General features: G+C 69.3%; 114 protein-coding genes and 3 tRNA genes (2 of these 117 cut by a window edge). 44 read left to right on the top strand and 73 right to left on the bottom strand.

Translation table 11 applies throughout. From position 1 onward, the window contains the following. Window positions 1-794: the 5' portion of a diphthamide biosynthesis enzyme Dph2 gene (gene dph2 / locus ABDZ89_RS16545; RefSeq protein ID WP_343780813.1), read on the bottom strand. The gene continues 250 nt to the left of window position 1, outside the view; 794 of the gene's 1,044 nt are visible here — the first part of the coding sequence; the start codon lies at window positions 792-794; the stop codon falls past the left edge of the window. 177 nt (window positions 795-971) lie between these two features. On the opposite strand from dph2, the gene ABDZ89_RS16540 reads away from it, so the two are divergent. From ABDZ89_RS16540 to ABDZ89_RS16525, 4 genes are all read left to right on the top strand, one after another. Beyond that, a complete protein-coding gene (locus ABDZ89_RS16540; protein ID WP_343780810.1) occupies window positions 972-1,631 on the top strand; it encodes an alpha/beta hydrolase in 660 nt (219 codons plus the stop codon). A 69-nt stretch (window positions 1,632-1,700) separates the two neighbouring features. Continuing rightward, window positions 1,701-2,075, top strand: a complete 375-nt coding sequence (locus tag ABDZ89_RS16535; RefSeq protein ID WP_343780807.1) for a YlbF/YmcA family competence regulator — start codon at window positions 1,701-1,703, stop codon at window positions 2,073-2,075. A 49-nt stretch (window positions 2,076-2,124) separates the two neighbouring features. Next, window positions 2,125-2,865, top strand: coding sequence for a MinD/ParA family ATP-binding protein (locus tag ABDZ89_RS16530; protein WP_343780805.1), 741 nt, complete (start codon window positions 2,125-2,127; stop codon window positions 2,863-2,865). A gap of 104 nt (window positions 2,866-2,969) precedes the next feature. Beyond that, window positions 2,970-3,587 (top strand): RAD55 family ATPase, encoded by a 618-nt coding sequence (locus ABDZ89_RS16525; protein ID WP_343780999.1) that lies wholly within the window; start codon window positions 2,970-2,972, stop codon window positions 3,585-3,587. Between the two features lie 75 nt (window positions 3,588-3,662). Here the strand turns inward: ABDZ89_RS16525 and ABDZ89_RS16520 are convergent, their stop codons facing one another. Together ABDZ89_RS16520 and ABDZ89_RS16515 are read right to left on the bottom strand one after the other, a co-directional pair. Beyond that, window positions 3,663-3,923 carry a DUF8049 family protein gene (locus ABDZ89_RS16520; RefSeq protein WP_343780803.1) on the bottom strand — a complete coding sequence of 87 codons (261 nt, stop codon included), beginning with the start codon at window positions 3,921-3,923 and terminating at the stop codon, window positions 3,663-3,665. A gap of 186 nt (window positions 3,924-4,109) precedes the next feature. Beyond that, window positions 4,110-5,036 (bottom strand): FKBP-type peptidyl-prolyl cis-trans isomerase, encoded by a 927-nt coding sequence (locus ABDZ89_RS16515; protein ID WP_343780801.1) that lies wholly within the window; start codon window positions 5,034-5,036, stop codon window positions 4,110-4,112. A 159-nt stretch (window positions 5,037-5,195) separates the two neighbouring features. On the opposite strand from ABDZ89_RS16515, the gene cyaB reads away from it, so the two are divergent. Beyond that, the gene (gene cyaB / locus ABDZ89_RS16510) at window positions 5,196-5,777 is read left to right on the top strand and encodes a class IV adenylate cyclase (RefSeq protein WP_343780799.1); all 582 of its coding nucleotides are present in this window, start codon (window positions 5,196-5,198) and stop codon (window positions 5,775-5,777) included. Between the two features lie 8 nt (window positions 5,778-5,785). Here the strand turns inward: cyaB and ABDZ89_RS16505 are convergent, their stop codons facing one another. Beyond that, window positions 5,786-6,289: a MaoC family dehydratase gene (locus ABDZ89_RS16505; protein ID WP_343780797.1), complete on the bottom strand. Its 504-nt coding sequence runs from the start codon at window positions 6,287-6,289 to the stop codon at window positions 5,786-5,788. Between the two features lie 132 nt (window positions 6,290-6,421). Between ABDZ89_RS16505 and ABDZ89_RS16500 the strand changes: the two genes are divergently transcribed. Next, complete coding sequence (locus ABDZ89_RS16500; protein ID WP_343780794.1) at window positions 6,422-7,285, top strand: HpcH/HpaI aldolase/citrate lyase family protein; 864 nt, start codon at window positions 6,422-6,424, stop codon at window positions 7,283-7,285. 108 nt (window positions 7,286-7,393) lie between these two features. Next, complete coding sequence (locus ABDZ89_RS16495) at window positions 7,394-8,647, top strand: Glu/Leu/Phe/Val family dehydrogenase (RefSeq protein ID WP_343780792.1); 1,254 nt, start codon at window positions 7,394-7,396, stop codon at window positions 8,645-8,647. 96 nt (window positions 8,648-8,743) lie between these two features. Here ABDZ89_RS16495 and ABDZ89_RS16490 read toward each other — a convergent pair whose 3' ends face one another. The 5 genes from ABDZ89_RS16490 to ABDZ89_RS16470 form a co-directional block, all read right to left on the bottom strand. Continuing rightward, window positions 8,744-9,457, bottom strand: coding sequence for a diphthine--ammonia ligase (locus ABDZ89_RS16490; RefSeq protein WP_343780789.1), 714 nt, complete (start codon window positions 9,455-9,457; stop codon window positions 8,744-8,746). Window positions 9,458-9,595: 138 nt separating this feature from the next. After that, window positions 9,596-10,165: a DUF7110 family protein gene (locus ABDZ89_RS16485; RefSeq protein WP_343780786.1), complete on the bottom strand. Its 570-nt coding sequence runs from the start codon at window positions 10,163-10,165 to the stop codon at window positions 9,596-9,598. Between the two features lie 184 nt (window positions 10,166-10,349). Further along, the gene (locus tag ABDZ89_RS16480) at window positions 10,350-10,694 is read right to left on the bottom strand and encodes a glutaredoxin family protein (RefSeq protein ID WP_343780784.1); all 345 of its coding nucleotides are present in this window, start codon (window positions 10,692-10,694) and stop codon (window positions 10,350-10,352) included. Window positions 10,695-10,773: 79 nt separating this feature from the next. Next, window positions 10,774-11,409, bottom strand: a complete 636-nt coding sequence (gene gfcR / locus ABDZ89_RS16475; RefSeq protein ID WP_343780782.1) for a transcriptional regulator GfcR — start codon at window positions 11,407-11,409, stop codon at window positions 10,774-10,776. Beyond that, a complete protein-coding gene (locus ABDZ89_RS16470) occupies window positions 11,396-12,466 on the bottom strand; it encodes a glucose 1-dehydrogenase (RefSeq protein WP_343780779.1) in 1,071 nt (356 codons plus the stop codon). Before ABDZ89_RS16470 ends, gfcR begins: the two co-directional genes overlap by 14 nt. Window positions 12,467-12,571: 105 nt before the next feature. Between ABDZ89_RS16470 and ABDZ89_RS16465 the strand changes: the two genes are divergently transcribed. The 3 genes from ABDZ89_RS16465 (at window position 12,572) to ABDZ89_RS16455 (ending at window position 14,262) form a co-directional block, all read left to right on the top strand. Next, on the top strand, window positions 12,572-13,387 hold the full coding sequence (locus ABDZ89_RS16465) for an NRDE family protein (protein WP_343780777.1): 816 nt from the start codon (window positions 12,572-12,574) through the stop codon (window positions 13,385-13,387). Window positions 13,388-13,457: 70 nt separating this feature from the next. Continuing rightward, a complete protein-coding gene (locus ABDZ89_RS16460) occupies window positions 13,458-13,811 on the top strand; it encodes a helix-turn-helix transcriptional regulator (RefSeq protein WP_343780775.1) in 354 nt (117 codons plus the stop codon). 94 nt (window positions 13,812-13,905) lie between these two features. Then, entirely contained in the window at window positions 13,906-14,262 is a 357-nt protein-coding gene (locus ABDZ89_RS16455; RefSeq protein WP_343780773.1) for a hypothetical protein, read from the top strand. Window positions 14,263-14,325: 63 nt separating this feature from the next. On the opposite strand, the gene ABDZ89_RS16450 is transcribed toward ABDZ89_RS16455, so the two are convergent. From ABDZ89_RS16450 to ABDZ89_RS16390, 13 genes are all read right to left on the bottom strand, one after another. Beyond that, on the bottom strand, window positions 14,326-16,140 hold the full coding sequence (locus ABDZ89_RS16450; protein ID WP_343780771.1) for a Na(+)/H(+) antiporter subunit D: 1,815 nt from the start codon (window positions 16,138-16,140) through the stop codon (window positions 14,326-14,328). Continuing rightward, window positions 16,140-17,840: a cation:proton antiporter gene (locus ABDZ89_RS16445; protein WP_343780770.1), complete on the bottom strand. Its 1,701-nt coding sequence runs from the start codon at window positions 17,838-17,840 to the stop codon at window positions 16,140-16,142. The genes ABDZ89_RS16450 and ABDZ89_RS16445 overlap by 1 nt, the downstream gene beginning before the upstream one ends. Further along, window positions 17,837-19,318, bottom strand: coding sequence for a monovalent cation/H+ antiporter subunit D family protein (locus ABDZ89_RS16440; RefSeq protein WP_343780769.1), 1,482 nt, complete (start codon window positions 19,316-19,318; stop codon window positions 17,837-17,839). The genes ABDZ89_RS16445 and ABDZ89_RS16440 overlap by 4 nt, the downstream gene beginning before the upstream one ends. Further along, a complete protein-coding gene (locus tag ABDZ89_RS16435) occupies window positions 19,311-19,670 on the bottom strand; it encodes a cation:proton antiporter subunit C (RefSeq protein WP_343780768.1) in 360 nt (119 codons plus the stop codon). Before ABDZ89_RS16435 ends, ABDZ89_RS16440 begins: the two co-directional genes overlap by 8 nt. Continuing rightward, complete coding sequence (locus ABDZ89_RS16430) at window positions 19,667-20,200, bottom strand: Na(+)/H(+) antiporter subunit B (protein WP_343780767.1); 534 nt, start codon at window positions 20,198-20,200, stop codon at window positions 19,667-19,669. The genes ABDZ89_RS16435 and ABDZ89_RS16430 overlap by 4 nt, the downstream gene beginning before the upstream one ends. After that, window positions 20,197-20,736 (bottom strand): DUF4040 domain-containing protein, encoded by a 540-nt coding sequence (locus ABDZ89_RS16425; RefSeq protein WP_343780766.1) that lies wholly within the window; start codon window positions 20,734-20,736, stop codon window positions 20,197-20,199. The genes ABDZ89_RS16430 and ABDZ89_RS16425 overlap by 4 nt, the downstream gene beginning before the upstream one ends. Then, window positions 20,736-21,050, bottom strand: coding sequence for a monovalent cation/H(+) antiporter subunit G (gene mnhG, locus ABDZ89_RS16420; protein WP_343780765.1), 315 nt, complete (start codon window positions 21,048-21,050; stop codon window positions 20,736-20,738). The genes ABDZ89_RS16425 and mnhG overlap by 1 nt, the downstream gene beginning before the upstream one ends. Further along, entirely contained in the window at window positions 21,047-21,322 is a 276-nt protein-coding gene (locus ABDZ89_RS16415; protein ID WP_343780764.1) for a cation:proton antiporter, read from the bottom strand. The genes mnhG and ABDZ89_RS16415 overlap by 4 nt, the downstream gene beginning before the upstream one ends. After that, entirely contained in the window at window positions 21,315-22,388 is a 1,074-nt protein-coding gene (locus ABDZ89_RS16410) for a monovalent cation/H+ antiporter subunit E (protein WP_343780763.1), read from the bottom strand. The genes ABDZ89_RS16415 and ABDZ89_RS16410 overlap by 8 nt, the downstream gene beginning before the upstream one ends. A gap of 84 nt (window positions 22,389-22,472) precedes the next feature. Beyond that, window positions 22,473-23,651: a bifunctional phosphopantothenoylcysteine decarboxylase/phosphopantothenate--cysteine ligase CoaBC gene (gene coaBC / locus ABDZ89_RS16405; RefSeq protein WP_343780762.1), complete on the bottom strand. Its 1,179-nt coding sequence runs from the start codon at window positions 23,649-23,651 to the stop codon at window positions 22,473-22,475. A gap of 105 nt (window positions 23,652-23,756) precedes the next feature. Beyond that, the gene (locus ABDZ89_RS16400; RefSeq protein ID WP_343780761.1) at window positions 23,757-24,911 is read right to left on the bottom strand and encodes a DUF63 family protein; all 1,155 of its coding nucleotides are present in this window, start codon (window positions 24,909-24,911) and stop codon (window positions 23,757-23,759) included. Window positions 24,912-24,995: 84 nt separating this feature from the next. Beyond that, entirely contained in the window at window positions 24,996-25,445 is a 450-nt protein-coding gene (locus tag ABDZ89_RS16395) for an Lrp/AsnC family transcriptional regulator (RefSeq protein WP_343780760.1), read from the bottom strand. Between the two features lie 92 nt (window positions 25,446-25,537). Further along, the gene (locus ABDZ89_RS16390) at window positions 25,538-26,305 is read right to left on the bottom strand and encodes a phosphopantothenate/pantothenate synthetase (RefSeq protein ID WP_343780759.1); all 768 of its coding nucleotides are present in this window, start codon (window positions 26,303-26,305) and stop codon (window positions 25,538-25,540) included. A gap of 140 nt (window positions 26,306-26,445) precedes the next feature. Here ABDZ89_RS16390 and ABDZ89_RS16385 point away from each other — a divergent pair, with 140 nt between their 5' ends. Next, a complete protein-coding gene (locus tag ABDZ89_RS16385) occupies window positions 26,446-26,682 on the top strand; it encodes a DUF7999 family protein (RefSeq protein ID WP_343780997.1) in 237 nt (78 codons plus the stop codon). Window positions 26,683-26,739: 57 nt separating this feature from the next. Here the strand turns inward: ABDZ89_RS16385 and ABDZ89_RS16380 are convergent, their stop codons facing one another. Beyond that, complete coding sequence (locus tag ABDZ89_RS16380) at window positions 26,740-28,440, bottom strand: acyl-CoA mutase large subunit family protein (RefSeq protein ID WP_343780758.1); 1,701 nt, start codon at window positions 28,438-28,440, stop codon at window positions 26,740-26,742. Window positions 28,441-28,565: 125 nt separating this feature from the next. Between ABDZ89_RS16380 and ABDZ89_RS16375 the strand changes: the two genes are divergently transcribed. After that, window positions 28,566-28,919, top strand: coding sequence for a hypothetical protein (locus ABDZ89_RS16375; RefSeq protein WP_343780757.1), 354 nt, complete (start codon window positions 28,566-28,568; stop codon window positions 28,917-28,919). Window positions 28,920-28,966: 47 nt separating this feature from the next. On the opposite strand, the gene ABDZ89_RS16370 is transcribed toward ABDZ89_RS16375, so the two are convergent. From ABDZ89_RS16370 to ABDZ89_RS16290, 17 genes are all read right to left on the bottom strand, one after another. Next, complete coding sequence (locus tag ABDZ89_RS16370; RefSeq protein ID WP_343780756.1) at window positions 28,967-30,661, bottom strand: potassium transporter TrkG; 1,695 nt, start codon at window positions 30,659-30,661, stop codon at window positions 28,967-28,969. A gap of 1 nt (window position 30,662) precedes the next feature. Continuing rightward, on the bottom strand, window positions 30,663-31,346 hold the full coding sequence (locus ABDZ89_RS16365) for a potassium channel family protein (protein WP_343780755.1): 684 nt from the start codon (window positions 31,344-31,346) through the stop codon (window positions 30,663-30,665). Window positions 31,347-31,435: 89 nt separating this feature from the next. Further along, window positions 31,436-31,870 carry a universal stress protein gene (locus ABDZ89_RS16360; protein ID WP_343780754.1) on the bottom strand — a complete coding sequence of 145 codons (435 nt, stop codon included), beginning with the start codon at window positions 31,868-31,870 and terminating at the stop codon, window positions 31,436-31,438. A 116-nt stretch (window positions 31,871-31,986) separates the two neighbouring features. Next, a complete protein-coding gene (locus ABDZ89_RS16355) occupies window positions 31,987-33,555 on the bottom strand; it encodes a TrkH family potassium uptake protein (RefSeq protein ID WP_343780753.1) in 1,569 nt (522 codons plus the stop codon). 107 nt (window positions 33,556-33,662) lie between these two features. Next, window positions 33,663-35,165, bottom strand: a complete 1,503-nt coding sequence (locus tag ABDZ89_RS16350; protein WP_343780752.1) for a TrkH family potassium uptake protein — start codon at window positions 35,163-35,165, stop codon at window positions 33,663-33,665. 7 nt (window positions 35,166-35,172) lie between these two features. After that, window positions 35,173-36,510, bottom strand: a complete 1,338-nt coding sequence (gene trkA, locus ABDZ89_RS16345; RefSeq protein ID WP_343780751.1) for a Trk system potassium transporter TrkA — start codon at window positions 36,508-36,510, stop codon at window positions 35,173-35,175. Between the two features lie 118 nt (window positions 36,511-36,628). Next, window positions 36,629-37,552 (bottom strand): mechanosensitive ion channel family protein, encoded by a 924-nt coding sequence (locus ABDZ89_RS16340; protein WP_343780749.1) that lies wholly within the window; start codon window positions 37,550-37,552, stop codon window positions 36,629-36,631. Beyond that, window positions 37,552-37,797 carry a YhbY family RNA-binding protein gene (locus tag ABDZ89_RS16335; RefSeq protein WP_343780747.1) on the bottom strand — a complete coding sequence of 82 codons (246 nt, stop codon included), beginning with the start codon at window positions 37,795-37,797 and terminating at the stop codon, window positions 37,552-37,554. Before ABDZ89_RS16335 ends, ABDZ89_RS16340 begins: the two co-directional genes overlap by 1 nt. A 79-nt stretch (window positions 37,798-37,876) precedes the next feature. Further along, complete coding sequence (locus ABDZ89_RS16330) at window positions 37,877-38,320, bottom strand: SHOCT domain-containing protein (RefSeq protein ID WP_343780746.1); 444 nt, start codon at window positions 38,318-38,320, stop codon at window positions 37,877-37,879. Between the two features lie 140 nt (window positions 38,321-38,460). Beyond that, window positions 38,461-38,967 (bottom strand): DUF5797 family protein, encoded by a 507-nt coding sequence (locus ABDZ89_RS16325; protein ID WP_343780745.1) that lies wholly within the window; start codon window positions 38,965-38,967, stop codon window positions 38,461-38,463. Continuing rightward, window positions 38,964-40,268 carry an Asp-tRNA(Asn)/Glu-tRNA(Gln) amidotransferase subunit GatA gene (gatA, locus tag ABDZ89_RS16320; RefSeq protein WP_343780744.1) on the bottom strand — a complete coding sequence of 435 codons (1,305 nt, stop codon included), beginning with the start codon at window positions 40,266-40,268 and terminating at the stop codon, window positions 38,964-38,966. The genes ABDZ89_RS16325 and gatA overlap by 4 nt, the downstream gene beginning before the upstream one ends. Further along, window positions 40,269-40,601, bottom strand: coding sequence for an Asp-tRNA(Asn)/Glu-tRNA(Gln) amidotransferase subunit GatC (gatC, locus tag ABDZ89_RS16315; protein WP_343780742.1), 333 nt, complete (start codon window positions 40,599-40,601; stop codon window positions 40,269-40,271). 104 nt (window positions 40,602-40,705) lie between these two features. Next, window positions 40,706-41,179, bottom strand: coding sequence for a DUF5788 family protein (locus ABDZ89_RS16310; RefSeq protein WP_343780741.1), 474 nt, complete (start codon window positions 41,177-41,179; stop codon window positions 40,706-40,708). 92 nt (window positions 41,180-41,271) lie between these two features. Further along, complete coding sequence (locus ABDZ89_RS16305) at window positions 41,272-41,784, bottom strand: universal stress protein (RefSeq protein WP_343780740.1); 513 nt, start codon at window positions 41,782-41,784, stop codon at window positions 41,272-41,274. A gap of 158 nt (window positions 41,785-41,942) precedes the next feature. Further along, window positions 41,943-43,097: a pyridoxal phosphate-dependent aminotransferase gene (locus ABDZ89_RS16300; protein ID WP_343780738.1), complete on the bottom strand. Its 1,155-nt coding sequence runs from the start codon at window positions 43,095-43,097 to the stop codon at window positions 41,943-41,945. 21 nt (window positions 43,098-43,118) lie between these two features. After that, entirely contained in the window at window positions 43,119-43,523 is a 405-nt protein-coding gene (gene ribH, locus ABDZ89_RS16295; protein ID WP_343780736.1) for a 6,7-dimethyl-8-ribityllumazine synthase, read from the bottom strand. Between the two features lie 105 nt (window positions 43,524-43,628). Beyond that, window positions 43,629-43,937: a hypothetical protein gene (locus ABDZ89_RS16290; RefSeq protein ID WP_343780735.1), complete on the bottom strand. Its 309-nt coding sequence runs from the start codon at window positions 43,935-43,937 to the stop codon at window positions 43,629-43,631. A 673-nt stretch (window positions 43,938-44,610) separates the two neighbouring features. Between ABDZ89_RS16290 and ABDZ89_RS16285 the strand changes: the two genes are divergently transcribed. Beyond that, the gene (locus ABDZ89_RS16285; protein ID WP_343780733.1) at window positions 44,611-46,317 is read left to right on the top strand and encodes a DUF7282 domain-containing protein; all 1,707 of its coding nucleotides are present in this window, start codon (window positions 44,611-44,613) and stop codon (window positions 46,315-46,317) included. Window positions 46,318-46,542: 225 nt separating this feature from the next. Here the strand turns inward: ABDZ89_RS16285 and msrA are convergent, their stop codons facing one another. After that, on the bottom strand, window positions 46,543-47,079 hold the full coding sequence (gene msrA, locus ABDZ89_RS16280) for a peptide-methionine (S)-S-oxide reductase MsrA (RefSeq protein WP_343780731.1): 537 nt from the start codon (window positions 47,077-47,079) through the stop codon (window positions 46,543-46,545). A 218-nt stretch (window positions 47,080-47,297) separates the two neighbouring features. On the opposite strand from msrA, the gene ABDZ89_RS16275 reads away from it, so the two are divergent. After that, the gene (locus tag ABDZ89_RS16275; protein WP_343780729.1) at window positions 47,298-47,978 is read left to right on the top strand and encodes a metallophosphoesterase family protein; all 681 of its coding nucleotides are present in this window, start codon (window positions 47,298-47,300) and stop codon (window positions 47,976-47,978) included. 1 nt (window position 47,979) lies between these two features. Here the strand turns inward: ABDZ89_RS16275 and ABDZ89_RS16270 are convergent, their stop codons facing one another. Both ABDZ89_RS16270 and ABDZ89_RS16265 read right to left on the bottom strand, forming a co-directional pair. Continuing rightward, entirely contained in the window at window positions 47,980-50,241 is a 2,262-nt protein-coding gene (locus ABDZ89_RS16270) for a prolyl oligopeptidase family serine peptidase (RefSeq protein ID WP_343780727.1), read from the bottom strand. A gap of 37 nt (window positions 50,242-50,278) precedes the next feature. Further along, window positions 50,279-50,596: a hypothetical protein gene (locus ABDZ89_RS16265; RefSeq protein ID WP_343780726.1), complete on the bottom strand. Its 318-nt coding sequence runs from the start codon at window positions 50,594-50,596 to the stop codon at window positions 50,279-50,281. 255 nt (window positions 50,597-50,851) lie between these two features. Here ABDZ89_RS16265 and ABDZ89_RS16260 point away from each other — a divergent pair, with 255 nt between their 5' ends. Next, window positions 50,852-51,916, top strand: coding sequence for an NAD(P)/FAD-dependent oxidoreductase (locus ABDZ89_RS16260; protein ID WP_343780725.1), 1,065 nt, complete (start codon window positions 50,852-50,854; stop codon window positions 51,914-51,916). A gap of 136 nt (window positions 51,917-52,052) precedes the next feature. Then, window positions 52,053-53,135, top strand: a complete 1,083-nt coding sequence (locus ABDZ89_RS16255; protein ID WP_343780724.1) for a type I restriction enzyme HsdR N-terminal domain-containing protein — start codon at window positions 52,053-52,055, stop codon at window positions 53,133-53,135. 105 nt (window positions 53,136-53,240) lie between these two features. Here the strand turns inward: ABDZ89_RS16255 and ABDZ89_RS16250 are convergent. Then, window positions 53,241-53,311: transfer RNA gene (locus tag ABDZ89_RS16250), tRNA-Gly, on the bottom strand. Window positions 53,312-53,537: 226 nt separating this feature from the next. On the opposite strand from ABDZ89_RS16250, the gene ABDZ89_RS16245 reads away from it, so the two are divergent. Next, the gene (locus ABDZ89_RS16245; protein ID WP_343780722.1) at window positions 53,538-54,062 is read left to right on the top strand and encodes a DoxX family protein; all 525 of its coding nucleotides are present in this window, start codon (window positions 53,538-53,540) and stop codon (window positions 54,060-54,062) included. A gap of 13 nt (window positions 54,063-54,075) precedes the next feature. Next, on the top strand, window positions 54,076-54,360 hold the full coding sequence (locus tag ABDZ89_RS16240; protein ID WP_343780721.1) for a hypothetical protein: 285 nt from the start codon (window positions 54,076-54,078) through the stop codon (window positions 54,358-54,360). Between the two features lie 101 nt (window positions 54,361-54,461). Here ABDZ89_RS16240 and ABDZ89_RS16235 read toward each other — a convergent pair whose 3' ends face one another. From ABDZ89_RS16235 to ABDZ89_RS16220, 4 genes are all read right to left on the bottom strand, one after another. After that, entirely contained in the window at window positions 54,462-57,044 is a 2,583-nt protein-coding gene (locus ABDZ89_RS16235) for a methyl-accepting chemotaxis protein (RefSeq protein ID WP_343780720.1), read from the bottom strand. A gap of 60 nt (window positions 57,045-57,104) precedes the next feature. Beyond that, entirely contained in the window at window positions 57,105-57,773 is a 669-nt protein-coding gene (locus tag ABDZ89_RS16230) for a class I SAM-dependent methyltransferase (protein WP_343780719.1), read from the bottom strand. Between the two features lie 122 nt (window positions 57,774-57,895). After that, entirely contained in the window at window positions 57,896-60,067 is a 2,172-nt protein-coding gene (locus tag ABDZ89_RS16225; protein ID WP_343780717.1) for a type II secretion system F family protein, read from the bottom strand. Further along, window positions 60,064-61,761: a type II/IV secretion system ATPase subunit gene (locus ABDZ89_RS16220; protein WP_343780716.1), complete on the bottom strand. Its 1,698-nt coding sequence runs from the start codon at window positions 61,759-61,761 to the stop codon at window positions 60,064-60,066. Before ABDZ89_RS16220 ends, ABDZ89_RS16225 begins: the two co-directional genes overlap by 4 nt. Before the next feature lie 214 nt (window positions 61,762-61,975). Between ABDZ89_RS16220 and ABDZ89_RS16215 the strand changes: the two genes are divergently transcribed. After that, window positions 61,976-62,458, top strand: a complete 483-nt coding sequence (locus ABDZ89_RS16215; RefSeq protein WP_343780715.1) for a DUF5793 family protein — start codon at window positions 61,976-61,978, stop codon at window positions 62,456-62,458. Between the two features lie 21 nt (window positions 62,459-62,479). Here ABDZ89_RS16215 and ABDZ89_RS16210 read toward each other — a convergent pair whose 3' ends face one another. Together ABDZ89_RS16210 and ABDZ89_RS16205 are read right to left on the bottom strand one after the other, a co-directional pair. Continuing rightward, window positions 62,480-63,319 (bottom strand): SAM hydrolase/SAM-dependent halogenase family protein, encoded by an 840-nt coding sequence (locus ABDZ89_RS16210; RefSeq protein WP_343780714.1) that lies wholly within the window; start codon window positions 63,317-63,319, stop codon window positions 62,480-62,482. Window positions 63,320-63,391: 72 nt separating this feature from the next. Then, window positions 63,392-63,922 (bottom strand): nicotinamide-nucleotide adenylyltransferase, encoded by a 531-nt coding sequence (locus tag ABDZ89_RS16205; RefSeq protein ID WP_343780712.1) that lies wholly within the window; start codon window positions 63,920-63,922, stop codon window positions 63,392-63,394. Window positions 63,923-64,092: 170 nt separating this feature from the next. Between ABDZ89_RS16205 and lonB the strand changes: the two genes are divergently transcribed. From lonB to feoB, 3 genes are all read left to right on the top strand, one after another. Next, window positions 64,093-66,378, top strand: a complete 2,286-nt coding sequence (gene lonB / locus ABDZ89_RS16200; RefSeq protein ID WP_343780711.1) for an ATP-dependent protease LonB — start codon at window positions 64,093-64,095, stop codon at window positions 66,376-66,378. A gap of 367 nt (window positions 66,379-66,745) precedes the next feature. Next, entirely contained in the window at window positions 66,746-66,988 is a 243-nt protein-coding gene (locus ABDZ89_RS16195) for a FeoA domain-containing protein (protein ID WP_343780710.1), read from the top strand. 120 nt (window positions 66,989-67,108) lie between these two features. Then, a complete protein-coding gene (gene feoB / locus ABDZ89_RS16190) occupies window positions 67,109-68,917 on the top strand; it encodes a ferrous iron transport protein B (RefSeq protein WP_343780709.1) in 1,809 nt (602 codons plus the stop codon). A 226-nt stretch (window positions 68,918-69,143) separates the two neighbouring features. Here feoB and ABDZ89_RS16185 read toward each other — a convergent pair whose 3' ends face one another. Next, the gene (locus ABDZ89_RS16185) at window positions 69,144-69,323 is read right to left on the bottom strand and encodes a DUF8073 family membrane protein (protein WP_343780708.1); all 180 of its coding nucleotides are present in this window, start codon (window positions 69,321-69,323) and stop codon (window positions 69,144-69,146) included. Window positions 69,324-69,539: 216 nt separating this feature from the next. On the opposite strand from ABDZ89_RS16185, the gene ABDZ89_RS16180 reads away from it, so the two are divergent. Genes ABDZ89_RS16180 through ABDZ89_RS16170 form a run of 3 tightly spaced genes read left to right on the top strand, consistent with a single transcriptional unit; the run spans window position 69,540 to window position 72,208 of the window. Next, a complete protein-coding gene (locus ABDZ89_RS16180) occupies window positions 69,540-70,964 on the top strand; it encodes a cytochrome ubiquinol oxidase subunit I (RefSeq protein ID WP_343780707.1) in 1,425 nt (474 codons plus the stop codon). After that, window positions 70,957-71,961 carry a cytochrome d ubiquinol oxidase subunit II gene (locus tag ABDZ89_RS16175; RefSeq protein WP_343780706.1) on the top strand — a complete coding sequence of 335 codons (1,005 nt, stop codon included), beginning with the start codon at window positions 70,957-70,959 and terminating at the stop codon, window positions 71,959-71,961. Before ABDZ89_RS16180 ends, ABDZ89_RS16175 begins: the two co-directional genes overlap by 8 nt. A gap of 1 nt (window position 71,962) precedes the next feature. Then, entirely contained in the window at window positions 71,963-72,208 is a 246-nt protein-coding gene (locus ABDZ89_RS16170) for a hypothetical protein (protein WP_343780705.1), read from the top strand. A gap of 106 nt (window positions 72,209-72,314) precedes the next feature. On the opposite strand, the gene ABDZ89_RS16165 is transcribed toward ABDZ89_RS16170, so the two are convergent. After that, window positions 72,315-72,554, bottom strand: a complete 240-nt coding sequence (locus tag ABDZ89_RS16165) for a hypothetical protein (protein ID WP_343780703.1) — start codon at window positions 72,552-72,554, stop codon at window positions 72,315-72,317. Window positions 72,555-72,708: 154 nt separating this feature from the next. Here ABDZ89_RS16165 and ABDZ89_RS16160 point away from each other — a divergent pair, with 154 nt between their 5' ends. From ABDZ89_RS16160 to ABDZ89_RS16130, 7 genes are all read left to right on the top strand, one after another. Continuing rightward, the gene (locus ABDZ89_RS16160) at window positions 72,709-73,428 is read left to right on the top strand and encodes a helix-turn-helix domain-containing protein (RefSeq protein WP_343780702.1); all 720 of its coding nucleotides are present in this window, start codon (window positions 72,709-72,711) and stop codon (window positions 73,426-73,428) included. Further along, window positions 73,425-74,360, top strand: coding sequence for a sulfurtransferase (locus ABDZ89_RS16155; RefSeq protein ID WP_343780701.1), 936 nt, complete (start codon window positions 73,425-73,427; stop codon window positions 74,358-74,360). The genes ABDZ89_RS16160 and ABDZ89_RS16155 overlap by 4 nt, the downstream gene beginning before the upstream one ends. A 170-nt stretch (window positions 74,361-74,530) precedes the next feature. Further along, on the top strand, window positions 74,531-74,896 hold the full coding sequence (locus ABDZ89_RS16150; protein WP_343780700.1) for a winged helix-turn-helix domain-containing protein: 366 nt from the start codon (window positions 74,531-74,533) through the stop codon (window positions 74,894-74,896). A gap of 165 nt (window positions 74,897-75,061) precedes the next feature. Further along, window positions 75,062-75,844, top strand: a complete 783-nt coding sequence (locus tag ABDZ89_RS16145) for a CBS domain-containing protein (RefSeq protein WP_343780699.1) — start codon at window positions 75,062-75,064, stop codon at window positions 75,842-75,844. Window positions 75,845-75,931: 87 nt separating this feature from the next. After that, a complete protein-coding gene (locus ABDZ89_RS16140; RefSeq protein ID WP_343780698.1) occupies window positions 75,932-76,171 on the top strand; it encodes a hypothetical protein in 240 nt (79 codons plus the stop codon). A gap of 96 nt (window positions 76,172-76,267) precedes the next feature. Then, window positions 76,268-77,251: an NOP5/NOP56 family protein gene (locus tag ABDZ89_RS16135; RefSeq protein WP_343780697.1), complete on the top strand. Its 984-nt coding sequence runs from the start codon at window positions 76,268-76,270 to the stop codon at window positions 77,249-77,251. Next, the gene (locus ABDZ89_RS16130) at window positions 77,244-77,882 is read left to right on the top strand and encodes a fibrillarin-like rRNA/tRNA 2'-O-methyltransferase (protein ID WP_343780696.1); all 639 of its coding nucleotides are present in this window, start codon (window positions 77,244-77,246) and stop codon (window positions 77,880-77,882) included. The genes ABDZ89_RS16135 and ABDZ89_RS16130 overlap by 8 nt, the downstream gene beginning before the upstream one ends. Here ABDZ89_RS16130 and ABDZ89_RS16125 read toward each other — a convergent pair whose 3' ends face one another. The 3 genes from ABDZ89_RS16125 to ABDZ89_RS16115 all read right to left on the bottom strand — a co-directional run bounded on the left by ABDZ89_RS16125 (window position 77,883) and on the right by ABDZ89_RS16115 (window position 78,946). Next, window positions 77,883-78,077: a helix-turn-helix transcriptional regulator gene (locus ABDZ89_RS16125; protein ID WP_343780695.1), complete on the bottom strand. Its 195-nt coding sequence runs from the start codon at window positions 78,075-78,077 to the stop codon at window positions 77,883-77,885. Then, window positions 78,074-78,490: a DUF2178 domain-containing protein gene (locus tag ABDZ89_RS16120; RefSeq protein WP_343780694.1), complete on the bottom strand. Its 417-nt coding sequence runs from the start codon at window positions 78,488-78,490 to the stop codon at window positions 78,074-78,076. Before ABDZ89_RS16120 ends, ABDZ89_RS16125 begins: the two co-directional genes overlap by 4 nt. Window positions 78,491-78,637: 147 nt before the next feature. Continuing rightward, window positions 78,638-78,946 carry a transcription initiation factor IIB family protein gene (locus ABDZ89_RS16115; RefSeq protein WP_343780692.1) on the bottom strand — a complete coding sequence of 103 codons (309 nt, stop codon included), beginning with the start codon at window positions 78,944-78,946 and terminating at the stop codon, window positions 78,638-78,640. A 129-nt stretch (window positions 78,947-79,075) separates the two neighbouring features. On the opposite strand from ABDZ89_RS16115, the gene ABDZ89_RS16110 reads away from it, so the two are divergent. Next, a complete protein-coding gene (locus ABDZ89_RS16110) occupies window positions 79,076-79,774 on the top strand; it encodes an endonuclease III domain-containing protein (RefSeq protein ID WP_343780691.1) in 699 nt (232 codons plus the stop codon). 424 nt (window positions 79,775-80,198) lie between these two features. Then, window positions 80,199-80,283 (top strand) — tRNA-Leu (locus ABDZ89_RS16105). Window positions 80,284-80,349: 66 nt separating this feature from the next. Here the strand turns inward: ABDZ89_RS16105 and ABDZ89_RS16100 are convergent. The 3 genes from ABDZ89_RS16100 to ABDZ89_RS16090 all read right to left on the bottom strand — a co-directional run bounded on the left by ABDZ89_RS16100 (window position 80,350) and on the right by ABDZ89_RS16090 (window position 82,823). Beyond that, window positions 80,350-81,252 carry a hypothetical protein gene (locus ABDZ89_RS16100; protein ID WP_343780690.1) on the bottom strand — a complete coding sequence of 301 codons (903 nt, stop codon included), beginning with the start codon at window positions 81,250-81,252 and terminating at the stop codon, window positions 80,350-80,352. Window positions 81,253-81,366: 114 nt separating this feature from the next. Beyond that, entirely contained in the window at window positions 81,367-82,386 is a 1,020-nt protein-coding gene (locus ABDZ89_RS16095; protein WP_343780689.1) for an NADP-dependent oxidoreductase, read from the bottom strand. A gap of 236 nt (window positions 82,387-82,622) precedes the next feature. Continuing rightward, the gene (locus ABDZ89_RS16090) at window positions 82,623-82,823 is read right to left on the bottom strand and encodes a VNG_1110C family protein (RefSeq protein WP_343780687.1); all 201 of its coding nucleotides are present in this window, start codon (window positions 82,821-82,823) and stop codon (window positions 82,623-82,625) included. A 249-nt stretch (window positions 82,824-83,072) separates the two neighbouring features. On the opposite strand from ABDZ89_RS16090, the gene ABDZ89_RS16085 reads away from it, so the two are divergent. The 4 genes from ABDZ89_RS16085 to ABDZ89_RS16070 all read left to right on the top strand — a co-directional run bounded on the left by ABDZ89_RS16085 (window position 83,073) and on the right by ABDZ89_RS16070 (window position 87,287). Then, on the top strand, window positions 83,073-84,182 hold the full coding sequence (locus ABDZ89_RS16085) for an OBG GTPase family GTP-binding protein (RefSeq protein WP_343780686.1): 1,110 nt from the start codon (window positions 83,073-83,075) through the stop codon (window positions 84,180-84,182). Window positions 84,183-84,628: 446 nt separating this feature from the next. Next, entirely contained in the window at window positions 84,629-85,816 is a 1,188-nt protein-coding gene (locus tag ABDZ89_RS16080) for a redox-regulated ATPase YchF (protein ID WP_343780684.1), read from the top strand. An 89-nt stretch (window positions 85,817-85,905) separates the two neighbouring features. Beyond that, window positions 85,906-86,736, top strand: a complete 831-nt coding sequence (locus ABDZ89_RS16075) for an amidohydrolase family protein (protein WP_343780683.1) — start codon at window positions 85,906-85,908, stop codon at window positions 86,734-86,736. Window positions 86,737-86,798: 62 nt separating this feature from the next. Further along, the gene (locus ABDZ89_RS16070; protein WP_343780682.1) at window positions 86,799-87,287 is read left to right on the top strand and encodes a DUF371 domain-containing protein; all 489 of its coding nucleotides are present in this window, start codon (window positions 86,799-86,801) and stop codon (window positions 87,285-87,287) included. 159 nt (window positions 87,288-87,446) lie between these two features. Here ABDZ89_RS16070 and ABDZ89_RS16065 read toward each other — a convergent pair whose 3' ends face one another. Beyond that, entirely contained in the window at window positions 87,447-88,691 is a 1,245-nt protein-coding gene (locus ABDZ89_RS16065) for an inorganic phosphate transporter (protein WP_343780680.1), read from the bottom strand. A 385-nt stretch (window positions 88,692-89,076) separates the two neighbouring features. Continuing rightward, window positions 89,077-89,676 carry an NUDIX hydrolase gene (locus ABDZ89_RS16060; RefSeq protein ID WP_343780679.1) on the bottom strand — a complete coding sequence of 200 codons (600 nt, stop codon included), beginning with the start codon at window positions 89,674-89,676 and terminating at the stop codon, window positions 89,077-89,079. Between the two features lie 509 nt (window positions 89,677-90,185). Between ABDZ89_RS16060 and proS the strand changes: the two genes are divergently transcribed. The 3 genes from proS to ABDZ89_RS16045 all read left to right on the top strand — a co-directional run bounded on the left by proS (window position 90,186) and on the right by ABDZ89_RS16045 (window position 94,241). Then, the gene (gene proS, locus ABDZ89_RS16055; protein WP_343780678.1) at window positions 90,186-91,661 is read left to right on the top strand and encodes a proline--tRNA ligase; all 1,476 of its coding nucleotides are present in this window, start codon (window positions 90,186-90,188) and stop codon (window positions 91,659-91,661) included. 144 nt (window positions 91,662-91,805) lie between these two features. Continuing rightward, the gene (locus ABDZ89_RS16050; RefSeq protein WP_343780677.1) at window positions 91,806-92,861 is read left to right on the top strand and encodes a hypothetical protein; all 1,056 of its coding nucleotides are present in this window, start codon (window positions 91,806-91,808) and stop codon (window positions 92,859-92,861) included. Between the two features lie 96 nt (window positions 92,862-92,957). Beyond that, window positions 92,958-94,241, top strand: coding sequence for a helix-turn-helix transcriptional regulator (locus tag ABDZ89_RS16045; protein ID WP_343780676.1), 1,284 nt, complete (start codon window positions 92,958-92,960; stop codon window positions 94,239-94,241). A 312-nt stretch (window positions 94,242-94,553) separates the two neighbouring features. Here ABDZ89_RS16045 and ABDZ89_RS16040 read toward each other — a convergent pair whose 3' ends face one another. From ABDZ89_RS16040 to btuC, 7 genes are all read right to left on the bottom strand, one after another. Next, on the bottom strand, window positions 94,554-94,961 hold the full coding sequence (locus ABDZ89_RS16040) for a DUF4112 domain-containing protein (RefSeq protein WP_343780675.1): 408 nt from the start codon (window positions 94,959-94,961) through the stop codon (window positions 94,554-94,556). A 209-nt stretch (window positions 94,962-95,170) separates the two neighbouring features. After that, window positions 95,171-95,243, bottom strand: a tRNA-Thr gene (locus tag ABDZ89_RS16035). A 551-nt stretch (window positions 95,244-95,794) separates the two neighbouring features. After that, a complete protein-coding gene (locus ABDZ89_RS16030) occupies window positions 95,795-96,184 on the bottom strand; it encodes a peptide ABC transporter ATP-binding protein (RefSeq protein ID WP_343780674.1) in 390 nt (129 codons plus the stop codon). Further along, window positions 96,171-96,392, bottom strand: a complete 222-nt coding sequence (locus ABDZ89_RS16025; protein WP_343780672.1) for a hypothetical protein — start codon at window positions 96,390-96,392, stop codon at window positions 96,171-96,173. The genes ABDZ89_RS16030 and ABDZ89_RS16025 overlap by 14 nt, the downstream gene beginning before the upstream one ends. Window positions 96,393-96,517: 125 nt before the next feature. After that, window positions 96,518-97,513: a class I SAM-dependent methyltransferase gene (locus tag ABDZ89_RS16020; protein ID WP_343780671.1), complete on the bottom strand. Its 996-nt coding sequence runs from the start codon at window positions 97,511-97,513 to the stop codon at window positions 96,518-96,520. Window positions 97,514-97,597: 84 nt separating this feature from the next. Further along, the gene (locus ABDZ89_RS16015; RefSeq protein ID WP_343780670.1) at window positions 97,598-98,827 is read right to left on the bottom strand and encodes an ATP-binding cassette domain-containing protein; all 1,230 of its coding nucleotides are present in this window, start codon (window positions 98,825-98,827) and stop codon (window positions 97,598-97,600) included. Then, window positions 98,824-99,990, bottom strand: a complete 1,167-nt coding sequence (gene btuC / locus ABDZ89_RS16010) for a vitamin B12 ABC transporter permease BtuC (RefSeq protein WP_343780668.1) — start codon at window positions 99,988-99,990, stop codon at window positions 98,824-98,826. The genes ABDZ89_RS16015 and btuC overlap by 4 nt, the downstream gene beginning before the upstream one ends. Window positions 99,991-100,052: 62 nt before the next feature. Between btuC and ABDZ89_RS16005 the strand changes: the two genes are divergently transcribed. After that, entirely contained in the window at window positions 100,053-101,267 is a 1,215-nt protein-coding gene (locus ABDZ89_RS16005) for a PGF-CTERM-anchored ABC transporter substrate-binding protein (protein ID WP_343780667.1), read from the top strand. Between the two features lie 30 nt (window positions 101,268-101,297). On the opposite strand, the gene ABDZ89_RS16000 is transcribed toward ABDZ89_RS16005, so the two are convergent. Then, complete coding sequence (locus ABDZ89_RS16000) at window positions 101,298-102,545, bottom strand: pyridoxal-phosphate dependent enzyme (protein ID WP_343780666.1); 1,248 nt, start codon at window positions 102,543-102,545, stop codon at window positions 101,298-101,300. A 291-nt stretch (window positions 102,546-102,836) separates the two neighbouring features. Here ABDZ89_RS16000 and ABDZ89_RS15995 point away from each other — a divergent pair, with 291 nt between their 5' ends. Beyond that, window positions 102,837-104,159 carry an NAD(P)/FAD-dependent oxidoreductase gene (locus tag ABDZ89_RS15995; protein ID WP_343780665.1) on the top strand — a complete coding sequence of 441 codons (1,323 nt, stop codon included), beginning with the start codon at window positions 102,837-102,839 and terminating at the stop codon, window positions 104,157-104,159. Between the two features lie 37 nt (window positions 104,160-104,196). Here ABDZ89_RS15995 and ABDZ89_RS15990 read toward each other — a convergent pair whose 3' ends face one another. The 5 genes from ABDZ89_RS15990 to ABDZ89_RS15970 all read right to left on the bottom strand — a co-directional run bounded on the left by ABDZ89_RS15990 (window position 104,197) and on the right by ABDZ89_RS15970 (window position 108,792). Continuing rightward, window positions 104,197-104,379: a hypothetical protein gene (locus tag ABDZ89_RS15990; RefSeq protein WP_343780664.1), complete on the bottom strand. Its 183-nt coding sequence runs from the start codon at window positions 104,377-104,379 to the stop codon at window positions 104,197-104,199. A gap of 74 nt (window positions 104,380-104,453) precedes the next feature. Then, complete coding sequence (locus ABDZ89_RS15985) at window positions 104,454-105,644, bottom strand: thiamine pyrophosphate-dependent enzyme (RefSeq protein ID WP_343780663.1); 1,191 nt, start codon at window positions 105,642-105,644, stop codon at window positions 104,454-104,456. A gap of 22 nt (window positions 105,645-105,666) precedes the next feature. Further along, window positions 105,667-106,149: a hypothetical protein gene (locus tag ABDZ89_RS15980; RefSeq protein WP_343780662.1), complete on the bottom strand. Its 483-nt coding sequence runs from the start codon at window positions 106,147-106,149 to the stop codon at window positions 105,667-105,669. A gap of 149 nt (window positions 106,150-106,298) precedes the next feature. After that, window positions 106,299-107,681, bottom strand: a complete 1,383-nt coding sequence (locus ABDZ89_RS15975) for a hypothetical protein (RefSeq protein ID WP_343780661.1) — start codon at window positions 107,679-107,681, stop codon at window positions 106,299-106,301. 70 nt (window positions 107,682-107,751) lie between these two features. After that, window positions 107,752-108,792 carry an NAD(P)-dependent alcohol dehydrogenase gene (locus ABDZ89_RS15970; RefSeq protein ID WP_343780659.1) on the bottom strand — a complete coding sequence of 347 codons (1,041 nt, stop codon included), beginning with the start codon at window positions 108,790-108,792 and terminating at the stop codon, window positions 107,752-107,754. Between the two features lie 176 nt (window positions 108,793-108,968). On the opposite strand from ABDZ89_RS15970, the gene ABDZ89_RS15965 reads away from it, so the two are divergent. Further along, window positions 108,969-110,005 carry the 5' portion of an amidohydrolase family protein gene (locus tag ABDZ89_RS15965; protein WP_343780658.1) on the top strand. The gene runs 25 nt beyond the window's last position, so the window shows 1,037 of its 1,062 coding nt (coding positions 1-1,037); its start codon is at window positions 108,969-108,971; its stop codon lies off the right edge, out of view.

Here is a 110,005-nt window from a genome sequence, read left to right as displayed (position 1 = left end):
CGCCCCTGTCCGATCTTCGTACAGAAGATGACGCCCCACTTCTCGGCGTCCATCGCCTTGTGGACCGAGGCGTAGCGCTGCTTGAGGAACTGGTCGTGTTCGGCGACGGACACCGCGTTGTTGACCGGGTCGGCGATGACGACGCGCTTCTCGGGGTGCTCCATCGCGAGCCCGACCGGGTGGAACTTCCCGCCGCCGACGTACAGGACCTGGTCGGCGGGGATGTCCGCCGAGGCGTAGTTACAGCCGAGCACCTGCCCCTCCTTGGTGAGCCGGTCGTCGCCCCGCCGGGTGTGGACCTCGTAGCCGCGCTCCTCGAGCCAGTCGGTCATCTCCTCGAAGCGGTTCATGTGCTGGGCCGTCGTGACGAGCCCCACGTCGGGGTCCTCCTCCGGCGGCGTCAGCTCCTCCGCCAGCGCGTCCTCCATGATCGGGAACGGGTCGACGTTCGAGAACAGGGGGACGTAGACGATGCTGTCGGACTCCTTCATCGGCGTGTGGCCGAAGTGGACGAACACGTCCGTCCGCCGCATCAGGTACGTGTCGAGGTCGCAGGCGCCGTAACACGGCTGCCCCGACAGCATGAACGTGACGTCGTCGGGCGCGACCTCGCGGAGGTCGTCGGCGACCTTCGGACCGCGGCGTTTCAGCCCCTCCGGGAACTGGAGGCCGACCTTCGAAGCGTCGCGCTCTTCGATGGCCTCGAGTATCCGATCGAGCTCGTAGTCCCACTCGCGGTCGTGTTTCAGGGCCATCCCCGTCTTCGTGAGGTCGCCCTCCGTGGAGCCGCTCATATCGGACGATTTGTGCGGCAGGACGGTTAAACGGCGCGTTCGGCGACGGATGGTGTAACCGGTCCCAGTTACTAATTCCGGGTCGACGGCGTCGACCGGTGTGCGCTCTCGCCGAGCGTACTCGTGTGCCTGCCGCGGCCGACGGACCTAACGGCCGTCCCCGCCAACCGGGATCCAATGACCGACATTCCGCTCGAGCACGTCCACGTCGCGCCCGACGACAGCCCAGACGGCGAGTCAGCGCCCGCCGTCTTCGTCCTTCACGGCCGCGGCGCGGACGAGGAAGACCTGCTGCCGGTCGCGGCCGAGCTGCCGGAGGGACACCACGTCGTCAGCCTCCGCGCGCCGGATCCGCTTCAGGGCGGGTACACGTGGTACGAGCTGGACCTCTCGGCCGGCGGGCTCGAATCGAGCCAGCCCGACGCGGCCGACTTCCGCCGGAGCCTCGACCTGATCGTCGAGAGCGTCGAGGCCGCGGTCGACGCCTACGGGCTCGACGCCGACCAGATCGGGCTGCTCGGCTTCAGTCAGGGCGCGATCACGAGCCTCTCGCTCCTGTTGGAAGAGCCCGACCGCTACGCGTGGGTCGTCGCGCTCCACGGGTACCTCCCGGAGTCGCACGCCGACCTCGACCCGGACGGAATCGAGGGGAAGCCGGTCTTCGTCGGCGCCGGCGCCGGCGACCGCGTGATCCCCGAGTCGCGAACGAGCGCGGCCGTCGAACGCCTCGAAGCCGTCGGCGCGGCCGTCGAGCGCGGGAGCTTCCCGGGCGGGCACGGCATCGGGCCACAGGAGTTCGACGCCGTCGTCGAGTTCGTCGAGGCACAGGGGCGCTGACGGCGGTCGAAACACGCCCTCGACGCCCGGCTCCGGCAGGTTCAAACCGCTCGGCCACGACGAACGAACATGAGCGTCGAACAGGTTTCCATCGAGGACCTCGGTCGAGAACTGGGCGAGCGGATCGCCGAAACCACGGAGTACGAGCGGTTCGAAGAGGCGAGGGCGGCCGTCCAGCGAGACGAGGAGGTCCAGAGCCGAATCGACGAGTTCGAGCAGCTTCGCGCGGAGTTCATGCAGGCGCGACAGACCGGCCAAGCGACGAACGAGGAGCTTCAGCGCGTCCAGGAGGCGCAAGACGAGCTCCACGCGATGCCGGTGATGAGCGAGTACCTCGACGCGCAAGACGAGCTCACGGACACGCTCGAAACGGTCAACGAGGCCATTTCCGAGCCGCTGGCCGTCGACTTCGGCGGCGAGGCCGGCGGCTGCTGTCAGGACTGACCGCGCCGCGCCCCCAACAGTTTATCCCGAGTAGCGAGCCACAGCCACCGTGATAGCCGTCGCCGGCGGCAAGGGCGGAAGCGGAAAGACGACGACGACCCTCGGACTCGCGCGCGCCCTCTCGCGGCGCGGCGCGCCCGTGGTCGCCGCCGACGCCGACTGGGACCTCCCGAACCTCCACCGACTCGCGGCCGAGACTCCGGCGGTCGCCGAGGCCGCGTCGAGCGTCGGTGGACGCGGACACGTCTCTCGTCGGAACGGCGAAAGGAGCCACCGGACCGACGACGCAGCGGCACGGACCGTCCTCGATGCGGTCCGCGAAGGCGATGCGGTGCGCCCCGACCGTTCCGCGCCGACGGTCCTCGCGGCGCCGGACGCGCCGCGGTCCGTCGACGCGCTCGCGACGTTCGAGGCGCTCGACGGGGCGACGCCCGACGGCGCACCGGTGCTACTCGACTGTCCGGCTGGCGCGTCGCCGGACGTGGCCGCGCCGCTGCGAGCGTCGGACGGCGCCCTGATCGCGACGCCGCTCAGGCGCGCCGCGCTGCGTGACGCGGCGAAGACGGCGGCGCTCGCCGAGCGGCTCGGCTGCCCGCCGCTCGGAGCGGTCGTGATCGGCGAGACGGACGTGCCCGAGCGGGTGGCAGCGCTGCTGAACTGCCCGGTTCTCGGACGGGTCCCGGACGGCGGAGCCGCACCGCTCGCCGACGAGGCGGTCCGGAAGGCGTACGGTGACCTCGCCCGACGGCTCGGCGAGACGGCGGCGGCGACGGGGTGGCAGGTCGCGTGAGGATCGCGGGCACCGGCGACCTCGGAGCGGCGGACGCGGAGACGACTGGCGGCCAAGGGATCGACCATCGACAGACCCAAGACTCCACGGGCGGCAGCGATCGTATGGAGACGCTCCCGACTGGGATTTCGGCCCTGGACCGGCAGTTCGGCGGTGGGATCCCGAGCGGTAGCGTCGTCGTGTTGGAGGCGGACCCGGACAGTCAGTCCGAACTCATTCTGGACCACTTCGCCCGGGTCCGCCGGTGCCGCTACCTTACGACCGTCCGCTCGCCCGGCTCGGTCGAGGCGGCGCTCAGCCTCGACGGGGACGAGGAGACGACCGTCGAGGCCGTGGACGGCGGCGACCTCGACGGGACGGCGTCGCGGACCGAGGACCTCCCCGAGGGCGGCGCGCTGATCGTCGACTCCGTGGAGCCGCTGGAGGCGAACGCCGGGCCGGCGGCCTACGCCGACTTCCTCGACGGCGTCCGAACCCGGGTCGACGACGCCGGCGGTGTCGCGGTGCTTCACGCCCTTCGGGGCGGTGAGGACCCGCGGACCCGCCGGGTCACCGAGCAGGTCGCAGACGTCGTCTTCGACCTCCGCACCACCGTCACCGGCACCGAGATCGCGAACCGGCTCATCGTTCCGAAGTTCCGGGGCGGAGCCGCCCTCGAAGAGCCGTTGAAGCTGAAACTCACCGACGCGGTCAGCGTCGACACGAGCCGCGATATCGCCTGAGCGTCGGGCGGAGAACTACCGATTCGCGGCGCTACGGGCGAGCGGGGGCAAAAGCGTGGACGGCCGGCGGCCGCGTCAGGCCACGACCGAGACGGAGAGGACGGCGACGCCGACGAGCGCCGCGGCGACCGCCCAGTTCCGTGCCGTGTCGTAGGGGCCGTACGGGCCGCCCTTCCGCGAGAAGAGGTACAGCGCGTAGACGGCGAGCGGTGCCAGCGTCGGCAGCGTCGCGACCGAGGCGACCGCCGTGAAACTCGACAGCAACGCGATCGCGACCGTCGCCGCGCCCGCGACCCCGGCGACGAGGGCGTCCTCTCGTGCCCGTTCGATCTCCATGTTCGGTGTGGGTCGGCCGTCGCTCAAAAGGGATCGGTTCGACGCGCGCGGCAAGCGAGGAGTCGAGAGGAAGCCGGGTCGATCGAGGGCCGGAGTGTCGCGTCGACTGGTCGGCCACTGATCGCTCTCGTCGTACCGAAAATGCCGAAAACGGGCGTCACAGCGGGGTCGGGCCCCAGCGCGCGGTTACTCTTCGTCGATCTCGTCGACGATCTCGTCGGCGTCGACGTCGACGTCTTCGAGCGCCTCCTCGATGTCGACGTCGCCGGCGCCGCCGCCCATGCCGCCCATCATGCCGCCGAGACCGCCCATGCCGCCGCCCTCGATGACCTCCTCGATCACGACGCGGTCGAGATCGAGACGGTCCATGAGGTCCTGTGCGATCTGCTGTTTCTGGAACATCCACTGCTGGTTCATCTGCATCGCCTGCGTCGCGGTGACGTAGAGAACGTCCTTCTCGACCTCCTCGGTCTCGACGGTCTCCTCGCCGTCGTCGTCCTCGGTGACGGTCTCCTCCTCCTCGGTGACCGTCTCGATGCGGACTTCGGGCGCCTCCTGGAGGTACATTCCGAGCATGCCCGACGCCTGCTCCTCGCGGTCGTCGATGGCCTCGAGGATCTCGTACTCGTACTCGAGGTCCTCGCCGGCGAGGGGGTGGTTGAAGTCGACGCGGGCGCGGCCGCCGATGATCGTTTCGAGGTGGCCCTGCTGGTTGTCGATCTGGACCTGCGCGCCGGGATAGCGGCTGTCCTCGGGGATCTTGTCGGCCTTGACCGTCTCGACCTCGTCGGGGTCGTACTCGCCGAAGGCGTCGTCGGCGGGGACATCGACCGTCCCTTCGTCGCCGACGGCGGCACCGAGGAACGCCTCCTCGACGGAGGGGAACACGTGGCCGGCGCCGAGCGCGATGATGCGCGGCTCGAAGTCGTACTCGTCGACGTCGATCTCGGCGTCCTCGGCCGTTTCCTTGTCGGTCGTGTCGATGACACGGTCGTCGTCGGCCGTTCGGATCGTGTACGCGACGCGGACGAAGTCGCCGTCTTCGAGGCCGCCGGCGTCGGTTTCGGTCTCTTCGGCCTCGTCGGCCGCGTCCGCTTGCTCCTGATCGCTCATACCAGAAGGTCACCTGTTACACCCTTAAGAAGCACGGTTCGGCCCGGAGGCCGCCGCCGAGCGGCGAACCGCCGGGGACGGCCCGAGAGCGGACCATGTCGGCGCCGCCGCACGCTGGGTCCCGCGTCGCTTATGAACGGCCCGACCGCACCCTGTGTCATGTACGAGGTCGAGATCAAGGTCCCGGCGGCGCTGGCGACGGTTCGAGAGCGGCTTCGGGAGGCCGGCGCCGAGCGCGTCGACGCTCGGCGGCAGCGCGACACCTACTACGACGCCCCGCACCGGGACTTCGCCGAGACCGACGAGGCGCTCCGGATCCGGCGCGAAACGCCGATAGACGACGGAGCGGAAGATCGAGAGGCCGACGACGGGGCGGCCGACGCGACGGTGACGTACAAGGGCCCGCTCCTCGAGGCGGCCTCGAAGACGCGCGCCGAACACGAGACGGGCGTCGACGACGGCGAGGCGCTCGCCGCCGTTCTCTCCGGACTCGGCTTCGAACCGGCCGCGACGGTCGACAAGCGACGCGAGTTCTGGTCGTACGACGGATTCACCGTCACGCTCGACGCCGTCACCGGGCTCGACGAATACGTCGAGATCGAACGCGCCGTGGAGGGAGAAAGCGAGGTCGACGCGGCGCGCGAGGCGGCTGTCGACGCCCTCGACCGGCTCGGCCTCGACGCGGACGAGCAGGTCCGAACCTCCTATCTCGGACTGCTGTTGGCCGGCGAAGAGGACTGACGCGTGAGTTACGCCTCCGCTCCGCCCGGGTCCGCCCCGTCGTTCCTGTCGTCCGGCGGTCGCTTCTCGGAGAGCACCGTCCGCTCGAACTCGCAGACGAGGTCCTCGTCGTCCCCGCCGGCGACCGTGAACGCCTCGACGCGCATCGTGACGACCCCGCGCTCGCCGTCGCTCGTCTCCCGCTTGTCGGTGACCGTCGACTGCGCCCGGATCGTGTCGCCGTGGAACACCGGATTCGGATGCTCGACGTCGTCGTACGAGAGGTTCGCGACGATGGTTCCGTCCGTCGTCTCGGGGATCGAGATCCCGACCGCCAGCGACATGGTGTAGAGCCCGTTCACCAGCCGTTCGCCGAACTGCGTCTCCGCGGCGAAGTCGGCGTCGAGGTGGAGCGGCTGCTGGTTCATGGTCATGTCACAGAAGCGCTGGTTGTCGGCCTCGGTTATTGTCCGTCGCGTCGCGTGTTCGATGGTCTCTCCGACAGTGAACTCCTCGTAGTAACGTCCGGGCATGGACTCGCGGTCGGCCGGCCGCGTGAAATCGGTACCGCTCTCGGGCGGGGGAGACCACGCCGCCTCCCGTGCGCGGGACGACGCACGCCCCGCTCCGGCGGTTTTTACTCGCCCGCCCGCGGACCTCGGCACATGCCACGCCGAAGCCTGCTGTTCTCGCCCGGCGACAGCCCCGAACTCATGCGGAAGGCCCCCGCGTCCGGCGCCGACGTGATCTGTTTCGACCTCGAGGACGCCGTCGCCCCGGACCGGAAGGCGGAGGCGAGACGCGCCGTCCGCGAGGTGCTCGAAGATCCCGCGTTCGACCCGGACGCGGAGGTGTGCGTGCGACTGAGCGCCGAGTCACCGGCGGCCGACCTCGACGGCGTGTTGGGAACGAACGGCGGGGGAGAGGCCGGCGGCGTCCGCCTCGACGCCGTGATGCTCCCGAAGGTGACGGGCCCCGAGCGAGTCGAGTCCGTCGCGTCGCTGTGTGCCGAGCGCGGCCGCGACCCGGCCGTGTTCGCCCTCGTCGAGACCGCGGCGGGCGTGTTGTCGGCGCAGTCGATCGCGGCCGCTGGCCCGACCGACGCGCTCGTGTTCGGCGCGGAGGACCTCGCGGCCGACGTGGGCGCGACGCGGACCGACGAGGGGACGGAGGTCCTGTACGCCCGCGAACACGTCGTCCTCGCGGCGAGCGCGGCCGATATCGACGCGATCGACACGGTGTACACGGACTTCTCAGACGACGCGGGGCTGCGCGAGGACGCGGCGTTCGCGCGGCGACTCGGCTACGACGGCAAGCTCGCGATCCACCCGGCACAGGTCGCGCCGATCACGGAGGCGTTCACGCCGGACTCGGAGGAGGTCGAGTGGGCCCGGAGGGTCGTGGACGCCCGCGACGAAGCGGAACGCGAGGGGCGAGCCGTCTTCCAGGTCGACGGCGAGATGATCGACGCGCCGCTGATCGCGCAGGCGGAGCGGCTCCTCGACCGCGCAGCGGACGCCGACCGCTGAGTCCGCGTGGACGGGCGGTTCCGCCGCCGGCGGCCGCGGGCGGTGTCGGCACGAACAATACCCGTTCCGGTCGCCACAGTTAACCTCCGGCCAACAGCACGTGATCGTATGTCTTCTGAGGCAAACCCGTTCGAGAGCCTGCGAGAACAGGTGGACGAGGCCGCGGCGGTCGTCGACGCGGACCCGGGCGTCATCGAGCGCCTGAAGAACCCCGAGCGGGTGTTAGAGACGAACCTGACGTTCGAGCGCGACGACGGGTCGTTGGAGACCGTGCGCGCGTACCGCTCGCAGTTCAACGGCGACCGAGGGCCCTACAAGGGCGGGATTCGGTATCACCCGGGCGTCACCCGCGACGAGGTGAAGGCGCTGTCCGGCTGGATGGCCTACAAGTGCGCCGTCGTCGACGTGCCGTACGGCGGCGGAAAGGGGGGGATCGCGATCGATCCCGCCGACTACTCCGAGAGCGAGCTAGAGCGGATCACCCGCGCGTTCGCGACCGAACTGCGCCCGATGATCGGCGAGGATCGCGACATCCCGGCGCCGGACGTCAACACGGGTCAACAGGAGATGAACTGGATCAAAGACACCTACGAGACCCTCGAGAACACCACCGCTCCGGGCGTTATCACGGGGAAGGCGATCGACTCGGGCGGCAGCGAGGGGCGCGTCGAGGCGACCGGCCGGTCGGTGGCGCTCTCGACCCGCGAGGCGTTCGACTGGCTCGGCCGCGACCTCTCGGGCGCGTCGGTCGCGGTCCAGGGATACGGCAACGCCGGCTCGGTCGCCGCGAAGCTGCTCGGCGATCTCGGCGCGGACGTCGTCGCGGTCTCCGACTCCTCGGGCGGTATCCTCGACCGCGACGGACTCGACGCCCGCGACGTGAAGGCTCACAAGTCCGAGACCGGTTCGGTGACCGGCTATCCCGGCGCCGAATCGATCACGAACGACGAGCTGCTCACGCTCGACGTCGACTGCCTCGTCCCGGCCGCACTGGAGAACGCGGTCGACGGCGACCTCGCGCCGGACGTCGCCGCCGACCTCATCGTCGAGGCCGCGAACGGACCACTTACCCCCGACGCGGACGACGTGCTCGCCGGACGTGACATCCACGTCATCCCCGACATCCTCGCGAACGCGGGCGGCGTCACCGTCTCGTACTTCGAGTGGGTCCAGAACCGACAGCGGTTCAGTTGGACCGAGGAGCGCGTCAACGAGGAACTCGAGCGCGTGATCACCGGAGCGTTCGACACGCTGGTCGACACCTACGAGTCGAACGAAGTGGACGACATGCGGACCGCGGCGTACGTCGTCGGGATCGGTCGTATCGTGGACGCCTACGATCAGGCCGGCAACTGGCCGTAGACCGATCGGTCAGGATCGGTCGGGCGGTTAGGATCGCGCGACCGCGGTCGGTTTTGCGGTTGGTGCGGCGATCGCGGTTGGTGAGACGAGTCCGACCTACTCCAGCGCCGCGTCCCGGACTTCGATGTGGCCTCGGTCGCCCTCCCAGACGGTGTCGTACGTGAGGTCGATACGGCGGTCCATGTGGGGGCCGTCGACGACGTACGTCTCGAACTCTCCGCCCTCGCCGAGCGGGTGGACGCCGTACTCCTCGCGGAGCGCGAGCAGATCGTCGAGGGCGGCCGCGTCGAAGGTGCGCCCGAGCCACGACTCGTCGAGCCCGTAGGCCGCCACCTGAACGATTCGGATCTCGAAGCCGGCGTCGAACATCTCCCCTGCGAGCTCGACGGGATCGCGCTGCCACAGTGGAGCAAACAGGTCGATTCCGAGGCGGTCGCACATGGCCTGAATCCTGTTCGTCTGGAACTCGCTTTCGACCGCGCCAGCCGTGACGCCCGCGAGGTCGACGTCGTCTTCGGCGGCGATCTCTCGGAGCGCAGCTTCCATCGGCTCCAGCTCTGCGTCGCCCTGCGCGCCCGCGTCGTCGACGTCGTCGGCTCCGAAGTCGTCCGGCGACACCTCGACGAGGTCGATCCCGACGCTCTCGGCGGCGAGCGCGGCGAGTTCCGTCGCCGGCGTGTGGTACATGTACGAGTCGCCGGCGGGATGGACGGTCAGGAGTCGGGAGACGTCGATTCCCTCCTCTAAGGCGCGGTATAACGCCCATGAGGAGTCTTTTCCGCCGGAAAAGAGGCTCACCCAGTCGTTCATACGCGACAGAGGGAGTCGAGTCGATAAAGGGTCGGCGGTCGGCCGAGGCTCGCCGGTCCCGGCGGGTCACCGTCGAGGAGAGCGTTCGAAGTAGTGCGGACCGACGGTCGAACGGAGGAGACCGCGCGGAGGCCGAACTCAGTCCGAGATGAACTCGTTGTCGCGCCAGTTGACGCCGCCGTCGCCGTCGCCGGCGCCCTGGGGGCTCTCGACGACCTCGATGCTGGCGGGGCGTCGCTCGCCCTCGACGATCCGGGTCGCTTCGAGCTCCTCGTCCTCCTCGGTGATCGCCGTCAGCGTCCCCTTCTCGGAGAGGGTCGCGATCTCACGCAGCACCAGGAACATGGGATACTGGAGCGCGGAGTTCTGGAGGACGGTCTCGCGGTCGCCCTTGAAGCAGGCGAACTCGACGAGCTCCGACGGGATCTCCTCTTCCTCGTCGTCCATCCACTGGGGGCCGCCGGCGCGGGGCGGCTCCTCCTCCCAGACGCGGGTCTCCGTGACCGACGCCTTCAGCTGGGCGGTGGGCGTGTATTTGCTGATGCTCTCGTCGTCGGACAGGGCCTTGATGATGAGTGTGTTGTTTCGACGCGTGATGTCGATGTCGTCGATCTCCGGCGGGAGGTCGGGATCTTCGTCGAAGTACGTCTCTACGTCTTCGAGTGGCAGTTCGAGCGTCGAATGAAGTCGGAACACGCGGCCTGTCATTGTTTGTGGAATGCGGTGGGGTCGAACCGGTGGTCACTGCGGCAGCGCCGGTGGCTGCACCTACCCCACGTAGGCACCGTAGGTTTATATGGACTGCCCTTCGACGTGTTCGGATCGGAGCGACTGTCGAGACGCTCGGTCCGCAGTCGTCCGGTCGAGCGCGCTCTTCCCTCGGCAGGGGCCCTCACTCGGCGCCGAGTTCGGCCGCGAGCTCGCCGCGTTCCTCCAGTTCGGCGAGCACGTCGCTGCCGCCGACGAACTCCCCGTCGACGAACGTCTGCGGGATCGTCTCCCAGCCGCTCTCCGACTCCAGCGCCTCGCGGTACTGGGGGAGCGCGGGCAGCACGTCGACCGTCTCGAACTCCTCGACGTGGCCGGAGATCAGTTCGACGGCCCGTTTCGAGTAGCCGCACTGCGGCATCAGACGGTTCCCCTTCATGAACAGCACTACGTCGTTTTCGGCGATGACCGACTCGACGCGCTGGTTGATCTCGTCCGGTTCGGCGTCGGTTTCGGGGCTGAACGTCATGGCGTCCGGTACGCGCCGGCGAGGCAAATGGGTTCCGCACGGGATGGCGCGCGCGACGGGTTCCGGAGCGGCCGCTCGCTTACTCGTCGCGGTCGACGCGGACGACGTCGACGAGCGAGTACACCGGGACCCCGTCGATGGCGTCGTAGCCCATCTTGTCGACCAACACGACGCACGCGGCCGGCTCGCCGCCCTGTTCTCGGATCGCGTCGATCGACTCGCGCATCGTGGTGCCGGAGGTGATGATGTCGTCGACGACGTAGCAGTCGCGGTTGCGGATCGCCGCGAAGTTCCGCGAGAAGCCGCCGCCGTGTTCGTCGATGTCCCCCTCGTCCCACTGGTGTTTCGCGGGCGCGTACGTGCCGAGGTCGGTGTCGAGACGGTCCGCGACCGCCGTCGCGAGCGGCGCACCGGCCTTCTCGATGCCGACGGTGAGGTCGACTTCTTCGCCCTGTTTGGCGAGCAGGTCGGCCATCGCGCTCGCCGCGTAGCCGAGCCGAGTCGAGTCCCGACCGAGCGCCGACCAGTCGACGTGGATGTCGGCGGACGCGGTCGTCCCCGCGGACGCCTCGCTCTCGTCCGAGCCGCCGCCGCGCTCGACCAGCCAGCTCGCCGTCTCCCGGGAGACGTTCAGTTCGTCCGCGATCTCACCCTTCGAGAGCCCGCGTTCCGCTAGCTCGGCAGCGCTTTCTATCAGGTCGTCAACGTTCTTCATACGCGGCAAATTCGACCGCCGTTTTAATAGTCGTGTCGTCATCCGCGAACGCGGCCTCGAAGTCGTCGAGCCCGTAGACGCCGGTCACGAGATCGCCGAGGAACGCCTCCGAGAGGGCCGCGAGCGATTCGACGGCCGCCTCGAAGTGGCTGTACCCGGAGTTGACGCTGCCGACGAGCGCCTTGTTGTGGAGGACCAGTTCCCGGTGGAGTCGCCCGCCGTCGATCTCGAACTCCCAGTCGCCCGGGACGCCGAGGAGCGCGCCGACCCCGTTGGGCGCGAGCGCCTCGATCGTCTCGAAGGCGTGGGGCGCGTATCCGGTCGCCTCGAAGACGAAGTCCGCCGGCTCGTACGCCTCGGGGACGTCGGGGATGGCGGTGTCGTTGGAGTTCACGTACGTCGCCCCCAGCGACTCGATGATGTCGATCGTCGGGTCTGGCCGCTCGCGCCGGCCGAGACAGTAGATGCGTTCGAAGTCCTCGTCGAGGGTCGCGACCGTCAACAGGCCGAGCGAGCCGTTACCCAACACGAGCGCCGACTCGGGGTCCCAGTTGAACGCCGACCGGCTGGCGTAGGCGTGTTCGATGGCCTTCTCGGCGATCGAGATCGGCTCGACGAGGAACCCCCACTCGGCGAGCGCCGGGGGGATCTCGACGAGGAACTCCGCCGGGCTGGTGAAATACTCCGCCATGAAGCCGTGGGCCCCGACGATGCCTCGCTCGTGGTACTGGCCGTCCGGCGCCATGTCGGGCTCGCCGCGCGCGAAGTACTCGTTCGCGCCGTTCGGCGGGCGCCGCACCGTCGGAACGACGACGTCTCCGACCTCGAACGGCGTGTCGTTCGGGTCCTCGACCACGCCGACCGCCTCGTGGCCTAACACGAGGTGGTCGTCGCCGGCCGGCGTGGCGCCGTGGCCGCCGGCGATGACCTCGTGGTCCGTCCCGTCGACGCCGACCCGGAGCGTCCGGACCAGCGCCTCGCCGGCCGACGGTTCCGGTCGCGGCTTCTCTGTCACGACCGGTTTGTCGGCCCCTTCGTAGACGGCGATCGCGTTCATGTCTCCACTCACGCGGCCAGTCACCAAAAGATTTCTTTTATTATGAGTAAACACCGATCCCGTATCGACCGTGGAGTTTTCAGTCGCTCGAGCGTATCCGTGCCCGTGTGTACCCTGACTCTCGCGTGGCGAACGTTCGGTGACGTCCCGGTCGCGCTCGCGGCCACCCGCGACGAGGCGCTCGACCGCCCGAGCGAACCGCCGGCGGTGCGCTTCGGCGGCGGAGACGACGTGGACGGGAGAGACGACGACACCGGAGACGCCGGGGTCCGCTACGTCGCCCCGCGCGACGCCGAGGCCGGCGGCACGTGGATCGGCGCCTCGGAGAGCGGGCTCGTCGTGGCCGTCACGAACCGGTGGCTCGACGCCGACCGTGAGGGCGAGCGCTCTCGGGGACTGCTCGTCCGCGACTGCCTGACGGCCGCCTCCGCGGAGGACGCGGTGCGAGCGGTCGAGGGCGAACTCGACGCGCGCGAGTACGACGGGTTCAATCTCGTCCTCGCCGACGACCGGGCGGCGTTCCTACTGGCGTACGACGGCGGCCTCACGGTGACGCGACTCGATCCGGGCGTCCACGTCGTGGGGAACGTGGGGGGCGTGGTCAACGGCGCGGAACGGTTCGCGATCCCGGAGCGACGCCGCGAGTTCGGCGGGGAGCGAGCCGACAGCGCCAGGCGGATTGCGAGCGCGCTCCTTCCTCAGCCGGGCGAGTCGGGGGCAACGTGGCTCGACCGCGCGAGCGGCGTTCTCGCCGACCACGAGTACGGCGCCTGTCTCCACGGAGACGGGTTCGGGACCCGGTCGTTCACTCGGATTCGAACCGGCCGTGACCCCGAGGTCGCGTACGCCGACGGGCCGCCCTGCGAGACGCCCGCGGAGACGGTGTCGCTGCCGACGGAGTTCACGCTCTCCGACGAGTGAGACGGCGCGGTGCTCGCGGTTCGTCCGACCGGAAAGCCAGTTTTAAGCGATTCGGGAGGCGTGTGAGACTATGAGCGCGTCCGAAATCGAGTCCGATCTGTCGGCGGACGAGCGCGCCGGCCTCGAACTCATCCGCGAGACCGGCGGGATCCACCAGAGCGACTTCTGGAAGAACCTCGACGTCTCCTCGCGGAAGGGAAGCCGCATCGCCGAGGCGCTGGAGGAGTCGGGACTCATCCAGCGAGAGGACACCGTCTACGACGGCCACAACACCTACTATCTGGAGCCCGCGCCGCGCGATCTGGACTTCTCGCTGTTGATGGCCGACGACATGCTCTCGCCGTTCATCGGCGAGGAGGAGGTCGACGCGCAGGCGGACGCCTTCTCGCAGTGGATGATGAATCTCGCGTACGAGGACTACTGAGGCCACTGGACCCGCGTTCGACCGGTCGCGTCCGTTTCCTTCTCGTTCCGTTCCGCCGGCGGCTTTTTCTCACCGAACGACGAACGAGCCGTCCGTGAAACGTGCCCTCCCGCTCGCGGTCGGCGTCGGCCTCCTGATCGGTCTCGGCGTTCACCGACTCGTTCCGTCCGTCCCGCTGTCGGCCGGAACGGCCGCTATCTACGTCGGAGCGGCGTACGTCTGGTTCGCGTTCGACGTCTCGCTGCTCGCGCACTCTCGGCGGTTCGACGACCGCATCGACGGACTCGGCTACGGCGTCGGGCTCTTCGGAGTCAGCGTGACGCCGCTGTTTTTCGCCCACACCGCGGGAAACGACGCCGCGACGGTCGGGTTCGCGGTCGCGTTCTTCGGCGCGGTCGGATTCCTCTCGCTCAGCGAACAGGCACGGCGCCGGAACGACCGAGTCGAGTGAACGGCCCGACGCCGGAGCGACCGGGTCCGACAGGCCGCACGACGCAGGAGTCTCGGCGCCCGCTCAGAACAGCAGGATCGCGAGGAGCGCGACGCCGACCGTGAGCGTCAAGACCAGTACGCTGCGACCGATTCCGGACTTGATGTCGACATCCGCCCCGGCTCGCTGGACCGCCGCCTGCGGGTCGGTGACCGTCCGGATCGTCAGTCGGGTGAGCCCGACCGCGGCCCGGTCGACGGCGGCGTAAAGCTCCGTGACGCCGACGACGAGCCCGCGAGTCCCGTAGAAGAACGCGGGGTTGTACAGCGAGTCGACGTCCGGGACGCGGCCGAGCTTCGAGAGCGGTTTCTTCGTGAGCGCGAAGCCGATCAGTCCGAGGACGGCGAGTGCCACCCCCTCGACGAGGTGGTCGACGGTGTACGTCTCGTACACCTTCTCGACGACGGCCTCGCTCGTCACGTCGAACGGGAGTATCCCGAACAGTCCGACGTCGGCGGGGACGACGGCCGCGAGCGGTGAGGTGGGAACGAGGACGCCGTATGCGACGCAAAGCACCGCGACCGCACCCATCGCGACGGTCTGTCCGCGGTTCGCGTCGCGCACGTCGCCGTCGTAGCTCCCGTGGAAGAAGGCGTAGTAGCCGAACTTGATGAACGACATGAACGTCCCGATTCCGCCGAGCAGGAGCAGCCATTCGAGCGTGTGGAAGTCGCCGATCGGGAGCGGCCCCTTCGGGAAGGTGTAGTGGCTCCCGGAGATGATGATCCCCTTGCTGACGAAGCCGTTGAACCCGGGGAACCCGGCGATAGACAGCGCGGCGATCGTGAACGCGCCGGCCGTGACCGGCATGTCGCGGGCGAGCCCGCCCAGCTTCTTCAGACTCTCCTCGCCGGTCCGGTAGACGACGACGCCGGCGGTCATGAAGAGGAGCCCCTTGTAGAGGATGTGGTTGAACACGTGGGCGAACGCGCCGGCCTGCGACAGCGCCGACCCGATGCCGACGCCGGCGATCATGTAGCCGACCTGCGACTGGATGTGGTACGAGAGCAGCCGCCGCATGTCGTTCTGGAACAGCGCGAACGTCGCCCCGAAGACGGCCATCCCGCCGCCCATGTACGCGATGGCGACGTGGCCGTCGGGGAACGCCCGGTACATCCCGTAAACGCCGGTCTTCGTGGTGAACACGCAGAGGAAGACGCTGGCCGCGATATGGGGGCGCGGGTAGGTGTCGGGGAGCCACGCGTGGAGACCGATGAACCCGACGTTGACGCCGATCCCGATCGCCGCGAGCGCGGCCGGCAGCCCGGCCACGATCCCCGCGGTCTCGGGACCGCCCGGAACGGTCGCGAACAGGAAGGTCCCCTTCGCGACGTAGTTGCCGAGGACGGCGGCCATCAGCAGCGTGCCGCCGAGCCCGTGGAGCAGGGCGTATCGGAAGCCGGCCCGGACCGCCTCGCCCCGGTAGTGCCAGACGAGCAGCGTGCTGGTGACGGCCATCAGCTCCCAGAAGAACAGCAGCGTGAGCCAGTCGCCGGCGAACACCGCGCCGAAGCTGGTCGCGACGTACGAGAACGCGAAGGCTGTCTGGACGCTCTCGGCCTCGCTCGCGTACGAATACAGGACGGCGACGACGCCGATGATCCCGAATATCAGTCCCATCAGCCGCGAGAACTCGTCGACGTTGAGCAGCACGGCGTCGAAGCCGAGGAACGTGGCCTGGAGGTGCGGGCCGGCCGGGACGGTCCACGCCCAGGCGACCGCCACGCCCGAGGCGGCGACCCCCAGCGCGTGGCCGACCCGACGGGACGTTAAGCCGATCAGTACGGCGACGCCGAGCAGGACCGGTCCGGGCGGCAGCGCGGTGAGCGCGCTCGTCATCAGACCACCACCCCCGGGAGCGAGCCGACGACCGTCTCGACGATCCTGAGGAAGACGGCGGTCCGCGGGACGACCCCGAGGAGGACCGACAGGCTCGCGGCCGTCAGGATCGGGCCGAGCATGAACCACGTGCTCTCCGCGCCCCGCCAGCCGCGGACGTCCCAGCCGCCCGCCGGCGGGCCGCCGTGGTGTCCGTCATGAGAGGCATCGTGAGCGTCGTCGTGGCTTTCGGCGTCGTGAGCGTCGGCGTGGCCGTCCGTTTCGTGAGCGCCGTTGTGACCCGCCGTTTCGGTCTCGTGACCCCCATCGGCTCGGGGGCCGCCGCGGCCGCCGAGCGGAGCGGACAGGAGCGGCTTCTCGTCGTGTTCCTCGGGCGACTCGAAGTACGCCTGGTAGACGATGGGCCAGAAGTACGCGATGTTGAGGACGCCGGAGACCAGCAGCGCGGCGGCGAAGACGAGGCCGCCGCCCTCTAACGCACCGATGACGATGTACCACTTGCTGACGAATCCGGCTATCAGCGGAATTCCGGCCATCCCCGCGGCGGCGACGGCGAACGCGGCCATCGTGAGGGGCATCCGGTCGCCGATGCCGGCCATGTCGCTGATGTCGTCCGTGTGGGTCTCGACGTGGATGGCCCCCGCACAGAAGAACAGGGTGAGCTTCATGAACGCGTGCGCCGGGATGTGGAGCAGCCCGCCGATCAGCGCGTCGCCCTCCAACAGCGCGAGCCCGAGAACGATGTACGAGAGCTGGCTGATCGTCGAGTACGCCAGCCGGCGCTTGAGGTTGTCCTGTCTGAGCGCGATGACGCTCGCGGTCAGAAGCGTGATCGCCGCGACCGCCGCGAGCGGTAACGCCACGCCCAGCTCAGCCATCGTCTCCGTCCCGAACACGTCGAGGGCGACGCGGGCGATGCCGAATATCCCGCTCTTGACGACCGCGACCGCGTGGAGCAGCCCCGAGACGGGGGTCGGCGCGACCATCGCGTCGGGGAGCCACGAGTGGACGGGCATCAGGGCCGCCTTGACGCCGAACCCGCCGGCGAGGAGGGCGAACGCCGCCCGGGCCAGCGTCGGGTCCGCGGTCGCGAGCGCCTCGATGCCGCCCGGCGTGAACGCCGTGGTGCCCGTCAGCACGTAGACGAGCGCCGTCCCGCCGAGGACGGCGACGCCGCCGCCGAAGGTGTACGTGAGGTACTTCCGGCCGGCCGCGCGGGCCTCGTCCGTCTCGTCGTGCGTCACCAGCGGGTACGTCGACACCGTCAGCAGCTCGTAGAAGACGAACAGGGTGACGAGGTTCGCCCCGAACGCGACGCCGACGGCGCACGCGAGGCTGGCGGCGAAGGAGGCGAAGTACCGGGTCTGCGCGTGTTCGCTCAGACCCCGCATGTACCCGATGGAGTAGAAGCTCGTGACGATCCACAGGAGGCTCGCGAGCAGCGCGAAGAGGATTCCGAGGGGGTCAGCGCGGAGCGCGAGCGAGATCCCGTTGCCGAAATCGCCGAGCCGGGTGACGTAAGTGGTGCCCGCGAGCACGCCCGGCACCATACTCGCCACGAGGCCGAACTTCGTCGCGGCGACGGCGAGGGTGACCCCCTCGCGGACGTTCGGCCGCGACCGAAGCGAGAGGATGATCGGGATGGCTACGGCCGACACGAGCACGGCGAACAACGGTCGAAGGGAGGCGACGTCAGTCATTGGCGTATCAGCTCGAAGACGGTCTGGTCGATCAGCTGGTCGATCACGGGCACGGCGGCCGTGAGTCCGACGGCGAGGAGCGCGGCGACGACGACGGTGACGATCATGCCCGTCGAGACGCTCTCGCCGCCGTCAGTGGCGGCGGTCGACTCCGACGTGATCGTCGGTTCGGCGAAGAAGAGCCGTTCGCCCAACCGCGCAAAGTACGCCAGCGTCAGCAGCGTACTCGCCAGCAGGACGACGACCACTGGCCAGATACCGGCCTCGACGGCGCCGAGGACGATGTACCACTTCCCGACGAACCCGATGGCCGGCGGGACGCCGACCATTCCGAGCGCCAAGAGGGTGAAGACGCCGGCTGCGACCGGCACGCGGCCGCCCATCCCGGCGTAGCCGCCGACCGTCGTCGCGCCCGTCTTCCGCTCGATGATCCCGGTGACGGCGAAGAGCCCGCCCTTCATGACCGCGTGGCCGACGAGGTGGACGGTCGCACCGACGACGGCCAGCGGCGTCGCGATCGCGAACCCGGCGATCACGAGGCCGAACTGCGACACCGACGAGTACGCCAACATCCGCCGGACGTCCGACTGCGCGACCGCGAGCGCGCTTCCGGCGACGATACTGACGCAAGCGACGCCCACCAGCGCCCAGCGCGCGAGGGGGACGGCCTCGAGGAAGTCGACCGTGAACACCGAGAACAGCACGTGTGCGAGTGCGTACGCCGACACCGTCGAGACGAGCGCCGAGATGAACGCGCTCACGCTGTCGGGCGAGTCCGCGTACGCGTCGGGCTGCCAGGTGTGAAGCGGGAACAGCGCGACCTTCACCGTCAGGCCGGCGACTATCAGTCCGAACGCGGTCAAGACGAGCGTCGAGTCGTAGCCGACCTCTGCGAGTTTGCCGCTGAGGTCGGCCATGTTCAGCGTGCCCGTGGCCGCGAGGGCGTAGCCGACGCCGAGCAGGTACAGCGACGCGCCGATGGTCCCGATGACGAGGTACTTCAGGGCCGCGACGGCCGAGCGCGCACCCGGGCCGCTCGCGACGAGCCCGTACGCCGCCAGTCCCGTGATTTCGAGGAAGACGTACAGGTTGAACACGTCTCCGGTCACCGTCATCCCGGACAGGCCGGCGACGAGCAGGAGGAACTGCGAGTAGAAGGTGTTCGCGTGCGGGCCGGCGTGACGGGCGTACGCGAGCACCCCGAGCGAGACGGCGCTGATGAGGACGACGAGCAGGATCGTCAGCCCGTCGGCGACGAGTTCGATCCCGTACGGGGCGACGAAGCCGCCGACCGCGTACCGCACGATGCCGTCGGTCCAGACGGTCCACGCGAGCGCGGCGGCGAGCGCGGCGTGGCCGAGCGTCGTCGCGGTCGCGACCGCCCAGCCGACGCGGTCGTAGCGCAGGCTGGCCAGCGGCGGGACCGCGGCGCCGACGATCGGCAGGACGACCAACAGGACGATGAGGTGATCAATCATGGTAGAGTTGCTCTAAGGTTTCTTCGTCGAGCGTGCCGTACTCGGAGTAGACGCGCACGACCAGCGCGAGCGCCACCGCCGTCAGGCTCACCCCGACGACGATGGCGGTCAGGATGAGCACGTGCGGGAGCGGGCTGACGTACGGGCCAGCGCCCTCGGAGATGACCGGGGGATTCCCGCCGTTGCGGAACGCGAGCGTGATGAAAAACAGGAATATCCCGGTCTGGAACACGTTCATCCCGATGACCTTCTTCACGAGGTTCGGCGACTCGATGACGGTGTACAGGCCGATACCGAGCAGCAGGGCGACCGCGTAGTAGTTGTAGTGGGTCGTGAGCAGGTCCAGCGTCATGACGGGTCCTCCTCGGCGGTCTGGTCGAAGCCGCTCGCGAGCAGGAAGAAGAGCCCGATCGCGACGGCCGCGACGATGGCGCCGATGCCGAGTTCGACGAGTTCGATCGCGTACTTGATCGCGTGACCGAACAGCGCATCGTACTCCGCGTACTCGAGGAACTGGCCACCGAGCGCCATCGTGCCGAGGCCGATCCCGGCGAACACGAACACGCCGCCGGAGGCGAGCGCCGCGACGACGCGGACGTCGAGCCACTGTCGGGTCGAATCGATACCGTAGGCGAACGCGAGCATCATCACGACCGACCCGGCGATGACGCCGCCCTGAAACCCGCCGCCCGGGGTGTCCGCGCCGTGGAACATGATGAACAGCGCGAACGTGAGGATGAACGGGGCGACGACCCGGACCGTCGTCATGATGATCGTCGACTCGACGTACAGTCCGGGCGCCTCGTCGGTCGTGCCGGACGCTGCGCCGGCCTCCGCGTCGTCCGCGTCGCCGGCGTTCGAGTCCGCGTCCGCGGCGCTCATGCCACCACCTCGCGGCGGAGGACGGACAGCGTGACGACCACCGCGGAGAAGACGACCACGCCCTCGCCGAGCGTGTCGAAGCCGCGGTAGGCCGCCAGCACCGCTGTCACGGCGTTTTTGACCTCCGTCTGGGCGTACGCGTTCTCGAGGTAGTACTGGGTCACCTCGCCGCCGACGACCGCCGAGTCGGGGTCGCCGATGGCCGGCAGCGCGGGGACCGTGGCGCCGATCAGCAGGACGAACCCGCCGACCAGCGCCACCGTCCGCCACCGGATCGGCTCGAACAGCCGGTCCGCGTCGGGCGAGGCGGTGTTCGACAGCGCCAACAGGAACAGTATCGTCATGATGCCGGCGCCGACCGCCGCCTCGGTGAGGCCGACGTCCGGCGCCTGAAGCACGAGCCAGAGCACCGAGACGCCCAGGCTGTACGCCGCGAACGCCATCACGGCCGCCAGCGTGTCCTCCAGCAGGGCCGAGCCGAGGGCGCAGCCGAGAGCGAACGCCAACAGCGCCGCCTCGATGAGTGTGAACGACATCAGTCGTCCCCCTCGTCGGCGGTCCACGGTTCGATTCCCTGGTCCTGTGCGGCGCGGGCGACGGCGTGTGCGGCCGTCGGATTCGTGATGAACATGAACAACAGGAGGAACACCGACTTCGCCGTCGAGAGCCCCGATTGGAGCGCGAGCGCGGCGGCGGCGACCGCGAGAATGGCACCCAGCGTGTCGCTCTTCGAGGCCGCGTGCGACCGGGTGTAGACGTCCGGGAGTCGGACGAGACCGACCGCCGCGACGCCGCCGAAGAAGGCGCCGGCGAGCGCGAGGGCGACGATGCCCCACTCGGCCGGCGTCACAGCACACCCCCGCGCTCGACGTTGAATTTGGAGAACGCTATCGACAGCAGGAAGTTCAACAGTGCGTACACGAGCGCCACGTCGAGGAACGTCGACTCCTGGTACGCCGCCGCGACGAGCGTGATGGCGATGACGGTGTTCGTCCCGGCGACGTTCACCGCGATGACGCGGTCATGCGTCGTCGGTCCGGCGTACACCCGGTACAGCGCGACCACGGCGAACAGGACGAAGGCCGCAGCGATGGCCAAAAGCGCCGCTTCGAACTCAACCATCCCGGCCCTCCCCGTCGTCACCGCGCTCGCGCGGCGTCGGTATCCGCGCCGCAGCGCGACCGTAGAAGACGAACCGGACCGCACGCTCTAACCCGCCGTCGAAGAGGTCCTCGCGGGAGTCGGCGGTCAGCGAGTGAATGTCGAACGAGCGCTCGGAGACGTTGACGGTCAGGGTGCCCGGCGTGAGCGTGATGCTGTTCGCGAGCGTCGTCACCGCGCCGTCGCCCCACACCGCGGCCCGGAGCTGAACGACCTCCGGGTCGATCGGCATGTCGGGATGGAGCACGACGTACGCGACCTGGAGGTTCGCGACCGCGATCTCCTTGACGAGGTACGGCGCGTACACCACCAGGCGGGCGAGCCGCCGGAGCGTCAGTCCGAGCGGCGCCGACCGGTTCGCGACGACCGGCGCGAGGACGGCGGACACGATAGACGCCGTCACGAAGCCGGTCAGGAAATCGAGCGGCTTCCACGCGCTCAGCGACATGTAAAACAGGTACGAGACGACGAACACGGAGAGGTACTTCGACAGCGACGCCGCGCGGGCGAGCGCCGCGCTCTGAGTCGGCCGGTCGTCCGGAGCCGTCTCGACCGGCACGTCGCCGCGGCCCAGCTCCACCGACATCGGCCGCAGCATCGACGCGGTGCCGGCGGGGTTGTACCCCGGATCGACGACGATCTGGTCGATCCCCGCCTCAGCCGCGTACTCGAGGAGCGCGTCGGCGAAGTCGCCCGGACTGAACAGGTACCGGTCGGTGCCGACGATTTCGGTGACGACGGTCACCCGGTCCGACAGGCCGTCGGCCGCGTCGCTCCCGTCGCTCTCGGTGCCCGTGTCCTCTTCGATCCAGAGCGGGACGCGCTCTAACTGTTCGCGCGCTGAGCCGAGTTCCTCGGGCGCATCCGGGTTGACCGACTGCGTCTGCGCCGCCACGACGAAGTGGAGCTCGACCGGTCGGTTCGGTGCCGCCGCACTCGCCTGCTCGACGGCGTACGAGACCGTGTCTCGGAGCGTGTCCGAGTCGCCGACGGGGACGAGTATGCGGTGGGCGTCTGTGTCTGACATGTGTAAACTATCTCTCGCGTCTTCGCGTGAAAACGGCGAGACTATCCACCGAGTTCAAGCGATGGGACGCCCAAAACTATTTCGCTATACCTCGGTCGAGGCCCCGGATTCCCCGAGTACGTCGGCGAGTTCGTCGGCGACGCGCCCGCCGAGGCCGTCCTTGTCGCCGACGAACTCGTCGGGGTCGTCCCGACCGACGAGCAGCGCTCGCGTCTCCTCGCGGCCCATCACGCTCGCGTCGTTGGCGACGACGAAAGAGAGGCCCACCCGGTCGCGGATCCGCTCGGCCTCGGCCACCATCGCCTCGTCGTCGCCGGAGGTCTCGGCCTTGAATCCGACGATGGGGAGATCCGGGTACGCCTCGCGCACCGAGTCGATGAGCTTCGGCGTCGGCCGCAGGTCGACCGACAGCGGCGACCCCGACCGGATCTTCTGGTCGACGGCGTCGGCGGTGAAATCGGAGATAGCGGCCGCGGAGATCAGCGCGTCGGCGGTCGCGGCGGTCCGCCGACACGCCTCGATCATCTCGTCGGCCGTCTCGACCGCCGCGACGTCGGCGTACGGCACGTCGGGACCGTCGTGGACGAGCGTCACCTTGGCGCCGCGGACGTAGAGCGCTCGGGCGACCGCGCGCCCGGTCTTCCCCGAGGCGCGGTTCGTTAAGATCCGGATCGGGTCGATCCGCTCTTTCGTCGCGCCGGCGGTGACGACGACGTGCGTCCCGGAGAGCGTCTGCGGCGTCGTCGCCCGCGCGACCTCCGTCACGACGTCCTCCTCGGCGGCGATCTTCGCTTTCCCCTCCTCGATCCGCGGGTCGGCGAAGCGGACGCCCCACGACTCCAGGCGGTCGAGCGCGTCGAGGACGCCCGGGTGGTCGTACATCGGCTCGTGCATCGCGGGCGCCATCACGACCGGCACGTCGGCGCCGAGGGCGGTCGTCGCGCAGGTGGTAACGGGGGTGTCGTCGACCGCGGCCGCCACCTTCCCCGCGGTGTTCGCGGTCGCGGGCGCCAACAGGAGCACGTCGGCCCACCCCTCTCGGCCGCAGAGTTCCACGTGTTCCACGCTGCCGGTGATCTCGGTGACGACGGGCTCGTCGGTGGCGAAGTCGACGGCCCACGGATGGACGATGTTCGTCGCCGCCGGGGACATGACGGCGCGGACGCTCGCGCCGTGTCGGCGGAGTTCGTGGGCGAGTTCGACGACCTTCACCGCCGCGATGCTCCCGGAGACGCCGAGCGCGACGTTGACCCCATCCAGCATTACCGAAACGCTCGGTCCGGGGCGATTTATAACATCGCGTTACGCCTCGGGGAGGGTTCCCACGGTCGCCAGGGGGGATGACGAGGCGAGCCTCTGGGAGGCGGCTCAGACGCCGAACGTCGCGCGTAGCATGTCGCGGGTGCCGGGACCGAGGCCGACCGCGAGGACGGTGATGAGGAGGAGGATCGTGTACCGGGGCGACTCGTCTTTCATCTCGCCGTTGAACACCCAGACGACGAACGTGGCGGCCGCGAGTTTCACGAGGAGGAAGGGCCACGCGTCGCCGGTGACGGCGAGGACGGAGTCGGGCAGGAGCCGGGCGGTCCAGTCGACGATCAGCCTGTTGACGACGTGTTTCGGGACGAGGTTCGCGGTCCCGGTCAGCGCCGGCATCCAGTTGAGGCCGATCACGTTGGCGACGCCGTCGATCGCGTGCCCCCAGATGATGACGATCCCCGCGGCGCCGGTCCCCTGTCGGATCGTCGGTATCTCCCGCGTCGCTATCGCCCACGTGACCGCGGTCGCGACGGTCGCGATGACGAGCGTCGGCACGAGCACCTGCGGGTAGAACTCGACGTAGTCGGTCGTCGCGGCGAGGTACGAGAGGTAGCCGACCGCGGCCGCGAGTCCGACCGCGCCCGACGCGAACAGCGGGCGCGCGTAGTCGTCGACGATCCCGCGCCGGTCGAGTCCGTACGCGGCCATCACGCAGGCGAGCGTGAACGCGAACACCGTGAAGTAGATGAACGGGCTGATCAGGACCGCGCTCGCCGGGAAGGGGATCAGCGGCTCGACGCCGGCGGCGGTCGCGGCGACGCCCGCGTCCTCCACCGTCCGCATCGCGCCGCCAAGCAGCATGAACGGGAACAGGGCGAAAAAGAAGCGGAGTTCGGTCCCGATGTCGAGCCGGCGGAGGAGGAAGACGACGCCGATCAGCATGCCGAGGAGGATGACCACGTAGCTCAGCGTCGAGACGGTGGTGTACCCCGGGAACGCGACGACCTCGCCGGCGGCGACCGCGGACTGACACGCCCCGCTGGAGCCGAGCAGTTCCGTGACCCCGCCGTCGCGGACCGCGCACTGCGCGCCCTCGCCGTCGGCGACGACCGGCCCCCAGAAGTACCGCCAGAGGAACCGGTCGTAGACGAGGCGCGGGAAGACGACGGAGCCGAGCGCCAACAGCGCCGTCGCTCCGCCGACGACGGCGGCCCAGGCCCGCTCCGGCGAGAGGTCGAACCGATCCGCGACCGCTGTACTCATGATCACCGATCGGGGAGGTCGCGAGTTGAGCGTTCCGGTCCCGAGCGAGCGCGGAGCGCCGCCGTCGAGCGGTGTCGCGGCGACTTACAGCGGCGGCCCGGGCTGCTCGTAGTCGGTGTCGAGGATCACCATCGTCTGCGACCGCGAGAACCCCTCGATATCCGCGATCTGGTCGAACATCAGCTCTCGGAGCCGGTCGGTGTCGGCCGCGACGACCCGAAGCATGACGTCCCACTCGCCGGTGGTCAGGTGGATCTCGCGGACCCCGTCGATCCCGCGGAGCCGGTCGAGCGCGTCCTCCTCGCGGCCCTGCTCGACGCGCAGACCGACGAGGGCACCGACGCCGTACCCGACCGCTTTCGGGTCGATGTCGGCGTGGTATCCCCTGATGACGCCGGCGTCTTCGAGGCGACTGACCCGGTCGTGGACGGTCGCGCTGGACATGTCGATCCGGCGTGCGACCTCCGAGAACGGGGTCCGTGCGTCCTCCTGGAGGATTCGCAGGATCGCCCGGTCCGTCTCGTCGAGTTCCATACCGGCCGGTACGGTCGGAGCAGTCTTTTCACTTCCGGCCGCACGGAGGCGTCCGCGAGCGCCGCGCGCCTCGTTTCGCCGCGCTCTCGCCCCTACTCGGCGTCGTCCCGGCTCTCGAAGGACCCGCCGCGGATCGTCTCCTCGGCCGCGTCGAGCGCGTTCTCGGAGTCGAACGACGAGGCGATCCCCGCTAACTCCGCGGGCGTCGCGTCGGCGAGGTCTCGCGCGTGAGCCGTCACGTTCGGCACCGCCCGGAGCAGGTTGTCGATGATCGGCACGTCGGCGGTCCGGGGGGACCGGCTCCCGGGGTTGAGATCGACGACGATCTCCGTTTTCCCCATCGCGTCGAGGGCGGCGGCGCGGTCGCCGTCCTCTAAGGGGACCACGACCACGTCGGCCGCCTCGATCCCGTCCGCGTCGACGACGCCGCGAGCGTGGTCGAGACCGGGGATCTCGCCGTCGCCGGCGAGCCCCTTCACCTCGCTCGCGCCGTGGTCGCGGAGGTGGTCCGCGATCCGACGGGCGCGCTCGTCGGTGTGATTGAAGAGGTTCACCTCGAGGTCGGCGTCGACCGCCCCCGCGAGATCGACCGTCTCGCTCGGCGCGAGCGCCGCGACGTTCCCGTTCACCGAGATGACCGGCCGGTCGGCGAGGAGGAGCGTCGCGGCCGCCGCGCGCGCCGCGTCGTCGGCGCTCGGGATCGTTCGCTCGCCGAGGAGGTAATCGAACGCCTCGCCGCGCCCCTGCGCGATCAGCCCCTGTTTCGAGGTGATCCCCTGCTCGACGCCCGCCTCGATCCGGTGGCGCGTCACGAGCGACGCGTAGCGCGGGTGGTCCTCGGGGATCTCCGTCTCCGTCATACCCGAGCGAGGCGGCGCGCCGATTAAAGTGGACCGTTCGCTCGCGGCTCCGGACCGCGGTCTTCGGGTGGACGATCCGGCCGTTCACGCCAGTAGGAATGGCATAACTAAGGGTTTGAGATCAGTAACAACCGCGTGTGATGGACCGTACCGGCAAATACACCGTCGTCGACGCGTGTAACGACCACGGGGCGATCACGCTCCGTGAATATCCCCGCAACGGGACGCTGTACGTCGTCGAGTACGACGATCCCGACGTGGAGTCGGCGCTGTCGGAACTGGAGGTCGGCTCCGTCGTCGAGCTCGACCTGCGGCGTGCGGGCCGCCGAGGCAACGCGTGGTGCGCGGAGTCCGCTCGGGCGGTCGAAACCGGGTGACCGACGCGGGCCGGTCGCCACCCGTCGCGGCCGATCTCTTCTTTCGGTCGGGTCCCGTCAGGCGACGCCGATCCGCTCGCGGTAGGTGCCGTACTCCGCCTCGAACACCGCCATGACCTCGCACATCGTCGCGTACTCCTTCACCGCCGTGACGATCGCGGGCATCACGTTCTCGCCGTCGTCGACGGCGTCGCGCAGGTCCTCCAAGGCGGCCTCGACCGCGTCGTCGTCGCGCTCGGCTTTCACCGACTCCAGCCGGTCGAGCTGTCGGTCGCGGGTCGTCTCGTCGACTCGGAGCAGGTCCGGCCGGGTGTCCTCTTCGATCTCGTAGGCGTTGACGCCGACGACCGTCTCCTCGCCCTCGTCGACGCGCTCTTGGTACTCGTAGGCGGACTCCTGGATCTCGCGGTGGAAGTACCCCTGTTCGATGCCGCGCAGGACGCCGTCGCGGACGGAGCCGTCGCCCATCTCTCTGATCTCCTCGATGTACGCCATCGCGTCGGCTTCCGTCTCGTCGGTGAGCGACTCGACCGCGAACGAGCCGCCGAGCGGGTCGACGATGTCGGCCGCGCCCGACTCGTCGGCGATGACCTGTTGGGTCCTGAGCGCGACCCGCACCGCCTGCTCCGAGGGGAGCGCGAGCGCCTCGTCGAAGGAGTTGGTGTGGAGGCTCTGTGTCCCGCCCAACACGCCCGCCAGCGCCTGAATCGTCACGCGAGCGACGTTGTTGAGCGGCTGCTGGGCCGTCAGCGACTGGCCCGCGGTCTGGGTGTGGAACTTCAGCTGCTTCGACGCGTCGGCCTCGGCGTCGTACCACTCGTCCATGACGGTGGCGTAGATCCGGCGGGCGGCGCGGAACTTCGCGACCTCCTCGAACAGGGAGTTGTGCGAGTTGAAAAAGAAGGAGAGCTGCGGCGCGAACTCGTCGACGTCGAGCCCGCGGTCGAGACACGCCTCGACGTAGGCGAACCCGTCGGCGAGGGTGAAGGCTAGCTCTTGGACCGCCGTCGACCCCGCCTCGCGGATGTGATAGCCCGACACCGAGATGGGCTTGAACTTGGGCGTCTCCGCGACCGCGAACTCGATCGTGTCCGTCACCAGATCGAGCGACGGCGCCGGCGGGATCACCCACTCCTTCTGCGCGATGAACTCCTTGAGCATGTCGTTCTGGAGGGTCCCCCGGAGCTCCTCGCGGGGGATACCCCGCTCGTCGGCGAGGGCGACGTACATCGCGTAGATCACCGGCGCGCTCGGGTTGATCGTGAAGGAGGTCGACACCTCCGTCAGGTCGATCCCGTCGAAGAGAATCTCCATGTCCCGCAGCGTGTCGACCGCGACGCCCTCCTTTCCGACCTCGCCGAGCGACATCTGGTCGTCCGAGTCGATCCCCATCAGCGAGGGCATGTCGAAGGCCGTCGAGAGCCCCGTCTGCCCCTCGTCGATCAGGTAGTGGAACCGCTCGTTCGTCTCCTCGGCGGTGCCGAACCCCGCGAACTGCCGCATGGTCCACGTCCGGCCGCGGTACATCGTCGGGTACACGCCGCGGGTGTACGGCTCCTCGCCCGGGAAGCCGAGGTCCTCGTCGTAGTCGGTGTCGGCCACGTCCGCGGGCGTGTAGATCCGGTCGACCTCGCGGTTCGAGACGGTCGCGAACCGGTCTTTCCGCTCCCCGTGGCGGTCCAGAGTGGGGTCGAGCGTCTCCGCCTCCCACGACTCCTTCGCCTCGCGGATCTCGGAGAGCTCCTCGTCGTCGTACATACCGCCCGTTATCCGCCGGTTGCGTATAAATATTCATTATATTTTGAAACGGAGGGGTGGTCGTCCCCCTCGCTCCGGTCTCCTCCCGCGGATGAATTATATGAGGCCGGAGTCAATCACCGACCATGACCGACTCCGCAGAGCGTCCGACGCCCCCGGAAGGGCTCCCGCCGAGGGTCGCTGAGGCCCTGAGCGACTGCTCGCCCGAAGCGCTCCGCAAGGCGATCGTTCACGCGCAGGAGCTGCTCCACTACCACGGTGAGGCGGAGCTACCGGTCGACGCGGAGGACCGCGAAGACATCCTCCGGGTCACGGAACACGACGGGTACACGGAGGTCGTGAAGCAGTTCCGCTGTGCGGACGGCTGCGACGACTGCCCGCACGGGCCGTACCTCTATCACGTCACGGAGGAGCCGCAGCCCGACGGGAGTCACAAGGTCCACTGGTCGTTCATGGGGACCGTGCGAGACGGGAAGTGAGCGTTCCGGCGGCCGCGGGCCGTCGGCTCCGGTAGGCGCCGCGCCGCTCAGGGGTTCAGACCCCGAATCCCCGCGCGCAGGAACACCAACACCGGGATGATCTCCAGCCGCCCGATCCACATGTTGAAGAGGAACATCGCCTCCGCCAGCGGCGGCATCGAGGGGCCGGTGATCCCCGAGGAGAGCCCAACGTTCCCCTGCGCGCTGGCGACCTCGAACAGCGCGTCGGCGTAGGTGAACTCGGGGCCGGCGAGGTTGACGAGGACGAGGCTGCCGACCGCGAGGCCGACGACCCACAGCAGGGTGACGATGGCGGCCTCGCCGAACTCCCGCTCCATCGTCTCCCGGTCCAGCGTGCGGTCGCCGATGCGCGCGGTGACGACCGCGTTCTTCGGCAGGAACACGCGCGAGAACTGCCAGGCGATCCCCCGGGCCACCGTGTACGCCCGGACGATCTTGATGCCCCCGACGGTGGAGCCGGCCGCGCCGCCGAGCACCATCGCGACGACGACCAGCACCTTCGCGCCGGCGAGCCAGTTCCCGATCGGGGCCGACTGGAAGCCGGTGGCGGTCATCGCGCTGACCCACTGAAACGTCGAGTCGCGGACCGCGTCGAGCCCCGCCCCGTCGAGCAGCGGGACCGGGAACGAGAGGAACGACTCGGTCGCGAACGCGCCGGAGGTGGCCGGGACCGACGCGAGGTTCTGCGCGGTGAGGACGGCGACCCCCCCGGCGAGCAGGAGGAACAGCCACCGCGTCTGGAGGTCGCCCGCCAGCTCGCGGAGGCTGCGGTTCCGGAGGACGACGTAGTGGACGGGGAACGCGACGGCGCCGAGGACCATGACCGGCAGCAGCGCGGTCTCGACGAGCGGCGAGCCGTACGTCGCGATCGAGTTGTCCGTGACGGAGAATCCGCCCGTCGTCAGCCCGGTCATGGCGTGGTTGAGCGCCTGCCAGGCCGCCTCCACGAGCGACAGCGACTCGGCGTACGCGCTCTCGCTCGCGCGGATCGCGGCGAACAGTATCGCGACGGACAACAGCGTGTACCCGACCACGAGCTTCCAGACCGTCCGCACCGTCGAGACGACGCTCGGGTGGATCTTCTCCTCGCGGGCCTCGCTCCGGTAGAGGGCGTAGCTCCCGCTCCCCGGCCGCGAGAGGATGGAGACGGTGAGGACGATGACGCCGACGCCGCCCACCCACTGGATGAACGACCGCCACCACTGCACCGCTCGGGGCAGCGACGGCTCGTGGACCGCCATCGTCAGACCGCTCCCGGTCCACCCGCTCATGCTCTCGAAGACCGCGTGGAGCGGGTCCCGGAAGTACGCCAGACTGGAGAGCGTCGTCGACCCGCCGACCGCGACCGGCTCCCACGAGGCGGTGTCGGCCGCGGCCGGGACGAACGTCTCCATGACGGCCGGCGGCGTCAGCCACGCGGTGAGGAACAGCGGGAGGGCCCCGAAGAGGGCGACGGTGAGCCACCCGCCGGCGGCGATCACCATCCCGTGTTTCGCCTTCGGCTCCGGGGCGTCGGCGAACCGGCGGTTCGCGAGGCCGCCGACGAGCGCCGTGGCGCCGCCGGCGGTCAGGAACGCGAGCGCGGCGCGGAGCTCGCCGAAGCCGAGCGCGACGACCACGGAGAAGGTCATCAGCCCGGCCTCCATCAGGACGAGGGAGCCGACGTCGCGAGCGATGATCCGCAGGTCGGTCGGAAGCGGCCCGTCGGATCGGTCGCTCATCTCAATCGCCGTCCCCGGTGTGCCCGAACACGTCCGTCACCTCTGGGGTCACGCCGTGCCCCGAGTACACCGTGAGCATGTCGCCGGCCTCGATGCGGGTATTCCCGCGCGGCGTTATCGGCGTGCCCTCGCCGTCGCGCTCGACGGCGACGATCAGCGTCTGCCCGCCGATGAGGTCGGCCTCGTCCGCCTCCCGCAGCGTCTTGCCGGCGATCGGCGCGTCCGGGCCGACGGCGATCTCGAACACCTCGGCCTCCTCGCCGATGTGCATGAAGTCGACCACGGACGGCCGGCTCACGGCCCGGTAGAGGTACTCGGCGATCAGGCTCTGGGGGTTCTGCATCGTGTTGACGCCGATCTGCTCGAACACGCTCATGTGTTCGGGGTTGTGCACGACCGAGACGATGTTCGGGATCGACAGCTCCTGAGACAACAGACAGACCATGATGTTCGTCGCGTCCTGGTCCGTCGTCGAGATGAGCGCGTCGGCGCGCTCGGCGCCGGCGTCGCGCAGCGTCTCCTTCGACGTCGCGTCGTCGTTGATCACGAGACAGTCGTACTGCCTCGACGCGCGTTCCGCCCGTTCCTCGTCGCGCTCGATGACGACGACCTCGTTGCCGCCGGCGGTCGCGAGGTCGACGAGCGGGGTGCCGATGTCGCCGGCGCCCACGACGATCAGATACATATGCCGCTCTTTCAGGATCGACCGCCGAAAGCCTACCGCTTAGCGGGCGGCGACCGCGCGATCCGGTGAACGGCGACCGGAGAGCCGGCTCAGTCCTCGCGGTCGGCCCCCGGGAGCGCGACCACGGGGAGCGGGGCGTCGGTCACCAGCCTCAGCGAGACGTCGCCGGAGAGGAACTGCATGAGCCGGTTCCCCCCGCGCGAGCGGTAGGCGACGGCACTCGCGCCGACCTCGTCGGCCGCGTCGAAGATCGCTTCGACGACGTCTCTGGCGTACGCGGTGTGGTCGTCGGCGTCCGGGAACACCGTCCGGACCGCCGCGTACGACTCGTCGGCCAGTTCCTCGGACTGCTCGACGGGCGTCTTGTCCGGTACGCCCCCGCCCTTCTCGACGACGTGGAGCGCGGTCACGCGCTCCGGGTCGTACGGTTCGAGCGCCCGCGCCGTCGCCAGCGCGTCATCCTCGTGTGCGACCGGGAGGAGGACGTGACCGAGCAGGTCCTGACCGTCGTTGGAACTCGTCATACCAACACCACTATTCTCTCCAGTTAAGAAGATACGTTCTCCCGGATCGAACGAGCAGCGGTCAGGCGGACGTAAGCCGACGAGGGCACCTCGTTCGAACGCCGAGGCCGGACCGATCACCGACCGTCGACCGCCGAGATGAACACCGCCAGCACCGGGACGATCTCCAGCCGGCCGATCCACATCAGGAACACCATCAGCAGCTTCGAGGTGTCGGGGAAGAAGAGGTAGCTCCCGAACGGCCCGAGCCGGCCGAACCCCGGACCGATGTTGCCGATCGTCGCGAGCGACGCGCTCGTCGACTCCAGCATCGTCAGCTGGGTGCCGATCCGCGCCGCGTCGAGTGAGAGGAACACCGCCGAGACCGCGAACAGGACGACGTAGAGGACGGTAAATGCCATGATACTGCGGATCGCGTCCTCGTCGACCACGCTCCCGCTGAGTCGGATCGGTTGGACCACGTCGGGGTGCGCCGAGGTGAAAAGCTCCCGTCGGATGGCCTTCCCGACGATGAGCCACCGAACGATCTTGACGCCGCCGCCGGTCGACCCGGCGGAGCCGCCGATGAACATGGCGAACATCAACAGGATCTGCGCGTCGGTGTCCCACTGCGCGAAGTCGGCGGTCGCGTACCCGGTGGAGTTCAGGAGCGACCCGATCTGGAACGCCGCCTGCCGGAGCGAGTTCTCGGCGACCCCCTGCGTCGCCCCGCCGAGTTCGATGGCGGGCGCCGCGCCGCGGAACAGAAGCACGGCGAGGACGGCGGTCACGGCCGCGACGGCGCCGGCGTACGCGCGGAACTCGGCGTTTTCTAGCATCAGCTTGAACTCGCCGCGCAGCACGTGCCAGAACAGCGCGAAGTTGACCCCGGCGACGAGCATGAACGGGATGACGACCCACTGGACGATCGCAGAGAACGCGGCGATGCTGTCGGCCTTCGGCGAGAACCCGCCGGTCGGCAGGGTCGTAAACCCGTGCGCGACCGCGTTGAAGAGGTTCATCTTCGGCGCCATCCCGCCGAGGTGGAGCCCGTAGAGGATCGCGATGTAGACGACGGTGAACCCGAAGTAGATGAGCCAGAGCGCGCGCGCCGTCTCCGCGATCTTCGGCGTGAGCTTCTGGAGCTCCGGTCCGGGCGCCTCCGACTCCATCAGCTGCGCGCCGTTGACTGCGACCTCGGGCAGGATGGCGATCATCAGGACGATGATCCCCATCCCGCCGAGCCACTGCGTGAGCTGTCGCCACATCATCACGGCGTGGGAGTGGCGGTCCGTGCTGATCTCGCCGAGGACGGTCGCGCCCGTGGTGGTGAACCCGCTCATCGACTCGAAGAGGGCGTTGGCGATCGACTCGGTGAACGCCCCGACCGACCCGGTCTGGAGTCCGATCGTCGACGCCGTCCCGTACCCGGCGATCAGGTACGGGATCGTGCCGATCGCCGCCGCCGCGAGCCAGGCGAGCGAGACGAAGAGCAGCGCCTCCCGCGGTCCGAGGTCCGGATCGGGGTCGACCCGTTCGACCGCGAACCCGAGCGCCGCGACGAGCGCCATCGACGCCAGGAACACCCAGATGTCTTCGCCGTACACGACTGCGACGACCAGCGGGACCAACATCGTGAGCGCGAGGTATTTGATCCCGACCCCGAGAAGCCCGACGCTCGCCTTCCAGTTGACGCCCACAGACATAGTTACTCGATCGATATGGGAGTCGCCCGTTCGCTGTATTAAACTGTCGAAGGGGTGACGGCGGCGGCGTCGATGTCGACGGCGCGCACGGGCCCGTCAGCGGCCGGTCACGACGTCCAGAACGCCTTCGTGAACAGCACGAGGACCGGGATGATCTCGATCCGGCCGATCCACATCAGCACGATCATCACGGCCCGGGTGCTCAGCGGGAACGTCGCGAACGTTCCGTACGGGCCCGCCGCGCCGAACGCCGGGCCGATGTTCAGGAACGTCGTCGCCGCGGCCCCGAGCGCCTCGAACTCGGTGACGCGGACGCCCGCGCGCTCGGCGTCGACGACGATGACCACGGCTAGCAGGAAGAAGATCACGATGCTGAGGAGGAGGTACGCGTAGATGTCGCGGATCGCGCCCTCGTCGACCGGCTTCCCCGTGATCCTGACCGGCCGGACGGACTCGGGATGGATCGCGGTGTAGAGGTCTCGCCTGAACGACTTCAGCGCCACCAGCCACCGCAGCGACTTGATCGAACAGGTGGTCGACCCGACCATCCCGCCGATGAACATCCCCATGAACAGCATGTGCTTCGCCGCGGGCGCCCACAGCACGTAGTCGGTGCTGGCGTACCCCGTCGTGGTCACGATTGAGGCGACGTTGAAGATGGCGTGGCGTATCGTCCCCTCGGCGCCGAACGCGACGCCCGGATCGAGGAACAGCGAGAGCGCGACGATCGACGCGAGCGTCCCCATCGCGCCGAGGTAGAAGTGGAACTCCTCGTTTTTCAGCAGGCGCATCGGCTCGCCGTTGATGGCGAAGTAGATGAGGACGAAGCTGGTCGAGCCGATGACCATGAACGGGACCACCGCCCACTGGATCAGGGGGTGGAACGCGCCCACGCTCAGCGGCTCCGGCGAGAACCCGGCGGTCGCGACCGACGTGAACGCGTGCGCGATAGCGTTGTACAGGTCCATCCGCGGGTCGACGGCGAGTCCGAGCAGGAAGTAGACCGCGATCGCGAGCCCCGTGAGCCCGAAGTAGATCCCCCAGATCAGCTGCGCCGTCCGCGAGATCTTCGGCGTGAGCTTGTTGACGTCTTGGGTCTGTGACTCCGACTCCATCAGCTGCGCCCCGCCGACGCCGATCTCCGAGAGGACCGCGGTCGCCAGGATGAGGATCCCCAGCCCCCCGAGCCACTGGATCACCTGCCGCCACATCATGACGGATTTCGAGTGGACGGAGAAGTCGACGAGGACCGTCGCCCCGGTCGTCGTCAGCCCGCTCATCGCCTCGAACATCGCGTTCACCGGGTGCGCGACCGTGCCGACGCCCGCGACGACGAAGGGGATCGCACCGACCGCGGCGACGAGGAACCAGATCGTCGCCACCGCGAGGAACGCCTCGCGCGGCCCGAGGTCCGCCGTCGAGTCCCCGAGCGAGCGGAACGCCGCGCCCAGCGCGAGCGAGACGGCGATCGCCGCGACGAACGGCAGCGGCGACTCGCCGTAGTAGAACGCGATGAGGAGGGGGAACGCCAACGGGACCGGGAGGGCGACGAGCACGTCTCCGGTGAGCCCCACGCTGGCTCGCCACCCGACCCGGATGCTGGTGTTCACGGACCGGTCACGCCATCGACGCGATCTCGCTCACGGAGTCGGACTCCACGAGGAGGATCACGTGATCGCCCGGCTGGAGGACCGTATCCCCGCGCGGTGTCACGAGCTGGTGGTCCCTGGTGATCGCGCCGATGACGAACCGGATGTCGCTGTCGGCGACGATCTCCGAGATGGGTCGGCCGACGAGCCCGCAGCCCTCGGTGAGTTCCAGTTCGAGGACCTCCGCCTGGTCGTTCTCCAGCACGGCGATGTTCTCCGCGACGCTCTCGTAGGTGAACCGCGTGATCTCCTCGGCGGTGACGGTGCGGGGGTTGATCGCGATGTCGATGCCGATCTCCTCGAAGACGGTGACGTAATCGGGGCTGTCGACGACGGCGATCACGCGGTCGACGCCGAGCCGCTTGACGAGGACCGACACGAGGAGGTTCTGCTCGTCCGACCCGAGCGCGGTGACGACGATGTCGGCGTCGTCGACGTTCTCCCGCGTGAGGAACTCCGCGTCGGTCGCGTCGTGTTCCATCACGACGGATTTCGGAAGCTGCTCGGCGAGCCACCGCGCGCGGTCTCGATCCTTCTCGATCAGCCGGGGATGGAGTTCGCGCTCCTCGAGGAGCCGTGCGGTCTGGTAGCCGATCTCGCTGCCGCCGACGACGACGATGTCGTCCGCGTCGTCCGGCGTCGTCTCGGGCGCCACGTCGGTCGCGAACGACTGGACGCTCTCGGGGCTCCCGATCACCACCGCGCGGTCGCCGACGGTGATGTCGGTGTCTCCGCGGGGGATGATCATCTCGCCGTCGCGGAACAGGCCGACGAACGTGAGCGACTCGAACCGGTCGGCCTCCGAGACGGTCTGTCCGGCCACGGGGCTCCCCTCGGCGATCTCGAACTCCGCCATCTGGACGAGGCCGCCGGCGAACGGGTCGACGTCGATGGCTGCCGGGAGCCCGATGACTCGGACGATGTTCTCCGCGGTCAGCAGGTCCGTACACACCATGAAGTCGACGCCGAACGCCCCCTCGCTCCCCTGCCACGTGCGGAGGAAGTCGGTGCTCTTCACGCGGGCGATGGTGAACCCGCCGCCGAGCGTCTTCGCGGTGCCGCAGGCGACGAGGTTCGTCTGGTCGTCGTCGGTACAGGCGATGACCATGTCGGCGCGGCCGACCTCCGCGGCGGTCTGGATCTCCGAGGTCGTCCCGTCGCCGGCGATCGTGAGCACGTCGAGTTCGTACTTGAGCTGTTCCGCCCGGTCGGGGTCGACGTCGACGACGACGACCTCGTGGTCCGACGCGAGGCTCGAAGCGATGCTCGTGCCGACCTCGCCGGCCCCGATGACGACCACATGCATGGACACAACGAGATACCGAGCCCTCAAGTTCGTTACTATCGCTACTCTCGGCGTCTCCTGCGCGTCGACTCGGGGAAGAAGGGGCTCAGCGGCGCACGCGCGGCGGAGCCGCGGACGCTTAGGCTTTCGACCCGCCGTCGGCGCCGCCGCGCGCCGCCCCGCCGAACGACGAGGGGTCCGTCCACTCGTTGCGTCCCGAGACGGTCCGCTGCGGGAAGGGGATCGAGATGCCCTCCTCGTCGAAGCGCGCCTTGACCGCCTTCACGTAGTCGGCGCGCGCCTTCACGAAGTCGGCCCGCGAGGGGTCGTCGATCCAGATCCGGGACTGGAGGCCGACGTAGGAGTCGGCCAGTTCGGTCAGCCGGACCGACGGCGCGGGGTCGTCGAGGATGGCGTCGCTCTTCTCGGCCTCCTCGACGATGATCTCGCTCGCCCGCTCCACGTCGTCCTCGTAGTCGATCCCGAAGACGAACTTCAGCCGCAGCGTCTTCTTCGCGACCGGATTCTTCACCACGTCGCTCGTCAGGGCGTGGTTCGGCACCGTGAGCAGTTCGTTGTCGAACGTGCGGACGCGGGTGACGCGGAACGAGATGTCCTCGACGACCCCCGAGTTGTCGTTCCACTCGATCCAGTCGCCGATGCGGAACGGCTTGTCAGTGTAGATGAACACGCCGGCGACGAAGTTCTTGATCACGTCCTGTAAGGCGAAGCCGACCGCGAGCGTCGCCGCCGCCGCGATCGTCGCCAGCGAGCGCAGGAACCCCTGATAGCCCGCCGCGCCGAACGCGACCGTGACGCCGGCGAACAGCACGAGGAACGCCACGATCTTCTGCAGCGGGCGCCGCGCGTGCTCGTCGAACCCCTGCCTGTCGAACACCCGTCGGAGGAGCGACGTGACGACCGACTTGTAGATGACGTAGGTCGCGGCGACGACGGCGATGAATATCACGGCGTCGACGACGATACCGGTCACCGGCCCGAGGTACGGCTCCAGCGTCCCCGCGACCGCGACGATCCCGGGCGGTCCCGCGAGGGCGCCCATCAGTGGAGCACCGCCGTGTTCCCGCGCGTTTCGATCAGGTCGGCGCCGACCGCCTCGGCGAGTTCGTCGGCGAGCTCGTCGGTCGAGGTCCCGCCGCGGGCCGCCCGAAGGAACTTCACCTTCACGAGCTTGCGGTCGTCGAGCTGGTCGTCGAGCTCGTCGACGACCGAGTCGATGCCGTGTTTCCCGACCCAGACGGTGACGTCGAGGTCGTGCGCCTCTTTCCGGAGTTCGTGGTCGCTCATACGCGGTCGAGTCGCCCGCACGCATTGAAGCTTGAGATTCCGGCCCGTCAGCTGCGGGAGCGCGCGGCCCGCTCCGGGCTCAGCGCTCGCGTTCGGTCTCGCCGTCCCGCCGTGCGTCTCGGTTCCGTTCCGTCCACTCGGCCGCGTCCTCGGGCGTCTCGGTCTCCAAGAGCCGATCGAGCTTCCGTTCGAACTGTTCGTCGGTGAGGTCGCCGTTCGCGTACCGGGTCCGCAGTCGTTCGAGGGCGTCCGTGGTGTCGCCGGTCGCGTCGTCGCGCGCCCCCTCGTCTCGTTCGACGCGGACCGAACCGGGCTCCGAGTCGACGTGGGCCGACTCGGACTCCCCCTCGTCGAACAGCATCGAGACGACGGGGACGATCACGACGTACCCGAACAGCATGAACCCGAGCCACCAGTCGAACCCGGCGAGTAAGGCCCCGAGCCACGTCCCGGTGACCGTCGTCGCGGCGATGCCGCTGGCGTTGCGGCGGAACCGCTCGCGGAGGGTCTCGTCGTCGGCCATCAGCGTGACGGTCTCCGTCGGAGTACAAAATCGTGTCGGCAGGCGGAGACGTCGCCGACCGCACCGCGCGGCGGCCGCCTACTCCTCGGTCTCGACCACGGGCGACCGCTTACTCCTCGGTCTCGACCACGGGCGACCGCTTACTCCTCGGTCTCGACCGTGATCTCGTCGCGCGCGACCGCCAGTCGGAACGTCGGCACGGTTCGGTAGACGACCTCGACGACGTTCTTGCGTTCGAGGCTGCGGAGCGCCCGGCGCACCGCGTCGACCTCGGGGTCGCCGTCGAACGCCTCGCGGAGCGCGTTGAGCACGCTGACGACCGACTGCGAGCGCTCGTCCGGGCCGGCGAGCACGTCGACGACCCGCGCCTCCAGCTCCGGGACGCGGATCGTCTCCGGGACGCTGCCCTTCGCGACCGCGTCGGGTTCGACGCCGGGCTCGACGTCGACGAGGTCGTTCGCCTCGGCGGTCGTCCGTATCAGGCTGTCGTCGTCGCGGTAGTAGTACTCCTTCAGGTGGCCTTCGAGGTAGCCGTGGACCTCGCTGCCGCTCTCCATCTCCCAGGCGTCCTGTAGCTCGCCGTTCTTCGTCGGCTGGAGGCGGACCACGTCCGCGAGCCGCTCGCGCTCCTCGTCCGTGAGGCTCATCGGTCCTCGACCGCGCTCGCGGCGCGGACGATCGTCTCCTCACCGAACTTCGGGCCGACGAGCTGGAGCCCGACCGGGAGCCCGTCGGCCTCCCCGGCCGGCACCGATATCGCGGGGAGGTTCGCGAGGTTCACCGGGGTCGTGTTCGCGTCCGCGAGGTACATCCGCAGCGGGTCGTCGAGGCTCTCGCCCAGTTCGAAGGGGAGGACCGGCATCGTCGGCGAGGCGATCACGTCGACGTCGTCGAACGCCTCCTCGAAGTCCCGCCTGACCCACGCGCGGGCGTCCTGCGCCTTGTCGTAGTACTTGTCGTGGTAGCCGGCCGAGAGCGCGTACGTGCCGAGGAGGATCCGGCGTTTGACCTCCGGACCGAACCCCTCCTCGCGGGTCTCGGCGAACGACTCGTTCCAGTTGCCGTCCGACTCGCTCCGGTGGCCGTACCGCACCCCGTCGAACCGCGCGAGGTTCGAGGAGGCCTCGGCCATCGCGATCACGTAGTAGGCCTGGACCGCGTGTTCGACCGACGGGAGCGAAATCTCGGTCGTCTCCGCCCCCTGCGCCTCGAGGTCGGCGATCGCCGCTTCGACCGTCTCGACGACGCGGTCGTCCGCGCCCTCGAACAGCTCCGTCGGAATCCCGACGGTCAGCCCCTCGACGTCGCCGTCCGCGGCCGCGGCGTAGCTCGCGTCCGCGTCGGCGCCCGCGACGTCGGCGAGGTCGCGGGTCGTCCCGTCGTTGGGGTCGTCGCCGGCGATGACGTCGAGCGCGGCGGCCGCCTCCTCGACGGTGCCCGCGATCGGCCCGATCTGTTCGAGCGAGTTCGCGTACGCGATGAGGCCGTACCGGGAGACGAGCCCGTAGGTGGGCTTGATCCCGACGACGCCGCAGAAGGCGGCCGGACAGCGCACCGAGCCGCCCGTGTCGGAGCCGAGCGCCACGTCGGCCTCGCCGGCCGCGACCGCGGCCGCGGAGCCGCCGGAGGAGCCCCCGGGAACCCGGTCGGTGTCGACCGGATTCCGCGTGGGGCCGAACGCGGAGGTCTCGGTGGTCGTCCCCATCCCGAACTCGTCCATGTTCGTCTTGCCGACGACCGTCGCGCCCGCCTCGGTCAGCCGATCGACGACGGTCGCCGAGTAGGGCGGGACGTAGTCGGCCAGCATCTCCGAGCCGCAGGTGGTCCGGATCCCCGCGGTCGAGATGTTGTCCTTCACCGCGACGGTCGCGTCCGCGAGGGGGCCGTCGGCGTCCGCGTCGCCCTCGATCGTCGCCTCCGTGACGAAGGCGTTGATGTCGGCCGCCATCTACGACACCTTCGGCCCGACGAAGAAGCCGTCCTCCGTCTCCTCGGCGTTCGACAGGGCCTCCTCCTGCGAGAGCCCCTCGTGGACCTCGTCGGGGCGCATCACGTTGACGAGCTCCTCCTCGCGTTCGACTTCGGGGACCTCGTCGAGCGCGTCGAAGTACTCCAGGATGTCGCCGAACTGCGCCGCGAACTCGTCGACCTCGTCGTCGGCGAGCCGCACCCGCGCCAGCTCCGCGACGTGTCTGACCTCCTCGGCGTCGACGGCGGCCGCGTCGGCCTCGCCGTCCGCGTCCGCACCCGCGCCATCCGTCGACTCGGACGTATCGCTCATACGTCGAGGTGTTCCGGACCGGGAGTAAGGGTTTCGGAACGTCGCATCGCCGGCGCGCCGAACGTCCTCCGATCCTCGCCTCGGCCGGACCGCACCGCGGCTCGCTACACCTCGTCGACGAACGCCAGCCAGCGCTCGTGCCCGTCGAGCGTGGCGGATCGATGCTCGTCGGCGAAGTCGGGGTGGCGGATGGTCTCCAAGGCGTTCAGCGCGCGGTCGATGCCGATGATCTCGTCGGCGAGCCGCTCGGCGTCCTCGCGGTCGAGGCCGTCGGGGGCCGCCGCTCGGTTCTCCTCGCCCGTTTGGCTCGCGCCGCCGTCGCCTGCTTCGGCCGCGTCCGCAGCCCCCTCGAGTCGATCCAGTCGCCGCCGCCGCTCCTCGCGGAGGGTCGTTTTCACCGACGCCAGCTTCCGGTCCACCGCTGGCGGGACCGTCTCGATGGCGCGCGTCTCGACGATGAACTCGGAGAGGTCGAGCTCGACACCGTCGATGGTGACCGTGTCGGGGACCGACGCCCCGACCGTCGCGGTGCGGCTGTTGACGCGTTCGAGCAGCTCCTCGCGCAGGGACTCGTCCATGTCCGTCGGTTGGGCCGCGCCGCGAAAATGGGCTGCGGTCGGCGCCCCCTCCGCGGGTCCGGGGGAGCGCCGGTCGCCGTCGACCCGCGACGTCACTCGGTCTCGTCGGCGCGGACCGTCACCACAGGCGGGTCCGCGAGCCGCACCACCTTCTCGGTGACGCTGCCGAGCAGGTAGCGCTCGACGCCGGTCCGGCCGTGAGTCCCCATCACCACGAGGTCGATGTCGTTCTCGTCGGCGTACCGCAGGATCACCGAGTGCGGATTCCCCGTCTTGACCGCCGTCTTCACGTCGATCCCGTCGGTCGAATCGGCCGATGCGCCGAGGAGTTCAAGCGTATGCTCGGACAGGGCCTCGTTGATCTCGTCGGGGTCCGGTCGATTCTCGTGTCCGCCGATGTACCCCTCGTCGGGCGACTCCCCGCTCATCGCTTGGCTCGGCTCGTCGAAGAACGCCCCGCTCGTACCGAGTCCGCCCTTGCGTGAATCGGCGACGTGTAGCACGTGTACGGTCGCGTCGAACGCCGTCGCGAGCTCGCGGACGTGCGCCGCCGCCGCCTCCGATCCGGGGCTCCCATCAGTCGGGTACAGTATGTTGTCGTACATCGTTTCACCAGTTTGAAATTTCTTGAGGCAGTGACAAAAACGTACCGCAGGTTCGCGCCACCGACCGGTCCGGTCGCACGGCTGGCGAGATGACGGCGGGACAGCCGACAGGTCGGCGACGAACCCGGCCGATGGGACGGCCGGGAAGTCGGTCTTATCTATAAGAGATCGTTCGAGACGAGCCGGTCGACCGCCTCGCGCAGGCGCTCCTCGCTCGCGGCGTAGGAGATGCGGGCGTAGCCGGGCGCGTTGAACGCGCCGCCGGGCACGCAGGCGACCGAGGCCTGCTCGATGGCGCGTTCACACCACGCCTGGTCGTCGTCCGCGACCGGGATCATCATGTAGAAGGCGCCGTCGCCGACGTCGACGTCGACCCCGTGTTCGTCGAACAGGTCGACGAGGAGGTCGCGGCGGGCCGCGAACGCCTGCCGCATCTCCTCGACGGACTCGTCGGTGTTCTCTAACGCCTCGATCCCCGCGCGTTGGACGAAGTTCGTCGCACAGGAGACAGAGTGGGAGTGGAGCTTGCCCGCCTCGCCGACGAACTCGTCGGTCGCGTGGAGGTAGCCGAGCCGCCAGCCCGTCATCGAGTACGCCTTCGAGAAGCCGTTGATCGTCACGGTGCGGTCGGCCATCCCGTCGAGGCTCGCGAGCGAGACGTGGTCGGCGTCGTAGACGATGCGCTCGTATATCTCGTCGGAGATGACCGCGATGTCGTGTTCGACGGCGAGGTCGCGGACGCCCTCCAGCGCGGTCTCGGAGAAGACCGCGCCCGTGGGGTTCGACGGGGAGTTGACGACGAGCAGCTCCGTGTCGTCGGAGACCGTCTCCGCGAGGTCGTCGAGCGCCGGCTCCAGCTGGAAGCCGTGGGGCGCGAGGTCGACCCGCGAGAGGTCGCCGCCCGCGAGCTTCGCCATCGCCTCGTAGGAGACCCACGCCGGGTCGAGCAGGACGACCTCGTCGCCCTCGTCGATCAGCGTCTGGAAGGTCTCGTATAACGCCTGCTTGCCGCCGGGAGTGACGATCACCTCGTCGGCGTCGGCGTCGATACCGGTCCCGCGGAGCTTGTCCGCGATCGCCTCCTTCAGCGCGGGGACCCCGTTCGAGGAGGTGTAGCCCGTGTGGCCCGCATCGAGCGCCTCCTTTCCGGCCTCGACGACGTTCGCCGGGGTAGCGAAGTCTGGTTCGCCGACCGAGAGGTCGACGATGTCGGCGCCCTCCGCCTCCTTCTCCGCCGCGAGGTTCGATATCGCCAGCGTCGCGCTGGGTTCTACGCGTCCGATCCGCTCCGAGAAGTCGTATGCGTCGCTCATGTGTGTGTGTAGTCGTCTCCGTTAGTCCAGTTCCTCGGCGAGGTCGATGGCACCGCGCGCGGCCTCCGCGCCCTTGTCGATCCGCTCGCGCGCCTCCGCCCCCGACATCCCGGGGCCGCTCACGCCGAAGGCGACCGGCGTGTCGCGGTCGAGGCTCACGTCGGTGAGCTTCTCTGCGGTCGCGTTCGCGATGACGCGGTCGTGTTCGGTGTCGCCGGTGACGATGGCGCCGACGACCGCGACCGCGTCGACGTCGTCTCGGCGCGCGAGTCGATCGGCGGCCAGCGGGCTGTCGTACGCCCCCGGCACGCTCACTTCGTCGACGACGACGGCGTCGCGGTCGGCGGCCGCCTCGCGGGCGGCCTCGGCCATCGGCTCCGTGACGGAGTCGTTGAACCGCGCCACCACCAGTCCCAACGAGACCATACCTGACCTGATGCGGGCGACGGCAAAGGTCTACCGTTCGACCGCAGGGTTGCCGGGCGAACGCGTTCGGGACGGAACCCCCGCGGAGCCGTACTCACGGGGGCGTCACGCCCGCGACGCGATCGGGTCGCGTCCCTTCCACACGACGTAGAACCCGTAGAACGTCAGAGACAGGAACCCGACCAACAGCGAGAGTGCGCCGACGAGCCCGATCGGCCGAGGGAACGAGATCAGGGTCCCCGCTTGGAGGCCGAGCGCGAATCGGTAGCCGAACCAGAGGACGAACCCGGGGAGGAAGTACCGTCTCGCGCGGTTGGTCTCTGTCACTCTGCCGGCGATCAAGAGGATACAGATCCCGAAGAGCGGGATCAAAAGCGAGATCGAGTTCCCCTCACCACCGAACCACGCTATCATCGGGCGGGAGTCGCTGCGCCACGGAGATGTGTCTTCGGGTCGCCGTCCCGTCGAAGGCGGGTCACCCGCGTCGCTCCGCGGGCCGGTAATCGCGGCTCCGACGCCAACGGACGGTGTGACCGACACCGAGACCGCGACGGACGGCGGCGGCTGTCTCTGGTGTGTCGGGGCGGCGTTCAACGACTCAGTTGAACCGCCCGAACAGCTCGTTTCGGTCCGACTTCGCCCGGGACGGGAGGTTCGCGTGTCGATCGGTCCGTCGGACCCCTCGCCGTCTCCCGCTGGCGCCGCCGCCGACGCGGGACCGCGCCAGCGGGTCAGTTGGTCGGGATTACCGCTCGTGTCAGCGATCTTGGGAGCGTCATTACTCACCGGGGTGATCTGACGACGATTCCGTCGGTGCCTGCGACTAAGCCGCTCTTATCGGTCACGGCGTGGTCCCGGCGAATCCGGAGACACACGGGTCGAGAGTAAGCCGGTCGAATTCTGACCAAGACAACGCATAACAAAGCGAGTCCGGATGCTGACGTTTCGTTGTGGTTTACACGAGCGTCGCGGACGAACGAGCGGGGGACAGTGACGGGCTGAATATTGCGTCGAGTGACGGGCGGACAGTTTCGTCGAGTGACGACGTGACAGGCGAAACGAGACGTAGCTCAGAGTGATAACACACATGAACAATTCAACGAAGAAAGTCATCGCGATCGCACTCGCGGCGGTGATGATGGGCTCCGTCGTGGGGATGGTCGGGGCACAGGAGGTACGGCCACAGGCCGCCTCGCCGACGAACGCGAGCGCCACGGTGGCGTTCTCCGATCAGACGACTAACGGCACGTCCGTGACCGTCGATTCGGTGAACACGTCCGAGGGCGGGTTCGTGGTGATCCACGACGACAGCCTGCTCGAGGGAGACGTCACCGGGAGCGTGATCGGCGTCTCGGAGTACCTCGAACCCGGGGAGAACGAGAACGTCACGGTCACGCTGTTCGACGGCGTTCCGGGCGCTTCGTTCAACCAGACCGAACTCACCGAGAACGAGACGCTGATCGCGATGCCGCACCTCGACACGAACGCCAGCGAGACCTACGACTTCGTCGCGAGTAACGGGTCCGACGACGGTCCGTACGTCGACAACGGGTCGGCCGTAACCGACTCCGCGAACGTCACCGTCGAGACCGCACCGGTCGACCCGCCGACGGAGGCCAACGCCACGGTGGCGTTCTCCGATCAGACGACGGACGGCACGTCCGTCACCGTCGATTCGGTGAACACGTCCGACGGCGGGTTCGTGGTGATCCACGACGACAGTCTGCTCGACGGGGAGGTCACCGGGAGCGTGATCGGCGTCTCGGAGTACCTCGAACCCGGAGAGAACGAGGACGTCGCCGTCACGCTGTTCGACGGCGTTCCGGGCGCTTCGTTCAACCAGACCGAACTCACCGAGAACGAGACGCTGATCGCGATGCCGCACCGCGACACGAACGCCAACGACACCTACGACTTCGTGGCGACTAACGGGTCGGCCGACGGCCCGTACGTCGCGAACGGGTCGGCCGTAACCGACTCCGCGAACGTCACCGTGGAAGCGACACAGACCACCGGTGAATCGTTCGTCGTGAGCGATCTGGCTGCCCCCGAGGCGATCGAACGGGGCGAGACGCTGGAGGTCACCGCAACGATCGAGAACCCCAACGACGTGTCGGACACGCAGAGCGTGGAGTACCGCTTCGACGGGAACGTGACGGCCCGCGAGGATATCAGCCTCGACGCCGGCGAATCGGTGAACTTCACGGCGACGGTCAACACGTCTGAAGTCGCTTCCGGCGCGTACATCCACGGCGTCTACACCCGTGGGGACGGGCAGCCGGCTCAGGTCCGGATCGCCGACGAAGTCGTCTCCTTCGGCGTCTCGGATCTCAGCGCGCCCGAGTCGGCGAACGTGGGCGACGAGGTCACGGTGAGCGCCACCGTCTCGAACCCCAACGACTTCGCCGTCGAACAGCCGGTCCAGTTCCGGTTCGACGGCGACCTCGTGGAGACCCGGAACGTCGAGCTCGACGGCGAGAGCTCCACGACCGTTGAGTTCGAGGTACGGGCCACGGGCCCGCCGGGCACGTACATCCACAGCGTCTTCACGAACGACTTCGGTCAGGACGCGATCATCACCGTCGAGACGCCCGGCCAAGGGCCTCCGGCTGACGGAGACGACGGAGATGACGCAGACGGAGATGACGGAGGTGACGCAGGCGGCGAGGACGGAGAAGATGGTACAGACGGAGAGGACGGAACAGACGGAGACGACGGAACTGATGGAGGCGCCGGTGGAAACGCGACCGACGGCGACTCCGGTGGAAACGCGACCGACGGCGAGCAGCCGTAAACACCTGAGGACGGGTATCTAACCCAGCTTCCTCGGGTTCGATCTTCTATCGAGTTCACGGCTTGGGTCAGCGGGCGCCGAGCGTGGCGCTCGACGTCTCGGGAGAAGATATTCGCCTACAGAGCGACGGTTCACACGATGACGGAGCGATCGATCTCGGTGGAGCGACCTCGTGAGCGAACGCGGGGATGAAGTCGCCCAACGCGGCTGAAGTGCCGATGGTATCTACTTCGCGACCTTCGCCTCGAACTTCTCGCGCACCTTCTCCATCTTCGGCTGGGCGTGGAAGCTACAGTAGGCGTCGTTCGGGTTCTTCGCGAAGTAGTCCTGGTGGTGTTCCTCGGCGCGGTAGAACGTCTCCAACCGCTCGAGCTCCGTCACCACGTCGTCGTCGTACTCCTCGTCGAGCGCCTCGATGTAGGCCGCGGCGGTCTTCCGCTGTTCCTCGTCGTGGTAGAGGACGATGGAGCGGTACTGGCTCCCCACGTCGGGGCCCTGTCGGTTCAGCTGCGTGGGGTCGTGGACCTCGAAGAACGCCTCCAGCACCTCGTCGTAGGCGATCGCGTCGGGGTCGAACTCGACCTGGACGACCTCCGCGTGCCCGGTGTTGCCCGAGCAGACCTGTTTGTACGTGGGGTCCTCGACGTGGCCGCCCGCGTAGCCGGACGTGACCGACTCGACGCCGGCAAGCAGTTCGAGGGCCGCCTCGGTACACCAGAAGCAGCCGCCGCCGAGCGTCGCGGTTTCGAGCTGATCTGTCATGTACACGCGTTGGCGTCGGAGACGTATTAATGACGCGTGGAGACGCGGCCGGAAGGACGTCTATTCGACGGTCTCCGATTTACGAACCGGAGCGAGGCGGAGCCGCGTTGAGTCCCCCGGGCCGGCCGGCTGCCGCGGGACGGCGCCCGCGTGCTACCCGTTCCGCGACACGCCGCTCGCCGCAACCTATTCCCTCCCGCCGATCGTACCCCATCCCGATGAAGGTCGGCCTCATTTCCGACGTTCACGCGAACCTCCCGGCGCTGGAGACCGTACTGGACGACATGCCCGCGGTCGACCGGATCTACTGCGCGGGCGACGTGGTCGGGTACAACCCGTGGCCGGCCGAGTGCGTCGAGCGCGTGCGCGAAGTCGCGGCCGCGACGGTGCGCGGGAACCACGACCGCACCGTCGAGAGCCCGGAGCGCTACCGCGCCAACCGGATGGCCGAGGCGGGCCTCGAACACGCGAAGGCGTCGCTGTCGGCCGAGCAGCGCGAGTGGATCGGCGGCCTCCCGCGCGCCGAGACGTTCGCCGGCGACCGGTATCTGCTGGTCCACTCACACCCCGCGGCCGAGCGCGAGGACGCCTACGTCTACCCGGAGGAGTTCCCGAATCTCGACCGACACATGGGCGAGTACGACGGAATCTTCCTCGGACACACCCACGTTCAGGGGGTCCGCGATGTCGCGGGCGGCTTCGTCTGTAATCCCGGCAGCGTCGGCCAGCCGCGCGACGGCGACCCGCGCGCCGGCTACGCGGTCTTGGACACGACGGCCGCCGGGACCGACGCGGTCGAGACGCGCCGCGTGAGCTACGACATCGACCGCGTCGCCGCGGCCGTTCACGAGGCCGACCTCCCGGAGCGGACCGCGGAGCGCCTCTACGACGGCGCGTAGCTCACTCGGCGTCGTCGCCGACTTCGATCCCCAACTGCTCGTAGCAGAACGCCCACGAGTCCGTCTGCTCGTCGACGACCATCGACGCGGGCTTGCCGACGCCGTGGCCGGTCTCCGGCTTGGTGCGCAACAGGAAAGGACCGCCGTCGGCCTCGCTCTGGAGGCGGGCGGTCATCTTCCGGGCGTGCGAGGGGTGGACGCGCGTGTCGCTCGCGGCCGTGGTGAAGTACACCGGCGGGTGGGTCGCGTCGGGGTCGACGTTGTGGTACGGCGAGTACGCCCGGAGATACTCGAACGCCTCCGGGTCCTCCGGGTGCCCGTACTCCGTCGTCCACGACTCGCCGAGCAGGAAGCGGTGGAACCGCAGCATGTCCAGGAGCGGGACCGCACACCGCGCGGCCGCCCACAGGTCCGGGCGCTGGGTGACGACCGCGCCGACAGAGAGCCCGCCGTTCGACCCGCCCGCGACCGCGAGCCGATCCGAGTCGGTGAGGCCGGACGCACAGAGCGCCTCGCCGGCCGCGACGAAGTCGTCGAAGGTGTGCTGTTTCTCCGCCAGCATCCCCGCCTCGTGCCACGGCTCGCCGTACTCGTACCCGCCGCGCGCGCACACCGCCGCGAACGCGCCGCCGTCGGCGAGGAACGGCAGCCGGAACCGGCCGAACGAGGGCGTGACGCTGTTACGGAACCCGCCGTACCCGTACAGCTGGGTCGGTCGCGGGCCGTCGACGTCGACGTCCTCGCGGTAGCAGACGAACACGGGGACCTCGGCGCCGTCCGTCGAGTCGACGAAGCGCTGCTCGACGACGAGGTCGTCGGGAACCGACAGGTCGACCGAATCGATCTCGGTCGGTGCGGCGGCTTCGCTCGCGTCGGCGTCGGCCGCGCCGGATTCGTCCGCGTCGGCGTCGTTCACACCAGCGTCGTCGCCGGACCCGACGGTCAGATCGAGCCCCTGAACGGCCGGCGGTCGGTCGAAGCCGGTGACGCCGAAGTACGCCTCGGGCGCGTCGCGGGCCGCGGAGAGCCACGTCACGGAACAGTACTCCGGCAGCGACACGTCGCGGCGGTGCGTCCCGTCGCGGTCGTGGACCGAGAGCCGCGAGTGGGCGTCGCGCTGGCGGTGGACGAGGAGGCTGTCGGCGGTCGGCACCGCCGACTGGAGGATCCCCTCGCCCTCGGAGATGACCTCGCGGCACTCCTCGAAGGAGAGGTCGCCCTCGCGGAACCGCTCGACCGAGCAGGCGAGGAGCCGTCGCCGAGGCGCATCGTGGTCGGTCGAGACGAACGCGGTCCCGTCGTGGAACCGGACCGAGGTCTCGGCGTCGGTGTCGGTCAGGACCGGACGGAGGTCGCCGTCGACGTGGACGTACCACTCGGTCCCCCCGACCATCTCCGAGAAGGCGACCGCGAGCAGCCCCGAGTCGGAGTCGACGGTGACCCGCGGCCAGACGTGCTGGTCGTCGTGTTCGAGCAGGACGGTCTCGTCGGCGGCGCCGCCGGCGAACCGGAACCGGCGGACCTCCTTGTCCATCTGCGCGCCGTCGGCCGCGCCGCCGGTGGCGACGTAGACGAACCCCTCGCAGTCGGCGTCCCACGCGAAGCTCCCGGCGTTGACGCGTCCCCGCTCGGGGAGGACCGCGACCTCCTCGACGCCCGCCCCGTAGCCGCTCGACGCGTCCGACTCCGAGTCAGCCTCCGACGCGTCCGACTCCGAGTCAGCCTCCGACGCCTCGTCTTCAGTTGACTCGTCTGCTTCCGGGTCGGGCACGGAGAGGACTCGCACGTCGTAGTTCTCGTCGCCGCCCTCGGTGACGCCGACCGCGACGCGCTCGCCGTCGTGGGCCGGGACGTACCACGCCATCGACCGGGGCGGCCCCTCGCCGCCGCGGTTGGCCGCCCAGGCGTTCGGGTCAACGACGACTCGGTCGTCGCCGTCGGCCGCGTCGCGGACGACGAGCCGAGCGTGGTCGGCTCCGGGCTCGCGGACCGTCGCGAAGTACCGGCCCTCGCGGACGGTGATCGGCCCGTAGTCCGCCACCTCGACGAGGTCCTCGAACCGGGGGCGCAGGCGGTCGCGGATCCCGTCGTCGAGCGCGGCGTCGACGTGGGCGTTCTGTTCGTCGACCCACTCGGCTACCGCCTCGTCGTCGGCTTCGAGCCACCGATACGGGTCTGTTACCTCGACGCCGTGGAGCGTCTCCGTGACGGTCTCGCGCTTGGTCTCCGGCGGAGACCGGGTCGAAGCGGAGTGTCGTGACATACGATTCGGTGTCGCCGCCGACGCAAAACGGCTGGGGTCACGGCCAGAGGCCGACGACGAGGAGGAGGTTCCGCGCGGCGACCGCCAGCGAGAGCGCGCCGACGCCCGCGCACATCACGGTCGCGACGAGCCGGCGCGTGCCGCCGGCGACCGCGACCGGCACGCCGATGAGCGCCATCCCGGCGACCTTCGTGAGGAGCATGCCGCGGAGGAGGCCGAAGCGGGAGATGAACAGGCGGCCGACGGGCGACCCCTCGACGTACTCGGTCCCCGAGAGGGCGAGGTAGGTGGTCCCTACGTCGGCGGCGGCGCCGACGAACAGGAGACAGACCGCGAGCGCGAGACGGGAAACCACTGGCCTAGCGAACGCGGTACGGACCAATAAATCTCCGGGCAGGCGCACGGTCGACGCCGTGAGAGGTGTCGACGTATCGAATCGAGCCCTCTCAGACGGGGAGCGAAGGCGGAATCGACCGAAATCCGGCAGGCCGACGCGGAGTCGCCGACCCCCACGGCCCGGGATCAGGGCGCCGGGGGCGAGCGCCGGGGCTGGCCACCGCCCGCGCACAGCACGGCGTCATTTAAACCGCCGCGACGCGTACGACCGGTAATGAGTTCGTCCGACGACGAGTACGAGATCGCGGTGATCGGCGGCGGGCCCGCCGGGCTGACGACCGCCCTGTACGGGGCTCGACTGGGCCACGAGACGGTGCTCATCGACCGCGGCGGCGGGCGCGCGGCGATGATGGCCGACACGCACAACGTGATCGGCGTCACCGAGGAGGTGTCCGGCAACGAGCTGCTCGCGACCGGCCGCGAACAGGTCCAGTCGTACGGCGGCACCTTCGTCCGGGACTTCGTTACCGACGCGGTCGAGACCGACGACGGTCGGTTCCGGCTCTCGACGAACGACGCCGAGATCGTCGCCGACCACGTCGTTCTCGCGACCGGGTTCTCCGACGAGCGCCCGGACCCGCCGCTCCCGCGGAACGCGAAGGGGCTCCACTGGTGTCTCCACTGCGACGCGTACATGTTCGTCGACGAGCCGGTGTACGTGATGGGACACGGCGAGGCCGCCGCCCACGTCGCGATGATCATGCTGAACATGACCGACGAGGTGGACCTGCTCACCCGCGGCGCGGAGCCCACGTGGAGCGAGGAGACCGACGAGCAACTTCGCGCACACCCGGTCGAAATCGTCCACGAGGACGTTGCGGGCGTCGAGAACGATCCCGACTCCGGGTGGCTGGAGGCGATGGAGTTCGAAGACGGGACTCGTCGCGAGTACCGCGGCGGCTTCCCGATGTACGGCTCCGACTACAACACCTCCCTCGCGGAGGGGCTCGGCTGTGACCTCACCGACGGCGGCGAGGTCGACGTCGACGACCACGGCCGCACCAGCGTCGACGGCGTGTTCGCCGTCGGCGACGTGACGCCGGGCCACAATCAGGTCCCGGTCGCGATGGGACAGGGCGCGAAGGCGGGCATCGCGATCCACAAGAGCCTCCGCGAGTTCCCGCGCTCCCCCGAGGACATCGAGGCGAACGGCCCCGTCGGGGCCGACGAGGTGCCCGCCATCCCGCCGCACCTCATGGCGACCGCCGTCGCCCACGAGGGGCACGCGGGCGGGCCGCGCGAGGAGGCCGCCGAGACCCCGGCCGCGGACGACGACTGATAAACTCAGTTTATCATGGGATTTGTTTCGAGTTAACGGAAGAGACTCACACGAGGTTACTCGTCTTATCCCGGGATTTGTCCATCGAGCGACTGGTAAAGCTTGATATGACTTTCGTGTGAACTCTTTTGTATACATGGATGACGACGCGGTAGCCGAATACGTAGACGACACTCGGTCGACTATCGAGGCGGCGCCGCAGATGGACGAAGCCAATACGAAAGCCGCGATCCTTCAGAATTTTCTCACACTCCTTGGTTGGGAAATTCCGGAGAATACACAGCTAGAGTATTCGGTTGAAGCATTTGGTCAAACGTATAAGGTCGATTATGCCCTCGTTTTGGAGGGAACGCCGGTTGCATTCCTAGAAGCAAAGGGAGTCGACACACCGCTAAACGACGATCATGAGGAACAACTGTCGTCGTATATGTCCAATAAGAACGTCAACTACGGTATTCTCACGAATGCGGAGGAGTATCGGTTTTTTCAACGGCGGGTCTTGGGTTCCGAAGTGAGTATCAGCCGTGTCGGAATTGCTGACTTGGAGATGCTGACTGAGCGATCTACGTTACTCGAAGCATACACGAAAGATGATATTGAATCCGGAGAGGGGCGGGAGAAACTCGAACGGATAAACGAGCTTCGGCAGGCTCAGGACAAACTCAAGACACAGAAAGATAACCTCGCAGGAAATTTGGTCGAAGTCCTCACTCAGAGCGTGTTCGGATCGATCGCGCCGCTGGCCGAGTCGCAATCAAAAGAGCTCATTGACCGACTGATCGCAGATATAGAACATGAGATTGATACGGGTAATAGTGAATCCCACGACCCGGAGTCAGAAGAGACAGTAGGAAAATCACATACCGAGCTAGAAGATTCCAGTAATGCTGCGTATCGGATCGTGTTCTTGGACGGGAACAGTCCAATCGCTGAATTCTATGGCGACAGACAGACCGAGGCATTCGTAAAAGCAGTCGATTACCTAGCGAGCGAGTATTCACTAATTTCGAAGCTCAGCGAACTTCCGTATATTCCCGGTCGAACGCGACCGATTATACATGATGAAACCTCGACTAGTGAGTCAGAAATGGTTCAACCTCGGAAAGTAGCAGGTGGATACTACTTAGAGACTAATCTGAGTTCGACACAGAAGCAACGAGAGATTAGCCGTCTCATCGCCCATTACGATTTCACTGTTGAATTTCACGGAGAGTGGTGAAGATTCCTCTAATCCGCTAGATCATTCAGATAAGCGCCGGCCGGGACTCCCGCAAGCGAGCGCAGCGAGCGAGTGGGAGTACGGCCGGCGCACGACCGTAGGGAGTGCGCCGGCCGGGATTTGAACCCGGGCCATGAGCTTGGAAGGCTCAGGTCCTACCACTAGACCACCGGCGCTCGCGTCGGTCGATGACGCACCTACACGTAGGCGGAACGACTTTCATAAGCGTTCCGTGTTCAGCCGACTCGATCGGCCGTGAGCGGTCACGCTGGCTGGATCGCACTTAAAGAACCACGATACTGCGGGCGTCTCCCAGCGCCTTAGAAGGCTTTTCAGCGGCTAGGAAGCGTGTTCGGTACATATGTGTATAGCCATTCAACCTACACCCGTGAGGTGAGACCGATGTCATACCAAACAAGCAATCCGCTGGTCGGCGAGACCGAGTTCGCGCTGGAAGGCCCCTGGGCGACCTACTGGATCGCGTTCCTGCGCGTCGTCACCGGGTGGTGGTTCTTCCACGCCGGAGTCACCAAGATCATCGAGAACGGGTTCGCGTTCACCTACGGGCCGGCGTACATGAAGGGCATGACCGGCACCGCGCTGGGCGGCATCCCCGTCTGGATGGGAAACAACCTCGCGTGGCTCATCGAGCCCGGCGTGCCGCTGTTCGAGACGCTCATCGGCCTCGCGCTGATCGCGGGTGCGTTCACCCGGCTGGCCGCGTTCGGCGGGGTCATCTTCATGAGCCTGTTCTGGGTCGGGAACGCAGGCTTCGGTCACGGCGTCGTCAACAGCGACCTGATGGGTCTGCTGTTGTTCCTGACCGTGATCGTGCTCGCGGCCGGTCGGTACTACGGTCTCGACGCGCTCATCGAACAGACGGCGCTCGTCAAGCAGAACCCCAAGCTGCGGTACCTGCTCGGTTAAGAGGTGATTCAGTATGACAGACACCATTGACAAGGCGGCACGGGCGTTGAGCGCGGGACTGATGCTGTTCGGCATCGTGGTCCTCGGACTAGTCGAGACGTTCACCGGCAAACCGTTCGCCCCGGCCCCGATAACGAACGAGGCGGGCGAGGTGACCGCGATGCCGCTGATCAGCCCGGAGATCCGGACCGGCTTCGTGCTGGCCGGCCTCGCGGTGCTCGGGCTGTACGCGGCCTACCGGTTCGTGGCGCCGCTCCCGGAGGAACGGGGCGTCAGCCACGAGACGATGGCGGACTGAGAAGCGAGGTATCCAGCCGCGACGCGACCAGTAGTGCTCGTCGCCGCGGGCGACGACGACCACTTTCCTTCGTTCTGACGTTCGCTGAGAGCCGTCTCCGGCTACGCCGAGTCGTCGGCGTGCGGCTCGCCTGACTCTCCAGCTCCGTGAGCGGTGCCGCCGTCGGTGCTGGCGGGGGCGGCGTCGGACGACTCCTCGTCGTCACCGAACGAGAACGCCGACTCGGTCTCGGCGGTCACTTCGGCCGAGTCAGTTGAGTCGCCCCCGTCAGTCGTTTCGACCGGGTCTGTCGAGTCGCTCTCCTCGGTCGCTTCGCTCGCGTCGCTCGTCGCCGCCGAATCGCTCACCGCCGGTGTCCCGTCGGCGACCGTGTCAGTCGCCGAACCGGCGTCCGCGGTGCCGGACTCGATCGCTCCGCCCCCGTCGACGTCGACCTCGAACCCCTCGGTCATCTCCCGCAGGTCCCGGGCGCGCTCGTGGAGGTCGTGGGCCTGCTCGGAGACCTCGCCGAGCGTTGCGGCCTGCTGCTCGGCCGCGGAGGCGACGGTCGTCGCCTCGGCGGTCGTCTGTTGGCTCACGCCCGCGAGGTCGTCGACCGCACCGGTCACCTCGTTGACCGACGCCGCCTGCGCGTCCATCGCGCCGGAGATCTCCTGAACGCCGTCGTCGGCCTCGCTCACGCGGTCGGCGACCTCCGCGAGCGCGTCCTCCGCGTCCTCGACGACCGCGACGCCGTCGTCGACTCCCTCGCGGATGGCGGTCATCTCGTCGACGCTCTCGTCGGTGCGCTCGCGGAGGCCGTCGATTAGCGACTCCACCTCGGCGGCGGACTCCTGTGTCTCCTCGGCGAGCGACTTGACCTCCTCCGCGACGACCGCGAAGCCGGAGCCCGCCTCGCCGGCGCGAGCGGCCTCGATCGAGGCGTTCAGGGCGAGCAGGTTCGTCTGGTCGGCGATCTCCGAGATCGTCTCGACGATCTCGTCGACCTCCGCCATCTCGGCTTCGAGGCGCTCGATCGTCTCGGCGGCGGACTCGGAGCGCTCCTCGATCGCGTGGAGTTCCTCGACGGCGTCGACCGCGGCCTCGCGGCCGTCGGCGGTGAGCGCGTCGGCCTGCTGAGAGGTGGTCGCGACCTCGTCGGCCGACGCGGCGACCTCCTCGACGGTCGCCGACATGTCCTCCATCTCGCCGGCCACCTCGGCCAGCTGGCGGCTCTGTCGCTCCGCGCCGGAGGATATCTCGTCGACCGCGTCGCTCGTCTCGCGGCCGGCGGCCGCGGCCTCGTCGGTGCCGTCGGTCACCGCGTCGCTCCGGTCTGCCACCTCGACGGCGAACGCGTCGACCTCGGCGATCGCGGCCTCCAGCTCGTCCATGGCGGCGTTGAACTCCTCGGCGATCGAGTGGAGCGCGTCGGGGTCGTCGGGCTCGGCGTGGAGCCGGGCGGTCAGGTCGCCGTCGGCGCAGGCGGCCATCGTCTCGCCGAAGTCGTTCGCGCGCGCCTCTAACTGGTCGGCGAAGGCCTCGCTCTCCGCTTTCGCCGCCTCGGCGCGCTCCCGCTGGGTCTCGGCCGACTGGATCTGGTCGCGGAGGGAGTCGCGCATGGTCGCGAACGCGTCCGAGAGGTCGCCGAACTCGTCGCGCCGGTTCGTGTCGAAGTCGACGTCGAGGTCGCCGTCGGCCAGCGCCGACGCCCGCGACCGGAGCTGGTTCAGTTCGGCGACGGTGCCGCGGCCGAGCGTCGCGCCGATCACGCCGAGCCCGACGATCGCGACCCCGATGATGAGGAGGAGGTTCCGGCCGATCATCCCGGAGAGCGCGTACGCCTCCGAGAGCGGGACGTGCGTCGCCACGTACCAGTCTTCGGTCTCCGTCGGCGCGTACGCGACGAGGTACTCGCCGTCGCCGGCGAAGCCGAACGTCGCGGACGAGAGGAAGCCGACGGAGCGTTCCTCGCCGAACAGGGCCGCCCGCGTCTCGTTGTCGTACCGTTCGCCGGCGATCTGGTCGTTGTCGCTGGCCGCGATCTCACCGTTCGGCTGGACGATGGTGGTGAACGAGCCCGCGGTCGGCTGGCGGAGGTCTTCGACGACCGGCGCGAGCGCGACCTCCATGACGAGGTAGTCGCGCCGCGGCGTTCCGGCCACGTACGCGACCCGACGCTCGCCGTCGACCTCGTAGGCGGGCGAGACGTACACCTGATCGCCGAACAACAGTCCGTCGTCGAACCACGGCTGCTCGGTGACGGTCTCGCCGCCGTCGGTCTCGTTCGCGGCTTCCCGGTCGTCGTCGAACGCCGAGGCCAAGACGGTTCCCGTCTTCCGATCGACGTGGTGGAGCGCGACCGTCTCGGAGTTCGTGCGGGAGAACTGAGAGGAGAGATAGACGGAGACCGGGTCGGAGGAGTCGCGCGTGTACACGTTGTTGTCGGCGATGTCGGCGGCGGCCGCGCGGCGCTCCGTCGACCAGCCGTCGAGTTCGAGGGCGCTCAGCTCGGCCGTGGCCGAGTACTCGTTTTGCGCGTTGGATTCGAGCTGGTCCGTCGTCTCCGCGTACGTGACGGCACCGACGGCGCCGATGGCGAGCACGACGACGACGAGAGCGACGATGAACTTCGCGAGGTAGCTCCGCGTCACCGCGCCGGGGGCTATCCGGCGGAGGGTTCGTTCGAGGAAAGTGTCGGCCATTACCACAACGCGGTCGGCACGGGTTCTTTAATCCATGCACGTCGGTATCGGATCTGATAATCAGTGGTTCGGGACGGACACCGTCGCGTAGCAGTTCCCGCTCGAAACGTCTATCTGGCACGTTTCGAGTGCGCTTTCGGCGAGATCCGACTCGAACTCGCCGGGCGAGTAGATGTGATAGTACCGCGGAACCGTCTCCCCGCCCGGCAGCGTCCAGTCGACGGTCGTGTCGAACCCCTCGTCGCGGTCGAAGCGGTCGTGTGCCGTGCTCCACGCGCTGACGAGCGCGACTCCGCCCGGAGCGAGGACCCGAGCCAGTTCGTCGAGGCTCTCGACGCGGGCGCTCCGGGGCGCGAGGTGGTGGAGGGTGGCGACGTACACAGCCAGTCCGGCCGCGTTATCGCGGACCGGCAGCGCCGACGCGTCGCCGTGGACGAAGCCGGCCGCGTCCGCGAATCCCCGCTCGCGAGCGCGGGCGACCGCCTCGTCGAGCAGCCCGCGACTGAGGTCGACGCCGACGACGCTCTCGGCGCGCTCCGCGAGCGCCTCCGTGTGCCGACCGTTCCCGCAGCCCAGATCGAGAGCGCGGTCGGCCGAGCGCCCCTCCAGAAACGACTCGACCTCGGGCCACGCGTACTCCCGCGTCTTCGAGAAGTGCGCCGCGATGCGGTCGTAGGTCGCCTGTGGATCGCCCGTCGTGTCGGAATGTTCCGTCGGTTCCGGGCTCATACGCATCGCTCGACCGCGACGGGTTTAGCTCGTGCGGCCTCGGGCCGCGACTCCTGATCTCACGCCGAAAACCGATCTCGCGAGCGCGGGCGACCGCCTCGTCGAGCAGCGCGCCGAGCGACTCACACCAGTCCGATCGCGACGAACGCGACGAGCGTGAGCGAGAGCAGCACCACGACGTGTTTCGCGCCGTCGCGCACCGACCCCTCGCCGAGCTGTCCCGCGACGAGCCCGGAGCAGATCGCCTGAATCGACGCGGCGTGGAAGAACAGCTGCTCGTAGGCCGCCACGTCGATGTCGCCGATCCCGTCGGTGATCCCGCCGGGAGCGGAGGGGACGCTGCCGCCGGTTTCCGGCAGGCCGCCGCCGGTACCCGGGACGCCGGCCGCCTCGATGGCCGGGATGAACGACACCGAGAGCGCCGCGATGATCCCGAGGAAGACCAGAAAGGAGATGTAGATGACGATGAGGTACGTCAGCATCACTTGTCTGCGCTCTCGCCGGAGCGCCCACGTCGCTCGCGACTCGTCGGCGGCGATCCGGAGGACGGGCCCGATGTCGCCGCTCGCCCGGACCGCGTTGGTGACGAGCGCGACCGCCCGGGACATCATCGGCGACCGGACCCGCCGTTCGAGACGGCGCAGCGCGGTCGAGACGTCCGCGCCCCACTCGATGTCGCGACGGGTTCGACCGAGGTCCGCCGTCAGCGCCTCCAGGTTCGAGTCGGCGACCCGGCGGACGCTGCCGATCACCGAGGTCCCCGCCTCGTTGACGCTGGCGAACCGGTCGAGGAAGTCGGGCACGGCGGACTCGATGCGCCGGACACGCCGCTTCCGGAACTCGTAGGCGACCGCGTAGGTCGCGAGGACGAACGCGGTCGCGGTGACGACGGGGCCGTCGATCTGGTCGACCATCTCGACCGGCGTCCCGAGGGTGATCGGGAACGCGAACACGAGCAGCCCGACGACCGCGGCCGGCAGCGCGACGAGCAGCACCGTGCGCGGCGAGGCAAGCACGGTCTCGACCGGCGACTCGATCAACCCCCGGGCGCGCCGGAGGCTGTCGTAAATCCGGAGGCGCTCGCGGCTCTCGGCCCAGCGGTCCGCGGGGTCCGAGCCGCCTCCGGTCGCCGTCCCGCCGTCGAAGCGCGGGGACGCGCCGCGGTCGCCGGGCTCGTCGCTCGCGTGGCGCACCCCGTCGACGGACGGCGTGTTCGGGTCCGCCAGCGACGACTCCGCGACCGTCTCGGTCCCGCCGACGCCCTGCGTGACGCTGTCGACGTAGACGACGAACCCGAACGTCGCCAGCGGCACTCCGACGTAGACCACGACGCGCAACAGCGGCAGCGTGTCCTCCAAGACGAGCCCGATGACGACGAGGATCGTGATGAAAAACAGCGGTCCGGCGACCAGCGCCGTGACGTACGCCTCGGCGAACGTCGAGAGCAGTTCCAAGTACTGCTCCTGTTTCGCCTCCGCCTCCTGTTGGTACCGCTCGTACTGCTCGTTGAGGAACGTCGAGACCGGCTGTCCGGTGCCGAGCACCGAGGCGAGGTTCTCGGCGAAGTCGGCCACGTCGTCGCTCGGCGTCCGGCGAGCGATCCGCTGGAGCGCGGTGAGCGCGTCGGTTCCGAAGGCGTTCATATCGCGGACCGCGACCGACAGCTCGGTCGCCGCCTCGCCGTACACTGCCTCGTTCTCCGCGAGCGTGTCCATCACCCGCGGGAACGCCATGCCCGACCGCGAGAGCGCGTACATGAACGCGACCGTCCGCGGCAGGGTGGCGTCTATCTCGGCCGCGCGAGCGTGGGCGCGCTGGTCGAGCAGCTCCCACCGCGCGAGGTACGCGCCGATCGCGAGCCCCGACCCGACCGTCGCGGACACCGTCGCGAGCAGGAGGAACAGTCGGCCGAGCCCGAGGTCCGCGAGCCGCGCCACGACCGCGACGAACCCGAGTTGGGGCGGGAGCGCCGCGCGGATCGCGGCCTCGCCGACGTCGAGCGCGGCGAGCAGTCCCGCGGCCCCGTACACGCCGATGACGCTGCCGGCGACCCCGAGGACGGCGGCGTACAGCAGGGTCCGCGACGCGTACACGCGGTGGGTGGTGCCGGCGACGTGGGCCGCGCGCATCCGGTCGCGCTGGGCCCGCCGCCGGCTCTCGTCCTCGCCGACGTAGTCGCCGAACGCCAACAGCGCGGCGCGGGTGACGAGCAGGTCGGCGCGCTCGTCGACGAGCGGCAGCGCGAGCGCGAGACAGGCCGCGACCGCGGCGGCGAGCGGGAGGTACTCGATCATCCGCCCGTGGGGTCGGCCGCTCGCCCGCCCGCGGCGAGGTCGTCGTCCGCGGCGAGTTCGTCGGCGTCGACGCCCTCGGCCGCGGCGGCGCGCTCGTCGAGCCGGTCCATCACCGTCTCCGGGTCGGCGTAGTACTCGTTGACGAGGGCGGTGAACGTGCGGTAGTCGTTGATTCCCAGCCCCGAGAGCAGTTCGAGGAAGCGCTCGCGGCGGCGGACCTCGCGGAGCAGCTCCGACCGCGACCAGCCGCGCTCGTCGGCGATCTCCTCCATCAGCGACGAGTCGTTCCGGCGGAACGTGTCCGACTCCGGCCGCCACTCGAACGCCGAGGAGTAGTCGAGCTCGCCGGTTCGCTGGTCGATGCCACCGATCTCGCCGATCGTCTTGGCCCGGCGCACGCGCTCGTCCCCGGAGCGGGTGAGCGTCTGGACCGAGAGCATGTCCAGCGACTGGACCATGGCGCGCGGGACGTTGATCGGCTCGTTCTCGAGCCGGTTGATCACCGTCTCGATCGAGTCCGCGTGCATCGTCGAGAAGGTGGTGTGGCCCGTGTTCATCGCCTGGAACAGTGTGATCGCCTCCTCGCCGCGCACCTCGCCGACGATGATGTACTCCGGCCGGTGGCGCAGCGCGGAGCGCAGGAGGTCGTACATGTCGATGTCCGTCCCCTCGTACCGGCGCTCGCGGGTGACCGCCGAGAGCCAGTTGTCGTGGTATAAGGAGAGCTCGCGGGTGTCCTCGATGGTCAGCACCTTCGCGCGCGGCGGGACGAACATCGACACCGCGTTCATCGAGGTGGTCTTCCCGGAGGCGGTGCCGCCGGCGAAGATGAGGCTCTTGTTGTGCTCGATACAGAGCCAGAAGTACGCCATCTGCTCGACGGAGAAGGTCCCGTACTCCACGAGGTCGACCGGCGTGAACGGGTCCTCGGCGTACTGGCGGATGGTGAACGCCGAACCGCGGGGAGTCACCTCCTCGCCGAGCGCGAGCTCCGCGCGCGACCCGTCGGGAAGGGTGGTCTCGACGATGGGGTCGCCGACGGAGACGTGGCGGCCGGACTGCTGGGCGAGGCGGATCACGTAGCTGTCGAGCGCCTCCTGGCCGAACGAGACGTTCGTCTCGATGTCGGTGTAGTCGTCGTGGTAGACGAAGATGGGGAGGTCGTACCCGTCACAGGAGACGTCCTCGATGTGGCGGTCGTTGAGGAGCGGGTCGACCTTGCCGTAGCCGCGGAAGTCGCGGTAGAGGTAGTACGCGAGCGCGTGGAAGGTGTCCATCCCGGCCTCGAAGCCGTATCCCTCCAACAGCGCCTTCAACTCCGAGCGGAGCGTCTCCTCGTCGGTCTTGCCGGTCCCCTCGCGGTACAGGAGGGGGTCGCGGATGTCGTCGACGACGCGGTCGAGCAGGTCGCGCTCGACGGCGTCGAGTTCGGGTTCGACCGCGTAGTAGCGGTGTTCGCTCTCGGCCTCGTCGTAGGTGATGACGACGTAGGCGTACGGGGCGTTCACCCAGTACCGGTCCACCTCGCGTTCGTCCTCGGGGACCACGAACGACGCGAGCGGGCCGTCCTCGCCCGGCCGGAACGGCCGGACGTCGAGCGTGGATCCCCGGATCACCTCCCACGTGCGTGAGAGGCGCCGCTGGAAGGCCTCGATGCGGTCGCCGAGGTCGCTTCCGCCGGCGTCACTCGCCATTGATACGAGGTCCTAGAGGCCGGGGGAGTTTAAATTACCCCCAGCGATTATCACGCACGACATCGGAGGCGACCGCCGGCAGCGGAGCGCGGTCGCGGCGAGGCCGGCGGCTCCGCCGGGGCCCACTCGGTGCGAACGTCCGGTCGCGGCGAGCCTGTGGCGCTGATCCGCCCGTTACGTTGATACGGCCGGGCCGCAAAGCAACCGACAGGAAATGCGGCGTGACTACTTCGATCTGACCGTTGAGGGCGTCGCCGACGGCGCCGGTTCCCGGTCGCCTCCGCTGGTGCGGATCGACTTCCACGGACCGGAGGAACTGCTCCGCGACCGGCTCTCGGGCGGCGAGAGCGACGGCGCAGTCGGGGACGACGACCTGCTCGGCGCCGACCAGATAGACGTCGCGTTCCGGCTTCGAGAGCCGCTGGGCGAGGCGGACGACCCGGAGGGCGTCGTCGGGGTCACCAACCGGTACACCGGCGACTTCGTCCTCGAACTCAACGAGACGGCGACGGACGTGCTCCCCTTCATCCACGCCGCGCGCAACGCCACCGACGACGGGGACGCTCGGTACCGGATCGAGATCGACATCGACGGCGACCGCCTCGTCGACTACGACAAAGACACGTTCCTCGTGTACGACCACGAGGGGAACCTCCTCCGCAGCGAGAGCCTCATCCCGTCCGGCGTCGAGCTGTGAGGCCGGCTGGCCCCCCGACGCTCACAGGCTGACGTTGTCGGGGACGAGCCGCACCGAGTCGCCGGGCCGCAGGTCGAAGGCGCCGTCCCCGCGGCCGTCGTTTACGTCGCACTCCACGTAGCCGTGGCTCCCGACCGTGACGAGCCGCTCCCCGGGGTCGACGGCGCCGAACGTCTCCGCGACCGGCGTCAGGTCGCCGTCGACGCGGACCCAGTCCCGGCCGCGGACCAGGTCGCCGGGGACGTTGGTGACGACGTTCCCGAACCGATCGATCGCGAGTACCTCGCCGTCGACGGCGACCACGTCGCCGTTCTCGCGCTCGACGGACGGCTCCGGGAAGACGATGTCGACGGGGTCGCTCGCGGGCGAGAGGTCGTCCATCGACGCGAGCGCGTCGGCGACCGCCTCGGGGTCCGTGGCGGGCCCCGTCTCGGCCGCTCCGGCCTCGTCGAGCGCCACGCGGACGCGGGCCGCCGTCGGGGCGAACACGTCGCGGCCGTGGAACGTCGCGCTCGCCGGGTCGTCGACCGCTATCGTCCGGACTTCGACGTCCTCGTCGTCGCCCGCCAGCGCCCGGGCCGGCGGCATGGCGAGGCCGTTGTCCGGCGCGACGATGACGTGGGCGCCGGCCCGGACGACGAGCGCGTCGCGATCGGTGCCGACGCCGGGGTCGACGACGGCGCAGTGGACCGCCGGCGGGAACTCCGGGAGCACGAACCGGAGCCAGAAGGCGGCCGCACGCGGGTCGCCGCGGGGCAGGTCGTGGGCGACGTCGATCAGTTCGGCGCGCGTGTGGCGGCGGATCACTCCCTTCATCGCGGCGGGATACGGCGAACCGAAGTCAGAGGTGAGCGTGATCATATCCGTACCCGCGGGCGGGGATCGGTTAAAACGAACGGGCCGGTCGTCGCGGCGGGCGTCACGACGGGCGGCTCAGGCGTCGGAGGGCTCGTCGCCGTTCGCGTCGGTCTCGGCGATCCGGCGGATGCGCTTGACGCCGTCGACCTCGCGGATCACGTCGACGACGGCGTCAGGGACGAGGTCGGTCCAGTCGCGGCCGCGGATCATCCGCTCGCGGAGCTCGGTCCCTTCCAACACGTCGCGCCGGAACATCGGCGACTGGCGCACCTCGACGCCGGCCTCCTCGAACAGCCGGACCACGAGGGGGTTGTTCGAGTACGCCACGTCGAACCGCGGGGTCATGCTCTGGACGTGGCTCACCCAGACGGAGTTGCGGTCGAGGTCCTCGATGGGGACGACGTAGGTGGTGGCGTCGAGCCCCTCGACGGCCTTCGTCACCATCATCACGCGCTCGCCGGCCGTGAAGGGGTTTCTCGTGGTGTGAGAGTCGCCGGCGGAGCCGATCCCCAAGACGAGCTCGTCGACCTCCGCCGCGATCTCTTCGATCATGTGCCGGTGGCCGTGGTGGAAGGGCTGATACCGGCCGATGTAGAACCCCCGCATGAGTTCACGTAGCGTGGCCGCCATTTATAAACCCCGCGGGAACGGCCTGACGCCGATATCTGGGGGTAAAAGCCTTCTAGATGGGTTTTACTGCGCCCATGCTGAGGGGTCCGGGGGGAGAAAGTATATCAGTAGCCGACCCGTCGTTTTCAACAGCGACACCCGATTCTATGAGCAACGAGAAGGACACGAACGACCCGACGGCCGACGACCCCGACGACCCGCCTCACGGCGACGTCGACGACTCGAGCCCGACGGGGAACGGCGAGGACGCCACGCGCGGCGACCCCGAGCCCGACGACGGTTCGGCGAGAGAGCCCGGCGTCGAGGGGGACACGGCCGCGGACTCCGGCGGGGAGTCGGCCGACGACCCCGACGACGCGGACGACCCCTGGGACGACGGTATCGTCGTCGACGAGGGCGACGGGTTCGACGAGACCGAGATCGTCGACGGTCCCGAGGGGGACCGGAACGGCGACGGGGCCGGCCCCGCCGACGACGGCGGGATAGACGATCTCGGCAGCACCGTCGAGGTCGAGGGCGCCGAAATAGACGAAGACCCGGACGAAGACGACCTGCTCGGCGGACTCAACGTCGACACGACCGCCGAAATCGAGATCCCCGACCGGCTCGTCGACCAGGTCATCGGGCAGGAACACGCCCGCGACGTGATCATCAAGGCGGCCAAACAGCGCCGCCACGTGATGATGATCGGCTCGCCCGGGACCGGGAAGTCGATGCTCGCGAAGGCGATGTCCGAACTCCTCCCCAAAGAGGAGCTTCAGGACGTGCTGGTGTATCACAACCCCGACGACGGCAACAAGCCGAAGGTCCGCACCGTGCCGGCCGGCAAGGGCGACCAGATCGTCGAGGCGCACCGCGAGGAGGCGCGCAAGCGCAACCAGATGCGGTCGCTCCTCATGTGGATCATCATCGCCGTCGTGTTGGGCTACGCGCTCATCATCGTCGGCCAGATCCTCGTGGGCATCATCGCGGCCGGCGTGGTCTACCTCGTCTTCCGCTACCTGAACCGCGGGTCGGACGCGATGATCCCGAACCTGCTGGTGAACAACGGCGACACGAAGACCGCGCCGTTCCGCGACGCGACCGGCGCGCACGCCGGCGCACTGCTCGGCGACGTCCGGCACGACCCGTTCCAGTCCGGCGGGATGGAGACGCCCAGCCACGACCGCGTCGAGGCCGGGGCCATCCACAAGGCGAACAAGGGCGTGCTGTTCATCGACGAGATCAACACGCTGGACATCCGCAGCCAGCAGCACCTCATGACGGCGATCCAGGAGGGCGAGTTCTCGATCACGGGCCAGTCCGAGCGCTCCTCGGGCGCGATGGTCCAGACCGAGCCCGTCCCGACCGACTTCGTCATGATCGCGGCCGGGAACCTCGACGCGATGGAGAACATGCACCCGGCGCTCCGGAGCCGTATCAAGGGGTACGGCTACGAGGTGTACATGGAGGACACCATCGAGGACACCCCGGAGATGCGCCGGAAGTACGTGCGCTTCATCGCCCAGGAGGTCGCGAAGGACGGGCGCCTGCCGGAGTTCTCCGCCGAGGCCGTCGAGGAGATAATCCTCGAGGCCAAGCGGCGCTCCGGCCGGAAGGGCCACCTCACGCTGAAGATGCGGAACCTCGGCGGGATGGTCCGGGTCGCGGGCGACATCGCCCGCGGCGAGGACGCCGACGTCACGACCCGCGAGCACGTCCTTCAGGCGAAGGGCCGCTCGCGGTCCATCGAGCAGCAGCTCGCCGACGACTACATCGAGCGCCGGAAGGACTACGAGCTTCAGGTCTCCGACGGCTACGTCACCGGTCGGGTCAACGGCCTCGCCGTGATGGGCGAAGACTCCGGGATCATGCTCCCGGTGATGGCCGAGGTGACGCCGACGCAGGGCGGCGGCCAGGTGATCGCCACCGGCCAGCTCAAGGAGATGGCCGAGGAGTCCGTCCAGAACGTCTCGGCGATCATCAAGAAGTTCTCCGACGAGAACATCTCTGAGAAGGACATCCACATCCAGTTCATCCAGACCGGTCAGCAGGGCGTCGACGGCGACTCCGCGTCCATCACGGTCGCGACCGCCGTCATCTCCGCGCTGGAGAACGTCGGCGTCGACCAGAGCCTCGCGATGACCGGCTCGCTGTCGGTCCGCGGCGACGTGCTCCCCGTCGGCGGGGTGACCCACAAGATCGAGGCGGCCGCGAAGGCCGGCTGCGACCGGGTCATCATCCCGGCGGCCAACGAGCAGGACGTGATGATCGAAGACGAGTACAAGGAGATGATCGAGATCATCCCGGTCTCGCACATCAGCGAGGTCCTCGACATCGCCCTGGAGGGCGAGCCCGAGAAGGACTCGCTCGTCGCCCGTCTGAAGTCGATCACCGGCTCTGCGCTGAAGGACGGCAACGTCTCCGGCCCGTCCAGCCCGAGCCCGCAGTAGGCGGGTCGGCGCGTCGCCGTCCGCTTTTTCGCTCTCGCTCCGTCCCCGAGAGCCTCCGCACCGCGAGCGGGCAGCGTGCGCGGAGACTCCGGGTGCCTCCGACGACCTCGACCGTCTCGCCGGCGATGATATCCTCGAGACCGTCGTCACGCGGGACGGCGACGAGATGTCGGTCGACGGGCCGTTCGTCGCGGTGGGCGCCGGCGGCCGTCAGCTCTCTCGAAGCGCTCCGCGGTGCGAAGGCGGCGGCCACGACGAGCTGGACTCACGGCTTGCTTGACGGGAGGTTACCAGCCGCGAGACGCTTATATAAATCCACATAATGCGGCGTGTCGCCCAATACGGGCGTGGTTTTAGGTACGCCTAAATGGTGGCCGCGCTGGTCGACGTCCCGGCGAACGAGTGGATCGAACTGATCGACGTACCGGACGACGAGTCGCGCGCCCGATTGCTGCGGCTGGGCCTCCTCGACGGCCGCGTCAAGTGTCACCGACGGATCCGTAACGGGCCGGTCGTCGTGCGGCGTCGCGGGACGGAGGTTGCGCTGGGGCGGCCGCTCGCCCGGGAGGTCACCGTCGAGCGAGCGGGGCGCCACGGCGAACAACGATGACGGCGAACGGAGGGCCGGCGAACGAGGAGGGGGCGAACGGCGAGACGGGAGACGAGTTCGGTCCCGGCGACACCGAGGCGAACGTAGCGCTAGTGGGGGGCCCCGAACGCGGGAAAGAGCGTGCTTTTCGGCAGTCTCACGGCCGAGTACGCCGACGTCTCGAACTACCCCGGCACCACGGTCGAGACGGCCGCGGTGACCGTCGGCTCGACTCGCCTGATCGACACCCCCGGGGTCCACGGTATCTCGTCGTTCTCCGAGGCGGAGCGGGTCACCCGAGAGGCCGTCCTCGAGGCGGACGCGGTCGTGAACGTCGTCGACGCCACGCAGCTCGACCGGGACCTGTTCGTGACCCTACAGCTGCTGGACATGGGCGTTCCGACGGTCGTCGCGTTGAACATGATGGACGAACTCGAGGCGGACGGCGTCGAGGTCGACGTCGGCTCCTTGGAGGCGGCCCTCGGCGTCCCGGTCGTGCCGACCGTCGCCGTCACCGGGTCGGGCGTCGACGAACTCCGGGAGCGGGTCCCGGAGGCGTCCGCCCCCGAGTCGACGCCCGTCGACTCGCACTACGACGCGCTCCCCGACGCGGTCGAGGCCGGCCGGGCGGAGAAGACACTCCTCGTCGAGGGAGACGAGCCAACGGCCCGTCGCGTCGGTGCCTGCGACCTCGTGGCCGACGGGGGAGACGGGCCGCTCAGCGGCGTCGGAGATCGAGAGGCGGTGTACCGCGAGCGCCGGAACCGGGTCCGGTCGATCGTCGACTCGGTGGAACGGGACGCCGGCTCCGGGCGGGTCGCCGGGCAGCGGATCGGCGATCTGTTGATGCGGCCGGTGACCGGGGTCCCGATCGCGGTCGGACTCCTCGTCGCGGTATTCTATTTCATGGGGGTGGTCGTCGCGCAGCGGGTCGTCGGCTACGCGGAGGAGGTACTGTTCGGTCGGTACTACAACCCCGCGGTCGAGGCGGCCGTCGCGGACCTTCTCCCGGCAAGCCAGTGGGCCGCCCCCGTCGAGTTCCTGCTCGTCAACGACAACTTGGGGCTGCTGACCATCACCGTCCAGTACGTTCTCGGCGTCCTGCTCCCGCTCGTGATCGCGTTCTACCTCGTGGTCGGGACGCTCGAGGACGCCGGCGTCCTGCCGCGGCTGGCCGTCTTGACCGACAGGGGGCTCAACCGGATCGGGCTCAACGGCCGCGCGGTCGTCCCGCTTATCGTCGGCGTGGGATGCGTGACGATGGCGGTCATCTCGACACGGATGGTGGGGTCGCGTCGGGAGCGGCTCATCACGACGGCGCTGCTGGGGCTCGCGATCCCCTGCTCGGCGCAGATCGGCGTCATCATCGGGCTGCTGGCCGGACTCGGAGTCGCCTGGTGGGGCGGCTACCTCGCGGTGCTGCTCGGGGTCCTCGGCGTCGCCGGCGTCTTCCTTGACCGGGCGCTCCCCGGCCGACAGGACCCGCTGATCGAGCAGTTGCCGCGACTGCGCGTCCCTCGTCCGAGGAACGTCGCTCGGAAGACGGCAAACCGGAGCGCCGCGTTCCTCGGGGAGGCGGCCCCCCTGTTCGGAGCGACCGCGGCGGCGGTGTCGACGCTCGACTACGTCGGGGCGCTGGACGCGATAGTCGAGGTCCTTCGGCCGCTGACCGCGGCGCTCGGCTTACCGGCGTCGTTCGGTCAGGTGCTCGTCTTGGGGCTGATCCGGCGAGACTTCGCCGCCGCCGGAATGACCGACGCGGCGCTGTCGGCCTCACAGACCTTCGTTGGGCTGATCGTCGTCACGCTGTTCGTCCCGTGTATCCTCACGATGGCGGTGATACTCAGGGAGCGCGACGCGCGGAGCGCACTCCTCGTGTGGGTCGGATCCTGGGTCACGGCGTTCACGGTCGGCGGCGTCGTCGCCGCCGCGCTGGAGGTGGTCGCGTGATCTGTCCGCGCTGCGAGTACGAGTTCGACCCGGCAAACGGGCTCTCGTGTCCGCGGTGTGGCGTCTCGCCGTCCTGCTCGGACGTTAGCTGCGCCGAGTGCGGCGCCTGTTCGCGGCCTCTCGATCGCCTTCGGCACGGGGTCGCCGAACGGCTGCGCGGCGGGAGCCGGGCCGACGACGGAGACGGACGCGACGAGTCCGCGGAGGAGTCCTGACGGCCGCCGGGTCAGCCGACCGACTCCCAGTTCCGGTACAGCGCCACGCCGAACGCGAAGACGATCCCGCCGACGCCGACCTGCCGACCGACCGTCCCGAAGTCGCCGGCGAGGCCGGCGATAACCGCTCTGACGGCCATTATCAGCGTGACGAGCGCGACGAGCGTCAGCACGGCGTGCCGTGTCCCCATGAGCGGCCGTAACCGCTTCGCCCCCCAAAGGAATGGGTTGGCACAGGACAATTTCCGCGGCGCCTCGTCGAGGCCTCGACGGCTCGAGGCCGGGCGACGGCGGCGCTTGTCCTGTGCCAACTCCGGGGTTATAGAGGAGGAGTACCCAGCACCGGATGAAGCGATCGACCGCGGCGCGCGTCGAAGGGACTCGCCGATCCGGCCACTCACCACCACATGATCGATCCAGTACTCGCAAGCCGATTCCAGTTCGCCCTGACGACGATCGTCCACATCATCTTCCCGGTGATGAGCATGGGGCTGGCTCCGTTCCTGATCTACTTCACGTGGAAGGACGTCCGGGGCGGCGATCCGGTGTACGAGCAGTTGCGGCGCTTCTGGACCAAGATCTTCGCTATCTCGTTCGTCGTCGGGACGGTCACCGGGATCGTCCTCGAGTTCGAGTTCGGAACCAACTTCGCGGCGTTCTCGACGACCGCCGGAGAGCTGTTCGGCGGCCCGCTCGCTATCGAGGGGATGATGGCGTTCATGCTGGAGGCGACGTTCCTCGGCATCTTCGTGTTCGGTCGCGAGCGCGTCTCCGACCGGCTGTACGTGGTGTCCAGCCTCGCCGTGGGCGTCGGAACGTGGCTGTCCGCCGTCTGGATCCTCATCGCGAACTCGTGGATGCAGATGCCGCGCGGCTACGAGCTCGTCACCGAGGACGGACAGCAGGTGGTCCACCTCGTCGACCCGGTCGCGGCGTACCTGACCCCGCGGTTCGGGTACATGTACGTCCACATGCAAAACGCCGCCGTCGAGTCGGTGGCGCTGTTCATGGCCGGCGTCTCCGCGTACTACGTCTACCGACACCACGTCTGGGGGCACCAGACCGAGAACGTCGTCTTCTGGCAGAAGACGCTCAAGATCGCGCTGGTCGCGCTGCTCATCACGGCCCCGCTACAGGTGCTCCAGGGCGACCTGTACGCGCGTCACGTCTACGAGACGCAACCACAGAAGTTCGCCGCCATGGAGGCGGTCTGGGACACCGAGGCGTACGTCCCGGAGTACATCTTCGCGATTCCGACCGACCTGAGCCAGTTCACCGACCCCCGCGCGAAGGAGCTGTTCGGCATCGGCATCCCGGGCGGCGCGTCTTGGCTCGCCAGCGGGGGCGACGCGACCGCGGAGATACGCGGACTGAACACGTTCGACACGGAGGCGCCGCCGGTCGCCGTCGTGTTCTGGTCGTTCCGCGCGATGGTCGGAATGGGCTTTTGGTTCATCCTCCTGGCGTTCTGGGGCGGCTACCGATGGTACACGGGCGAGCTGTTCGAGGACGGACTGCTCCACAAGTCGCTGATGGCGTCCAGTCTGCTCGGGATCGTCGCGGTCGAACTCGGGTGGGTCGTCACGGAGGTCGGCCGCCAGCCCTGGGTGATCCAGGGCGTGATGAAGACGAGCGAGGGAGTCTCTCCGGGTCTCACCGGTACGGAAGCGATGGTCACGCTCGCGGGGTTCGTCGGGGTCTACGCCGGTATCCTCGCGCTGTACACGTACGTCGTCGCGCGGGTGATCCGAGAGGGTCCGCCGAGCGCGAGCGCGCTGAGGGCTACCGACGAGCGCGACGCCGAACCCGCGGGGGTGCCCGGCGATGACTAACGCCGTCGACGCGCTCGCGGCGGGCCCGCTTTTCGGCCTGCCGCTCCCGGATCTGTGGTTCGCGCTGGTGTTCGCGATCCTGGGGACGTTCCTGTTCCTCGACGGCTTCGACTTCGGCGCCGGCGCGATCTTCGCGACGCTTCGCGAAGACGAGGCGCGCGAGGCGGTGCTGTCGGCGATCGGCCCGTTTTGGGACGGGAACGAGGTGTGGCTCGTCGTCTTCGGCGGCGCGCTGTTCGCCGCCTTCCCGTCGGTGTACGCGGGGCTGTTCAGCCGGCACTACCTGCTGATGTTCGGCATCCTCGGCGCCCTCATCCTCCGGGGGCTGGCGCCCGAGATGTACGAACAGCGCCACGACGAGCGGTGGCAGCGGTGGTGGGGACGGTCGTTCGTCGCCGGCAGCGTCCTCGCGCCGTTCCTCCTCGGCGCGTTCGCGGGCAACTGGCTCGTCGGGACTCCCCGGTCGTTCACGCTCGTCGGCGTCGTCGCGGGCGCCACCGTCACGGCGCTGACCGTCGTTTCCGGCGCCGCGTTCCTCCGGCTGAAGGCCCGAGACGCGCTTCCCGAAACGGTGACGCGGATCGGAGTCGGGGCCGTCGCGGCGTACCTCCTCGCCGTCGTCGCGACCCTCGGCGCCCTGGTGACCCGACTCCCGGCCGGCGTCGACGCGCTGCTGTCGCCCCCGGTGCTCGCGCTGGTCGCCGCCTCCGTCGCGCTCGGCGTGGGCTACGCCGTCGCGCTTCGACGGGGGGCGAACGTCGCCGCGCTCGCGGCGGCCGCGGGACTGACGTACGGGCTGATCGCGGTGGTCGCGACACTCATGTACCCGCGTATCGACCCGGCGACGGGGGCGACGGTGAGTGACGCCGTCGTCTCGACGTTACCGCTGAACCTCATGTCGATCGGCGCGGCCCTGCTGTTACCGCTGATCGCCGCGTACTTCGCCGTCCTGTACTCGGCGTTCAGCGGACCGGTATCGGCCGAGGAGGCGTACTGAGATGAGCGACGGCTCAGCGGCGAACGCGCCGAGTCGCCGGTCGCCGGTCGGAACGCTGCTGCTCTCGCGCGTGCTCATCACGTGGGCGGAGCTCCTCGCCGTCGGGTTCGGCGGGGCCGTCGCGGGCGGCGCCGCGTCCGGTCCGCCCCAGCTCGTCGTCTACTTCGCGACGATACTGGCCGCGGTCGCCGTGTTCATGTACAACGTCGACCGGCTCGTCGCCGCGCGCGTTCGGGAGGCGACGTGAGCCGAGCGCTCCCCAAGTGGCTCAGGCGGGGACGGACGGAGACGACCGGAGGGCGTCCCGCCCTGGTCCGCGGACCGGGAGCAACCGGGCGGCGACGCGCCGGGAGTCAGCTCGCTCGCCGACGGGACGGGCTGAACGGTCCGATTCCGTGGCGCTTGGCGACGATACCGAACAGCAGCGCGGCGCTCGGCAGGAACAACAGCGCGCCCAGCGCGGTGACCGCGTCGTCGTGGGCGAGTCCGAAAGCGACTCCCCCGACTCCGGCGACGAGCGCGACGAGCGCGGGTATCAGGAGACGGCTTCGGAGCGCGGTGGGGATTCCCCGAGTCGAACGTGACCGTGCCATACGAGACAACGTAAGTGCGTCGGGCGCATATGAAACGCGTTGTCGAGGGCCAACTTCCCGGCGAAATGCGGTCGGCCCCGACCGCTCGGCCGAACCCGACCGCGAGGCGGAGACCGCGAACCGAGACAGAAGCAACGAACGAGTTCACCGTCAGATGTACGACTTCACGTTTACAATAACGTACGAACCCGGCGCCGACGAGTACGTCGACCTGTTCATCGACCGGGAGTCCCTCCAGTCGGAGGCAACTTACTCGTGTCTCGACCCCACGGAGCTGTGGAAGCTCGAATCGGTGACCGGCGAGGCGGCCGACCTCGACGCCGTCGACGAGCTGCTCTTGGACGAGTCCGTCGACCGCGAGTCGATCAGCGCTCGGGAGTGTCGCTCGAACCGCGCGACGAGCCTGTTGACCCGCGAGCAGCGGCGGCGAGTGACGTACACGTACGTCTCCGACGTGGACTACTGCGAGTCCGTGCCGCTGATCGCGGCGAAGTACGTCGACGGGGGCGTCCTCTTCGAGCAGACGCGGTCCGGCGATACGGTCCGGTGGCGCGTGTTGGTACAGGACGACTCGAAGATCGGGCTGCTGTACGACACGCTGTCCGCGAAGCTCGGCGACGGGCTGTCGTTCTCGTTCGAACACCTGACCGAGGTCGACCACTGGGAGAGCGAGCTGCTCTCCCGGCCGGACGTCCCCGCCAAGCAGCGCGAGACCCTGCTGCTCGCGGTCGAGCGGGGGTACTTCGAGACGCCGCGGGCCGTGACGCTCGACGAGCTCGCGACGGAGCTCGAAGAGCCGCGCTCGACGGTGTCGTACCGGCTCCGACGCGCGACCGCTGAGCTGGCGAAACGATTCGCGGACCAACGAACATGACCGCCGAAACCCCCACCGACGAAGATCAGCGAGGGCCGACAGACGCGTCGACTGGCGATCGCTACCCGACGGACGTACTCGTCAGCGCCGACTGGGTGCACGCCCGGCACGACCGGTTCGGCTCCGACGCGACCGACATGCGGCTGCTCGAGGTCGACGTCAACGCCTCGTTTTACGAGGAGGGTCACGCGCCCGGCGCCGTCGGCGTCGACTGGCGGACCGACCTCCGGTCGGCGGAGGTACACGACATCCTCTCGCCGGCGGAGATGACCGCCTTCCTCGAATCGCGGGGGATCACCGAGGAGACGACCGTCGTCATCTACGGGGACAACAGGAACTGGTTCGCGGCGCACCTGTACTGGCAGCTCGCTCACTACGGCCATTCGGACGTCAGGATCATGGACGGCGGTCGCGAGTACTGGACGGAACACGGCTACCCGACCACGACGGAGTCGGTCGCGCCCCCCGACGTGACGTACGGAGACGCGCCCGACGCGCCGACCAGGCCGGAGGTGCGGGCCGCCCGCACGGACGTGCGGGCGGCGATCGGTACCGACGCGAAGTTCGTCGACGTCCGTCTGCCCGAGGAGTTCCGCGGCGACGTCACGAAGCCGCCCGGCAGCGACGAGGGAGCGATGCGGGGCGGGCACATCCCCGGGGCGACGAACGTGTTCTGGGCCGAGAACGTCCGCCCCGACGGCCTGTTCAAGTCGCGCGAGGAGCTCGCGGACGTGTACGAGTCCCGGGGAGTCACCCCCGACGACGACGTGATCGTCTACTGCCGGATCGGGGAACGGTCGTCGGTCACGTGGTTCGTTCTCGAGGAGCTGCTCGGATACGAACACGTGCGACACTACGACGGCTCCTGGACCGAGTGGGGAAACATGATCGGCGTCCCGATCGAAGTCGGCGAGCCGGACGGTGACAGCTAGCCGCCTCGAAGCGGCGGCGACGCCGGACTTGTCGTGTGCCAAACGGACACACTAGCCGCTGTGCGCGCAATCTCTGATAATGAGCGGTTCTCACGTCGAGTCGAAGGCGAAGCGCACAGGAGGGGGGGACGGAGCCCGACGAAGCGAGCCACCATCACCGGTCGTTCGCGATGAGTGACGCCGGCTCGGAAGACGACGAGTCGCAGTTCGTCCAGCGGCTCCTCGACGCCCTGAGCGAGGAGACGAACCGGACGATCTTGTCCGCGCTCGACGAGCCGACTTCGGTCGCCGAACTCGTCGAGGAGTGCGGTATCCCGACGTCGACGGTGTACCGGCGCTTGGACACGCTCAACGAGTTGGACCTGGTGACGGAACACGTTTCGATAGACGCCGAAAGGGGGCGGTATCGACGCTACGAGCGGAACGTGAGCCGGGTCTCGATCGCCGTCGACGAGCGCGGGCGACTCAGAACTCGCGTCGAACGCCCGAACGGCGAGCCCGACGAAGCGGTGACTTGGGGGCCGACCGCGAGGTAACGCCGCCCCCAACCGACGGTCGTCAGGGAACCGCGGGACCGCCCGCCGTTGGCGTGTGGCTGGGGCCGCTCGCGCAGGCCCTCCGGAGGGCGAACGCGGCGAGCCACCGGATCGGGCCCCCGTCGCCCCGCCCTCTTTTTATCCCGGGAGCGTTTACGGCGGACGATGAGCGGCAAACCGACGGTCGGGGAGTACATGACCCGCGAGGTGGAGACGGTCAGCCCGGACGAGACGGTGGCGACCGTCGCGCGTCGCATGGCCGACAGCGACGGCCACAACGGGTTCCCGGTGACGCAGGGCCGCACCGTGGAGGGGTTCGTCTCGGCCGGGGACCTGCTGCTCGCGGACGACGACGCCCCGGTGTTCACCGTGATGACGGAGAACCTGATCGTCGCGCACCCCGACATGAAGGTGACAGACGCCGCCCGCGTAATCTTACGCTCCGGCATCCAGCGGCTCCCCGTCGTCGACGACGCCGACAACCTCGTCGGGATCATCTCGAACACCGACGTGGTCCGCTCGCAGATCGAGCGCGCGACGCCCGGCAAGGTCGGGAAACTGATGCGCACCCTCGCGCAGATTCACGGCGTCGACCTCGACGAGGAGCGGCGCGAGGTCGAGATAGCGGCGCTGACCCCGACGCAGGCACGAGTGTACGCCGACGAACTGGAGGGACGGCAGTACGAGCTCGAACACGGGCTCGCCGAGCCGCTCGTCGTCATCGACAACGGCGGCACCCTCTACCTCGCGGACGGCCACCATCGGGCCATGGCCGCTCGCAAGGCCGGCATCGAGACGATGGACGCGTACGTGATCGTCCCCCGGACCCCCGTCGAACTGGGGATGGCGAAGACCGCGGAGAAGGAGGGGCTCCGCGTCGTCGAGGACATCGAGATCGTCGACTACGCGCGGCATCCGCTCGTGGAGACCACGAAACGGCTCCAGTGAGGAACCGGGACCGACTCCTGCCTGCCGGCGGGGTGAATCCGTGGCTCTCGCAGACACATTTTTATGAGACGACAGGAAAGGAAGCGTATGGGATCACGAATCCGAACAGCGTTGAGCAGGGCGAAGTACGCGGCCGTCGGCGCCGCAGTGGGCGCTGCGGTCGGTGGACTGTGGAGTCGAAACGCGGCCAGCACGGGCGGGGGATTGGGCGCACTAGCGGGCGCGAGCCTCGCGGAGCTGCGGTCGGACGCGGGCGGCGTGTTCGCCGACGAAGACGACGGCGAGGAGGAAGTTACGGACGAGGCGGAGACAGACGCGGCGGCGTGACCGCGGCGATCCGGTAGAACCCGCATCGGGAGCGGGCCGCGAGGCCGCCGGCCGCATCGGGAACGTCTATACCGGCGGGGCGAGTAGCCGCCCGCAATGACCGACACCGACGCCGAACCGGTCGCGAGTGCCGCGTCCGACGGCGGAGACGGCTGGTTCGAGGCGCTGCCGACCGGCGCGGCCGACAGCGACGCGGCCGGCGACGACGTCGAGGCGGGGAGCGACGACGCGACCGCGGCGGCCGCGACACGGGTTCGCGACGGGAGCGCCGGGTCGCCCGCCGACTGGCCTGCGCGCGCCGTCGAGTCCGGGTTCGCGGACGACGCCGACGAGTACTACGACCGGCTGAAGGCTGCCACGACGCGCGCGACCCGCGAGGCGGTCCGCGAGCGGGAGCGGGCTGACGACGCACAGCTGATTCACGCGATCCGGGCGATGGACGACAGCGAGCGCGTCGCCAACGAGCTCGCGGAGCGCGCCGTCGAGTGGGCCGGGAGCCTCTTCGACGACGTCGGCTCCGGAGTGAGCGGCGCCCGAGCGATCGCGGCCCGCGAACCGGAAAGCGAGGTCGAGCGACGGGCGGTCTCCCTCGCCGAACGCGCAGCCGAGCTCGACGACGAGCGCGCGGCGCTCGCCGAGACGATCGGTCGGATCGCGCCCGCGGTCGCCCCCAACCTCACCGAGATGGCCGGGCCGGAGCTCGCCGCGCGGCTGATCGCGCTTGCCGGCGGGCTGGAGTCGCTCGCCAAGAAACCCTCCGGGACGGTCCAGGTGCTCGGCGCCGAGGACGCGCTGTTCGCACATCTCTCGGGACGCGCGCCGTCGCCGAAACACGGGATCATCTACACGCACGAGTTCGTCCGGGGAACGCGCTCCGAAGACCGCGGCTCCGCGGCGCGAGCGCTCGCCGGGAAGCTGACGCTCGCCGCCCGCGCGGACCACTACGGCGGGGAGCGCCGCGAGCGGCTCCACGACGACCTCCGCGAGCGGATGGCGACGATCCGCGCCCGGGCTGACGACGGGGCCGGCCCAGACGGGTCGGGTAGCGCGGAGACCGAGGAGGTGACCGACGGTGAGTGAGCCGGCCCTGCCGGCGGGCGTCGAGCGCCGCGAGTTCGGCGGCGAGCGACGGCTCGCGACCCGCGGCGAGCCCGTCTACGGCGAGCCGACCGCGGACGGCTGGCGCGCGTGGGACCCGAACCGGTCGAAGCTCGGTGGGATGCTCGAACTCGGCCTGGAGACGGGGCTCGCGGGCGGCGAGACCGTCCTCTACCTCGGCGCGGCGAGCGGGACCACGGTGAGCCACGTCGCCGACTTCGCCGGCCCCACGTACGCGGTCGAGTTCGCGCCGCGCCCGGCGCGCGACCTGCTCGACGCCGCCGAGCCGCGCGACCGCCTCTTCCCGCTGCTCAAGGACGCGCGGAAGCCGGAGACGTACGCGCACGTCGTCGAGTCCGAGGTCGACGCGATCGTTCAGGACGTCGCGACCCGCGGACAGGCCGAGGTGGCCGTCCGCAACGCGCGGTTCCTCGCCGACGACGGGCGGCTGCTGCTCGCGATCAAGGCGCGCAGCGAGGACGTGACCGCGGCGCCGGAAGCGGTGTTCGAGGGCGCGCTCGACCGACTCAGGGAGGGGTACGAGGTGATCGAGACGCGGCGGCTCGACCGGTTCCACGAGGACCACCTCGGCGTCGTGGCGACGCCGAAGTGATCACTCGGTCGGCTCGAAGATCTCCTCGATCCGACAGCCGAAGTGGTCGGCGAGCTCGAAGGCGAGCTCCAGCGAGGGGTCGTAGCGCTCGCGTTCGATCGCGTTGATCGTCTGGCGAGTGACCCCGACGGCGGCGGCGAGGTCGGCCTGACTCTCCCCGGTCTCGGCGCGTCGGTCGCTGATGTCGTTTCTCATGCGTTCCGCTTGTAGTAGAGGAGAGAGACGCCGAACACGACGAAGATCGCGAAGAGGGCCAGGGTCGCACCGTAGAACTCGCCCGGTAACGTGAGCGCGCCGCTCTCCTGTAAGGCGAGCCCGCCTGGCGTCCCAAGGATGAAGAGGTACGCGAAGACGTTCAGCGTGTTCTGACTGGCCTTGCGCTCGATGGCGTTGTCGCGCTCGTCGTACAGCTCGACCGGGCTGAACCGCTGGACGAGCCCCATGCCGAGGCCGCCGGCCCAGTAGAGAGCGACGCCGAGGACGAACCGGTCGAGCGCGATCGAGATCCACAGCGCGAGGATGCCGGCGCCGAGCAGTCCGTAGGCGATTCGTTTGTAGCGTTTTCGGGTGGAGGGCCGAGTCGTCGCGGAGGCGGTGTGTTCGCTCATGATGGAGGGTAAAGCGAGCGGAGCGGGACAAGGTGTAAAGCTCGCTTTACAGTAAAGGAGATTTTACGTTAGATGATAAAACTATCGCCGTCGAGGTCTCTGATAGAGGATCGCGTGAGAGCCGTTCGTGCGCGGGTTTTCAGGTTTCTACCACGACGGCGGCGAGAAGCCGGCGTCTTCGAGGATCGGCTTCCAGCGCTTCTGGACCGAGAGCCGCGAGACGTCCATCGCGTCGGCGACGGCGGACTGCGAGCGCTCCTCGCCGCGGATCAGCCCGGCGACGTAGAGGCTCCCGGCGGCCGCGACGCGTTTTCCCTGGTCGTCTTCCGGGGCGCGGGAGAGGAACAGGTCGACCGCAGTCGAGCGCGTCTCCTCGTCGAGATCGAGCGAGTCGCAGGCCTCCTCGAGCAGTTCGATCCACGCCTCGTTGTCGACTCGGTCGCTCGCCCGGTACACGCGTCCGGGTAGTCGAGGGCGACATATAAACGGCGGCGTTGCTCGGACCGCGTTCGGTCGGGTCGCGTTCGGTCGGGTCGCGTTCGGTCGGGTCGCCGGTCTCAAGTCACCGGCGCACGTAGCGCGCGTATGTCGACGCAGACTTGGGACGAGACTCGGGTCCGGGCGCTTCACGACGACCTCGTGTCGCTGTACGAGCCGGTCGACCGAGTGGCGGAGCACGGCGCCGACCCGACGGCCGAGCCCGGCGAGGGCGTCCGCCAACTGGTGACGACGATCCTCTCGCAGAACGTCGCCGACGAGAACACGCGGCGGGCCGCCGAGGCGCTGTTCGAGCGCTACGCCGACTTCGCGGCGATCGAGGCCGCCGACCACGAGGAGTTGCGCGAGACGATCCGAGTGGCCGGGCTGCCGGACCAGAAGGCCGCCCGGATCCAGCGCGCGCTGACCGCGATCCGCGAGGAGACGGGCGGGGCGTACTCGCTGGCGTTCCTCGACGCGATGGCGACCGACGACGCGAAGGCGTGGCTCACGGAGATCAAAGGCGTCGGCCCGAAGACCGCGAGCGTCGTCTTGAACTTCCACTTCGGCAAGCCGACGATGGCGGTCGACACGCACGTCGAGCGGGTCTCGAAGCGGTTCGGGCTCGTCCCGGAGTCGGCGTCGAACGAGCGCGCCCACGACCTCTTAGACGATCAGGTGCCCGACGAGCTGATCTACCCGCTTCACGTCCTGTTGATTCGACACGGCCGGGAGCACTGCTCGGCCCGTGGCGCGGACTGCGACAACCCCGTCTGCGAGGCGTACTGCGACTGCGAGCACTGCTGATACGGTGGATCGGGATCGGTTGGGGCTGGTTTGTAAGCGAGCGGTGACACTAGATCGGTAGCGGACACCGCCAAAGCCCCGGCCGGGAGGCGGGCGTACGCTCGCTGGGCTCCTCACTCGGTCGCTCACTTCGTTCGCTCCCTCGTTCCGGTGCTTGCGTCGCCTACGCCCGCCTCCCGGACGCCCCTTTGAGTCCCGCCCCACACGGCACCTCACACCTCCCCAACCTCGTCGCTCGCTTCGTCGCCGGCGCTACGCGCCGACTGCCGGAGGGACCTCCGGTCCCTCTTCGCTCGCGACTCCCTCGCGCGTGCTGACTCGCGGCCTGTCGGCCGCTCGCAGGGACGCGCCACCGCGGTCACAAATCCCTCCGCTGCTGTCGGTTCGTTAGGTTCTTGAGTCGGTTTCGCGTACGCTGGTTTGCGCGCGGGTTGCCGAGCCAGGCCAAAGGCGTAGCGCTTAGGACGCTATCCCGTAGGGGTCCGCCGGTTCGAATCCGGTCCCGCGCACTGAACGGAAGCCGACGAGCGACGCGAGTCGGCTAGAGTGAGGGAGCAGGAGCGGGGCGAACCCGTTCACCACACGCTCCCCCGGTACTCGAGCCGTAGGTGGTCGGCCGTCTCCGGCGGGATCCCCATCTCCTCGAACATCCGCCGGAAGACCGCGCGAACGTCGTCTTCCTCGAAGGATCGGGAAGCGCGCGTCTGCGCGTCGACCTCGAGCCCGCCGTGGTAATCGATGTGTACGCGGTAGGTGTACCCGTCCGCTTCGTGCGTGACGGTCGCCCGCGGGAGGACGAAGTCGATCCCGCCGAGCCGCTCTTCGCCCGCGTAGTACTCGCGAGCGTGCTGGCCGGTGCCCGGGAAGGAACGCTCGGTGACCGTCGTCGCGCGAGCGGTCAGCTCGTCGTACGTCGCGCGGAACGCGACCGGCTCGTCGACCCGCATCTCGGGGGTGCCCGCTCCGGGCTCGCCGGGGTCGGCGGCGCGGACGTCCGCCCGGAGTTCCTCGACGTACCCCTCCGCTGTCGCCTCGTCCATCTCGAACAGCAGCGCGAGCCGATCGACGAGCCACTCCTCCGGCGGGAGGTCGTCGACGGTGAACTCGCCGCGGTTGTCGTCCGCGAAGACGGTCACGACGGTGACGCCCTCGTCCGCGTAGAAGGTGGCCCACAGCCGCTTCGTCTCCGAGTGGTCGAACGTGACCCGGAACGCCTCGTACCCCGGGCCGAGTTCGGCGTCGAGCTCGTCGATGCCCTCCGGGTGGAAGCCGCTCGACCCGACGCGCTCGACCGCGTACCCGGCCGCGCCCGCTCGGTCAAGCGTGTCCTCGTACGCGAGGTCCGACACGGTGACGCCGTCCGACGAGTACGACGCCACGTCGGACCCGATCAGGACGCCCGAGAACACCGCGTACGCGGCGACGACGACGACGACGGCCCCGACGAGTGCGATCATGGCCACGCGGAATACGTTCATACGCGTTGATACATCGCAGCGTCGTTTAGCCCTACCGGCGGGAGCGAGGAGCGGTGACGACTCACCCGGCCGCCGAGCCGCGTCTCCCGAGTGACGCGTTCGAGGGGACCGCGGCTACGGCTCCCCCGCCGACACCCGCACCACCTGCTTGCCGATGTTGTCGCCGGAGAACAGTCCGAGGAACGCGTCGGGCGCGTTGTCCAGTCCCTCGACGACCGTCTCGCGGTGCCGGAGGTCGCCGGTCGCGACCCACTGACCCAGCTGTTCGCTCGCCTCGCCGAACCGGGTCGCGAAGTCGCCGACGAGCAGCCCCTCGATTTTGGCTCGCACGGGGATGATCTGCGGGAGCTTCCGCGGGCCGGTCGGGACCGACTCGTCGTTGTAGTGGGCGATCTGTCCGCAGACGGCGACCCGGGCGTCGAGGTTCAACTGCGTGAACACGGCGTCGGTGATGGGGCCGCCGACGTTGTCGAAGTACACGTCGACGCCGTCGGGCGCGGCCGCAGCGAGCGCGGCGCGGTAGTCGTCGGTCGTCTTGTAGTTGATCGCCGCGTCGAAGCCGAGGTCCTCGGTGAGCCAGTCGGTCTTCTCGTCGCTGCCGGCGAAGCCGACCACGCGACAGCCGTTCCGCTTCGCGATCTGGCCGACGACGGAGCCGACCGCGCCCGCCGCGCCGGAGACGACGACCGTGTCCCCGGGCTTGGGCTGACCGACCTCCAGCAGGCCGAAGTAGGCGGTCCGGCCGGGCATGCCGAGGACGCCGAGGTACGCCTCGGGGTCGGCGACCGTCGGGTCGACCGGCGCGACGTCGTCGGCGTCCAGGGTCGCGTAGTCCGCCCACGACCCCTCGCCGGTCACGAGGTCGCCGACCTCGTACGCGTCGCTCTCGCTTTCGACCACTTCGCCGACGACGCCGCCCTTGAGCGCGTCGCCCACGTCCCACGGCTCCGCGTACGACTCGGCGTCGCGCATCCGACCGCGCATGTAGGGGTCGACGGAGAGGAACCGGACGCGAACGAGGAGTTCGCCCGGGTCCGGCGTCGGCACGTCCGTCTCGCGCAGCTCGAAGCAGTCCATGTCGGGCTCGCCCGCCGGTCGCTCGGCGAGAAGCCACTCTCGGTTGGTGTTCGTCACGGCCGGCGTTGGGCGACGCGGGTGAATAGGGTTTGGTCCCCAGCAGCCGTCGGGGGGATTCGGAACCCGCGGCGGACTACCCGCCGCCCAGCGGGACCGTCAGTCGACCGTCCGGGCGGTCGCCGTCGACCGCTTCGAACGGGGCGTTGAGAGGACCGACTGGCGAGGCGACCGGTGTGAGCGAAGCCGAGGAAAGCGAGGTGCGAGAGCCGAACCGGGAAATTCGCGGCGTCGGGTCAGGCGACCGCGACGCCGTTGCGCGTGAGGTAGTCGCTCACGGACTTGATCTCGACCGGGCTCCCGATGATGCGGTACTGCTCGGGACCCTCGACGACGGTGACGGTGAACCGTTCTTCGAGACACTCCCGATGCCCGTCGAGCGCGCGGTGCGGGAGGACGATCTGTGTGCTGTCTCGGAGGCTCGACGGATCTGGCATTCGGCGTGTCTGAGGATTACGCGTCGGTAATATAACCGTGTCGAAGTATCGTCGCGCCAACCACTCTGCGGCCGACGATCGGCCGGTTAGCCCGTACGCGACACCGCGGTTCGGAGCCGGGTGCCGGGGCTCGGAGCGGCGGTGTCGGGGCGGACCTTCGGGCGACAGGCGTCGCGAGGCCGGACCGCGTCAGCGTCCCGGCGACCCGAAGGAACACCTTTAACGAGCCGACCGGCCGAGGGTGAGGTAATGGGACTGGAGGAGGAGATCGAAGACCTCCGCGAGGAGATCGCCGAGACGCCCTACAACAAGTCCACGGAGGCACACATCGGGCGCCTGAAGGCGAAGCTCGCGGAGAAAAAAGAGAAGCTGGAGAACCAGTCCTCCGCCGGCGGCGGCCACGGCTACGCGGTCGAGAAGCACGGCGACGCCACGGTCGCGTTGGTCGGGTTCCCGAGCGTCGGGAAGTCCACCCTCATCAACGCCCTCACCAACGCCGACAGCGAGGTCGGCTCCTACGAGTTCACCACCCTCGACGTCAACCCGGGGATGCTGAAGTACCGCGGCGCGAACATCCAGATCCTCGACGTGCCGGGGTTGATCGAGGGCGCCGCGGGCGGTCGCGGCGGCGGCAAGGAAGTGCTCTCCGTCGTCCGGACCGCGGATCTGGTCGTGTTCATGCTCTCGGTCTTCGAGATCGAGCAGTACGACCGGCTCCGCGAGGAGCTGTACGCGACGAACATCCGGCTCGACACCGAGCCGCCGAACATCAACATCCGGAAGACGCACAAAGACGGGCTCGGCGTGACGATGAGCGACGACGTGAGTCTGGAGGAGGAGACGATAAAACAGGTCCTCCGCGAGTACGGCTACGTCAACGCGAAGGTCACCATCCCCCACGACCTGACGATCGACGAACTCGTCGACGCCGTGATGGACAACCGCGAGTACCTCCCCTCGATGGTCAGCGTCAACAAGGCCGACCTCATCGACAAGAGCTACCTCCCGACCGTGAAAGCGGAGCTCCGCGAGCGGGATCTGGACCCCGACGACGTGCTCTTCATCTCCGCGGAGAAGGGGCTCGGCCTCGACGGGCTCAAGGAGCGCCTCTGGGAGGAGCTGGGCGTTATTCGCATTTACATGGATAAGCCGGGTCGCGGCGTCGACTACGAGGAGCCGCTCATCCTCTTCGAGGGCGACACCGTCGGCGACGCCTGTACGAAGATCGGCGGCGAGTTCGACGAGCGATTCAAATTTGCGCGGGTTTCGGGGAAAAGCGCGAAACACGACGACCAGCAGGTCGGGAAGGGCCACGAGCTGGCCGACGAGGACGTGCTCCGGATCATCGCGCGGAAGTAGACTTTTAATTGAGCGTTGGCAGCGCTATCGCATCAGGCGCCCCCGCCGTTCATTTGTAAATACCAGACAGTGGATCGGCGGCGAACACCGCCAAAACCCCAGCCGTGAGGACTCGATGCGCTCGTTGTGGTCCTCGGCGCTCACTTCGTTCGCGCCTGCGGTCCTTACGTCGCGCGTCTTCGTCCTCACGGCTGCCCCTTTGAGTCCCTCCCCGCACCGCAAACGCACCTCACGCCTCCCCAGCCTCGCGGTTCGCTCGGAGCTCCCTCCGGTCGCCCCTCGCTCACCGCTCCCTCGCACGCGCTCCTCGCGGCCGTCCGAAAACGGCCGCTCAGAGGCGCGCGCCACCGCGCCGTCTTGGTTTCCTCCCGTTCCTTGCGCCGAGTGTCGCATCTGTCGCCCCGCCCGACCGAAAGGCGCTTTTCGCGGGGCCGCGACCATCGAGTATGCTCACGGTCGCGCTCGCGGGCAAGCCGAACGCCGGCAAGTCCACCTTCTACACCGCCGCCACGATGGCCGACGTCGACGTCGCGAACTACCCGTTCACGACCATCGACGCCAACCGCGGGGTGACCCACGTCCGGACGCGCTGCCCGTGTCTCGACCGCGAGGAGCGCTGCGGCAACGAGAACTGCCGCGACGGGAAACGCTACGTCCCGATCGAACTCCTCGACGTCGCCGGGCTGGTGCCGGGCGCACACGAGGGCAAGGGCCTCGGCAACCAGTTCCTCGACGAGCTGACGAACGCGGACGTCGTGGTGAACGTCGTCGACGCCTCCGGCGCGACGAACGCCGAGGGCGAACCGGTCGAGGTCGGGAGCCACGACCCGCTCGGCGACGTGGACTTCATCGAGGAGGAGATGGACCTGTGGCTCGCGGGCATCGTCGATCGCAACTGGGAGAGCGTCGAGCGGAAGTCGCGCTCGCCGGACTTCGACCTCGAAGCCGCACTGTCCGACATGCTCACCGGGTTCGGAGCGACCGAGTACGACGTGGCGAGGGTGCTCCGCGGCTTGGAGTACCCCGACGACCCGAAGGCGTGGACCGACGACGACCGCGAGGCGCTCGCGCGGGCCGTCCGCCGCCGCACCAAACCGATCGTCGTCGTCGCGAACAAGGTCGACGCGGCGCCCGACGGCGCGGTCGACCGAATCCGCGAGGGGACCGACAAGCCCGTGATCGCGGCCACCGCGGACGGCGAACTCGCCCTGCGCCGCGCCGCCGAGGCCGGCGTCGTCGACTACGACCCGGGCGACGAGTCGTTCGAGATCGTCGGCGACGTCTCCGACGACCAGCGCGCCGGCCTCGACGCGCTCCGCGGGTCGATGGCCGAGTACGAGGGCACCGGCGTTCAGGCGGCGCTGAACGCGGCCGTCTACGACTTACTCGACCGCATCACGGCGTACCCGGTTCAGGACGCTGGCAAGTGGACCGACGGGACCGGGAACGTCCTCCCGGACGCGTTCCTCCTGCCCGCCGGGTCGACGCCGCCGGACCTCGCGTACGCGGTCCACTCGGACATCGGCGAGGGGTACCTCCACGCGGTCGACGCGCGCGCCTCGCGCCGGATCGGCGAGGACCGAGAGCTGAGCGAGGGCGACGTGGTGAAGATCGTCTCGACCGCGGGACCGTGACCGGCTTCGGGCGCTCGAGTCGCCCGCGCCCCGTCGTGCGACCGACAGGCACATGCGGGTCGCCCGAGACGGGCCGGTAGAGAGCGGCCATGCTTGGGCTCGAACACGACTTCCGCATCGTCGACACCCGCGCGACCCTCGACCCCGACGAGTCGTCGGTCGCCACTCACGGGCGGGACATCTCGCCGGAGCGATTGGAACGCGAGATGCTCCAGGCGGGGATCGTCCGCGCGGTCGCGAGCCCCGGCCAGCGCGCTGCCGGACGGAGCTACCTCCGCGCGAACAACGCCGTCGCCCGCCTCTCGATCGACCGGCCGTTCGTCGCGTTCGCCCGCCTCAACGGCCCCCGCGACCCGGGGACAGGGCCCGCGTCGGTGGTCCGGAACCTGCGCGCCGAGCGCGGGGACCACCACACCCGGCCTGACGACGTCGAGCAGTACTCCTACGACGACCGCTTCCACGGCTTCACGCTGGCGCCCCACGTCGACGGGCTCCCCGACGAGGAGGTGCTGTCCCGGCTCGAGGCGGCGGACCTCCCGCTGTTCGTCCACGCGGGCCGCGAGTTCCCGCCGGACGCGGTCGAGGCGGAGCTGCTCGGCTACGACTTCCCGGTCGTCCTCGGGAGCTTCGGCGGGTACCCGCTGGACGCCGAACTGATGAACGGGACGCTCGACCTGCTGGACGAGTACGACCGCGTGTACGTCGACACGAGCGCGGTCCGGTACCGCGAGGTGCTCGAACGCGGCGTGTTGGAACACCCCGACCGCGTCCTCTTCGGCTCCGGCGCGCCCGACGTCCACCCCAACGTCGGCGTCATGGAGGTGCTCACCCTCGACGTCTCCGAGGACCTGATGCGCCGCGTCTTCGCCAAGAACCCCGCCCGCCTCGTGCCCGCGCTCGCCGAGGGCGCGGACGTCTGAGCCGGCCCCGCCCCCGACGCCGAAGCGACGCGCACTTGTCGCGCCGCCGCCGACCAACGGACATGAGCGACGCAGACGCCCGAAGCGAGTCCGTCGCGGGCGCCGACGATCCGCACGTCGAGGTCGTCCGCGCGGTCGGCCACGAGCACGTCACCGCCGAGCACGCGAGCACCGTCGAACTCACGACCGACGACTGGCTCACCCCGGCCGGCGACTGTATCGTCGGCGTCGAGGCGGACCGTACCCCGCGGGACTTCGCCGCCGAGTTCCGCGAGGCGTGTCAGGACGCGGGCGCGACCATCGAGGCGACGTTCGTCGTCGACGACGGCGACGACGAGTACCGGGAGACGATCGAGGGGCGCGGCGACCCGGACCTCGCGCTCCGCGACGACCGTTCGATGGTCGGGCGCACGAGCGACTACACCGACGACGAGCGGACGGTCCTCGTCGACGGCGACGGCGCGGCCGCCGACCTCGACCGCGACCTCGTGGCGGCGCTGGCCGACGGCGCGGCCCTGACGCTCCGGCTCGAAGTCGACCCCGCGGAGTGACTGGCGCCGGAAGTCACCGCGACGTCACCGGCTGGCGGTTACGGGGTCGCGTGCTCGGCCGGGTCGGCCCCGGTAACGTCGACCTGTAGATGAACTCCGTTGAACTCCTCCGACGACGAGACGTCTTCGGGGCCGTGCTGAGTACGCGGCGCGTGTGGCTCACAGCAGGAATGCGAACACCGGGTATGAGCCGAGGATCGCCAGCGACGGCGTCAAAACCCACATCGTCACGATACGCTTGGCCGCCGCCGGGTCGAAGAGGCTTCGCTGGTCGATGTCCGCCGGCCCCTCGGCGCCGATGTCCGGAACTTCCGGAGTCTCGTCCGGCTTTTCGGCCGATTCCTCGCTTCGGGCGACGTCCCCGATAGTCGGGCCGGCAGGGACGTCTTCGGAACGTGAAGTGACCAGTGCGCCGGTCGAGACCGCCACGTCCGGACGCTCAGGCGACGGCGTCGCTAACTCCGCCAGCGACGAGACCCGACTCGCCCGACCCCATCCGAGGCCGATGATCGTCGAGGTCGTGCTGACGGCGAGACTCGCCGGGATCCCGAAAGACGAGAGAGCGGTGATGACCGTTCCACCGATCACGGAAACGATCAGTGAGGCGAGAATGGGGAGCTCCGTGATATCGTCCCCGACCGTTTCGAGCGTGCGGCGGGCGATGGTGAAACTACCCACCCCGAAGGCACCCACCGCGAGCAGGACGCCCTGATTCACGGTGAGCGAGCCGCCCGAACCGACGAGGGGAGCGACGGCGTTGGCAGCGTTCGACGCCCCGGCCGAGAACGCCATGTAACAGCCGATGATCACGACCAAAAGCGATCCGACGATGTCCTGGAGCGACGCGTTCGGATTGATGAACGGTCGTGGGATCGTGCTCGACCGGTCGAATTGGATGAACTGGAGGTTAAACGTGGTGAACGCGACGTAGCGGTCGAGATACGGATAGAGGTAGCGACCGATAACGACGCCGAGAGTCAGACAAAGCAGTGGGGAGACGATCCAGGCGGAGACGATAACGAACATCAAGGCCTGATTGAGAGTACCGGTCGCGAGCCCCAAGCCGACGATGGCGCCCACGGCGGTCATCGAAGTCGACGCCGGGACCCCGTAGAGGTTCGATATCAACAGCGACGCCCCGGTGAAAAACAGAACGACGACGCTGGCAACGGGCGTGAACTGGACCGCCGGCACGATGCTGCTGCTCATCGTTTCGATGACGTTCCGACCGACGGTCCACGCCCCGAGGAAGGCGAAGCTAACGAACAGCGCCCCCGCAGTCACCTTTCGAACGAGGCGCGAGCCGACCGCAGGGCCGAACGCGACCCCTGTGGACGACCCGCCGATGTTGAACCCGACGAATGCGGCGACGACGATACCGACGGCGGTCAGGAGCATCACCATCGTAAGTGGATAGATATTGCCAGACGCCGGTTTAGTAGCTTTGACAGCAGTTCCGACTGTCAGTTCACGTTCGGCGCTACACACGGACACGAAGCGTTCGCGTGCCGAGACAGATGGTAGCGGCCGTGATCACTCCGAACGCACCGGCCGTGCTCGCTTTCCCCGATGAACGACACAGCAGACTAACGATTAACGGGTCGATGACCGAAAGGCTGTGTCCCCTCAGTACAGATCGGGACATCTTATTTTCAGTACAGATCGGGACGCCCCTCTGTTAACCACGCGCACTGTAGTCAGCAGCTAGTTCCTACGGGTCGCTGAGATTTCGACGGAGTCGGCTAAACGGGTGATCGGTCGGGGCCGAGGATGCCGGAAGTCCGAACAGTCAGATCGGTAGCTCCGCGTCAGCGCCGACGACGCGGTCCGGCTCCTCGGGAGCGCGCCAGTCGGTGGTCCGCTCCAAGAGTTGGACGACCATGCCCCCCGTCACGCCCCAGACCGTGTAGCCGCCGACGTGGAAGAAGTGGACGCGGTGGTCGCCGTACTCCGGGTGGCCGACGCGCCGCTCCGACTCGTAGTTCGCGGGGTCGGTGAGCGCGTCGACCGGGAGGATCGCGACCTCCGCGACCTCCGACTCGTCCGGGACGTACTCGCGGTCGGGCGCGACGCCGACGAACGGGCGGACCGCGTACTTGCTCGACGTGCGCGTGTCGTCGATCCGCCCGACCACGTCCACCTCGTCGGAGCGCATCCCGACCTCCTCGTCGGCCTCGCGAAGGGCGGTGTCCGTCAGCGTGCGGTCGATCGGCTCGCGGCCGCCGCCCGGGAAACTCATCTGCCCGGGGTGCTCGCCGAGGTGCGCGGCGCGTTTGGTAAAAAGCAGGTGGGCGTCGCCGCCGCGCTCGATGACGGGCGCCAGCACCGCCGCCTCCCGCCGCCCGGCGAGCGACCGCGGCGTGTGGCGGCGCAGCCCCGACAGGTCCATGGTCGAGATAGGCGACGCGAGGCGGTTAACGTTTCCCCGACGGCGGTACCGATAAACGGTAACGTGTGACGCGTTTGGGCGGATCCGGACGCGTCGGTCCGACGGGGGGTCCGGGGAGAGGCTCTGGCGGGCCGTCGTCCCCCCTTGCTTCGCTCACACCGGGAGGGCCTGCTGGACGACCGTCGCCGCGAACGCCGACAGCAGGACGATCGCCGCGACGAGTAACACCGTCCGCTTCGGCGGGAACGCCATGGGCGATCTCACGGCCGGACCGCTCAAGTACCCTGGCGACCGTCACAGCGAATTTCGGTCGTTTTACGTCGAAAGCCGCCCTTACCGGCGGCGTCCATGTCGAGTAATCGGTATCAACCGGGGCGGCCGGCGGTCCGTGAGAGCGACCAGTTCGACCGGGACCGCGAACGCGATGCGTCCGGGAGCGGGCGCGCGCCGCCCCGACGGGGCGGTCGGGTTCGGACCTTTTAAGCCGGCGACACCCGCTTTCGAGAGTAATGAGCGACGACGACCAGGAGCTCGGCATCACCGAGTCCAAGACGCACAACACGGGCGAGTGGTACGCCGAGGTCGTACGGAAGGCGGGGCTGGCGGACTACGGCCCCGAGGGGATGAGCGGCTTCATCGTCACCCGACCGCGGGCCTACGCCGTCTGGGAGCGGCTCCAGGGGTTCCTCGACGCGAAGTTCAAGGACACGGGCGTCCAGAACGCCTACTTCCCGCTGTTCATCCCCGAGTCGTACCTCGAACGCGAGAAGGACATCGTGGAGGGGTTCGACCCCGAGGTCGCGTGGGTCGACGAGGCGGGCAACAAGGAGCTCGAAGAGCGGCTCGCGGTCCGGCCGACCTCCGAGTCGATCATCACCCCGTACATCAGCCAGTGGGTCCGCAGCCACCGCGACCTCCCCCTGCGCGTGAACCAGTGGTGCTCGGTCGTGCGGTGGGAGGCGACCGAGACGAAGCCGTTCTTCCGCACGAAGGAGTTCCTCTGGCAGGAGGGCCACACCGCGCACGCGACGAGCGAGGACGCGTGGGCGGAGACGATGACGCGGCTCGACCAGTACGAGTCGGTCTACGAGGACCTGCTGGCGCTGCCGGTCCTGAAGGGACAGAAGCCCGACCACGACAAGTTCCCCGGCGCGGACACCACGACGACCGTCGAGGCGCTGATGCCCGACGGGAAGTCGGTACAGGCCGGCACCTCTCACCACCTCGGCCAGTCGTTCGCGGAGGCGTTCGACATCACCTACTCGGACGAGGACGAGGAGGAGCGGACCGCCCACACCACCTCGTGGGGACTCTCGTGGCGCGCGCTGGGCGCGCTGATCATGACCCACTCCGACGAGCAGGGGCTCGTCCTGCCCCACACGGTCGCGCCCACGCAGGTCGTCGTCGTCCCCATCTGGCAGGAGGACACGAAAGACGACGTGCTCGCGTACGCCGAGGGCGTGGCCGACGACCTCGACGACGCGGGGATCCGCGTCGAACTCGACGACCGCGACGAGCGCAACCCCGGCTTCAAGTTCAACGAACACGAGCTCAACGGGATCCCGCTCCGGATCGAGATCGGTCCCCACGAGGTCGACGACGAGGAGCTCACCCTCGTCCACCGCCCCGACGGCGAGAGCGTCGAGGTCGACCGCGACGGCGTCGCCGAGACCGTCCGCGAGCAGTTCGACGAGATATACGCCAAGCTGTACGCGACCGCCGAAGAGACCCTCGACGACGGCGTGCGCGAGGCGGGCGACCGCGCGGACATCCTCGGCACGCTCGGCCAGCACGGCGGCTACGTGAAGGCGCCGTGGTGCGGCGACGAGGCCTGCGAGGAGCCGATCAAGGAGCCGCTAGCCGCCGAGATCGTGATGGTCCCGTTCGAGGACGACGATCCCCGCGTCGACGGCGACGGCGACGAGACGTGCGCGATGTGTGACGACGACGCCGAGCGGACCGCCTACTTCGCGAAGACGTACTGAGCGCCGGGGCGGTGTCGCGTTCGCGGTCTGCGTCGGTATCGCGACCCCGAACCGCCGATGCCGCTCTCGTCGGGCGATTAATCCGAGTTGATCCGTCTTAACGGAGTTTCGGGTATATACGGGAGGGACACATACGCCCTGGTGATGAACCGATGGACTGCGACTCTCGTCGTCGCGCTCGTCGCCGGGGCGGTCGTCGCCGGGGCGGTCGGCGCCGCTCCGGTGGGGACGGTCGTCGCCCAGGACGCCCCGAACGAGAGCGACGGCGGGAACGAGACGGACGCGGCGAACGGAACGACCGACATCAGCCCGGGCGAGCAACTCATCGGCGTCGTCGGGGTTCAGGGCGCCGAGGTCGAAGGCGAGGTCGAGTCGCGGGCCTTCGACGTGGCGCTACGCCGCGCCGACAACGAGACCGAGCGCGCCCGAGTGGTCGCGGAGCGACTGAATCGGACCGAAGAGCGGCTCGCAGAGCTGAGAGAGCGGCAACGCGAACTGCGGGAGCGCCGCGACGCCGGGGAGCTGAGCAAGGGGGAGTACGCCGCCCGGACGGCGACGACGACCGCTCAAGTCGAGTCGGTCGCGCGAGGGCTGAACCAGAGCGCCGACGCGGCCGCGGAGCTCCCGGAAGCGGCGCGCGGCGAGCGCGGGATCGACGACGAGCGCCTGTCCGAACTGCGCGAGCGGGCCGACGAACTCCGCGGCCCCGAGGTCGCCGCCATCGCTCGCGGCGTGGCCGGGAACGGCGTCGGCGGGCCGATGGCGCCGGACCGGCGCGGTCCGCCGGGCAACGACAGCGACCGCGGACCGCCGGACGGAGACGCCGAGCGCGGACCGCCCGAGAACGGCACCGAGCGCGGGCCGCCGGAAAACGACACCGAGCGCGGGTCAGCGGACGGCGCGCCCAACGCCACCGACGGCGAGACGCCCGGCGCCCCCGACGGGGACGCGCCCGGTTCGGGCGGGAACGCGAGCGACGAGGCGGCCGGCGACGGGTCCGGGACCGACCGCGCTGACGGCTCCGGGGCGGACGATCGCAGCGGAGGCGAGGGCGGTCCGAGCGAGAACGGCTCCGCCGGTCCGACCGATCCCGGCGAGTCGTCTGACGCCCCGAGCGGGAACGCGGGAAGCGGCTCGATGAGTGGACCGGTCGACGTCGCGGAGGCGGTCGTTCGGTTCGTCACGGGTCGGTATGCGTGACGAGACCGGGAGACCGGGCGACGGTCCGCGGGTCCGGTGGGACGCGGCGCGGCGTGGATGCGAAGTGATTTATTCGCTCTTTCTGTGAATACTCTCGTGAAGCGAGCGTCGGTCCTTCTGGTCGTCGTCGCCTTGCTCGGAGCCGTCGGCTTCGCGCTGGCCGGCAGCGCCGGCGCGGTCCCGTTCGACGGCGGCTTCGAACAGATGGACGTCGAGCCGGACGACGTATCGATAGCAGTCGCCGTCGAGCCGGACGGCGACGCGGAGTGGACCGTGGAGTACCGGATCCAACTCGCTACCGACGAGGAGGGGCAGGCGTTCGAGGAGCTCCGCGCTGACGTGGAAAACGACACCGAGGCGTACACGAGCCGGTTCCGCGAGCGGATGGCCTCGACCGCGGCCACCGCCGAGTCCGCGACGGGCCGCAACATGACGGTGTCGAACGCGACGGTGACCGCGGAGCGGCGTGAGCTCCCGCAGACGTACGGCGTGTTGACCTACCGGTTCGAGTGGACGAACTTCGCCGAAGTCGACGGGGAACGGCTGCGCGTCGGCGACGCGGTCGACGGGCTGTTCCTCGACGGCTCCTCGTCGTTCATCGTCTCGTGGCCGGAGGGGTACCGCCTCGCGGAGACGACGCCGGAGCCGACGGAGGTCCGCGAGCGCTCGGTCGTCTGGACCGGACCGGTCGACTTCTCGGCCGGCCAGCCGCGGATCAGTGTCGCCCCCGCCGGGCCGCTCTCCGGGCTCCCGACCGGCGCGCTCGCCGCGCTCGTCGGCGCACTCGTCGTCGCCGGTGGGGCCGTCGTCTACCGGCGACGAAGCGCCGGCGCCCCCGGAGCGAGCGGTGGGGCCGGGACAGCCGCGACTACGACGACGAGGGACGCGACCCCGACCGACGAGGGCGGCGGGGATGCGAGCGACGGCGACGCGGCCGCCGCCACAGGAGCGAGCGCGGCGGCCGCCGAGCCCGAGGCGAGCGACGAGGCGGCGTCCGACGGCGACGACGCGGCCACGTCGGAGGACTCGGCGGACTCGGACGAGGCGCCCCCGGTCGACAGCGAGCTGTTGAGCAACGAGGAACAGGTCCTTCGGCTGATCGAGTCGCAGGGCGGGCGGATGAAACAGAAGGAGGTGGCCGAGGAGCTTGACTGGACCGCCGCGAAGACGAGTCAGGTGGTCACGGGGCTCCGCGACGAGGACGACCTCGACGGGTTCCGGCTGGGTCGCGAGAACGTCCTCTCGCTGCCCGACTTCGACCCGGAGGAGTCCGAGGACGACGACGAGGGCGGCGATGACGGGACGAGCGGCGACGACGGAAGTGAGGATAGCGGGGGGACGGACAGAGGCGACGAGGGCGGCGCTACCGGCGGCGACTGAACGGACCGACGACGGTCCGCGTCGGGCTCGGTCCGGCCCGGGTCACAGGTCCCGCGAACGGCCGATGTGACACAGTTCACCCCCGCACTCACACTCGCCGGCCGAGTCTGTACGCCGACCGCATTTAAAACACTCGTACACTTCTTCGGTGTCGCAGTCGTATTTTGGTCGCATATACGTCTATCCGTTCCCGTGACAAATAACCACACACCTAATATTCTTTGAATAATATAAATCGGTCGGCGCGCGACGGTGACCGAACGATCGAAATCACAAGCTCCGGGGCCTCGGACCGGAGGTCCCGGTGAGATCCTACGTCTCGGCCGTGAGCTCCTCCACCACCAGCTCGAAGTTACGCGTGTTGGCCTTCCAGACGACGTCGAAGAGGTCACCGACGACTGGGATCGTTCCCGCGACCACGTCCAAGGAGATGTTCGCGATCATCCTGAGCAGCGTCGTGACGGACACACCGAGGCGGGCCGCCTCGACCACGATATACAGCGAGAGCCCGCCGCTGAGTACGTCTCCGGCCCCGGGAAGGATACCGAGGAGCGGATCGATACCGATGCGATACCCGATGAACGGAACGCGGACGCCCTCGTCGAGAACGTACGCGACGATCAGCACGCGCTTGACCGCCGCTCGGTCGACCGACTCCGGGAGGCGCGCGATCCGCTCGTTGGACTCGGCCAGAAACTCGCTCCCCCGTTCTTCTCCCATGGATCGCGTACGGTTTCTCCTCGGTTAATCCTGTGGGGAGTCAGGCGTAGGGGCGCGGAACTGTGCCCTCGTACCGGTCGGTCTGTCAGTCGTCCCGACGAGAACCGGGAGACCGGGGGATGCCACTCGCCGAGGGGATCAGCCGCACAGAAGGTAAGCCGAGCGCACCGCGGCTACTACGCTTCGACTTCACGTCGTTCCGTCAGAAGAGCCGGAGGAGGGATTTGAACCCTCGACCTATTCCTTACGAAGGAATCGCTCTGCCAGCTGAGCTACCCCGGCGCACTGGATAATTCCCCGACGGAAAAATAAGGGTTCCGAAACGGCGACGGGACGGCGATCGACCGGCTCCGGGGGCGACCGAGAACCGGTGAGATTCTCCGAGAAATAACACACGCACGTCACGATATTTCGCTTATTCACCACTGATACACAAGTAGAATCCGAACATGATACAGGGATATAAGGAAAAAGACTAAATACGTGTTCGGACTTTAATCTATTTGTGATGACACCGCCCGCGTGCCGAGACGGCGGGGATCGACTCCCTCGGCGGTGCGTGCCCGGTCGGAGCCCGTACCGGGCGGCGACGGGTCTCGTCGGTCGTCACCCCCACGGCGACTCGGCGCGGCCGTCATCCCCATCAGCGTTCGTCGCGGCTACCGTGTGAAGAACGTCTCCGACGTGCCAAGCGCACAATCGCCTCTGGTCCGACGCCAGCCGCCGCGACCACTTGTCATGTGACGGGCCCCCAGCCGCTCCGCCCTGTCCCCTCGGGGCGGAGGGGCGTTTTCGCTGTCTCGATCCGCTCGCGAGCGGCGCCGCCGGGCCGGCTAGGAAAACAGGCGCTGGACCCGGCGCACCGCCGCGGAGAGTCCGCCGTAGCCGGCGCCGACGACCCCCGCGAGCCGAACCTCCGCGGGTGCGACGCCGAGGCGGTGCGAGAGCGGGCCCGGCCGGGCGTCCGCGCCCACGAGCGCGACCGTCCGACCGCGAACCCTGATCTCGGCCGTGAGACCGCCGCGCACCAGCTCTCCGACCGCGAGGTTCGACGCGGACTCGTCCGGAAGGTGCCGGGCGATGCGGAGGGCGTCGCGGACGCTGTCCACCTCGACGAACAGCCGTTGCCCGGTCGCCCGGACCGCGGCGTCGACCCCGTCTACCGACAGCGTCAGGTCGTCGGTCGCGACCGAGAGCTGCCGTCCCGAGTTACTCCGATTCACTCGTCGTGACTCGAACCCCGCCGTCGACGTGCCACTCGGCGTGTTCGACGTCGTCGCCCGTGCCGCTCGGCACCTGGACGGTGAGGTCCTCGAACTCGTAGTGAATTTCGGCGTTTCGGCCCGTAAGCCGGTCGTACAGACCGATCGCTAGGTCCGGCCACGTGGTCGTCTCGTCGATTCGCTCTTCGGGATCTGCGGAGTCGCTCATACGGGTACACGATAGTGTTTAACACACATAAGTGAACGGGCTGACGTGTCGGTTCGGTTGCGAGAGGGTGAGAGAAGAGACCGAGCGTCCGAGAAAGCGGTCGCGAGAAGCAGGCGACCCGGCCGTCAGTCCTCGGGACGCGTCAGTCGAACGTCGAGACAGACGTTGTACTCGTGGGGAGCGTACGACCGGACGACGCGCTCGGTCTCCACGTCGACCGCGTAGGCGTCGCCCGCGGCCGCCTCGATGGCACGACGACCCGGCCCGAACGGGTCGTCCTCGTGCTGGATGTCGTAGTAGTGGATCACGCAGTCGTCGCCGGCGAGCGCGACGGCGGTATCGAGGAACTCGTCCGCGGAGTGCGGGAGGTTCATCACCAGCCGCTCGGCGGTGTCGGCGTGGGAGTCGGCCAAGTCGCGCACGTCGCCCGCGACCGCGGTGACGCGGTCGGCCACGCCGTTCCGCTCGGCGTTCTCGCGGAGGTACTCGATCGCGCGCTCGTTGAGGTCGCAGGCGACCACGTCGGCGCCGCGGGCCGCCATCGGCACGGCGTACGGGCCCACCCCGGCGAACATGTCGATCACCGACTCGCCGGCCGCCACCTGCTCGACGACGCGGTGGCGCTCGGTCGCGAGGCGGGGCGAGAAGTAGACGGCCGCGACGTCGAGCGCGAACTCGTGGCCGTACTCCCGGTGGACCGTCTCGGTGCCGTTCCCGGCCAGCACGTCCCACTCGCGGACCCGAAGTTCGCCCTCGATCGGCGAGGCGCGGTTGAGGACGGTGTCGCAGGGGAGGTCGGCCGCCATCACGGCCTCGGCGATCTCGCGGGCCCGCTCGTCGTCGTCCTCGTCGACGATGACGATGCCGCCCAGTCGCTCGAGCGACGGTTCGTAGCCGAGGACCTCCGCGGGCGTCGTCGGTCGGTCCCGGGCGGCCGCGTCGCGCTCGACGATCCGGTCCGCCAAGTCGGCGGGGACCCGGTCGCGGGCCGCCACGGGGATGTAGATCGTGTCGCCGTCGACGGCGATCTGGTGGTCGCCGTCGAGCGCGCCGGCGTCGGCGAGCCGGCTCCGAACGGTCTCGCCGCGCTCGCGGGCGACGGCGACGCAGGGAACGCTCATCGTCGGGAGGAGGCGGGCGAGCGAATAAACGGTGACGCTTCGCCGGTCGCGTGCGGGATATCCGGTCACCCCGGGAACGCCCGCTCACTCCTCGGCGGTCGCGGCCGCGACCGCGTCGAGCAGCGCCGCGTCGCCGACGTCGGCGGAGACCGCAACGAGCGGGTCCGCGGCCGCGGCCACGTCGGCGTTCGGGCCGGAGACGCGGCTCTCGCTATCGTTTCCGCGGCCGACTGCGACGGTCGCGTCCGCGTCGGTCGCGAGCTCCCGTGCCGCCGCGACCGCCTCGGAATCTGGCCCCTCGAAGGGGGGCGCCGTCACGGCGGTCGCGTAGGCGTCCGCGGCGGCGCCGGCGGCCGCGTCGCCCGCGGGGACCACGCCGACGGACGGCTCGTGGCCCGCGGCGGCCAGCCTCGCGACGACGCGCGCGGCCGGGCGTCCCGTGCCGATCACGTGGACGCGGTGCGGCGCGGCGTCGTGCGGCGGGAACGCGGTGACCGCCGGGGTCCCGGTCGCGGGGTTGCGCCCGACGAACGCCTCGGCGTCGAAGGCGTCCCCGACGGTGGACGCCGAGAGCACCGACTCGGGCTGGCCGGCGGCCTGAACGCCGCCGTTCGCGAGGACGACGACCTCGTCGCAGTACCGCGCGGCCGCGTCGAGGTCGTGGATGGCCGCGATCGCTCCGCGCTCGCCGTCGTCGACGAACGCCCGGACCAGTTCGAGCGTCTCGACGGCGTGGTTCACGTCGAGGCTGGCGGTCGGCTCGTCTAAGAGGAGGAGGGGGGCCGCCTGCGCGAGTGCCCGGGCGAGCAGGACGCGCTGGCGCTCGCCGCCAGAGACCTCGGTGATCGACCGGCCGGCGAAGCGCTCGACGTCCGCGGCCGCCATCGCGGCGTCGACCGCGTCGTCGTCGTCGGGGCCGTGCGCGTCGAAGCGGCCGAGGTGCGGCGTCCGCCCCATCTCGACGACGTGGCGGACTCGGAAGTCGAACGCGAGGTCCGTCGCCTGCGGGACGCTCGCTACGCGGCGCCCGACCTCGCGGGCCGACAGCGACGACGCCGGCTCGCCGCCGATCCGCACGGTCCCCGCGTCCGGCTCGACCGCGCCGGTCACCGCGCGCAACACCGTCGTCTTGCCGGCGCCGTTCGGCCCGACCAGCCCGACGAGCGAGCCGGGTTCGACCCGGAGGTCGACGCCGGAGACGACGTCGAGGTCGCCGAACGAGACGGCCACGTCCGACACCGACAGGAGGGGTTCGTCGCCGAACGACAGCGCCGTTCCGGGCGGCGAGTCGGTCTCGGTCCGGTCGGCGCTCACAGCTCGGTCACCTCTCGGGTCACGAGCAGGTAGACGAAGAAGGGGGCGCCGACCGCGGCCGTGACGATACCGACCGGGTACTCCGCGGCCCCCGAGCGCGCGACCGTGTCGGCCGCGACGAGGAAGGTGCCGCCGGCGAGCGCCGCGGTCGGGAGCAGCACCCGGTGGTCGGGGCCGACGACGAGCCGGAGCATGTGCGGGACGATGAGGCCGACGAAGCCGATCACGCCGGCGAACGCGACGCCGGCGGCCGTGACGAGCGCCGAGGCGGCGAGCAGCACGCGCTTCGTGCGCTCCACCGCGATCCCGAGCCCGCGGGCCTCCTCCTCGCCGAGCAGGAGGACGTTGAGGTCGCGGGCGTACGCGAGCAACACGAAGAACAGCGGCGGAACGACGACGGCAGTGATGGCGACCTCGCTCCACGCGGCGCCCGAGAGGTGACCCATCAGCCACGCGACGACCTGCCGCAGCGACTCGCCGGCCTGTAGCTGGAGGTACGAGACGACGGCGCCGAGGAACGTCTGGACCGCGACGCCGGCCAGAAGGAGGGTCGCGACGGGCGTCCGCCCGTGACGGGTCGCGATGGCGTACACGCCGAAGGCGGCCACGAGCGCGCCGGCGAACGCGGCGAGGCTGGTTCCCGCGCCGCGCGAGAGCGCGACGTCGACGGGCCCGAGGAGGGGAACGGCGACCGTCGCGGAGAAGGCCAGCGGGAACACGATGAACGCGACCGCGCCGACCGCCGCCCCGGAGGAGACGCCGATGATCGACGGGTCCGCCATCGGGTTCCGGAAGAAGCCCTGCATCACCGTGCCGGCGGCCGCGAGCGCGAACCCGACGAGCGCGCCGAGCAGGATCCGCGGGAGCCGCACGCCCACGACGATCCGCTGGTGGACCGAGTCGACGGGGAACGCGAACGGCGACGCGAACGCGAGGTCGAGGCCGGGGAGCGTGAGCGGCCCCACGCCGGGGAGCGGCAGGGGACCGACGCCGCCCGCGTTCGCCTCGATCCCGGCCGGCACCGCGAGCGCGTCCAACACGGACTTGACGACCGTCTCCGGCGGGATCCGAACGGGTCCGATCGCGGCGCTGACGACGATCACGACCGCCAACAGCGCGGCTACCGCCGCGGACCAGACCGCCGACCGGAGCCACGGTCGCATGTGTATTCCAACACAACTTGTAGTAGGTAAATACTTATTGGACGAGTCCGGTCGTTGAGTCGATGCGAAACAGCTTCGCGATCGCGATGGCCGTGCTGGTGACGACCGCCCTCCTCGGCGGCGTCGCCGGGCCGGCCGCTGGCGCACAGCCGACGATATCGACGGACGCACCGACCGCGGGCGCCGGGCCGGCGGTGGGTGCGGTGGACGCCACCGGGACGGGCGTCGGCCCCGCGCAGACGGACGACGCCTGCGGGTTCCCCGTCGAGGTGACCGACGCGACCGGGACCACGGTGACGCTCGACGAGTCGCCCGACCGGATCACGACGATCAACCCCTCGGCCGCGCAGACGCTGTGGGAGCTCGGCGAGCAGGACCGCGTCGTCGGCGTGAGTCAGTTCGCGTCCTACCTCGACGGCGCCGGGGAACGAGCGAACGTCTCGGCCGAGTTCGGCGCGAGCGTCGAGCGCGTCGTCGACACCGAGCCCGACCTCGTGCTGGCGCCGAACTCCTCGGCGGCGGACGTGGAGCCGCTCCGCGAGCAGGGGCTGACGGTGTACCACTTCCCCGCGGCGACCTCCATCGACGACATCGCCGAGAAGACGGAGACGATCGGCCGGCTCGTCGGCGCGTGCGACGCGGCCGCCGAGACCAACGAGGAGATGTACGACGCGGTCGAAGACGCCGAGAACCGGACCGCCGGCCTCGACCGACCGGCCGCGCTGTACCCGCTCGGCGGCGGCTACGTCGCCGCGAACAACACCTTCATCGACGCGATCATGACCGTCGGCGGCACCGACAACGTCGCCGCCGAGTACGAGGCGTACCCGCAGCTCTCCGACGAGGTCATCCTCGAAACGAACCCCGAACTGGTCTTGGTCACGGACTCCGAGGCGTCGATCCTCGACCAGGAACCCTACGCCAGTACGACCGCGGGCACCGAGGGCAACTACGTGGTGATGAACGTGAACTACCTCAACCAGCCCGCGCCGCGAAGCGTGATCGAGTCGTCGGAGACGCTCTCGACCGCGGTGGTGGCGTTCCAGAGCGAGGAGAGCGAGTCGACCGACGGGTCCGGTGACGACGCAGACGACGGCTCGTCGAGCGACGGCGACGACGGCTCGTCGGAGGACACTGCTGACGGCGACTCGTCCGAAGACGATTCGATGAACTCCACGGACGAGAGCGGAGGCACGGGCGACGAGGCGCCCGGCTTCGGCGTCGTCGCGGCCGCCCTCGCACTGATCGCGACCGGGTTGCTCGCGCGGCGCGAGTGAACTGACTCAGTCGCAGACGGACGAGATTTCCTAAATCCCCTGACCCATCAGGTGGCTCCGGAGGATGTCGGGGGTCTTCAGCCCGGCGTCGCTGTTGAGCAGGACGACGGTCTCGTCGCCGTCGAAGAAGTCGTCCTCGCCGAGCGCCCACGCGGCGGCGGGGGCCGCGCCGCCCGTGGCGCCCATCTCGACGACCTCGTTTTGCGCGACGGCGACCGCGCTCGCGAGGATGTCGTCGTCGTCGACGCCGACCGCGGCCCCGTCGCTTTCCTCGACCGCCTCGACGGCGGCCGCGCCGCCGGCGGGGTCCGGAATCTCCAGCTCGCCGCAGATGGTGTCCGGCGTCTCCCACGGTTCGGGCTCCGAGAGCCCGCGCTCGACCGCGGCGGCGATCGGGGCGCAGCCGGCCGCCTGCGCGGCGACGACGCGCGGCGCGTCGTCGATAGCGCCGATCCGGTCGAGTTCGACGAACCCCTTGTGGACGCCGGCGATCACCTCGCCGGAGCCGGTCGGGACGACGACGACGTCCGGCGCCGCGCCGAGGTCGGCCACCAGCTCGAAGGCGATCGTCTTCGCGCCCTCGTGGCGGTACGGCGTGACGAACTCGCCGAGGTCGGTGTACTCCGTCGCTAACTGCTCGTCGACCGCGGCGGCCGCGTCCGGGAAGCGCCCGCCGACCACGCGCATCTCGCCGCCGTGGACGTTCGTCATGGACTTGTTCGAGAAGGCGCAACGAGAGGGGACGAACGCGTACGAGCGCAGGTCCGCCCGGCCGGCGTACGCCGCCATCGACTGCCCGGCGTTGCCGGGGCTCGCACAGACGAGCGGTTCGACCTCGGCGCCCTCCGCGACCCGCTTCGCCACCGCGGTCATCGCGAGCGAGAGGCCGCGGTCGAGGACGGTCCCCGTGGGGTTCCGCCCCTCGTCTTTGACGTACACGGCGTCGACGTCGAGCTCGTCGGCGAGTCGGTCGGTGGCCACGAGCGGCGTGCCGCCCTCGCCAGCGGTGAGCGCGTCTGCTGCGGGGAACGGTAACAGCGCGTCGAAGCGCCAGTGACCGCGGGCGGTCGCGGGCGCGGTCCGTGCGTCGCCGCTCGCGCCGCGGGCCGCCGGGTCGAACAGCGCGTCCGGGTCGACCGCGTCGTAGTCGTACACTGGGTCGAGGCCGCGCGCCCGCTCGTCGGGGTCGACGGCCGTCGCGTCGGCGGTCTCGTGAACGCGTCCCGACGCGCGACTCTCCAGCCCGCGGAACGCCGGCGTGGTCTCGATGTTCTCCATACCGATCGTTGCGGCGGCCGCGACTAATCGCTTCGCACTCGGAACTGGACCGCTACCCCACAGAGGGTCCAACCGTGCGGTGGCGCGTTCCGACGAGCGCCCGAAAGGCGCGAGCCGCACGCGCGAGGGAGTCGGCCGACCGCGGAGAGGCCGACGAGGCTGGGGAGGTGTGAGGCGCGGTTGCGGTGCGGGGTGGGACTCAAAGCGCCCGCCTCGCGGCTGGGGGTTTGGAGGATTTCACCGTCGCTCCGGTGTCGATCGCTTATAAACCTATAACCCGACAGTCGACGTATGAACGGAGACGCCACCGTGGTCGGCGGCGGGCTGAGCGGCCTCGTCGCCGCGTCCCGGCTCGCCGAGGCCGGCGCGGACGTGACGCTGTACGAGCGACGGCCCGAGGTCGGCGGCCGCGTACGGACCGAGACGGTCGACGGCTTCACGCTCGACCGCGGCTTCCAGGTGCTGTTCTCGAGTTACCCGGCCGTCGAGCGCGAACTGGGCGCCGACGGCCTCGACGACCTCGACCTCCGGACGTTCGCGCCCGGCGCGACGATCTGCCGGCCGGGGTCGCGGTCGGTGCTCGGGGACCCCCTCCGCGACCCGCTGTCCGCGCTCCCCTCGCTTCTGAACGACGAGGTCTCCTTCTCGGACAAGGCGCGGACGCTCGCGCTCCGGTACGACCTCTCGAAGCGTGACGAGGGCGACTTCTTCGTCGGCCCCGACGCGCCGATCCGCGAGTACCTCCGCGACTGGGGGTTCGCCGACGACTACGTGACTAACTTCGTGGAACCCTTCTACGGCGGCATAACGCTCGATCGGAGCCTCTCGACCTCGAAGCACGTCTTCGAGTACACGTTCCGGGCGATGGGCCACGGATCGATCGGCGTCCCCGACGAGGGGATGACCGCGCTCCCCGCCGCGCTCGCGGACCGCGCCCGCGAGGCGGGCGTCGAGATCCGGACCGGCGAGTCCGTCGAGTCGGTCCGGATCGCGGGCGGCGGTCGTATCCCGTTCCGGAAAGGGAGCGGCGACGCGGAGGGCGCGACCGTCGAACTGTCGGACGGGTCGACGCGGGAGACGGACGCGGTCGTCGTCGCGGCCTCGCCGCCGGAGGCCCGCCGGCTGACGGGCGTGGCGTCGGTCCCGACGGAGGGCGTGCCGAACGTCACCGGGTGGTACGCGCTCCCGGCGGGCGACTCGTTCGAGACGGGCGGGCGGATCCTGCTCAACGCCGCGAGCGAGTCGCCGAACGCCGTGGTCCCGATGTCCGAGGTCGCCCCCGAGTACGCGCCCGACGACCGCGCGCTGCTCGCCGCGACGTTCCTCGGCGAGGAGTCGCTGGAGCGCGACGACGAGGACATCCGCGAGGACGTGCGCGACGCGCTGGAGTCGTGGTACCCCGACCGCGACTTCGCCGGCCTCGAGACCCTCGACGTCCACCGGATCCGCTTCGCGCAGTTCGCGCAGCCGCCGGGCGTCCACGCCGACCTCCCCGACCCGGACGACCCAGAAGGGCCGGTGGTCCTCGCCGGCGACTACACGGAGTGGTCGTCGATTCAGGGCGCCCTCGAGAGCGGACGGACGGCGGCGAAGGCGGCGACGAGACACCTGTAACGCCCGCCGTCGACGCGGCAGTCCGCGCGGCGGCGCCTCACTGCGCCGCGTCGGACCGTCGCTCTCGAACGAGGCCGTATCCGATCAGCGCCGCGAGGACGCCCACCCCGACCGTGAACTCCCTGGAGTACCGGAGTCCGATCCCGAACAGGAGGAGGGCGTTCGTCGCCAGCACGAGGAGGATCGCGTCGAGACGGGTTCGGAGGGCGGCGTCGTCCATGGAAACGCGGGCGGTGGCGGGGTAATAGGCTTGGCGTTCGTCGGACCGCGGCCGGCGGTCCCTCGCGGTCGGCGCTACTCCTCGCGCAGGAAGGCCTCCTCCCCGTGCTCGTCGACCGCCGCGAGCAGGTCGTCGCGCTGGCGACGGATCTCCGGCGGTAGCTCGGCGTACGCGTGGTCGAACATGTCGCTCGGCGCGCCGTCGACGGACTCGGCGAAGTCGATCGCGGCGGCGACGACCTCGTCGGCCTCCTCGCGGGCCGCGGCGACGCCCGCGTCGTCGATCCGGCCGGTCTCTCTGAGGAACCCTTCCATGCGGTCGACCGGGTCGAGCGCGCGCCACGGGTCCACGTCGTCGGGGTCGCGGTAGGCGCTCGGGTCGTCGGCGGTGGTGTGCGCGCCGAACCGGTACTCGAGGAACTCGATCAGGACGGGGCGGGAAGCGTCGGCGGAGTCGCCCTCCGAGTCGCTCGCGCCGTCACCGTCACCGCCTCCGCCCTCACCACGGGCCCGCTCCGCGGCCTCCCGCGTGACCGCGTAGCTCGCGAGCGGGTCCATCCCGTCGACGCGGACGCCGTCGAAGCCGTAGGCGGTCGCCTTCTGCGCGAAGGTGTCGGTCGCGGTCTGGCGCGACTCCGGGATCGAGATGGCCCAGCCGTTGTTGTGACAACAGAAGAGCGTCGGCGTGTCGAACACGCCCGCGAAGTTCATCGCCTCGTGGAAGTCGCCCTCGCTGGTCGCGCCGTCCCCGAAGTGGCAGGCGACGACCCGGTCCTCGCCGCGGTGGTCGAACGCCCACGACGCGCCGACCGCGTGCGGGAGGTGCGCCGCGATCCCGATGTTCAGCGGAAAGACGTTCCCGTCGGCGATCGCCTCGGTCCCGGACTCGTGGCCCATCCAGTAGGGGAGGTACTCCGGGAGGAGGTCGCGGACGACGACCGCGCCGTGTTCGCGGTACTGGTAGGAGATCAGGTCGTCGTCGGTGAGCGCGTGGGTCGACCCGACCGCCGACCCCTCCTGACCCGCGCAGGGCGCGTAGGTGCCGATCCGTCCCTGGCGCTGGAGGCTGACCGCGCGCTCGTCGAACCGACGCGTGGTCACCAGGTCGCGGTAGATCGCGCGGAACTGCTCGTCCGACAGGTCGGGGACCGTCGCGTCCGGTAGGGGCGACCCGTCCGGCCCGAGCACGCGATAGCAGTCCTCGTCCGCGAGCGGGTCGGTCCTCGGGTCGGTGGAGCCGGGCGCGTCGGCGCCGTTCTCGTCCATTGGCGATCAGTGTGCGGGCCGGTCACAAGGATTTAGCGGTCGCGGGGCCGTCGGCCGGCTCGCGGTTCCGCCGGCGGACGTACGTGATCGGGATACCGACGACGACTCCCGCGACGGCGACCGCGGCGAACACGAATCCGATGAGCACCCGCACGGGCTCGGCGGCGAGCATCTCCGTGCTCCAGACGGAGACGAACCGAACGGTCCAGACGAGTCCGGTGGCGAGCGCGGTGACCAGGCCGAACGCGGCCCCCCGGAGGTACGTGACGGTGCCCCGCCGTTCGACGAGCGCCCACCAGACGAACGCGCCGGCGAGGAGTGCCGGGGCCGCGAGGATCGGCGTCGCGAAGGCGGTCGGAAGGCCGATCACCTCGGCGAACAGGTCGAGGACGGTCGAGAGGGAGAGGGCGGTGAGCGCGGCACAGGCGAACGCGTAAACGCCGGCGAGCAGCGACCAGCGCTGCGGAGCCGAGAGCGCCGACTCGGGCGAGAGGGAGTCATCCATACTCGTTGATCACGAACGCGTGATAAATCTCTTTTCGTGGGTGAAGCGTCGATTTGAGTCTCCGCCGCGACGGCGTCCGTCTCGCGGGGTTGTCCGGACTGGCGTGGCCGTCGGAGTTCCCCCCGTCGACCGCGAGGTTCCGGTCCCGCTCAGCCGATCGTGACCGCCAACTCGAACGGATACGCCCCGTGTTCGTCCGGTGTCTGATTCGGGACGCCCCAAGAGATCCCGAACAGTCCGCGGCTCACGTACGTCCCCGCGGGGAGCGACTCCGGGACCGCGTACGTCGCGACCATCTCGTCGCCCGCGTCGAGCGACTCCAGCCCCTGGGCGTCCGAACGACTCGGCTGCGGCCCCTCGATACCGTCGGTTTCGGTGACTTCCAAGGGCCATCGCTCGCCGTCGTGAAGCACCCAGAGGGCGCTCGGCAGCGCCCCCCGGCTCGTGAACGTGTACGGTCCCGTGACGTCGGCGTCGGCGCTCTCCGGGGTTATCGCGACCGTGAGCGCGAACTGGCGGGTCGCATCCTCGCTCGCCGCGACCGAGACCGACACCGGGAGCCGGTCGTACAGCGACTCGCCCACGCCGATGTCGTACACCGCCCCGTCGATGCGGTAGTACGGCTGCTCGTCGTACTCGGCGGCGAGCCGATCGTAAGCGTCCGGCACGTCGTCTGTGAACAGTTGGCTGCGGTCCGGCGTCGACAGCGCCGGCTTCCGGTGGGGCGACGCCAGCGCGCGCTCGAAGAAGGCGACCACCTCGTCGTCGAGCGCCGACTCGTCGAGTATCGGCCGGTCCCATATGTCGCCCTCGGTCAACTCGCGGGCCGTGATCGCGTACGGCGGGTCCTCGTTCTCGACCGCCGTTCGGATCCGGCAGACGCCGAACTGGTCCTCCAGATAGTCGTACTCGTCGAGGAACGCCGCGACGGCGTCGGGGCGGTCACAGCGCCGGTACTCGCCGCGCGCCACGCTTGCGCCGTACGCGGTCAACGCCTTGACGAACGTCTCGACCGCCGTCGAGTCGAGGTCGTCGCGCTGTGTCGCCTCTCGGAAAACCCGGTCCTCGTCGTACTCGTCGGCCGGCTCGTCGAGGAGTTCCGCGGTGAACGTCGGGAGGGTGGGGCCGAACGCGTGGCGCGTCCCGTCCAGCTCGACGTACGGCTTCAGCTGGCCGCGATCGTAGACGCGGAACTCGTCGACCGCGGCCAACAGGGCGTCGCCGGGGTCGTCCGTCTCGAACCGTCCGGCGCGCGCCTCGGCGAGCGGCTCGCGCAGCGCGCTCGGGATCTCGGATTCGGGGACGACGTGCTCCGGGTCGATCCCGCGGCTGGGCGACGGCTCGTAGGCAGTGACGACGTGCGGCACCGTCCGGAGTTCGACGTCGAGGGACGCGGTCGGGTCGCCGCCGTCGCTCGTCGATTCGTCTTCGGTCCCGTTCGTCGCCGGATCGGAGCCGACGTCGCTCCCGACGCACCCCGAGAGTGCGACGAGGGAGCCGCCGACACCGGTGAGGAGGGCTCTCCGGTCCATTGGCGACGGGTTCACGGCCACCGTGAAAAATTTTCTGCGGGTCGGCGGTCCGCTGGTGTCGACGCCCGGCTCAGGGCGTGATGACGGCGCGCCCGTCGATCTCACCGTGTTCGAGCTTCTCGGCGACCGTGTTCACGTCGCCGAGTTCGTACCGGCTGGTGTGGAGGTCGACGTCGCCCTGCTCGACGAGCGCGACGAGTTCCTGTAGCTCGGCGTACCGGCCGACGATGTTGCCGACGAAGGAGAACTCGCCGTTCACCAGCGACTGCGACGGTTCGTGGACGTGCCCGCCGTAGCCGATGATGTGGTGGTCGCCGCCGCCGGCGGTGATGTCGGGCGCGTATCCCGTCGTCACGTCCGCGCCGACGAAGTCGAGCACCTGCGCGGCGCCCGTCCCGTCGGTGATCCCCTCGATCTCGGCGCGAACGTCCGCCTCGCCCGGGTTGATCAGGTGGTCGGCGCCGTAGCTGTCGGCCAGGTTCAGCGCCGACTCCTTGAGGTCGACGGCGGTGATCTGTGCCGCGCTCATCGCGTTCAGGCACTGGAGCCCGATGTGGCCGAGCCCGCCGACACCGATGACCACGGCGTGATCGCCCGGGTTCAGTTCCCCGACCGCCTTCTTGGCCGCGTGGTACGCGGTGATGCCGGCGTCGGCGTGCGGTGCGATGTCGATCGGTTCGACCCCGCTCGGCAGGGGGATGACCGCCCGCTCGCTGGTGTGGAGGTACTCGGCGAAGCCGCCGTCGTGTGTGAGCCCGTTGAACGCGCTGTTCTCGCAGTGCATCGTCTCGCCGAGCCGGCAGGGACGACAGGTCCCACAGGTCTGGACCGGGTGGCAGATCACCGGGTCGCCGGCCGAGACGATCTCGACGTCCTCGCCCGTTTCGACGACCGTCCCCGCGTTCTCGTGGCCCAGCGTCAGCGGCAACTCCTGTGGCACGTACTCCGTCCACATCCCCTCGATGATGTGGTTGTCCGTCTGGCACCAACCCGCGCCCTCGACCTCGACGACGACGTCGTCCGCCCCCGTTACCGCCGGGCGGTCGACCTCGTCTATCGTCAGTCCCTCGCTCATGTCGTCGGTGTACTCGTGGAGTCTCGCGGCTTCCATGTGCTATACTGTCTCACAGCACCCTCATAAATATTCGTTATGTTGGGGTGGCCTGCCCCGGACCCGCAGTGCTCCGACCGCCGTTCCGACGTGTCGACGCGTAAACGGACAACTGAGCCGTAATTTACCTGAACGATCCTTATAGTTATGTGTGAACAATCCGCAGAGATACCTGTATGTACGAGAAAGACGGCGAGGAGATATTCGTTATCGACGGGCACGTCCAAATGTGGGACGCGCGAAAAGAGAACATCATTCACGAGGGGGGCGAGCAGTTCCTCCAGTGTTTCTACGACTACCACACCGGCTTCACGCCGGAGGAAGAGCAGTGGGACATCGACACGTACCGGCACTACGGCGCGGACAAGATGACGGAGGACCTGTTCGGGAACGCGGCCGCCGACATGGCGATCTTCCAGCCGACGTACCTCGACGACTTCTACGACGAGGGGTTCAACACGACCGAGCAGAACGCCGAACTCGCCGAGGAGTACCCGGAGCGCTTCGTCTTGAACGGGAGCTTCGACCCGCGCGACGGCGAGGAGGGGCTGCGCTACCTCGAACACCTCAAAGAGGAGTACGACATCCCCGGGGTGAAGCTGTACACCGCCGAGTGGCGCGGCGAGTCGAAGGGGTGGCGGCTCGACAGCGACGAGGCCTTCGAGTTCTTAGAGAAGTGCTCGGACCTCGGCATCGAGAACATCAACGCGCACAAGGGGCCGACGATCCGCCCGCTCAACCGCGACGCGTTCGACGTGAAAGACGTCGACGACGCGGCCTCGTCGTTCCCGGAGCTCAACTTCATCGTCAACCACGTCGGGCTCCCGCGGCTCGACGACTTCTGTTGGATCGCCGCCCAAGAGCCCAACGTGTACGGCGGGCTCGCCGTCGCGTCCGCGATGTCGACCCACCGGGAGCGGAAGTTCGGCGAGATCATGGGCGAACTGCTGTTCTGGCTGGGTGAAGACCGAGTCCTGTTCGGCTCCGACTACGCGCTGTGGAACCCGGACTGGCTCGTCGATCAGGTGATGAACGCGGAGCTCACCGACGAGCAGAAAGACGAGTACGGGGTCGAACTCGACGTCGACACCATGAAGAAGATCATGGGCGAGAACGTCGCGGAGCTGTACGACATCGACATCGAGGAGAAGAAGCGGCAGTTCCGCGACGACGACATCACCGAGCGGTTCGACCTCGAGGCCCACTACGGCGG

Source organism: Halorubrum ejinorense (assembly GCF_039522565.1).
Classification (GTDB): domain Archaea; phylum Halobacteriota; class Halobacteria; order Halobacteriales; family Haloferacaceae; genus Halorubrum; species Halorubrum ejinorense.
This window is presented reverse-complemented; position numbering and strand designations above follow the sequence as displayed.

Coding starts and splice junctions, on each gene's coding strand:
- ABDZ89_RS16270 (WP_343780727.1), bottom strand. CDS start 50,241: ATGTCACGACACTCCGCTTCGACCCGGTCTCCGCCGGAGACCAAGCGC.
- ABDZ89_RS16330 (WP_343780746.1), bottom strand. CDS start 38,320: ATGGCCGACGACGAGACCCTCCGCGAGCGGTTCCGCCGCAACGCCAGC.
- ABDZ89_RS16220 (WP_343780716.1), bottom strand. CDS start 61,761: ATGGCGAGTGACGCCGGCGGAAGCGACCTCGGCGACCGCATCGAGGCC.
- ABDZ89_RS16490 (WP_343780789.1), bottom strand. CDS start 9,457: ATGAACGACTGGGTGAGCCTCTTTTCCGGCGGAAAAGACTCCTCATGG.
- ABDZ89_RS16050 (WP_343780677.1), top strand. CDS start 91,806: ATGAACCGATGGACTGCGACTCTCGTCGTCGCGCTCGTCGCCGGGGCG.
- ABDZ89_RS16040 (WP_343780675.1), bottom strand. CDS start 94,961: ATGGGAGAAGAACGGGGGAGCGAGTTTCTGGCCGAGTCCAACGAGCGG.
- ABDZ89_RS16425 (WP_343780766.1), bottom strand. CDS start 20,736: ATGTCGTTCACACTCATCGAGGCGGCGCTGTTGGCGTTCGCTCTCGGC.
- ABDZ89_RS16360 (WP_343780754.1), bottom strand. CDS start 31,870: ATGACGAGTTCCAACGACGGTCAGGACCTGCTCGGTCACGTCCTCCTC.
- ABDZ89_RS16310 (WP_343780741.1), bottom strand. CDS start 41,179: ATGGACGAGTCCCTGCGCGAGGAGCTGCTCGAACGCGTCAACAGCCGC.
- ABDZ89_RS16390 (WP_343780759.1), bottom strand. CDS start 26,305: ATGACGGAGACGGAGATCCCCGAGGACCACCCGCGCTACGCGTCGCTC.
- ABDZ89_RS16375 (WP_343780757.1), top strand. CDS start 28,566: ATGACCGACTCCGCAGAGCGTCCGACGCCCCCGGAAGGGCTCCCGCCG.
- ABDZ89_RS15970 (WP_343780659.1), bottom strand. CDS start 108,792: ATGGAAGCCGCGAGACTCCACGAGTACACCGACGACATGAGCGAGGGA.
- ABDZ89_RS16520 (WP_343780803.1), bottom strand. CDS start 3,923: ATGGAGATCGAACGGGCACGAGAGGACGCCCTCGTCGCCGGGGTCGCG.
- ribH (WP_343780736.1), bottom strand. CDS start 43,523: ATGGTCTCGTTGGGACTGGTGGTGGCGCGGTTCAACGACTCCGTCACG.
- ABDZ89_RS16135 (WP_343780697.1), top strand. CDS start 76,268: ATGACCGACACCGACGCCGAACCGGTCGCGAGTGCCGCGTCCGACGGC.
- ABDZ89_RS16085 (WP_343780686.1), top strand. CDS start 83,073: ATGGGACTGGAGGAGGAGATCGAAGACCTCCGCGAGGAGATCGCCGAG.
- ABDZ89_RS16255 (WP_343780724.1), top strand. CDS start 52,053: ATGGATGACGACGCGGTAGCCGAATACGTAGACGACACTCGGTCGACT.
- ABDZ89_RS16485 (WP_343780786.1), bottom strand. CDS start 10,165: ATGACAGGCCGCGTGTTCCGACTTCATTCGACGCTCGAACTGCCACTC.
- ABDZ89_RS16275 (WP_343780729.1), top strand. CDS start 47,298: ATGAAGGTCGGCCTCATTTCCGACGTTCACGCGAACCTCCCGGCGCTG.
- ABDZ89_RS16340 (WP_343780749.1), bottom strand. CDS start 37,552: ATGGGCGCCCTCGCGGGACCGCCCGGGATCGTCGCGGTCGCGGGGACG.
- ABDZ89_RS15995 (WP_343780665.1), top strand. CDS start 102,837: ATGAACGGAGACGCCACCGTGGTCGGCGGCGGGCTGAGCGGCCTCGTC.
- ABDZ89_RS16515 (WP_343780801.1), bottom strand. CDS start 5,036: ATGAGCGATCAGGAGCAAGCGGACGCGGCCGACGAGGCCGAAGAGACC.
- ABDZ89_RS16100 (WP_343780690.1), bottom strand. CDS start 81,252: ATGAACGTATTCCGCGTGGCCATGATCGCACTCGTCGGGGCCGTCGTC.
- ABDZ89_RS16305 (WP_343780740.1), bottom strand. CDS start 41,784: ATGTACGACAACATACTGTACCCGACTGATGGGAGCCCCGGATCGGAG.
- ABDZ89_RS16445 (WP_343780770.1), bottom strand. CDS start 17,840: ATGACTGACGTCGCCTCCCTTCGACCGTTGTTCGCCGTGCTCGTGTCG.
- ABDZ89_RS15990 (WP_343780664.1), bottom strand. CDS start 104,379: ATGGACGACGCCGCCCTCCGAACCCGTCTCGACGCGATCCTCCTCGTG.
- ABDZ89_RS16240 (WP_343780721.1), top strand. CDS start 54,076: ATGACAGACACCATTGACAAGGCGGCACGGGCGTTGAGCGCGGGACTG.
- ABDZ89_RS16290 (WP_343780735.1), bottom strand. CDS start 43,937: ATGATAGCGTGGTTCGGTGGTGAGGGGAACTCGATCTCGCTTTTGATC.
- ABDZ89_RS16150 (WP_343780700.1), top strand. CDS start 74,531: ATGAGTGACGCCGGCTCGGAAGACGACGAGTCGCAGTTCGTCCAGCGG.
- ABDZ89_RS16090 (WP_343780687.1), bottom strand. CDS start 82,823: ATGCCAGATCCGTCGAGCCTCCGAGACAGCACACAGATCGTCCTCCCG.
- gfcR (WP_343780782.1), bottom strand. CDS start 11,409: ATGAAGAACGTTGACGACCTGATAGAAAGCGCTGCCGAGCTAGCGGAA.
- proS (WP_343780678.1), top strand. CDS start 90,186: ATGAGCGACGACGACCAGGAGCTCGGCATCACCGAGTCCAAGACGCAC.
- ABDZ89_RS16245 (WP_343780722.1), top strand. CDS start 53,538: ATGTCATACCAAACAAGCAATCCGCTGGTCGGCGAGACCGAGTTCGCG.
- ABDZ89_RS16380 (WP_343780758.1), bottom strand. CDS start 28,440: ATGTACGACGACGAGGAGCTCTCCGAGATCCGCGAGGCGAAGGAGTCG.
- ABDZ89_RS16285 (WP_343780733.1), top strand. CDS start 44,611: ATGAACAATTCAACGAAGAAAGTCATCGCGATCGCACTCGCGGCGGTG.
- ABDZ89_RS16070 (WP_343780682.1), top strand. CDS start 86,799: ATGAGCGACGCAGACGCCCGAAGCGAGTCCGTCGCGGGCGCCGACGAT.
- ABDZ89_RS16065 (WP_343780680.1), bottom strand. CDS start 88,691: ATGGTGATGCTCCTGACCGCCGTCGGTATCGTCGTCGCCGCATTCGTC.
- ABDZ89_RS16145 (WP_343780699.1), top strand. CDS start 75,062: ATGAGCGGCAAACCGACGGTCGGGGAGTACATGACCCGCGAGGTGGAG.
- ABDZ89_RS16540 (WP_343780810.1), top strand. CDS start 972: ATGACCGACATTCCGCTCGAGCACGTCCACGTCGCGCCCGACGACAGC.
- ABDZ89_RS16500 (WP_343780794.1), top strand. CDS start 6,422: ATGCCACGCCGAAGCCTGCTGTTCTCGCCCGGCGACAGCCCCGAACTC.
- ABDZ89_RS16415 (WP_343780764.1), bottom strand. CDS start 21,322: ATGGTTGAGTTCGAAGCGGCGCTTTTGGCCATCGCTGCGGCCTTCGTC.
- ABDZ89_RS16260 (WP_343780725.1), top strand. CDS start 50,852: ATGAGTTCGTCCGACGACGAGTACGAGATCGCGGTGATCGGCGGCGGG.
- ABDZ89_RS16480 (WP_343780784.1), bottom strand. CDS start 10,694: ATGACGTTCAGCCCCGAAACCGACGCCGAACCGGACGAGATCAACCAG.
- ABDZ89_RS16365 (WP_343780755.1), bottom strand. CDS start 31,346: ATGTATCTGATCGTCGTGGGCGCCGGCGACATCGGCACCCCGCTCGTC.
- ABDZ89_RS16005 (WP_343780667.1), top strand. CDS start 100,053: ATGCGAAACAGCTTCGCGATCGCGATGGCCGTGCTGGTGACGACCGCC.
- msrA (WP_343780731.1), bottom strand. CDS start 47,079: ATGACAGATCAGCTCGAAACCGCGACGCTCGGCGGCGGCTGCTTCTGG.
- ABDZ89_RS16440 (WP_343780769.1), bottom strand. CDS start 19,318: ATGATTGATCACCTCATCGTCCTGTTGGTCGTCCTGCCGATCGTCGGC.
- gatA (WP_343780744.1), bottom strand. CDS start 40,268: ATGGCGGCCGACATCAACGCCTTCGTCACGGAGGCGACGATCGAGGGC.
- ABDZ89_RS16075 (WP_343780683.1), top strand. CDS start 85,906: ATGCTTGGGCTCGAACACGACTTCCGCATCGTCGACACCCGCGCGACC.
- cyaB (WP_343780799.1), top strand. CDS start 5,196: ATGTACGAGGTCGAGATCAAGGTCCCGGCGGCGCTGGCGACGGTTCGA.
- ABDZ89_RS16235 (WP_343780720.1), bottom strand. CDS start 57,044: ATGGCCGACACTTTCCTCGAACGAACCCTCCGCCGGATAGCCCCCGGC.
- ABDZ89_RS16535 (WP_343780807.1), top strand. CDS start 1,701: ATGAGCGTCGAACAGGTTTCCATCGAGGACCTCGGTCGAGAACTGGGC.
- ABDZ89_RS16215 (WP_343780715.1), top strand. CDS start 61,976: ATGCGGCGTGACTACTTCGATCTGACCGTTGAGGGCGTCGCCGACGGC.
- ABDZ89_RS16205 (WP_343780712.1), bottom strand. CDS start 63,922: ATGCGGGGGTTCTACATCGGCCGGTATCAGCCCTTCCACCACGGCCAC.
- ABDZ89_RS16435 (WP_343780768.1), bottom strand. CDS start 19,670: ATGACGCTGGACCTGCTCACGACCCACTACAACTACTACGCGGTCGCC.
- ABDZ89_RS16000 (WP_343780666.1), bottom strand. CDS start 102,545: ATGGAGAACATCGAGACCACGCCGGCGTTCCGCGGGCTGGAGAGTCGC.
- ABDZ89_RS16185 (WP_343780708.1), bottom strand. CDS start 69,323: ATGGGGACACGGCACGCCGTGCTGACGCTCGTCGCGCTCGTCACGCTG.
- ABDZ89_RS16355 (WP_343780753.1), bottom strand. CDS start 33,555: ATGTCTGTGGGCGTCAACTGGAAGGCGAGCGTCGGGCTTCTCGGGGTC.
- ABDZ89_RS16110 (WP_343780691.1), top strand. CDS start 79,076: ATGTCGACGCAGACTTGGGACGAGACTCGGGTCCGGGCGCTTCACGAC.
- ABDZ89_RS16410 (WP_343780763.1), bottom strand. CDS start 22,388: ATGTCAGACACAGACGCCCACCGCATACTCGTCCCCGTCGGCGACTCG.
- ABDZ89_RS16225 (WP_343780717.1), bottom strand. CDS start 60,067: ATGATCGAGTACCTCCCGCTCGCCGCCGCGGTCGCGGCCTGTCTCGCG.
- btuC (WP_343780668.1), bottom strand. CDS start 99,990: ATGCGACCGTGGCTCCGGTCGGCGGTCTGGTCCGCGGCGGTAGCCGCG.
- ABDZ89_RS16160 (WP_343780702.1), top strand. CDS start 72,709: ATGTACGACTTCACGTTTACAATAACGTACGAACCCGGCGCCGACGAG.
- ABDZ89_RS15975 (WP_343780661.1), bottom strand. CDS start 107,681: ATGGACCGGAGAGCCCTCCTCACCGGTGTCGGCGGCTCCCTCGTCGCA.
- ABDZ89_RS15980 (WP_343780662.1), bottom strand. CDS start 106,149: ATGGATGACTCCCTCTCGCCCGAGTCGGCGCTCTCGGCTCCGCAGCGC.
- ABDZ89_RS16495 (WP_343780792.1), top strand. CDS start 7,394: ATGTCTTCTGAGGCAAACCCGTTCGAGAGCCTGCGAGAACAGGTGGAC.
- ABDZ89_RS16400 (WP_343780761.1), bottom strand. CDS start 24,911: ATGAGTACAGCGGTCGCGGATCGGTTCGACCTCTCGCCGGAGCGGGCC.
- gatC (WP_343780742.1), bottom strand. CDS start 40,601: ATGAGCGATACGTCCGAGTCGACGGATGGCGCGGGTGCGGACGCGGAC.
- ABDZ89_RS16155 (WP_343780701.1), top strand. CDS start 73,425: ATGACCGCCGAAACCCCCACCGACGAAGATCAGCGAGGGCCGACAGAC.
- ABDZ89_RS16195 (WP_343780710.1), top strand. CDS start 66,746: ATGGTGGCCGCGCTGGTCGACGTCCCGGCGAACGAGTGGATCGAACTG.
- coaBC (WP_343780762.1), bottom strand. CDS start 23,651: ATGCTGGATGGGGTCAACGTCGCGCTCGGCGTCTCCGGGAGCATCGCG.
- ABDZ89_RS16430 (WP_343780767.1), bottom strand. CDS start 20,200: ATGAGCGCCGCGGACGCGGACTCGAACGCCGGCGACGCGGACGACGCG.
- ABDZ89_RS16525 (WP_343780999.1), top strand. CDS start 2,970: ATGGAGACGCTCCCGACTGGGATTTCGGCCCTGGACCGGCAGTTCGGC.
- ABDZ89_RS16210 (WP_343780714.1), bottom strand. CDS start 63,319: ATGATCACGCTCACCTCTGACTTCGGTTCGCCGTATCCCGCCGCGATG.
- ABDZ89_RS16450 (WP_343780771.1), bottom strand. CDS start 16,140: ATGACGAGCGCGCTCACCGCGCTGCCGCCCGGACCGGTCCTGCTCGGC.
- ABDZ89_RS16080 (WP_343780684.1), top strand. CDS start 84,629: ATGCTCACGGTCGCGCTCGCGGGCAAGCCGAACGCCGGCAAGTCCACC.
- lonB (WP_343780711.1), top strand. CDS start 64,093: ATGAGCAACGAGAAGGACACGAACGACCCGACGGCCGACGACCCCGAC.
- ABDZ89_RS16060 (WP_343780679.1), bottom strand. CDS start 89,676: ATGGACCTGTCGGGGCTGCGCCGCCACACGCCGCGGTCGCTCGCCGGG.
- ABDZ89_RS16165 (WP_343780703.1), bottom strand. CDS start 72,554: ATGGCACGGTCACGTTCGACTCGGGGAATCCCCACCGCGCTCCGAAGC.
- ABDZ89_RS16335 (WP_343780747.1), bottom strand. CDS start 37,797: ATGAGCGACCACGAACTCCGGAAAGAGGCGCACGACCTCGACGTCACC.
- ABDZ89_RS16175 (WP_343780706.1), top strand. CDS start 70,957: ATGACTAACGCCGTCGACGCGCTCGCGGCGGGCCCGCTTTTCGGCCTG.
- ABDZ89_RS16300 (WP_343780738.1), bottom strand. CDS start 43,097: ATGAGCGACGCATACGACTTCTCGGAGCGGATCGGACGCGTAGAACCC.
- ABDZ89_RS16020 (WP_343780671.1), bottom strand. CDS start 97,513: ATGAGCGTTCCCTGCGTCGCCGTCGCCCGCGAGCGCGGCGAGACCGTT.
- ABDZ89_RS16505 (WP_343780797.1), bottom strand. CDS start 6,289: ATGCCCGGACGTTACTACGAGGAGTTCACTGTCGGAGAGACCATCGAA.
- ABDZ89_RS16230 (WP_343780719.1), bottom strand. CDS start 57,773: ATGAGCCCGGAACCGACGGAACATTCCGACACGACGGGCGATCCACAG.
- ABDZ89_RS16370 (WP_343780756.1), bottom strand. CDS start 30,661: ATGAGCGACCGATCCGACGGGCCGCTTCCGACCGACCTGCGGATCATC.
- ABDZ89_RS16460 (WP_343780775.1), top strand. CDS start 13,458: ATGAGCGCGTCCGAAATCGAGTCCGATCTGTCGGCGGACGAGCGCGCC.
- ABDZ89_RS16385 (WP_343780997.1), top strand. CDS start 26,446: ATGGACCGTACCGGCAAATACACCGTCGTCGACGCGTGTAACGACCAC.
- ABDZ89_RS16025 (WP_343780672.1), bottom strand. CDS start 96,392: ATGAGCGACTCCGCAGATCCCGAAGAGCGAATCGACGAGACGACCACG.
- trkA (WP_343780751.1), bottom strand. CDS start 36,510: ATGCATGTGGTCGTCATCGGGGCCGGCGAGGTCGGCACGAGCATCGCT.
- ABDZ89_RS16395 (WP_343780760.1), bottom strand. CDS start 25,445: ATGGAACTCGACGAGACGGACCGGGCGATCCTGCGAATCCTCCAGGAG.
- ABDZ89_RS16180 (WP_343780707.1), top strand. CDS start 69,540: ATGATCGATCCAGTACTCGCAAGCCGATTCCAGTTCGCCCTGACGACG.
- ABDZ89_RS16470 (WP_343780779.1), bottom strand. CDS start 12,466: ATGAACGCGATCGCCGTCTACGAAGGGGCCGACAAACCGGTCGTGACA.
- ABDZ89_RS16140 (WP_343780698.1), top strand. CDS start 75,932: ATGGGATCACGAATCCGAACAGCGTTGAGCAGGGCGAAGTACGCGGCC.
- ABDZ89_RS16125 (WP_343780695.1), bottom strand. CDS start 78,077: ATGAGAAACGACATCAGCGACCGACGCGCCGAGACCGGGGAGAGTCAG.
- ABDZ89_RS16170 (WP_343780705.1), top strand. CDS start 71,963: ATGAGCGACGGCTCAGCGGCGAACGCGCCGAGTCGCCGGTCGCCGGTC.
- ABDZ89_RS15985 (WP_343780663.1), bottom strand. CDS start 105,644: ATGGACGAGAACGGCGCCGACGCGCCCGGCTCCACCGACCCGAGGACC.
- ABDZ89_RS16325 (WP_343780745.1), bottom strand. CDS start 38,967: ATGAGCCTCACGGACGAGGAGCGCGAGCGGCTCGCGGACGTGGTCCGC.
- ABDZ89_RS16120 (WP_343780694.1), bottom strand. CDS start 78,490: ATGAGCGAACACACCGCCTCCGCGACGACTCGGCCCTCCACCCGAAAA.